This window comes from Achromobacter sp. LC458, from assembly GCF_001005835.2.
GTDB classification, from domain to species: Bacteria; Pseudomonadota; Gammaproteobacteria; order Burkholderiales; family Burkholderiaceae_B; genus Achromobacter; species Achromobacter spanius_B.
In genome coordinates this window covers 1-81,602 of the sequence record NZ_LBHW02000026.1, presented here as the reverse complement: position 1 = coordinate 81,602, position 81,602 = coordinate 1, and the positions used below count along the sequence as shown (strand labels likewise).

82 protein-coding genes and 1 tRNA gene are annotated in these 81,602 nt (G+C 65.3%); 54 read left to right on the top strand and 29 right to left on the bottom strand.

Annotation, left to right across the window (positions count from 1 at the left end):
• Positions 1 to 655, bottom strand: a 655-nt coding sequence (locus YH64_RS20435) for an NTP transferase domain-containing protein (protein WP_255444603.1), incomplete at its 3' end; no start/stop codon positions are given.
• On the opposite strand from YH64_RS20435, the gene YH64_RS30590 reads away from it, so the two are divergent.
• The 5 genes from YH64_RS30590 to paoC all read left to right on the top strand — a co-directional run bounded on the left by YH64_RS30590 (position 621) and on the right by paoC (position 5,924).
• Positions 621 to 947, top strand: coding sequence for a hypothetical protein (locus tag YH64_RS30590; protein ID WP_255444604.1), 327 nt, complete (start codon positions 621 to 623; stop codon positions 945 to 947). The genes YH64_RS20435 and YH64_RS30590 overlap by 35 nt on opposite strands.
• A 90-nt stretch (positions 948 to 1,037) precedes the next feature.
• Positions 1,038 to 2,108 (top strand): XdhC family protein, encoded by a 1,071-nt coding sequence (locus tag YH64_RS20430; protein WP_082134557.1) that lies wholly within the window; start codon positions 1,038 to 1,040, stop codon positions 2,106 to 2,108.
• 15 nt (positions 2,109 to 2,123) lie between these two features.
• Positions 2,124 to 2,768, top strand: coding sequence for an aldehyde dehydrogenase iron-sulfur subunit PaoA (paoA, locus tag YH64_RS20425; protein WP_046806014.1), 645 nt, complete (start codon positions 2,124 to 2,126; stop codon positions 2,766 to 2,768).
• Positions 2,765 to 3,715, top strand: coding sequence for a xanthine dehydrogenase family protein subunit M (locus YH64_RS20420; protein WP_046806013.1), 951 nt, complete (start codon positions 2,765 to 2,767; stop codon positions 3,713 to 3,715). Before paoA ends, YH64_RS20420 begins: the two co-directional genes overlap by 4 nt.
• 4 nt (positions 3,716 to 3,719) lie before the next feature.
• A complete protein-coding gene (gene paoC / locus YH64_RS20415) occupies positions 3,720 to 5,924 on the top strand; it encodes an aldehyde oxidoreductase molybdenum-binding subunit PaoC (RefSeq protein WP_046806012.1) in 2,205 nt (734 codons plus the stop codon).
• Positions 5,925 to 6,007: 83 nt separating this feature from the next.
• On the opposite strand, the gene YH64_RS20410 is transcribed toward paoC, so the two are convergent.
• The gene (locus YH64_RS20410; RefSeq protein WP_143215460.1) at positions 6,008 to 7,063 is read right to left on the bottom strand and encodes an Ldh family oxidoreductase; all 1,056 of its coding nucleotides are present in this window, start codon (positions 7,061 to 7,063) and stop codon (positions 6,008 to 6,010) included.
• A 507-nt stretch (positions 7,064 to 7,570) separates the two neighbouring features.
• Between YH64_RS20410 and YH64_RS20405 the strand changes: the two genes are divergently transcribed.
• The 5 genes from YH64_RS20405 (at position 7,571) to YH64_RS20385 (ending at position 13,686) form a co-directional block, all read left to right on the top strand.
• Entirely contained in the window at positions 7,571 to 8,155 is a 585-nt protein-coding gene (locus tag YH64_RS20405) for a fimbrial protein (protein ID WP_046806010.1), read from the top strand.
• A 14-nt stretch (positions 8,156 to 8,169) separates the two neighbouring features.
• Positions 8,170 to 8,931 carry a molecular chaperone gene (locus YH64_RS20400; protein WP_046806009.1) on the top strand — a complete coding sequence of 254 codons (762 nt, stop codon included), beginning with the start codon at positions 8,170 to 8,172 and terminating at the stop codon, positions 8,929 to 8,931.
• 110 nt (positions 8,932 to 9,041) lie between these two features.
• Complete coding sequence (locus tag YH64_RS20395) at positions 9,042 to 11,648, top strand: fimbria/pilus outer membrane usher protein (RefSeq protein WP_255444600.1); 2,607 nt, start codon at positions 9,042 to 9,044, stop codon at positions 11,646 to 11,648.
• Positions 11,645 to 12,406: a molecular chaperone gene (locus YH64_RS20390; protein WP_046806008.1), complete on the top strand. Its 762-nt coding sequence runs from the start codon at positions 11,645 to 11,647 to the stop codon at positions 12,404 to 12,406. The genes YH64_RS20395 and YH64_RS20390 overlap by 4 nt, the downstream gene beginning before the upstream one ends.
• Positions 12,407 to 12,528: 122 nt before the next feature.
• The gene (locus YH64_RS20385; protein ID WP_046806007.1) at positions 12,529 to 13,686 is read left to right on the top strand and encodes a fimbrial protein; all 1,158 of its coding nucleotides are present in this window, start codon (positions 12,529 to 12,531) and stop codon (positions 13,684 to 13,686) included.
• 98 nt (positions 13,687 to 13,784) lie between these two features.
• On the opposite strand, the gene YH64_RS20380 is transcribed toward YH64_RS20385, so the two are convergent.
• The 3 genes from YH64_RS20380 to YH64_RS20370 form a co-directional block, all read right to left on the bottom strand.
• The gene (locus tag YH64_RS20380) at positions 13,785 to 16,463 is read right to left on the bottom strand and encodes a filamentous hemagglutinin N-terminal domain-containing protein (protein ID WP_046806006.1); all 2,679 of its coding nucleotides are present in this window, start codon (positions 16,461 to 16,463) and stop codon (positions 13,785 to 13,787) included.
• A 64-nt stretch (positions 16,464 to 16,527) separates the two neighbouring features.
• Positions 16,528 to 18,033, bottom strand: coding sequence for a ShlB/FhaC/HecB family hemolysin secretion/activation protein (locus YH64_RS20375; RefSeq protein ID WP_185975404.1), 1,506 nt, complete (start codon positions 18,031 to 18,033; stop codon positions 16,528 to 16,530).
• Positions 18,034 to 18,331: 298 nt separating this feature from the next.
• Positions 18,332 to 18,673: an Hpt domain-containing protein gene (locus tag YH64_RS20370; RefSeq protein ID WP_046806005.1), complete on the bottom strand. Its 342-nt coding sequence runs from the start codon at positions 18,671 to 18,673 to the stop codon at positions 18,332 to 18,334.
• A 433-nt stretch (positions 18,674 to 19,106) separates the two neighbouring features.
• Here YH64_RS20370 and YH64_RS20365 point away from each other — a divergent pair, with 433 nt between their 5' ends.
• Positions 19,107 to 19,808, top strand: a complete 702-nt coding sequence (locus tag YH64_RS20365; protein ID WP_046806004.1) for a response regulator — start codon at positions 19,107 to 19,109, stop codon at positions 19,806 to 19,808.
• 85 nt (positions 19,809 to 19,893) lie between these two features.
• Here the strand turns inward: YH64_RS20365 and ggt are convergent, their stop codons facing one another.
• Positions 19,894 to 21,489 (bottom strand): gamma-glutamyltransferase, encoded by a 1,596-nt coding sequence (gene ggt, locus YH64_RS20360; RefSeq protein WP_046806003.1) that lies wholly within the window; start codon positions 21,487 to 21,489, stop codon positions 19,894 to 19,896.
• A 27-nt stretch (positions 21,490 to 21,516) separates the two neighbouring features.
• Positions 21,517 to 22,503: a tripartite tricarboxylate transporter substrate binding protein gene (locus YH64_RS20355; protein ID WP_046806002.1), complete on the bottom strand. Its 987-nt coding sequence runs from the start codon at positions 22,501 to 22,503 to the stop codon at positions 21,517 to 21,519.
• 217 nt (positions 22,504 to 22,720) lie between these two features.
• Here YH64_RS20355 and YH64_RS20350 point away from each other — a divergent pair, with 217 nt between their 5' ends.
• Together YH64_RS20350 and YH64_RS20345 are read left to right on the top strand one after the other, a co-directional pair.
• On the top strand, positions 22,721 to 23,377 hold the full coding sequence (locus YH64_RS20350) for a GntR family transcriptional regulator (protein ID WP_046806001.1): 657 nt from the start codon (positions 22,721 to 22,723) through the stop codon (positions 23,375 to 23,377).
• A 264-nt stretch (positions 23,378 to 23,641) separates the two neighbouring features.
• On the top strand, positions 23,642 to 24,910 hold the full coding sequence (locus YH64_RS20345; RefSeq protein ID WP_046806000.1) for an MFS transporter: 1,269 nt from the start codon (positions 23,642 to 23,644) through the stop codon (positions 24,908 to 24,910).
• A 1-nt stretch (position 24,911) separates the two neighbouring features.
• Here YH64_RS20345 and YH64_RS20340 read toward each other — a convergent pair whose 3' ends face one another.
• Positions 24,912 to 25,784: an NAD(P)-dependent oxidoreductase gene (locus YH64_RS20340; protein ID WP_046805999.1), complete on the bottom strand. Its 873-nt coding sequence runs from the start codon at positions 25,782 to 25,784 to the stop codon at positions 24,912 to 24,914.
• A gap of 219 nt (positions 25,785 to 26,003) precedes the next feature.
• Between YH64_RS20340 and YH64_RS20335 the strand changes: the two genes are divergently transcribed.
• From YH64_RS20335 to YH64_RS20320, 4 genes are all read left to right on the top strand, one after another.
• The gene (locus tag YH64_RS20335) at positions 26,004 to 26,432 is read left to right on the top strand and encodes a PaaI family thioesterase (RefSeq protein WP_046806026.1); all 429 of its coding nucleotides are present in this window, start codon (positions 26,004 to 26,006) and stop codon (positions 26,430 to 26,432) included.
• Positions 26,433 to 26,544: 112 nt separating this feature from the next.
• Positions 26,545 to 27,774 (top strand): CaiB/BaiF CoA-transferase family protein, encoded by a 1,230-nt coding sequence (locus YH64_RS20330; protein ID WP_046805998.1) that lies wholly within the window; start codon positions 26,545 to 26,547, stop codon positions 27,772 to 27,774.
• A gap of 28 nt (positions 27,775 to 27,802) precedes the next feature.
• Positions 27,803 to 28,777 carry a Bug family tripartite tricarboxylate transporter substrate binding protein gene (locus YH64_RS20325; protein WP_370512766.1) on the top strand — a complete coding sequence of 325 codons (975 nt, stop codon included), beginning with the start codon at positions 27,803 to 27,805 and terminating at the stop codon, positions 28,775 to 28,777.
• Between the two features lie 20 nt (positions 28,778 to 28,797).
• On the top strand, positions 28,798 to 29,580 hold the full coding sequence (locus tag YH64_RS20320) for an enoyl-CoA hydratase (RefSeq protein ID WP_046805997.1): 783 nt from the start codon (positions 28,798 to 28,800) through the stop codon (positions 29,578 to 29,580).
• Positions 29,581 to 29,641: 61 nt separating this feature from the next.
• On the opposite strand, the gene YH64_RS20315 is transcribed toward YH64_RS20320, so the two are convergent.
• Together YH64_RS20315 and YH64_RS20310 are read right to left on the bottom strand one after the other, a co-directional pair.
• Positions 29,642 to 30,559 carry a LysR family transcriptional regulator gene (locus YH64_RS20315; RefSeq protein WP_046805996.1) on the bottom strand — a complete coding sequence of 306 codons (918 nt, stop codon included), beginning with the start codon at positions 30,557 to 30,559 and terminating at the stop codon, positions 29,642 to 29,644.
• A gap of 101 nt (positions 30,560 to 30,660) precedes the next feature.
• Positions 30,661 to 32,118 (bottom strand): phospholipase D-like domain-containing protein, encoded by a 1,458-nt coding sequence (locus tag YH64_RS20310; RefSeq protein ID WP_046805995.1) that lies wholly within the window; start codon positions 32,116 to 32,118, stop codon positions 30,661 to 30,663.
• Between the two features lie 173 nt (positions 32,119 to 32,291).
• Here YH64_RS20310 and YH64_RS20305 point away from each other — a divergent pair.
• From YH64_RS20305 to YH64_RS20295, 3 genes are all read left to right on the top strand, one after another.
• A tRNA-His gene (locus YH64_RS20305) sits at positions 32,292 to 32,367 on the top strand.
• A gap of 158 nt (positions 32,368 to 32,525) precedes the next feature.
• Complete coding sequence (locus YH64_RS20300) at positions 32,526 to 32,717, top strand: hypothetical protein (RefSeq protein WP_046805994.1); 192 nt, start codon at positions 32,526 to 32,528, stop codon at positions 32,715 to 32,717.
• Between the two features lie 161 nt (positions 32,718 to 32,878).
• Complete coding sequence (locus YH64_RS20295; protein ID WP_046805993.1) at positions 32,879 to 33,877, top strand: SDR family oxidoreductase; 999 nt, start codon at positions 32,879 to 32,881, stop codon at positions 33,875 to 33,877.
• Between the two features lie 245 nt (positions 33,878 to 34,122).
• Here the strand turns inward: YH64_RS20295 and YH64_RS20290 are convergent, their stop codons facing one another.
• Positions 34,123 to 34,965 carry an MBL fold metallo-hydrolase gene (locus tag YH64_RS20290; protein ID WP_046805992.1) on the bottom strand — a complete coding sequence of 281 codons (843 nt, stop codon included), beginning with the start codon at positions 34,963 to 34,965 and terminating at the stop codon, positions 34,123 to 34,125.
• A 779-nt stretch (positions 34,966 to 35,744) separates the two neighbouring features.
• Positions 35,745 to 36,818, bottom strand: coding sequence for a S24 family peptidase (locus YH64_RS20280; RefSeq protein WP_046805991.1), 1,074 nt, complete (start codon positions 36,816 to 36,818; stop codon positions 35,745 to 35,747).
• A gap of 71 nt (positions 36,819 to 36,889) precedes the next feature.
• Here YH64_RS20280 and YH64_RS20275 point away from each other — a divergent pair, with 71 nt between their 5' ends.
• The 19 genes from YH64_RS20275 (at position 36,890) to YH64_RS20180 (ending at position 52,629) form a co-directional block, all read left to right on the top strand.
• Positions 36,890 to 37,129, top strand: a complete 240-nt coding sequence (locus YH64_RS20275; protein ID WP_046805990.1) for a YdaS family helix-turn-helix protein — start codon at positions 36,890 to 36,892, stop codon at positions 37,127 to 37,129.
• Positions 37,081 to 37,953 (top strand): YdaU family protein, encoded by an 873-nt coding sequence (locus tag YH64_RS20270; RefSeq protein WP_255444590.1) that lies wholly within the window; start codon positions 37,081 to 37,083, stop codon positions 37,951 to 37,953. Before YH64_RS20275 ends, YH64_RS20270 begins: the two co-directional genes overlap by 49 nt.
• Entirely contained in the window at positions 37,940 to 38,623 is a 684-nt protein-coding gene (locus YH64_RS20265; RefSeq protein ID WP_046805988.1) for a hypothetical protein, read from the top strand. Before YH64_RS20270 ends, YH64_RS20265 begins: the two co-directional genes overlap by 14 nt.
• A gap of 107 nt (positions 38,624 to 38,730) precedes the next feature.
• A complete protein-coding gene (locus tag YH64_RS20260) occupies positions 38,731 to 39,147 on the top strand; it encodes a hypothetical protein (protein WP_240433928.1) in 417 nt (138 codons plus the stop codon).
• On the top strand, positions 39,144 to 39,425 hold the full coding sequence (locus YH64_RS20255; RefSeq protein WP_046805986.1) for a hypothetical protein: 282 nt from the start codon (positions 39,144 to 39,146) through the stop codon (positions 39,423 to 39,425). The genes YH64_RS20260 and YH64_RS20255 overlap by 4 nt, the downstream gene beginning before the upstream one ends.
• A gap of 89 nt (positions 39,426 to 39,514) precedes the next feature.
• Positions 39,515 to 40,051, top strand: a complete 537-nt coding sequence (locus tag YH64_RS20250; protein WP_046806024.1) for a hypothetical protein — start codon at positions 39,515 to 39,517, stop codon at positions 40,049 to 40,051.
• A gap of 63 nt (positions 40,052 to 40,114) precedes the next feature.
• Positions 40,115 to 41,473, top strand: a complete 1,359-nt coding sequence (locus YH64_RS20245) for a DUF3383 family protein (RefSeq protein WP_046805985.1) — start codon at positions 40,115 to 40,117, stop codon at positions 41,471 to 41,473.
• 13 nt (positions 41,474 to 41,486) lie between these two features.
• Entirely contained in the window at positions 41,487 to 41,915 is a 429-nt protein-coding gene (locus YH64_RS20240; protein ID WP_046805984.1) for a phage protein, read from the top strand.
• A complete protein-coding gene (locus tag YH64_RS20235; protein WP_046805983.1) occupies positions 41,915 to 42,400 on the top strand; it encodes a phage tail assembly chaperone in 486 nt (161 codons plus the stop codon). Before YH64_RS20240 ends, YH64_RS20235 begins: the two co-directional genes overlap by 1 nt.
• Before the next feature lie 148 nt (positions 42,401 to 42,548).
• Positions 42,549 to 44,906 carry a tape measure protein gene (locus YH64_RS20225; RefSeq protein ID WP_046805981.1) on the top strand — a complete coding sequence of 786 codons (2,358 nt, stop codon included), beginning with the start codon at positions 42,549 to 42,551 and terminating at the stop codon, positions 44,904 to 44,906.
• Between the two features lie 8 nt (positions 44,907 to 44,914).
• Positions 44,915 to 45,502 (top strand): phage baseplate protein, encoded by a 588-nt coding sequence (locus YH64_RS20220; protein ID WP_046805980.1) that lies wholly within the window; start codon positions 44,915 to 44,917, stop codon positions 45,500 to 45,502.
• Positions 45,499 to 45,831: a hypothetical protein gene (locus YH64_RS20215; RefSeq protein WP_046805979.1), complete on the top strand. Its 333-nt coding sequence runs from the start codon at positions 45,499 to 45,501 to the stop codon at positions 45,829 to 45,831. The genes YH64_RS20220 and YH64_RS20215 overlap by 4 nt, the downstream gene beginning before the upstream one ends.
• Positions 45,818 to 46,768: a hypothetical protein gene (locus YH64_RS20210; protein WP_046805978.1), complete on the top strand. Its 951-nt coding sequence runs from the start codon at positions 45,818 to 45,820 to the stop codon at positions 46,766 to 46,768. Before YH64_RS20215 ends, YH64_RS20210 begins: the two co-directional genes overlap by 14 nt.
• On the top strand, positions 46,765 to 47,460 hold the full coding sequence (locus YH64_RS20205; RefSeq protein WP_046805977.1) for a Gp138 family membrane-puncturing spike protein: 696 nt from the start codon (positions 46,765 to 46,767) through the stop codon (positions 47,458 to 47,460). The genes YH64_RS20210 and YH64_RS20205 overlap by 4 nt, the downstream gene beginning before the upstream one ends.
• Positions 47,460 to 47,828: a hypothetical protein gene (locus YH64_RS30250; protein ID WP_046805976.1), complete on the top strand. Its 369-nt coding sequence runs from the start codon at positions 47,460 to 47,462 to the stop codon at positions 47,826 to 47,828. Before YH64_RS20205 ends, YH64_RS30250 begins: the two co-directional genes overlap by 1 nt.
• Before the next feature lie 25 nt (positions 47,829 to 47,853).
• On the top strand, positions 47,854 to 49,305 hold the full coding sequence (locus tag YH64_RS20195) for a hypothetical protein (RefSeq protein WP_046805975.1): 1,452 nt from the start codon (positions 47,854 to 47,856) through the stop codon (positions 49,303 to 49,305).
• Positions 49,305 to 49,970: a DUF2612 domain-containing protein gene (locus YH64_RS20190; RefSeq protein WP_046805974.1), complete on the top strand. Its 666-nt coding sequence runs from the start codon at positions 49,305 to 49,307 to the stop codon at positions 49,968 to 49,970. Before YH64_RS20195 ends, YH64_RS20190 begins: the two co-directional genes overlap by 1 nt.
• Complete coding sequence (locus YH64_RS20185) at positions 49,970 to 52,000, top strand: hypothetical protein (RefSeq protein ID WP_052946059.1); 2,031 nt, start codon at positions 49,970 to 49,972, stop codon at positions 51,998 to 52,000. The genes YH64_RS20190 and YH64_RS20185 overlap by 1 nt, the downstream gene beginning before the upstream one ends.
• 272 nt (positions 52,001 to 52,272) lie before the next feature.
• The gene (locus YH64_RS20180) at positions 52,273 to 52,629 is read left to right on the top strand and encodes a hypothetical protein (RefSeq protein ID WP_046805972.1); all 357 of its coding nucleotides are present in this window, start codon (positions 52,273 to 52,275) and stop codon (positions 52,627 to 52,629) included.
• Between the two features lie 3 nt (positions 52,630 to 52,632).
• Here YH64_RS20180 and YH64_RS20175 read toward each other — a convergent pair whose 3' ends face one another.
• Complete coding sequence (locus tag YH64_RS20175; RefSeq protein ID WP_046805971.1) at positions 52,633 to 53,508, bottom strand: tyrosine-type recombinase/integrase; 876 nt, start codon at positions 53,506 to 53,508, stop codon at positions 52,633 to 52,635.
• 274 nt (positions 53,509 to 53,782) lie between these two features.
• Between YH64_RS20175 and YH64_RS20170 the strand changes: the two genes are divergently transcribed.
• The 4 genes from YH64_RS20170 (at position 53,783) to YH64_RS20155 (ending at position 55,666) form a co-directional block, all read left to right on the top strand.
• The gene (locus tag YH64_RS20170) at positions 53,783 to 54,238 is read left to right on the top strand and encodes a hypothetical protein (RefSeq protein ID WP_046805970.1); all 456 of its coding nucleotides are present in this window, start codon (positions 53,783 to 53,785) and stop codon (positions 54,236 to 54,238) included.
• Positions 54,228 to 54,722: a hypothetical protein gene (locus tag YH64_RS20165; protein WP_046805969.1), complete on the top strand. Its 495-nt coding sequence runs from the start codon at positions 54,228 to 54,230 to the stop codon at positions 54,720 to 54,722. Before YH64_RS20170 ends, YH64_RS20165 begins: the two co-directional genes overlap by 11 nt.
• Positions 54,706 to 54,972 carry a hypothetical protein gene (locus tag YH64_RS20160; protein ID WP_046805968.1) on the top strand — a complete coding sequence of 89 codons (267 nt, stop codon included), beginning with the start codon at positions 54,706 to 54,708 and terminating at the stop codon, positions 54,970 to 54,972. Before YH64_RS20165 ends, YH64_RS20160 begins: the two co-directional genes overlap by 17 nt.
• 223 nt (positions 54,973 to 55,195) lie before the next feature.
• Positions 55,196 to 55,666, top strand: a complete 471-nt coding sequence (locus tag YH64_RS20155) for a carboxymuconolactone decarboxylase family protein (protein WP_046805967.1) — start codon at positions 55,196 to 55,198, stop codon at positions 55,664 to 55,666.
• A gap of 19 nt (positions 55,667 to 55,685) precedes the next feature.
• Here YH64_RS20155 and YH64_RS20150 read toward each other — a convergent pair whose 3' ends face one another.
• The 3 genes from YH64_RS20150 to YH64_RS30245 form a co-directional block, all read right to left on the bottom strand.
• Positions 55,686 to 57,476: a hypothetical protein gene (locus tag YH64_RS20150; protein ID WP_143215458.1), complete on the bottom strand. Its 1,791-nt coding sequence runs from the start codon at positions 57,474 to 57,476 to the stop codon at positions 55,686 to 55,688.
• Positions 57,477 to 57,494: 18 nt separating this feature from the next.
• The gene (locus YH64_RS20145) at positions 57,495 to 58,484 is read right to left on the bottom strand and encodes a DUF4105 domain-containing protein (RefSeq protein WP_143215457.1); all 990 of its coding nucleotides are present in this window, start codon (positions 58,482 to 58,484) and stop codon (positions 57,495 to 57,497) included.
• Between the two features lie 163 nt (positions 58,485 to 58,647).
• Positions 58,648 to 58,815, bottom strand: coding sequence for a hypothetical protein (locus tag YH64_RS30245; protein ID WP_162941244.1), 168 nt, complete (start codon positions 58,813 to 58,815; stop codon positions 58,648 to 58,650).
• A gap of 554 nt (positions 58,816 to 59,369) precedes the next feature.
• Between YH64_RS30245 and YH64_RS20140 the strand changes: the two genes are divergently transcribed.
• Entirely contained in the window at positions 59,370 to 59,564 is a 195-nt protein-coding gene (locus YH64_RS20140) for a hypothetical protein (RefSeq protein WP_046805965.1), read from the top strand.
• A gap of 126 nt (positions 59,565 to 59,690) precedes the next feature.
• Positions 59,691 to 60,323 (top strand): FMN-binding negative transcriptional regulator, encoded by a 633-nt coding sequence (locus YH64_RS20135; RefSeq protein WP_143215456.1) that lies wholly within the window; start codon positions 59,691 to 59,693, stop codon positions 60,321 to 60,323.
• Here YH64_RS20135 and YH64_RS20130 read toward each other — a convergent pair.
• On the bottom strand, positions 60,283 to 61,578 hold the full coding sequence (locus YH64_RS20130; RefSeq protein WP_143215455.1) for an MFS transporter: 1,296 nt from the start codon (positions 61,576 to 61,578) through the stop codon (positions 60,283 to 60,285). The genes YH64_RS20135 and YH64_RS20130 overlap by 41 nt on opposite strands.
• A gap of 87 nt (positions 61,579 to 61,665) precedes the next feature.
• On the opposite strand from YH64_RS20130, the gene YH64_RS20125 reads away from it, so the two are divergent.
• The 3 genes from YH64_RS20125 to YH64_RS20115 all read left to right on the top strand — a co-directional run bounded on the left by YH64_RS20125 (position 61,666) and on the right by YH64_RS20115 (position 63,832).
• Positions 61,666 to 62,403: a helix-turn-helix transcriptional regulator gene (locus YH64_RS20125; RefSeq protein WP_046805964.1), complete on the top strand. Its 738-nt coding sequence runs from the start codon at positions 61,666 to 61,668 to the stop codon at positions 62,401 to 62,403.
• Between the two features lie 269 nt (positions 62,404 to 62,672).
• Positions 62,673 to 63,329 carry a hypothetical protein gene (locus YH64_RS20120; RefSeq protein ID WP_046805963.1) on the top strand — a complete coding sequence of 219 codons (657 nt, stop codon included), beginning with the start codon at positions 62,673 to 62,675 and terminating at the stop codon, positions 63,327 to 63,329.
• 230 nt (positions 63,330 to 63,559) lie between these two features.
• Complete coding sequence (locus tag YH64_RS20115) at positions 63,560 to 63,832, top strand: hypothetical protein (RefSeq protein ID WP_046805962.1); 273 nt, start codon at positions 63,560 to 63,562, stop codon at positions 63,830 to 63,832.
• Here the strand turns inward: YH64_RS20115 and YH64_RS20110 are convergent.
• The 3 genes from YH64_RS20110 to YH64_RS20100 all read right to left on the bottom strand — a co-directional run bounded on the left by YH64_RS20110 (position 63,829) and on the right by YH64_RS20100 (position 66,165).
• Positions 63,829 to 64,593 (bottom strand): hypothetical protein, encoded by a 765-nt coding sequence (locus YH64_RS20110; RefSeq protein ID WP_046805961.1) that lies wholly within the window; start codon positions 64,591 to 64,593, stop codon positions 63,829 to 63,831. The two genes, YH64_RS20115 and YH64_RS20110, sit on opposite strands and share 4 nt — an antisense overlap.
• On the bottom strand, positions 64,590 to 65,126 hold the full coding sequence (locus YH64_RS20105; protein ID WP_046805960.1) for a hypothetical protein: 537 nt from the start codon (positions 65,124 to 65,126) through the stop codon (positions 64,590 to 64,592). The genes YH64_RS20110 and YH64_RS20105 overlap by 4 nt, the downstream gene beginning before the upstream one ends.
• Before the next feature lie 187 nt (positions 65,127 to 65,313).
• Positions 65,314 to 66,165 (bottom strand): neutral zinc metallopeptidase, encoded by an 852-nt coding sequence (locus tag YH64_RS20100; protein ID WP_046805959.1) that lies wholly within the window; start codon positions 66,163 to 66,165, stop codon positions 65,314 to 65,316.
• 86 nt (positions 66,166 to 66,251) lie between these two features.
• On the opposite strand from YH64_RS20100, the gene YH64_RS20095 reads away from it, so the two are divergent.
• The 4 genes from YH64_RS20095 to bamC all read left to right on the top strand — a co-directional run bounded on the left by YH64_RS20095 (position 66,252) and on the right by bamC (position 69,733).
• Positions 66,252 to 66,878, top strand: a complete 627-nt coding sequence (locus YH64_RS20095; protein WP_046805958.1) for an L-threonylcarbamoyladenylate synthase — start codon at positions 66,252 to 66,254, stop codon at positions 66,876 to 66,878.
• Between the two features lie 72 nt (positions 66,879 to 66,950).
• A complete protein-coding gene (locus tag YH64_RS20090; protein WP_046805957.1) occupies positions 66,951 to 67,598 on the top strand; it encodes a site-2 protease family protein in 648 nt (215 codons plus the stop codon).
• 87 nt (positions 67,599 to 67,685) lie between these two features.
• Positions 67,686 to 68,591: a 4-hydroxy-tetrahydrodipicolinate synthase gene (dapA, locus tag YH64_RS20085; protein WP_046805956.1), complete on the top strand. Its 906-nt coding sequence runs from the start codon at positions 67,686 to 67,688 to the stop codon at positions 68,589 to 68,591.
• Positions 68,592 to 68,608: 17 nt separating this feature from the next.
• Entirely contained in the window at positions 68,609 to 69,733 is a 1,125-nt protein-coding gene (gene bamC, locus YH64_RS20080) for an outer membrane protein assembly factor BamC (protein ID WP_046805955.1), read from the top strand.
• A gap of 246 nt (positions 69,734 to 69,979) precedes the next feature.
• Here bamC and YH64_RS20075 read toward each other — a convergent pair whose 3' ends face one another.
• The 3 genes from YH64_RS20075 to mutS all read right to left on the bottom strand — a co-directional run bounded on the left by YH64_RS20075 (position 69,980) and on the right by mutS (position 74,263).
• On the bottom strand, positions 69,980 to 70,201 hold the full coding sequence (locus YH64_RS20075) for an endopeptidase (RefSeq protein ID WP_082134552.1): 222 nt from the start codon (positions 70,199 to 70,201) through the stop codon (positions 69,980 to 69,982).
• 217 nt (positions 70,202 to 70,418) lie between these two features.
• The gene (locus YH64_RS20070; RefSeq protein WP_046805953.1) at positions 70,419 to 71,612 is read right to left on the bottom strand and encodes a cupin domain-containing protein; all 1,194 of its coding nucleotides are present in this window, start codon (positions 71,610 to 71,612) and stop codon (positions 70,419 to 70,421) included.
• Positions 71,609 to 74,263 (bottom strand): DNA mismatch repair protein MutS, encoded by a 2,655-nt coding sequence (mutS, locus tag YH64_RS20065; RefSeq protein ID WP_082134551.1) that lies wholly within the window; start codon positions 74,261 to 74,263, stop codon positions 71,609 to 71,611. Before mutS ends, YH64_RS20070 begins: the two co-directional genes overlap by 4 nt.
• 129 nt (positions 74,264 to 74,392) lie before the next feature.
• On the opposite strand from mutS, the gene YH64_RS20055 reads away from it, so the two are divergent.
• Together YH64_RS20055 and YH64_RS20050 are read left to right on the top strand one after the other, a co-directional pair.
• A complete protein-coding gene (locus YH64_RS20055; protein WP_370512767.1) occupies positions 74,393 to 75,364 on the top strand; it encodes an aldose 1-epimerase in 972 nt (323 codons plus the stop codon).
• Between the two features lie 68 nt (positions 75,365 to 75,432).
• On the top strand, positions 75,433 to 75,789 hold the full coding sequence (locus YH64_RS20050) for a hypothetical protein (RefSeq protein WP_046805952.1): 357 nt from the start codon (positions 75,433 to 75,435) through the stop codon (positions 75,787 to 75,789).
• Positions 75,790 to 75,808: 19 nt separating this feature from the next.
• Here YH64_RS20050 and YH64_RS20045 read toward each other — a convergent pair whose 3' ends face one another.
• The 6 genes from YH64_RS20045 to YH64_RS20015 all read right to left on the bottom strand — a co-directional run.
• Entirely contained in the window at positions 75,809 to 76,570 is a 762-nt protein-coding gene (locus YH64_RS20045) for a carboxymuconolactone decarboxylase family protein (protein WP_046805951.1), read from the bottom strand.
• Positions 76,558 to 77,976, bottom strand: a complete 1,419-nt coding sequence (locus YH64_RS20040; protein ID WP_046805950.1) for an SDR family NAD(P)-dependent oxidoreductase — start codon at positions 77,974 to 77,976, stop codon at positions 76,558 to 76,560. The genes YH64_RS20045 and YH64_RS20040 overlap by 13 nt, the downstream gene beginning before the upstream one ends.
• The gene (locus YH64_RS20030; protein WP_046805949.1) at positions 77,976 to 78,734 is read right to left on the bottom strand and encodes an SDR family NAD(P)-dependent oxidoreductase; all 759 of its coding nucleotides are present in this window, start codon (positions 78,732 to 78,734) and stop codon (positions 77,976 to 77,978) included. Before YH64_RS20030 ends, YH64_RS20040 begins: the two co-directional genes overlap by 1 nt.
• A 9-nt stretch (positions 78,735 to 78,743) precedes the next feature.
• Complete coding sequence (locus YH64_RS20025) at positions 78,744 to 79,688, bottom strand: acyl-CoA dehydrogenase family protein (protein WP_046805948.1); 945 nt, start codon at positions 79,686 to 79,688, stop codon at positions 78,744 to 78,746.
• Positions 79,685 to 80,890, bottom strand: a complete 1,206-nt coding sequence (locus tag YH64_RS20020) for an acyl-CoA dehydrogenase family protein (RefSeq protein ID WP_046805947.1) — start codon at positions 80,888 to 80,890, stop codon at positions 79,685 to 79,687. Before YH64_RS20020 ends, YH64_RS20025 begins: the two co-directional genes overlap by 4 nt.
• A partial coding sequence (locus YH64_RS20015) for an acetate--CoA ligase family protein (protein WP_185975403.1) occupies positions 80,869 to 81,602 on the bottom strand: 734 nt, incomplete at its 5' end. The genes YH64_RS20020 and YH64_RS20015, both read right to left, overlap by 22 nt.

The window sequence follows — 81,602 nt, the reverse complement described above, 5'->3', positions numbered from 1 at the left end:
GATCTTGCGGCGTGTCGACATCGGCGTGCACGCCGGGATCGTCCACTGCCAACTCGTGCACGGGATGGCGCAGCAGCAAGCGGCGCGCGCCCACGTCGCCCGATAGCGCGGCAAGCTCAGGCCAGAGATCGCGCGCGAAGGCGACGGGGTGGCCGCGCTTGCCTTGCCACGTGGGCGCCACGATGCGATGGTGCGGGGCTGCGGCGGCCACTTGCATGCAGGTGTCGGCGCGCAACCAGGGCATGTCCGCCAAGGCGACCAGGCACGACGATGCGGCGGGCAAGCCCTGCGTCTTAGCGTGAACGTCTCGCCCTTCGGGTGGAAAATCTTCGCCCCGGCCAATGCCCGGGCCGAGCAAGTGGCGGGCGGCGGTCGCCAGGCTATCGCCCATGCCGTCCGCGTTCGCGCCCACCATGACCAGCTCGCATCCTTCCGCTTGCAGCAGCGCGCCTAGCGCCGCTTGGTCGGGTCGAAGCACCGCAATGGTGCGTGATGTGGCGCTGCCCAGCGCGCGGGCGGACGCCACCGCCACCGGCGTGCCATCTTCCAGCCGCGCCATCAACTTGTCTTGACCGGGGGCGTCTGCGGCGTAGCGCCGCCCATGGCCCGCCGCCAGCAAGATGCCGACGCACGCGGCCGAGGGCAAAGCGCGCAACGCGGAAGAGGGGGGCGTGGAAGGCGCTGACAAGGAAGGGGCGGACAAGGAAGGGGCTGGCAAGGAAGGCGCTGACAAGAAAGGGGCTGACAAGAAAGGGGCTGACAAGAAAGGGGCTGACAAGAAAGGGGCGGCCAAGGAAGAGGCTGACAAAGCAGAGGCTGACAAAAACGGTAGCGGCTTAGGCATGGCGCTTGCTGGGCGATCACGGTTGACAGTGGGCAACTGGGGGGGCAGACGTGGCGTCTGGGACAACCCGCGCCACTCCTGGCATTCCCCCGTTGATTCGTGAATTTCACTCAACGGTGTATGCGGATTTTGCCTCTTTTCTTGCCGGGCGGGCCACTGGTAGAGTGAGTCCGATATTTCCAAAGGCACCAACATGGAAAGTCTTGATCTACAAGTGTTGGCCGCTATCCAGGACTGGCGGCGCCAGGGCCACGCGTTTGTCATGGCGACGGTAGCCGCAACCTGGGGCGCCTCGCCACGGCCACGCGGATCGTGGCTGGCGGTGCGCGACGATGGGCGCATTGCCGGGTCGGTATCCGGTGGCTGTATCGAAGATGATCTCATCGACAAGATGCGGCGCGGCGATCTTTGGCGCGCCGGCCCCTATGCGCTGACCTACGGCGCCACCCGCGACGAAGCGTTGAACTTTGGCCTGCCCTGCGGCGGCATCCTGGAACTGCTGATCGAACCCAAGCCGGATGCGGCGCAGCTGCATAGCCTTGCCGACCGACTGCGCCAGGGCGAACTCGTCAAAAGAACGTTGAGCCTGGCCGATGGCACCGCGCAGCTGACGCCGGCGCAGCCGGGCGACCGGTTCGACTGGAACGGCAAAGTGTTGACCACGCTGCACGGCCCGCAATGGCGCTTGCTGCTGGTGGGCGCCGGCGACATCGCGCGCTATGTGGCGCCGATGGCGGTAGCCCTGGGATTCGACGTCACCGTGTGCGACCCGCGCGAAGAATATGCCGCGTCATGGGACGTGCCGGGTACACGACTCGTCACGACGATGCCGGACGACACGGTGATGGCCCTGGCACCCGACGTGCGCACGGCGATCATCGTGCTGGCGCATGACCCGAAGCTGGACGACATGGCCTTGCTGGAAGCGCTGCCGTCGCCGGCGTTCTTTGTGGGCGCGCTGGGCTCGCGCCGCACCAACGAAGCGCGACGCGCGCGTCTGCGTGAACATTTCGGTTTTACAGAAGAGCAGATTGCGCGCCTGCGTGGCCCGGTGGGCCTGCCCATCGGCAGCCGCACCCCACCCGAGATCGCAGTGTCGATCCTGGCGGAGCTGACGCAGCAACGTATTCAACATACGACACAGGCCGCCGCGCATTCCCGGCGGGAGTGGGAATGCGGGTTGCTGCATGCCGGACCGCAATCCGGACCGCAACCCGACCCGCAACCCGACCCGCAGCGCGCCGCCATCCGCGTCGCCGACTAAACGAAAGGGGCAGACTTGGAAAACTCATCAGCAATCAAGATCACCCGGCGCAACCTGCTGAAGGCGGGCGCCGTTTCCGCAACCGCCATGGCTGCCTCATCGTCGGTGTCGTTGGCCCAGCAGGCCGCGCAGACCGGCGTGCAGCCGATGTCCGCCACCGTGACGCTGCGGGTGAATGGCTCGTCACGCGAAGTGTCGCTGGATATGCGCACCAGCCTGTTGGACGCGCTGCGCGAGCACTTGCATCTGACCGGCACCAAGAAGGGTTGCGACCACGGCCAGTGCGGCGCCTGTACGGTGGTGCTGGACGGCCGCCGCGTCAATTCCTGTCTGACACTTGCCGTGATGCACGACGGCGCCGAGATCACCACCATTGAAGGGCTGGGCTCGCCCACGGCGCTGCATCCGCTACAGGCCGCCTTCGTCAAGCACGACGGTTATCAGTGCGGCTACTGCACGCCGGGCCAGATCTGTTCGGCGGTAGCCATGCTGGAAGAATTGTCGCAAGGCGTGCCCAGCCACGTCAGCGAGAGCCTGACCGAGCGCCCGCTGCTTAGCGTGGACGAAATCCGCGAACGCATGAGCGGCAACATCTGCCGCTGCGGCGCGTATTCAAACATCATTGAAGCCATCACCGAGGTGGCGGGGAGCAAAGCATGAGGCCGTTTACCTACGAACGCGCGCGCACCCCCGCCGACGCCGCCGCTAGCGCCGCCCAGGCACGCGGCACCCGCTTCATTGCGGGCGGCACCAATCTGCTGGACCTGATGAAGCTGGAAGTGGAAACGCCCACGCACCTGATCGACGTGAACGGGCTGGCGTTGGACCAGATCACGCCGACGCCCGAAGGCGGGCTGCGCATCGGCAGCCTGGTACGCAACACCGATCTGGCCGCCGACGAGCGCGTGCGGCGCGATTACGCCGTGCTGTCGCGCGCCATTCTGGCCGGCGCGTCGGGGCAGATTCGCAACCGCGCGACCACGGCGGGCAACCTGCTGCAACGTACGCGCTGTCCGTATTTCTACGACACCAACATGCCGTGCAACAAGCGCGCGCCGGGCACGGGCTGTTCGGCCATCGGCGGCGTGACGCGTCAATTAGCCGTGATAGGCACCAGTGACGCCTGTATCGCCACGCACCCCAGCGACATGGCGGTGGCCATGCGCGTGCTGGACGCGCAGGTGGAAACGGTGCGTCCGGACGGCGCCACGCGCGTGATTCCGATCGCGGACTTCTACCGCCTGCCCGGCGATACGCCGCACATTGAAACCACGCTGGAAGCCGGCGAGCTGATCACGGCGGTGGCCCTGCCCAAGCCGGCAGGTGGCACGCACGTGTATCGCAAGGTGCGCGACCGCGCCTCTTACGCGTTTGCGCTGGTGTCCGTGGCCGCCGTGGTGCAGCCAGACGGCAGCGGCCGGGTGGCGTTGGGCGGGGTGGCGCCGCAACCGTGGCGCCTGGACGCCGCCGACGCCGCGTTGCCGCAAGGCGCGCGGGCGGTCACCGACCGCCTGCTGGCCGACGCCCGGCCCACCGACGACAACGCATTCAAGCTGACACTGGCCGCAAGAACCCTGAGTGCAGTGCTGGCGCAAGCGAGGGCCTGACGCGATGAAATTCGATACTCCCGCTACCCAAAATCCCATCGACCAGCTAAAGGTCGTGGGCCATGGCGTCGACCGCATCGACGGCCCGTTGAAAACCACCGGCAGGGCGCCCTACGCGTACGAGCGGCATGACGTGGCGCCCGATGCCGCCGTGGGCTATGTACTAGGTTCTGCCATCGCAAAGGGCCGCATCACATCGATGGACATCGAGGCCGCGCGCCGCGCGCCCGGCGTGCTGGCGGTGGTGACCGCGCAAAACGCCGGCAAGCTGGGCAAGGGCAAGATGAACACCGCCACGCTGCTGGGCGGCCCCGCCATCGAGCACTATCACCAGGCCATCGCCCTGGTGGTGGCCGAAAACCTGGAACAGGCGCGCGCCGCCAGCCGGCTCATCCGCGTGCAGTACGAACGCACGCAGGGCGCGTTCGATCTGGCCGCCGAGAAGGCGTCTACGGACAAGGCCGGCAAGAACGATCCGCAAGAGGACCGCGTGGGTGAATTCGAAAGCGCCTATGCGCAGGCGCCGGTGAAGATCGACCACACCTACACCACGCCCGACCAGTCGCACGCGATGATGGAGCCGCATGCGTCCGTTGCCAAATGGGAAGGCGATGCGCTGACGGTGTGGACGTCGAACCAGATGGTGGACTGGGGGCGTGGCGACCTGGCGCGCACCCTGGGTGTGCCGCGCGAAAAGGTCCGCTTGATCTCGCCCTATGTGGGCGGCGGTTTTGGCGGCAAGCTGTTTGTGCGCGCGGATGCCTTGATGGCGGCGCTGGGCGCGCGGGCGGCGGGCCGACCGGTCAAGGTGGCGCTGCAACGCCCGTTGATAGCGAACAACACCACGCATCGCCCCGCAACGATTCAGCGTGTGCGCATCGGCACGACGCCAGACGGCAAGATCACCGCCATCGGCCACGAAAGCTGGTCGGGCGATTTGCCCGGCGGCCAGCCCGAGCTGGCCGTGCAGCAAACGCGGTTGTTGTATGCCGGCGCCAACCGGCTGACCGCGCTGAACCTGATGCAGCTGGACCTGCCCGAAGGCAACGCCATGCGCGCGCCCGGCGAGGCGCCGGGCATGATGGTGCTGGAAATTGCCGTGGATGAAATGGCGGAAGCGGCCGGGCTGGACCCGGTGGAATTTCGGGTGCGCAACGACACGCAGGTGGACCCGGCCAAGCCGGAGCGGCCGTTCTCGCAGCGCCGCTTCATTGAATGCCTGCGCCTGGGCGCGGACCATTTTGGATGGGCCAATCGCAGCGCCAAGCCCGGTACTCGCCGCGAAGGGCGCTGGTTGGTGGGCATGGGCGTGGCGTCGGCGTTTCGCAATAACCTGGTGACCACCTCGGCGGCGCGCGTGCGCCTGGACGCCGCGGGCCAGGTCATCGTTGAAACCGATATGACGGACATCGGCACCGGCAGCTACACGATCATCGCGCAGACGGCCGCCGAAATGTTGGGCGTGCCGCTGGCCAAGGTCGTCGTGCGGTTGGGCGATTCCGACTTCCCGGTGTCGGCCGGCTCGGGCGGGCAGTGGGGCGCCAATAGCTCGACGGCGGGCGTGTACGCGGCGTGCGACAAGCTGCGCACCCAGATTCTGCAACGCCTGGGCTTCGCCACGGACGGGGCGGTGTTCGCGGACGGCTCGGTCACCGATGCAAATGGCCGAACGGCAACGCTGCGCGATGCGGCGGCGGGCGGCGACCTGGTCGCGGAAGACACGATGGAATTCGGTGACCTGGACAAGAAGTTCCAGCAGTCCACCTTCGGCGCGCATTTTGTCGAAGTGGCGGTGGACGCGGCCACCGGCGAGACGCGCATCCGGCGCATGCTGGCCGTGTGCGCCGCCGGGCGCATCCTGAACCCCAAGACGGCGCGCAGCCAGGTGATCGGCGCCATGACGATGGGCGTGGGCGCGGCCTTGATGGAAGAGCTGGCGGTGGACGACCGGGTCGGCTTCTTCGTGAACCACGACCTGGCCGGGTATGAGGTGCCGGTGCACGCCGACATCCCAAGTCAGGAGGTCATCTTCCTGGATGAAACCGACCCGATTTCCTCGCCCATGAAAGCCAAGGGCGTGGGCGAGCTGGGCCTGTGCGGCGTGGGCGCGGCGATTGCCAACGCGATCTACAACGCCACCGGTGTCCGGGTGCGAGACTACCCGATCACGTTGGACAAGCTGCTGCCGGGCTTGCCAGAGCTGAGCTGACCAGGACCGTGATTCCCAGCCGCGTCGCCACCTGCTGCCAGCGGCCGGCAGCGCGCCAAGGTGCCGGCTGGGCGACGCGCGTGTCAGCCCTGCGTCTTCAATGACCCCAACGACCTGATCTCGTCGTACAGCGCGCGGCCGACCCATACGCCTTCCTGTTCGCTCTTGGCGCGCGCCTTGAAGCGGCGTTCGGAAGGCAGGCGTGCGCCCTGGCCGCTGATGGCGTCCAGCATGGCCTCGGCGGCGTCGGCGTTGGCCGGCGCCAAGCCACGGCCCAGGATGTTCGGGTCCAGCGCAATCACCAATTCCCCGTGCAGGGGCGTGCCGCCCTTGCCGGCATCGTGCGCTTGCGATTGCATGCTGGTCCAGTCGCCGATGAGCGGTCCGGCCAGCAGCTCGATCATCGTGGATAGTGCCGACCCCTTGTAGGTACCGAACGGCAGCATCGCGCCCGCCAGTCCCGCTGCGGCGTCGGTGGTGGGCCGTCCTTGCGCATCGATCGCCCAGCCTTCTGGAATGGCGCGCCCGGTGCGGCGGTGTAATTCGATTTCGCCGCGCGCGACCATGCTGGTGGCAAAGTCAAACACATACGGGTAGGGGCCAGGGCGCGGCCAGGCGAACGCCAAGGGGTTGGTGCCGAACACCGGACGCGTACCGCCCGCGGGCGCCACCCAGCTATGGCTGGGCGTCATCGCCAAGCCCGCAAGGCCATGCTGCGCAATGGCTTCGACTTCCGGCCACAGCGCGGAAAAGTGGAAGCAATTGTTGATGGCCAGCACGGCCACGCCGTTGCGCTTGGCCTTGTCCACCAGATGCGGCAAGCCTTCTTGAAATGCCAACAAGGAATACGCGCGCTGCGCATCGACCTGCACCACGGCTGCGGTGGGGTGCGTGACGATGGGCAGGGCTTCAGGGTCAACCAGCCCGGACTGCAAGGTGCGCACGCAAGCGAGCAGGCGGTACATGCCATGAGACTGGCAGTCATCGCGCTGACCCGCCGTGATCGTTTGCGCGATGGCCTTGGCGTGCGCCATTGAAAAGCCGTTGCGGCTCAACACATCAAGCGATAACTCATAGACCTCGGTGATCGAGAGATTGACCATGTCGGTGTTCACATTACCTCCGGGTTTGCATTGCATGGCCCCGGCCGGCAGCGCGGGCGGGGTCGAATCAAAGCGGCGCGGGGCAGTCTGCGCTTGGCCAGTGTAGCGAGGTTGATGGCCAGCCTGATTGCGACCCGAATATGTCGCGCTTGAACAAGCCGTGGATGCGCCTGTGGCAGTGCATCAATTCAAGCGCGGGACCGCTTTGGCAAAGGGATGGAAGCTGCTTTGCAATGCAGCAATACAAATGGCGTTCGACATTCAGCCAAAGGGCTGTTTTTCTGATTTATCAGAGCGCCAATTAAGCATCTTCCTAGTTAAATCCGCGCGCCTAAATCGTATCGTTCATGGACTCGCACCAACCCATCCCCGCGGCATTGTCTTGCCGGGGTTGGCGAGCCCTGTTGCCAGGACACGGTGTGCCGGGTTCTGGCAGTCATCAAGGCTTCGGCGGCATATCGCGCCCGCGGCGTATCCGCAAACCCCATGGTTCACCGCGTCGCCTTTTCAGCCGCCATATTCATCTTCACAAAAGGAATACGCATGAAGCGCAGTATCGTGACATCCCTTGCCGCCTCTGGCTTGCTGCTCGCCGCATTCGCTCCGGGCGCCACTTTCGCCGCCGGCGGTACCGTCAACTTTTTTGGCACGATCAGCGACGTGACGTGCGACGTTGAAGGCAGCGCGGGCGGCGCCAATGGCGTCACCGACGTGCCTTCGTTCGGCACGGTCAATCCCGCGGACGTCGTGAATGGGTCCGCGCCCGAACGCGACTTTCAGATCAAGGTGCACGGCTCTGTCGACTGCACGGATGACACCAAGGTGCGGCTGCAATTTCATGCCAACCACCCGAACGTCGACAAGGTGACGGGCAACCTGAAGCTGGTGGGCGCAGACCCGGCTGCGGGCGTGCAGATCCAGATCCGCAACAACCGCAGCGAAGCCCCCGCCAACACCACGCCGATCCGGCTGGGCATCACCGACGCCAACCCGCAAGTGGCCGAGGTCAAGAACAATCAGGCCATCCTGTACTACTCGGCCAAATACGTCCCGCAGGATCCCTCCGCCACTTCGGTCGGCATGGGGGGTGGCGATTCCTTCGTGACCTACACGCTGCGCTACAACTAAGCTCGGCGACCGCAATGAACACGATCATCGGGGCGCTTTCCCGCCATGCGTTCACGCGCGTGCTATCGCTCGCTTTGGTCCTGTGCGCCTGGGCGTTTCCCGCCCAGGCCGCATTGGTCTTGCAAGGCACGCGCCTGGTCATCAAGTCCGACGCGCGCGATGCCATCATGATTGTCCGCAACAACGGGGCAAGCCCCGTGCTGGCGCAAAACTGGATCGACGACGGCAAGGAAGGCGTGCTGCCCACCGATTTGCGCCTGCCGTTCGTGTTGACGCCGCCGATCATGCGAATCGAACCCAACAGCGCGGCCAATATCCGCATCAGCTACACCAAGGAACCGCTGCCGTCCGATCGCGAGACCCTGTTTTATCTGAACGTCGTGGAAACGCCACCGCGTGATCCAGCCACCGTCAACGTGCTGCAATTTTCCTTTCACACCCGCATCAAGATTTTCTTTCGGCCCGTCACGCTGCCCGACGAGGCCGCGACGGCGCCCGACAAGCTGACCTGGAAGCTGGTGGGCGGCGCGGGCGGAAAACGCCAGCTTGAAGTCACCAACCCCACGCCGTTCCATGTGTCGTTTGCGCGTGTCGGGCTGGTGTCGGGAGGCAAGACGATAGCCGTGGATAACGGCATGGTTGCCCCGTTTGGGCAAACGAACTTTGCGCTTTCCTCGAATGCGGCTGGCTTGCAAAGCGCGAAATCCACCGTCCAGTACGAAGCCATCAACGACTTTGGCGGACGACGCGAAATCAACAAACGCTTGCTGGACTGAGCGCTTTACTTGGCCTTTGTCGCGGGAGTTTCTCCGGTTTGATCAACGTTCGACTTGCGCGACCTTCGGTTCGCCATCCTGTTTTCACGCCTGTCGGGGCGCGGCGACGCATGCGCCCCTGGCGGCGCACCGGCCGCTGCTTGCTTGCGGCCGCCTGCGCGGTCACGGCCAGCAGCGCGGCGGCGCAAGACGAAGTCGCGATTTTCGACCCCTACATGCTGATGCAGGAAGTGGGCGGCGCCACGATCGACACGCGCCGCTTTCAGCGGGTGAACTTTGCCGATCCCGGCATGCATCGCCTGGACTTGTATTTCAACGGGCAATGGCGCGGCGTCGACGACATCGAATTTCGCAATGTGCCCGGACAAGACAGCGCCGCGCCCTGTTACGACGCATTGATGCTGGAGCGTGGCGGGCTGGACCTGGGCAAGGTGTCGCGCGCGGATGGCGTCGAGCCGCCGCCCGAGGTGCTTGCCTGCGACGACCTGAGTCGGTATGTGCCCGGCGCGAAGATACGGGTCGATATGGCGCAGCTGGCCCTGTACGTGACGTATCCCGAGTACCTCCAACGACTGGCGGCGTCCAACCGCTACGTGGACCCGTCGCAGTGGGACAGCGGCATCACGGCCGCTCGGCTGAACTACAACACCAACGTCTTCAGCACCGAAAGCAATGGCCGCCGCACGACGCGGGGCTACGCCGGTATCAACGCCGGGCTGAATCTGGGCGCGGTGCGGTTGCGGCACAGCGGCTCGGCGTCCTGGTCGCAGACCAGCGGCGCGCGCTATCAAGCCAATTCCTATTTTTTGCAAACCGATATCCCGACCTGGAAGTCGCAGTTGCTGGTGGGCGAAAGCTCAACCAGCGGTGAACTGTTCGACGCGGTGTCGTTCCGGGGCGTGCAGCTGGGCAGCGACGACCGCATGCTGCCCGAGACGATGCGCTATTACGCGCCCATCGTGCGCGGCACGGCCAACAGCAACGCGAAAGTGTCCGTGTACCAACGTGGCTTCCTTATTTATGAGACCACCGTGGCCCCCGGCCCCTTCGCCATCGAAGACGTGCGCGCCGCCAGCTACGGTGGCGATCTGGACGTGCGCGTGACGGAAGCCGATGGCAGCTTGCGCAGCTTTGTGGTGCCGTTTGCCACCATCGTGCAGCTGTTGCGCCCGGGTGTGACGCAATACAGCGTAACGGCGGGCCGCGCGGCCGACCCCGGCTTGCGCAGCAGTTCCCGGTATGTGTTGCAGGGCACGCTGAAGCGCGGAGTGGGCGACTCGGTGACCGGCTACGGCGGGCTGGCGTTTACCGACCACTATGGCTCGGCGCTGCTGGGCGCCGCGATGAGCACGGCGATAGGCGCCTTTGCGTTTGATGTGACGGGCGCGCGTGCGAAGTTGCCCTCGCGGGAATCGCGCGCCGGGGCCAGCTACCGGCTGACCTATAGCCGCGACCTGCCCAACAGCGGCACCAACTTTTCATTATTGGCCTACCGCTATTCGACCAGCGGTTACCTGGGCTTGCGCGACGCCGTGGCGCTGGGCAGCCTGCCGCAAAACACGCGCTACCAGAACGATGGCCGCATGCGCAGCCGCTTCGACCTGAACGTCAGCCAAAGCCTGGGCGGCAGCCTGGGCAGCCTGTATGCGTCGGCGTCCACGGCCAACTATTGGAAGCAGGCCGGCAACGACATGAACTTCTCCGTGGGCTACAACAACGACTGGAAGGATGTGTCGTATTCCATTGCGCTGCAACGCGTTCACGGCGCCAGCTCGGACTATTGGGGCGGCGGCAGCGTCAAAAGCACGCAGATGACGCTTAACGTGGCCATTCCGCTTGGCCGGGCGACGTCATCGCGCGCAACGCGCGTCAGCGCCGTCTACACCGCCGACAGCCGCGAGGGTGCGCGCGTATCCTCCAGCGTCAGCGGCGCGCTGGATGATGCCGGCGCGGGCTCGTATTCCTTATCGGCGTCGCACAACGGCCGCACCAACGCCAATTCGGCGGACGCGGGCCTGGGCTACAACTTTCCGCAAGCCGCGGTGTCGGCCAGCGTGGGGCAAGGGCGCGGATATCGCCAGGCGTCGTTGAACGCGATGGGCGCCATGGTCTTGCACAGTGGCGGCCTGACGTTGGCACAGACCCTGGGCGAAACGGTGGCGCTGGTGCAGGCCAAGGACGCGCAGGGTATGCGGGTGGGATACGGCTTGAACCGCGTGGATGCGGCTGGCTACGCCGTGGTGGGCAGCCTGAGCCCGTACCGCTTGAACGCCGTGGACGTGGACCCGGCGGACCTGCCCGCCGACATCGAACTCAAGGCAAGCTCGCTGAACATCGCGCCACGAGCCGGGGCGATCATCAAGCTGGTCTACCCGACGTTGCGCGCTCGCCAGGTGCTTATTGTGGGCAAGCTGGAAGACGGGTCGCCGTTGCCTTTCGGCGCCGAAGTCATCGACCCGGACACGGGCGTGGCGGTGGGCGCGGTGGGGCAGGGAAGCCGCATCGTCATGCGCGCGGAAAAAGACCGTGGCACGGTACGCGTCGAATGGGGAGAGGGCGACGGCGAACGTTGTTTTGTTGAGTACGCATTGCCTGACCGCGCGTTGCGGGGCGACAGCGCTTACGACATCCTGGAAAGGGATTGCGTGCAGGCGCCGCAATCCGATCCGCCCTCCACCCCACCTCAAGGCGGCGTCGGACCGATGACGCTCCGATGAGCCGGCAGCGCGCATGGGGCCGCTGGCGATTCGCGCTGGTGCTTGCCCTGACGGCTGCCTGGTGCGTGTCGTGCCCTGGGGGTGCGCGGGCCGATCTGGTCGTGACCGGCACGCGCTTCATCTACCCGGCCACGCAACAGTCACTGACCTTGCGCACCGCCAATACCGGCCAGCATCCCATCCTGGTGCAAAGCTGGCTGGACACCGGCGACTTCACCTCGGACCCCAGCTTGCAAACCGTGCCATTCCTATTGACGCCGCCGGTGTACCGACTGGACCCGGGGCAGCGCGCGAGCCTGTTGCTGCGGCACACGGGAGAACGCCTGCCGTCAGATCGCGAATCCGTTTTCTGGATCAATTTCCTGGAAGTCCCCGCGCGGGATCGCACGCAAAACAACCTGCTTCAGCTGTCGTATCGGCTACGCATGAAAGTGCTGTATCGGCCCGACGGCCTGCCGGGATCCGCCTACGACGCTATCGGACAGGTGTTGTGGACGTATCACGCGGCGGATCACGAAATCGAGGCCGTCAACGCGGCGCCGTATGCGGTGTCGCTGGCGCGGCTGGAGCTGGACACCCAGGAAAAACCCGGCACGTTCATCACACTGATGGGGCTGACCGTTGCCCCGCTGTCCCGCACGCGCTTCCCGTTGCCCCAGGGGGCGACGCCCCGGGCAGGCAAGGACGCACTGCGTTACCAGGCGGCTAACGACGACGGCGACATCATTGAAGGCCGGCTAGCGCTGGGCCTTCGGTAAGGCAAAACCAACACCCATGCCAACCGGGGGGCTATTGCCGGGCGGCAGGGCAGGGCAAGGAGATCGAGATGCAGCATGAACGATGGCGCCGCCCGCGGCGTTGGACAGGATGGGGTGCCGCAATGGCGATAGCGGCGGTGCTGGCGATAAGCGCACAGCCGCGATGGGCGTGGGGCGCCGACGCGGTGATCGCGGCAGCGGACTGCAAGAACGACGTGATCTTCGGCCAGGGGTGGCGGCAGGTTGAGCCGTTGACGACGCAGTCGCAAATTCACCAGGTGCTGTACGAAAGAGTGGCGCCGCTGGCAATCACGTTTTTGGTGGCAAGGCTGCCTGGCATGACCGAGCCGCACAAACTGTTCACCACCGGGATGTGGCGCAATCCGACGTACCTGGCCGAGGGCATTGTCGCCACCAACGTGGCCGGCATAGGCATGAGGATCATCTATCGCGACACCGTCATCGCGTTGGATCGCGTCTCGTTGGTTATAGACGCGGCGGACCTCAACGTTGGCGTCGCCGGGCTGGGTGGGATGCAATACATGCCGTTTGTCCAGCAGTTGGTGTTGATGGCAAGGCCGGAAGATCTGCCTCGCGACTTGAAGGTAACGGGGGTAGCGCCCCATACCGCGTTGGTCCTGGAGATATTCACGAACCGCTCCGGTGCTACCAAGCCCGGCCAGGTCGGCATCGTCCCGCCTACGTGGCAACCGCCACCCCAGACGATTCCTCCGGGGCTGAAGCTGTGCGCCATGAAGGCCGTGTATCAGGGCAGCCAGATTCTGGAGATCGGAGCGGGGGGGACGGTACCCGGCATCGACATCAAGCACCAGTGCGACGCCGGCGCGCATCAGGACATCAGGGTCGACATGCCCCCCGCCTTTGTCGCGGACTTTCCCGTTGAGGGCGCGACCGCCGCGCCGAAACCCTTCAACATCCGGCTGAACAAATGCAGCGCGCTGGCGCGGCCACAGGTCAAGTTCCGGGCAAGAAGCGGTCTCGTTCCCGGTACCGATACGGTCCTGGCGCTGCACGGCGCGAACGCCAAGGGCGAGAAGCCGGCCCGGGGCATCGGCATCATCGTGGTGGATGCGCAAGACCGACGCGTGAGGTTTGGGCCCGTCGGCGGCGCCTATGGCCCTGACTATGCGATGACGCTGATGGACGGTAGCGCGCAACTGTCGTTGGCCGCCCGCTACATCCGCACGGCGCGTGACCGCGACGACGTGCAAGGAGGCGTAGCCAACGCCGCTGCGGAATTCACGTTCGAATTTCCCTAGGTATCGCATCAGTCCGCGAAGCCGACGCATCGCGGTCGCAAGAAAAGGTGGCGCAGTCCTGTCGGATGGCGCCACCTTCGTCATCGCACCATCGCGGCCTACCAGACCGTACCGGTGTTGCGGCCCACCAAGGCGCCGCGCGTTTGCAGCAACCACTGGCCCCACCAGTAATTCACGCTATTGCGCGCATGCGACTGATGGATCAGCCCTTCGTTCACACCGGCCAGGCCGCCCATCGTGACGTGCAGGCCGCCGCTGATGTCACCGTGCGCGGTGCCGCCCATGATCTCGGCGGTAACCAGATTGCGGCCTACCAAGCCACCTATCCGGCTCTTGTATTCTCCGCGTACGGTGCCGTTCGCGACGGCATGTTCAATACTGCCGCGGTTCACGCCGACCAATCCACCCACGTCGCCCCGATCCCGCCCAGAGACATTGCCCCTGGCTTCGGTATGGGTCAGCTTCCCGTTGTTGTACCCCACGAGCCCGCCAACGGCGCTGTGATGGCCCCCGCTGGTGTGGCCGTATGCGGTGGCGTTCTCGATCATGCCGCCGTTGTATCCGGCCAGCCCGCCCACGGAAAAAGCCGAGCCGCTTTGCACTTGGACGCGGCCGTAGGCGGCGGACTTGGCGATGATCGCCTGGTTGGCGCCGACCAGGCCACCAAAGTGACCATTGCCGGATTCGCCGCTATGGGTGACCGAGCCACGTGCTTGCACGTTGTAGAGCGCACCGGCCGCGTCGTTATAGCCGGCAAAGCCACCGGCGTGGACGTTGCCCGATACCTGCACGGCGACGTTGGCCACCGAGTCGCTGATGAAGCCCCCGTTGTTGTCGCCGATCATGCCGCCGACGCGTCCGCCCGTGGCACGCAGTGTCGAAGCCGTGACGCTTGATCGGTCGATCGTTCCGCCATTGCTGCGGCCGATCAAACCGCCGACCGCGCCGATACCCGCGCCCAGGTCGGTCATGCGCGATCCCGTCGCATGGACGTTGGTGATGGCGCCGGAATTGGTGCCCACCAGCGCGCCGGCGGCCTTGTCGATCGATCGCGCGCCTTTGGCCGTGGTGACGGATATGTCCGACAGATTCAGGTTGCGGATGTTGCCCGAGGACTGGGCGAACAGGCCCGCGTGGTTGTCGGCGTCGACCTCGAACTTGCTTAGCGTGTGGCCCATGCCCTCGAATTCGCCGGTGAATACGTTTTGGTCATCGCCGATGGTGGCGACTTTGCCGCCCGCCTCAAGGCTCTTGCCCAGCGCATAGCGCCCGGCCAGATCCTTGTTCATGGATTCCCACTGGCTGATATCGTTGATGACGTCATAGCGTCCCTGGCGGGTTTCGTAGGTGGTGCCCTTGCCGCTCAGTTCGATGGTCACGCCGTTGTTCAGGTCGAAGTCTGATCTTGCAATCAAGGCCAGCGCCGCGTTGTCGCCCGCGAGCGTCATGCGGGCATTGATGCGCAGATCGCCGCCCAGCGTCTTGGCGGCCAGGCCCGCGCCGTCTCCGTGGGCGATTATCGGGGCGTTGAACTCTACGTCCCTGGCGGCTTGCAAGGTCAGCGACGTGGCGCCATTCCACTGCACGGGCGCGTTGATCGCGACGTTGCCGTATGGGCTGATCAGCGCAACGTTGGTGGTGGCCAGGTTCTTGTTCAGCACGCTGGCGGACAACGTGGCGCCCGTTTCGGAGTCGTCCCCGGCAACGTTCACGTTGTGCGCTGCTATCGACAGCAGGCCGGTTTGTCCGGGCGCGCCGCGTGTGTCGATGTCGGCGTACGGGTGGATGGAGGGGGATTTTGCGATGACGGATATCGTGCCGCCCGCCATGGTGTCGCCGCCCGTAGCGGTCAGGCGTCCACCGACCTGGACATGGCCGAAGTTGCCGCCGTCCAGAACGATGGTGCCGGATTTTCCGTCCAGCGAGTTGGCTTCGATCACGCCACGATTATTGACGACGAGGGCCGACATGGCGTCTTTGGCCGGCCCCTTGAGCAGTACCTGCCCGCCATGCGCGCGCAGCAAGCCGGTAGTTTCTATCAAGGGGTTCAAGGTGGCCCCTTCCACTTGCAGGTCTATCAACGAATTCCCGGCCAAAGACACGGTTATCGTTTTGCCGGATGCCAGCGCGACGCTGCCCCGGTCCGCCTGGATGCTGCCGTAGCTTTTGATATTGTCGGCGACCAGGATGACACTGCCGCCACCATGGGCGGTGATCGAGCCCAAGTGGGTGATGCCGGCGTTGCCTGCACCTGTCAGTTGCATTGGGCCTCCACTAAGAAAATCGTCGTGGCTGACAGGCTTGCTCGAGGCAAGCAGGCTTCCTACGTTTACCCGCGACGATTGACCGAACACGATCCCGTTGGGATTGATCAAGAATACGCTGCCGTTGGCGCTGATCTCCCCCCGGATGTCGCTGAAGAAGTCGCTTAGAACCTTGTTCAGCACGACGGATTCTCGGCCGGGCTGGTTGAAAACCACGTGCTTGCCGGAGCCCACGTCAAACCGATGCCAATCGATGATCAGCTTGTCCGTCTTTTGATTGACCCGCATGGTCTTCTTGTCGGCATCCACGGTGATGTCGACAGCGCCAAGCTTGACCACCCCGTCCTTCGGAAAATCCTGAGCATGGACGATGCCAACAACGCCCATCAGCGCCACTGCGACCGCGACCCGCCGCAACGCGCCCGGCGGTTTGCCGCGCCGGCGCGGGCCTTCACCGGCAGCGACCCAGCCGCTGCGTGATTCGCTCCACACCAATGCAAAAGTCTTGTTCATGTTTTCCTCTGGGAAAGTGCGACGCGGCGCGCTTGTGGCGCGCCGCGTAGCGGGTGGGTAAGACTCAGAAGTAGCGGGTGGCCTGCACCCAGAATTGGGGTTGGCGGTCGGTTTTTGCGGCGCCGCTGCCTTGGCGCCAGGGCCACGCGGCGCTGACATTGACCAGGTGCTGGGCACCGCCATGCGCCACGCCCACGCCGAACGCACTTAACGATTGACGGTTGGGTTCCGCCGTCCATGCACGTTTGTTGACCTGGACGGAGCCGGTGTCCACGAAGGCCGAGAACTGCAAGCCGGGCAAGGGCAAGTAACGCAGTTCGCCCGTGGCCTGCCAGCCCTGGTCGCCGCTGGCGGCGCCCGGTCCGTAGGCGCGCACGCCATACGGGCCGCCCAGGCTGAATTTCTCGGAGCTGTCCAGGTTCTTGCTGGACCATTGCGAGCGCATGCGCGCAAAGAACTGAACGGGACCCGATATGCGTTGCAGCCGGCTCATTCCAAGGTTGAACACGCCGAAGCCCCCGCCGGCGTGCTTGACGAAGCGATCGTCGCGCCGCTGGGCGTCGTCGCCAAAGCGCAGGTTGCCGCGCGACACCGCCAGACTGAGCCCGTTGCTGGCGCCGCCCCACAGCGTGTCGTTCAGGCTGGCGTTGACGGCGGCGGTCCATAGGCCGATGCGTTGCGCGCGCGACAGATTGAAGTAGTCGTAGTTGTCGCGCAGGCGCTTGTGTTCGTACTGGAGCGTGGCCTGGACGTTGGCGTCGCGGCCGCGCAGCAGGGTTTGCCGCAGGTAGGCGTTGGTGTTCCGCGCCTGGCCGTGCGCCTCTAGCGCGGCGAACTCGCGGCCCAGCTCGTAGCGCATGTTGGAAGCGCCCGCGCCGATGCGGGTGGACCAGGGGCCGACGGGCACCTGGAAATCAAGATGGTAATAGCGCTGCCGACGGTCGCTGGACAACAGGCGCACGTCGAACTGGTCGCCCAGGCCCAAGGGGCTGTTGATGCTGGCGGCCGCGCTCAAGCGATATTCGCCGGTGTAGGCGCCGCCATAGTTGTCGGCGTCGATGCTGCCCGCGATCCACGGGCCGGGCTGCGCGTTGACGATCAGGTCGGTCTCGCCCGTGACGGCGCCCGCGCGCAAGGTGCCGATGGCAACGACACCGGGCAGGTCGTTCAGGCGCAGCAACGCGCTGTCCAGATCCGCGCCTTGCACCGCCGTGCCGGGCGGCAGGGCGTCAAGGATGGGGCTTAACGCACCATCGCGCGTGCGCGACGCGTTGTTCAGAATGACCTGACCGTACAGCCCTTCCATGACGCGGATGCGCACGACGCCGCCGTCGATCTGCTGCGGGGGCAGGTAGGCCCGCGCAAGCAGGTAGCCGTGCGCGTGGTAGTGCTGGGAGACTCGGGTGGCGGCGGCGCGCAGCCCTTCCAGGCCCTGATGGGTTCCGATCACATCAACCAGCAGCGCCTGCAACGTTGCGTTGTCGTAGACGTGGTTGCCTTCCAGCTGGAAGGCTTGCACCAACAGGGTAGTGACTTTGCCGGATTCGGTGTCTGAGTCGGGCGCGGGCATTGCGCCGGCCGGGCCGCCTGGCAGTTTCAGCGCGGGCGCGGGGGCGGCGGGCGGCGGCGCGGGGATGGTCGATTCCAGATCGCGGAGGGAACGACCGGCGTCGGGGATTTGCGCAAGGGCGGGTCGCCCGCAAAGCCATGCCGCGGACAAAGCGGCAACGATCGCCAAATGGGGAATGGGCAGCATCGAACCACTATACGAATGGCGACGCACTCAATCTTTACGAGGATTCTGAATTCCTGATGTGACGATTACGAATTTCAAGAGCTTGCGTCGCCGCGTCGCGCCCTTGGCGGCGTCAGGACGACTTGGCTTCCTTGGCCATGCGTTGGCAAGACGCGCCAAATTCCAACAGGGCATCACCAAGCTGCTCAACAATGGCGTCCAGCGATAAGGCATGGCTGATGGGTGCCGCGCAGGCTTCGCTGAGCACGGAACACAGCCGACTCAGTTGCGCGTCGCCCGTCATTTGTGCCGCGCCCTTGATCCGATGGGCAAGCTGGCGCAATGCGGGTCTGTCATCGCGTGCGTGCAGTTCGCAAAGGCGCAACATATCGATGTCGTTGGCCTTGACGAACGCGTGCGCCAAGGCGCGGACGCGGGCCGGATCAGCACCGGTCAAGTCCGTGATGGTGCGCACACGGCGTTCATGGCGCCGTTGCGCCGTACTTGAGGCAATGGGCGGACGGCCGCCGTTTGTAGGGGGCGACGCGCCATTTGGGCTTGCGGGTCGCGCAGGGTCTTCGTTGTTGTTTTTGTTCATGGGCTTGCTGACTGGGCCTGTTTCACCGCGGCATCAGACGACGATAATCGCGAAACCTGGCCCGGCGTGATGGGGATACGTCCGACTCATGCGCCGGAACGTTGCGCATCGGATACTTTCGTAGTATTCCTATTCTCTTATTGGCTGTACGGCAGCACTATATCGGTCTATCGATATAGTGGCTTCACACGGCGTACACCCATGCAAATCTGCCGATGAAAAAAAGAACTTGCTTGCGTCGGGCGCTATTCCCGCGTGCAAGGCTATATGTTGCCCGGGGGCTCCCGATGTGGAAGAGGGAAATGCAGCAATGTCATCACGATACATTCGCGTGATCGTCGCCGACGACCACCCCGCCGTGGCGCTGGGGGTCAGCTATGAATTGGGGCTGGACCCGGCCATCGATGTCATCGGGTGCGCCGAAAACTCCACCGATCTGGTCGCGCGGCTAGAAACCCAGCATTGCGACGTGGTCGTGTCGGACTACACCATGCCCGGCGGCAAGTACGGCGACGGCCTGGGCCTGATCGCGCTGTTGCGGCGTCGATACCCCGCGCTGCGCGTGGCGGTGCTGACCATGATCGACAACCCCACGCTGATCCGCGCGTTGCTGGCTTACGAAAATCTTTGCGTACTGAGCAAATCAGATTCCACCAGCCACATCATCAACGCCGTGCACGCCATGTACCAGGGCAAGACCTACTACTCGCCGACCATCAAAGAGATGATCGTCAACCAGGCGTTTGTGCTGGGGCGGGCGCGGCTGACCAAGCGCGAAGCCGAGATCGTGCGCCTGTTCTGTGCAGGCGCCACCGTGACTGAAATTTCGCAGATGTCGCATCGCAGCGTGCAGACGGTCAGCTCGCAAAAGCGCAGTGCCATGCGCAAGCTGGGCATCGAACGCGACGCGGATCTGATCCGGTACGGCGCCGACGCCGTTCAAAGCCAACTGGGCGAAGGCGGCTTCCCCGCGCTGCCCCGGCCGGACAAGCCAACCTGGAGCTCGGCCTGAGCTCAGGCCGAAGCCGGAGCAGGCAAGCCGGGCCGAAGCATGAATTGCCTTCGGCGACGGCTTCAGCCCTGAAGCCGCCTTGCCGTCAGAAGCCGACGGCTTGCCCGTCGCGGCGCGAGTCCGACGCCGCGATATAACCGCCTTGGGGCAAGCGGCAAATCAACTGCGCCGAGCCGAATTCCAGGCTGTCCACGGGCGCCACGGCCACATTGTGACCACGGTCGCGCAGCGTCTGCACCACGTCTTGCGGCAGATGCGATTCCACATTCACCACCGGGCCCTTTTCAACACGGAAGCGCGGGGCATCGCTCATTGCCTGCGGGTTCTGTTTGAACGCGGCCAGACGCGTGACCATTTGCAGGTGGCCCTGCGCCTGCATCGATCCGCCCATCACGCCAAACGACATCAACGGTTGACCGCCACGCGTGACGAACGCGGGGATGATCGTGTGCATGGGCTTTTTGCGCGGCGCCACCTGGTTGGCGTGGCCGGGCGTCAGCACGAAGTTCAAGCCCCGATTGTGCAGGCTGATGCCGGTGCCCGGCACGACCACGCCGGAACCGAAGCCGTGATAGTTGGACTGGATGAACGACACCATCGTGCCGTTCGCATCGGCCGTGGTCAGGTAAACGGTGCCGCCGGTGGCGGGCGTGCCGGCGGTGGGTACGCTGGCACGATCCATCGAAATCAGCCGTGCGCGTTCGGCCAGGTAGGCGCGGTCCAGCAGCGCCTTGGCGTCCGTGCGCATGTGGCGCGGGTCGGCCACATGGTGATGCAGGTCGGCGAACGCCAGCTTCATCGCTTCGATGCTGACGTGGTAGTAGTCGGCGCTGTCCACGCCCATGCCTTCCAGGTCGAACTGTTCCAGCATGCCCAGCGCCATCAGCGCGGAAATGCCTTGGCCGTTCGGCGGAATTTCATGCAGTTCGACGTCGCGGAACGATTGCGAAATGGGAGCGACCCATTCCGGACGATGCTCGGCCAGGTCCGTGGCGCTGAGAGCGCCGCCCGTCTGGCTGGCAAAGTCGGTGATCTTGCGGGCGAGTTCGCCCAGATAGAAGCTGTCGCCGCCGCTTTCCGCAATGGCGCGCAGCGTCTTGCCCTGTGCCGGAAAGCGCCACCATTCGCCTGCTTGCGGTGCGCGGCCGTCGGGTAGAAAGGCCTCGGCAAAGCCGGGCTCGTGCGCCAGCTTGGGCGCTTGCGTGGCCCATTGGCGCGCGATGGTCGGCGACACGGGGAAGCCTTCTTCGGCATAGCCGATGGCGGGCTCGAACAGTTGGGCGAAGGGCAGCTTGCCGAAGCGGTCGGACAGCGCCTTCCAGCCGGCCACCTGGCCGGGCACGGTGACGGTGCCCCAGCCGGTGCCGGGCATGGCATCGCGGCCGTTGAAGAAGTCCGGCGTCCACGCGGCGGGCGCGCAACCGCTGGAATTCAGGCCATGCAGTTGGCCGTTGTGCCAGACCAGCGCGAACATATCGCCGCCGATGCCGTTCATGACGGGTTCGACCACCGTCAGCGCAATCGCGGTGGCAATGGCGCTGTCAACGGCATTGCCACCGGCCAGCAACATGCGTAGCCCCGCCTGCGCAGCCAGCGGCTGGCTGGTCGCGACCGCGTTGGCGGCCAGGACCGGCATTTTTCGGGAAGCGTACGGAAAAGACCAATCGAAGGAGGGGGACATGGATGCTGGAAACTCGTGGTGTAAGGGTTACTGCGGGGTGATGCCGGCTTGGTCGATCAACTGCTTGGTGCGCGGAATTTCGGCCTTGATGAAGGCGGCGAATTCGGCGCGGCTGCCGCCACGCGGTTCAGCGCCCGCTTCGGCGAGCTTACCGCGCAATGCCGGATCCGCCAGCACCTTGTTGACGGCGCGGTTCAGCTTTTCAAGAATCGGCTCGGGCGTGCCTTCGGGCGCGATCAGGCCATACCAGGGGGCGATGTCGTAGCCCGCGTAGCCTTGTTCGGCGATGGTGGGGATGTCCGGCGCCAGCGAGGAACGCTTCGAGTTGGACATGCCCAGCGCCAGCAGCGAACCGCTCTTGACCTGCGGCAGGCCCGTCATGATGGTGTCGAAATACATCGATACCTGGCCGGACAGCAGGGCGGGGATGGCTTCGCCCGCGCCCTTGTACGGCACGTGCAGGATGTCGATGCCGGCAATGGACTTGAGCATTTCGCCCGCCATGTGCGACGTGGTGCCGGTGCCGAATGACGCGTAGGTCAGCTTGCCCGGATTGGCGCGCGCATAGGCCACCATTTCGGGCAGCGTCTTGAAGGGCTGCTGCGGATTGGCCAGCAGGATGTTGGGCGTGTAGGCCACCAGGGACACCAGCGCGAAGGCGTCCGGGTCATAAGCCAGACGCTTCTGCAGGAAGCGGTTGGTGACGACAGCGGCCGGGCCGCCCATCAACAACGTGTAGCCATCCGGTGCGGAACGCGCCACCGAGGCGCTGCCGATGGCGGCCGCGGCGCCGGGGCGGGCTTCCACGACAAAGGGTTGGCCCAGTTCGGTGGCCAGCGCGGCGCCCAGCTGGCGCGAGATCAGATCCGTGGCAGAGCCGGCCTGGAACGGCACAACAATGCGCACCGGGTGCTGCGGCCAGTCGGTGGCGGGCGCGGCGGTTTGTGCGCCGGCCTGGGCGGCGAAAGCGGCTACGGCCAGGCCGGCCAGCGTCCGGATGAGACGAAATTTCATTGGATTCCCCTTGATCGCGTAATGGAAAGCTTGGGCTTGCCGGGCGGGTCTGTTGCCCGTTCCGGCGCGTGACAGGCCTTGCGACGCCGTCCGCAAGCAATTAGACGGGACCGTGCCCCGGCCGACCATTAGTATTTGCATCCATGGATCACTGGATCCAGTTTGTGTTATTTTTGCGTTTATCTATCATGGCGGCTTTCCAAGCCCGGGGACGACAATGCTGCAATTCCAGAAGACAGCGATCAGTGCCGAAGACGAGGCTTATCTGCATCTGCAACGCGAAATCCGCCTGGGCAACTATGCGCCCGGCCAGCGCCTGGTGCCGGATGTGGTCGCCACCGAAATTGGCACCAGCCGGATGCCCGTGCGCGGCGCCTTGCGGCGGCTGGCCTCGGAAGGGCTGGTCGAGATCCGGGCCAATCGGGGCGCCGTCGTGCGTGGGCTGAACCAGCAGGAAATGCTGGAAGTGTTCGAGATGCGGTCCGTGCTGGAAGGCCTGGCCGCGCGCAATGCCGTGCTGCACATGAGCGCCGAGCACGTCCGCCGCCTGACCAATATGCTTGAGCAGCTGGACCAGGACGCAAGCGACGATCTGGACTGGACGACCGCGCACCGGGAGTTTCATGAATACCTGTGCAGCTTCTGCCAGAAACCGCGACTGCTGCGTCAGATCTCGGAACTGCATTCGGTGGTGGAACCTTATATGCGCTTGTGGGCGGCGCAGCCCGGCCGCGTACTGCGTGTGCGGGAATCGCATCAAGAACTGATCGACGCCCTGCAAACGCGCGACCCCGCCCGTTGCGAAGCGGCCATGCGCCAACATGTGTTGAACACCGTGCCCGCGTTGCAGGCGTTCCTGGAAAAGAAGGCGTAACACCGTCTGGCGTTGCCTGCCTTGGCGACGCAATGGGCGAATGCCCGCTTACCGAACGAATTTTTCGGCCCCGCAACGTGATCCCCGCTTATAGCCAGGAGTAATATGTTGCGTCCGGCCGGCCCCTGGCCACCGGCAAGAACACGCCGATTCGTGCCGCGTCCTTCTCACCCGTGTCGATAGCGGATTTTGTCCGCGCGTTCCCTGCGGTGTCTGTAAGCCCTGGCGCGCCTGCGGCTACAAGAAGACATCGAGGAGACGGTTGTGAACAAGCAAGAGTCGGGCGGCTGGTATTTCGGCTGGAACATCGTCGGCGCCGCCGCGGTTCTTACCCTGTTGACGGTGGGCCTGCGCATGGGCATCGGGCCTTTTTTCCTGCCGATGGCGGACGGGCTGGGGTTTTCGCGCAGCCTGCTGTCGGCCATCGTGGCGGTGGGCATGCTGTGCTACGGGCTGGCCATGCCGCTGGCGGGTTACCTGGTCAGCGTGCGCGGCACGCGCTTCGTGCTGCTGACCGGCACGGCCATCGTCGTGGCGTCTTCGCTGTGGACGGTGTTCGCGCGTGGCCCCATTGAGTTCCTGCTGTCCTTCGGCGTGGCCTTGTCCGTGGGCCTGGCGTTTACCAGCCCCGTTGCATTGACGCCGGTCATCAGCCGCTGGTTCACGCGCCAGCGCGGCATGGCACTGTTCTTTTTGTCCACCGGGTCCATGGCGGGCATCGCCTTGATGACGCCAACGCTGACCTTTGCGATCGCGGCCGTGGGCTGGCAGGAAACCCTGCTGGCCTTCGCCGTGCTGTTCGCCTTGCTGACCGTGCCCGTCGCGCTGTTCATCATGCGCGACAACGCGCCCGAACACACCGACCTGCTGCCTCACCAGATTCCCGATCGAAAAGTGTCGGCCGCTTCCTCCACGCCAGGCAAAGCCCCCGCGCCGAATGTGCGCGACGCGTTGCGCACCTTGCCCTTCTGGCAGGTGGCGCTGGGCCTGTTCGCCTGTGGCTACAGCATGAACCTGCTGGGTACGCACGGCATGCCCATGCTGATGGACCACGGCTTTGACGCCACCACCAGTTCGCTGGGCATCGGCTTGATCGGCCTGGTTGCCATCTTCAGCACGCTGGTGCTGGGCCGCATGTCCGACCAGGTTGAACGGCGCAACATCCTGGCCGCCATCTACCTGGTGCGCGGCCTGGGGTTCTTCGCCCTGGTCATGGTGGGCGCGCACTGGGAACTGTATGCGGCGGCCACCATCGGCGGCATTGTGTGGGCGGGCAGCATCGCCTTGTCGTCGGCCATTCTGGCGGACGTCTACGGCATCCGGCTGGTCGGCGTGCTGTACGGCCTGACGTATCTGGGCCACCAGGTCGGCGGCATGATCAGTTCGTGGCTGGGGGGCTGGGCGTTTGACACGTTCCACACCCACTGGGTTGCCTTCGGTTCGGCGGGCGTGCTGCTGTTGATGGCCGCGGCCATCTCGCTGCGGTTGCCCGGACGCGGCCTTGCGCCCGCCCCGGCAACCGTGGGACGCTGACCTAGCGGTCTTTCAGCAACGTCACCAGTTCGGGCACGTAGCGTTCGCCACCGCCTTGCGTGACGGCCTGGTCGAACGTGTGCTGCACGGCGGCGCCGATCTCGCGCACGGCGCCCGCCTCGGCTGCCATGGTGTTGTAGTAGGACAGGTCCTTCTGCGCGTTCGACATGAAAAAGCGCAGCGACGACGGGTCCTGTTCCAGCAGGTACGGCTTGATGCGTTCCAACGCCACGCCGCCGCCACCGCCCTTGCTCAGGACTTCCGCGAACACCGCCGGGTCGATATCCGAACGCAGCGCGCACGCCGCTGCTTCGGACAGCAGCGCGACGACACCCAGCGACACGTAGTTGTGCAGCAGCTTCATGCGGTGCCCGGCGCCGATGGGGCCGGCATGCGTGATGTTTTCGGAAAAGCAGGCCAGGATCGGCTTGCATTCTTCAAACAGCGCGGCGTCGCCGCCCACCAGCAGGTTCAGCCTTCCTTCGGCGGCTTCCTTGGGCGTGCGCGTCATTGGCGCATCCAGAAAGCGGCCACCCGAATCCGTCACGGCTTGTGCGACCTTGATGGTGGACGACGGAATCGCCGTCGAGCAATCGATGATGACGGTGCCTGCGCGCAGGCCTTCCAGCACGCCGCCTTCGGCCAGCAACACGGCTTCGACCTGCGGGCTGCCCGTTACGCACAGGATGATCACATCCGACTGCGCCGCCAACGCCGCGCCGCTGGTCACGCTGGCCGCGCCTGCGGCTTTCAATGCGTCCAGGGGCTGATTGCCCGGATGCTCAAGCACCGTCAACGCATGCCCGTGCTTGACCAGATTGCTTGCAATGCCATGGCCCATAAGGCCGATACCCACCATGCCGACTTTCGCCATCGTTTACTGCTCCTGCCAGGTATAGGAATGTTGTGGCGTAAATCTTACTCTTAGATTTCCACCGGAACGAAGCCCGTCCGCGCTTGGGCGGTGCCCGGCGCGCCATACGCCCCGCTTCGTTCGCTGCGCGTACACCTCTTGCCGCCGGCCATGTTCGCCGGGGCCGGCTTTGCGGTACTTTCAGCCATCCAATGTCGGATTGCCATCGATTTTCCCGCCATGACTGAATCCATCCCCGAAGGTTTTGCGCCATGGCGCCCCAGCAGCCCGTTCATGACCCATCTGGCCGACCTGGGCGCGCTGTACCGGCGCGACACGGACAACGTGCTGGCGCTGCGCGTCAACCACGCGCACACCAACATGCACGGCATGGCGCACGGCGGCTTGCTTGCCACCTTGGCGGATAGCGCGCTGGGCTTCACCATTGCCGAACAGGCGCAAGTGTCGATCGTGACCGTGCAGATGTCGGTGGAATACCTTAGCGCCGTGCAGCCCGGCGACTGGCTTGAAGCCCATGTGCAGATCGACAAGCAGGGCAAGCGACTGATCTACGCCCATTGCCTGTTGCGGGTCGACGGCCGCGTCATGCTCAAAGCAAACGCCGTGTTCGCCGTGCGTGCCGCGCCCTCGCCGGTGTCCGACGGCTAAGCGTCCGGCCGCGCGTTGAACGCTGTCGAACGCAGCGTTCGAAACATTCAACTCCTCGTGGGACGAGGGCGCGAACATAATTCTCCGAAAGCAGTTGAATCACGGAGACACTATGCTTCACAACGCCCTCTGCGGCATCAAGGTCGTGGACCTGTCGCGCATTCTTGCCGGCCCCTGGTGCACGCAGAACCTGGCCGACCTGGGCGCCCAGGTCATCAAGATCGAACACCCCACGCGCGGCGATGACACGCGCGGCTGGGGGCCGCCCGACTTGCGCGCCGACGACGGCAAGGCGGCCATGTCGGCCTATTTCATGGCGTGCAACCGTGGCAAGCAGTCGGTCGCCATCGACTTTGCCTCGGAGGCGGGCGCGGCCCGCGTGCGCGAACTTGTCGCCGACGCCGACATCCTGGTCGAGAACTACAAGTCCGGCGGCCTGCGCAAATACGGCTTGGACTACGCGTCGCTGGCGCGCATCAACCCGCGCCTGATCTACCTGTCCATTACCGGCTACGGCCAGTCCGGCCCCATGGCGGACAAGCCCGGCTATGACTACGTGTTCCAGGGCATGGGCGGCTTGATGAGCTACACCGGTCAGCCTGACGGTACGCCCGGCGCCGGCCCCTTGCGCACCGGCGTCGCCGTGGTGGACCTGATGACGGGCATGTATGCCACGACCGCCGTGTTGGCCGCCTTGCGCCAGCGCGACCTTACGGGGCAGGGCATGCCGCTGGACATCTGCTTGCTGGATGTTGCCGTGGCCATGAACGCCAACCAGGGCGCCAACTACCTGGCGTCCGGCGTGGCGCCCCAGCGCAGCGGCAACGCGCATCCCAATTGCGCGCCCTACGAAGTGTTCGCCTGCGCCGATGGCCATTTGATTCTGGCGATTGGCAACGACGCCCAATTTACGCGTTTCTGCGGTGTGGTCGGTCATCCCGACTGGGCACTGGATACGCGCTACGCCACCAACAGCGCGCGCCTTTTGCACCTGGACAGCTTGCGCGCGCAAGTGGCGCAAGCGCTGGCCGGCGCGCCGCGCAAGCATTGGACCGACGCGTTCGACGCCGCGGGCGTGCCATGGGGGCCGATCCACACGCTGGACGAGGTCTTTGCGCATCCGCAGGTGCGCCACCGCCAACTGGTTCAGGCCACCGTGCATCCCGTGCTGGGCGACATGCGGCTGGTGCGCAACCCCTTGCTGGCCGGCTCGCCCGCCGACGCGTTGGGCGCCGCGCCGCCTTTGCTGGGCGAACACACCGACGCGGTGCTGGGCGCGCGGCCCCACGCCATGCCGGTCGGCCACACCGACGCCGCGCCAGGCCGTCCGCCCACGCTTTGAAGACCTGATTCATCCCGAGGAGACAACAATGACAATCATCAAAAAAATACCGCTTGCCATGTTTTTTGCTGGCCTGGCCGTACCCGGCCTGGCCGCCGCCGAGTATCCCGACAAGCCCATCCGCCTGGTGGTGCCGTATGCCGTGGGCGGCACCACCGACATCATCGCGCGCGTCGTGGGCAACAAGCTGGGCGCGCAGCTGGGCCAGTCCGTCATCATCGAAAACAAACCGGGCGCCGGGGGCAGCATCGGGTCCGCCTACGCCGCCAAGCAGCCGGCCGACGGCTACACCCTGGTAATGGCCGTGGAGAGCTCGCACGCCGTCAATCCGAACGTCTACGCCAAGAGCCTCTACGACCCGGTCCAGGACTTTGCGCCCATCAGCAACCTGGCGGACGTACCCAACGTGCTGGTCGTGAACCCGGCGTTGCCGGCGCAAAATCTGACGGCGTTCCTGGCCTTGCTCAAGGCCGATCCCAACAAGTACGCGTTCGGCTCATCCGGCAATGGCGGCTTAAGCCACATGAACGGCGAACTGTTCATGAAGACGACGGGCACGCGCATGCTGCATGTGCCGTACAAGGGTCTGGGGCCCGCGTTGAACGATCTGGTGGCCGGGCAGGTGCAGGTCGTGTTCGACAATATTCCGTCGTCGTATCCGCTGATCCAGGCGCAGCGCATCCGCCCCTTGGCCGTGGCGGCCCGCGAACGGCTGAAGGTGTTGCCCGACGTGCCGACCTATGCCGAAGCCGGGCTGCCCGCCATGAACAACCCGTCATGGTTTGGCCTGGCCGCACCCGCCGGCACGCCCGCGCCGGTGCTGGATAAATTGAACGCGGCCGTGCGCCAGGCCCTGGCGGACCCGGCAACGGTAGACGCCATCGAAAGACAGGGTGCCGTGCCCAGCCCGATGTCGCGCGACGCATTCGGCGCGTTGATCGCGCAGTCGTACGGGCATTGGAAAACGGTGGTCGAAGACATCAAATTTCAGAAAATGCAGTGACCGGAGCGCTTGTGAACACCATGAATCTGTCTCTTCCCCACGCCGACGTCCGCATTGACGCGGCCGGCATCGCCACGCTGACCATGCAGGACGCCGGCGTGCTGAACATCTTGAGTACGCCCGTCATCAATGGCCTGCGGCACGCATTGTCCCAGTTGAGCCACAACAAGGCGGTGCGCGTGCTGGTGCTGCGCGGCGCGGGCGACCGCGCCTTCGTGGCGGGTGCCGATATCGCCGAAATGGCCTCGCTGGATGCGTCCAGCGCCCAGCGCTTCATCGCTAATCTGCGCGACCTGTGCAACGCCGTCCGCCACTTTCCCGTGCCCGTCATCGCCCGCATACCCGGCTGGTGCCTGGGCGGCGGGTTGGAGTTCGCGCTGGCGTGCGACTTGCGCATCTGCGCCGACGAAGCGCAGTTCGGCATGCCCGAGGTCAAGGTCGGCATCCCCTCGGTGATCCACGCGGCGCTGATGCCGCGCTTAATCGGGGCGGCCCACAGCGCGTGGATGCTGTTGACGGGCGAACTGATCGACGCGCGTCGCGCACAGGACTGGGGGCTGGTCAATGCCGCCGTGCTGCAGGCGCAGCTGGACGAAACCGTCTACAAGCTGGCGCAGCGCTTTGCCGCGCTGGGGCCGGAGGCTCTGCGTCAGCAGAAGAAGCTGTTGCGCCGCTGGGAAACGATGTCGGTTGACGACGCCATCGAGGACAGCGTGGCGGAATTCGGCGCCGCGTTCAATACCGGCGAACCGCAGAAGTTCATGAACGAGTTTCTGGCCAGCAAGCGGCGCGGCAAGGGTTGATCAGGGGTGAACTGCGCTGGGCCGGCCTGAGCTGGGTTGAGGTGGGTTGAGCAGGGGGGGATCAGTCCAACCCGCCGCGCGTCGCTGCAACGATCGGATCGTCCAGCAGATATTCGGCAACCTGCTCCACGAAGGGTGACAGCGGCACGTTGGCTTGCGTCACCAGCGTCAATTCACGGCGCGCCCAGGGTTCGCTGATGGCCACCGCCGCAATGCGCTGTTCACGCAGCGCGGTGGCCGCAACGCTGCGCGGCACCAGCGATACGCCCACGCCGGCCTGCACCATGGACAGCACGGCGTCGAAGGTGTGCACGTGGATGCGCACCTTGGGCGTCTTGCCCGCCAGCTTGGCCATGTCGCGCAGGAAGATGTAGTTGCTGCTGGCACGGCTCATGCAGACAAAATCCAGGTCCAGCATCGCCGGAAAGCGTACCGGCGAATGCTGCGCCACCGGGTGGTTCGGCGGCGCCGCGATGATCAGTTCGTCGATGGCATAGCGCACCGCCTGCACGCCGGCCGATTCGGCATGACCAGCAAAGATGCCGATATCCGCTTCCTGTCCCGCGATAGCGGCCTCGATCGTGGTGCTGGACCGCTCTTCCAGCAGGATGTTCACGTTCGGATTCGCCGACAGAAACCGGCTAAGGCTGGGCACGATGAAGCCGTTGAGCGAACTGCTGTTGGCAAACAGCTTGACGCTGCCTTTCAGGCCACTGGCAAAGCCGCTGACTTCGCCGTGCATGCGTTCTACGCCGGCCAGCAGCGACCGCACGTGCTTGAGCACAAACGCGCCTTCCGTCGTCAACTCCATCCCGCGTGCTTCGCGCTTGAACAGCGGCACGCCCATCGCCGCTTCCAGATTCTTCAGGCGGTAGCTGGCGGACGAAGCGGTAAGGTGCACCGTATTGGCGCCGCCGGACAGGCTTTGCGCCTCGGCGATGGCAAGGAACAGGCGCAGGTCGGTCAGTTCATAACGCATCGTGCAGAAAGGTTCGGCGGTGTTGGGGTTGGCGCGTGTGGTTGGCGCGTGTAGTTGAAGCGTGTTGTCTAGGCGTGTTGTTGACGCGTGTTGTCGAAGCGTCACAAATACGGGGTAGCCAGCCAGATGACCTTGTTGCGCAGCCGTTTGGCAAACGGCGCCTGGGCCAGGGTGTCCAGCGTTTCCGGTTTGGCATGATCGATCAGCGCATCGATGCGCTTGCCGATCCAGCGCGCCACGCCGGGGTCATAGATTTCGGTGTCCAGCTCGAAGTTCAAGCGCAGGCTGCGCGGGTCCAGGTTCGACGAACCGACGTAGGCCCAGGCGTCGTCCACCGTCATCAGCTTGGAGTGGTCGAACGTGCCCACCGCCCGCCACACATGGCAGCCCGTGCGCACCACCTGGTCCAACTGCGCCGACATGGCGTAGTCCACCAGCCGCAGATTGTTCTTGTCGGGGATGACGATGTCTACGCGGATGCCGCGCCGCGCCGCCGTAGCCAGCGCGCCGATCAACGTCTGGTCAGGCAGGAAATAGGGCGACTGAATGCGCACGTGATGCTGCGCCACCGCCAGCGCGCCCAGCAGCATATTGTGTGAGCTGCCCAGCGCGCGGTCCGGGCCCGACGGCACGCAGCGCATCGGCACGTTGCCAGTCGGCGGCAGCGCGTGCGGGTCGAACCACGGGCGCGCGGGCAGCGATTCGTGCGTGGTGAAATTCCAATCGTGCGCGAACACCGACATCAGCTGCGTCACGATCGGCCCCTCCATGCGGAAATGCGTGTCGTGATTGACGGCCTTGCCCGCCAGCGCCGTCACAAACGCCGCCCGCACGTTCATGCCGCCCGAAAAGCCCACGCGTCCATCGATGACCAACACCTTGCGGTGGCTGCGCAGATTGGCGTAAGGCATGCGCAGCACGCCCAGCGGATTCGTCATGAAGCGCGCCACGGGCACGCCGCCGCGCGCCAACATGCGCACGATGGGCGGACGCGAATACTTGGAGCCGATGGCGTCGATCAACACACGCACCTGCACGCCGCGCCCTTGCGCTTCAATCAGCGCTTCGGCCATCTCGCGGCCGATCTCGTCGTTATCGAAGATATAGCTTTGCATCGCGATGGCGCTACGCGCTTCGCGTATGGCCTGCATCATGGCCGGATAGGCTTCGTCCCCGCCGTCCAGCGGCTGCACCGCATTGCCACCCAACAGCCGAAACCGGCTGACGCGATCCCCCAGTATTTTCAGCGACGCAAACTGCGGACCGGATACCGCCGCCACATCCACCGGCAGGGTATCCACCTGCTCGGCATCCACCACCATGGTCTCGTCGCGCAACTGCGACACCCGCGTCTTGCGGATGCGATTAATGCCGGCCACAAAATAGAAGAGGGCGCCAAACAACGGAGAAAACAGCGCCACCCCCACCCACCCAATCGCCGCCCGCACATCCTGCTTGGTCATCGCGGCATGCACCGCCGCGCCCGTCCCTGCCACGATGCTGGTGGCAAAGACCAGATGAGGCCAGTAATCGATCAAAATTGCGTGTATGCGATCCATAGCAATGACGTGAAAACCAGCCTTGGGAAGTGAGCCATGCGGAAGAATAGCAAGGTGCGTGGCATTGGCAATGCAAAGGCAAAAGGGGGCTTTTGACACGCAGAAAAAATATGCTATAGTTCGGCCTCTTCGTTGTTGAGCTTCTTCTGAAGCACGGCAAAGAAGCACCAGAGGTGGCTGTAGCTCAGTTGGTAGAGTCCCGGATTGTGATTCCGGTTGTCGTGGGTTCGAGCCCCATCAGCCACCCCAAAGAATTTGTCAAGAAAGGCGCTTAGGTCATCCTAAGCGCCTTTTTTGTTTTTGATTTTCCCGGATTTTTGCCGGACGGCTTAGTCCAAGAGCCTCTTTAAAAAATCCCGCGCTTGTGGAAAGATTCCATCGATTGTGTCGTTGCATGTGAGGAGCCGATGAGCGATATCCAGCAGCCCGACAAGGGAAAACAAAAGGAAATGGAGACGGATATTGTCCGTCCCGAAAAGCCGGTGGATCCCGCCCAGGATTCCACCCAGGAAACTCCCCAGGAAACCGGCAAGAACAAATCCGCGGAAGACCCGCCCCGCAAGATGCGGTGGCCTGCCGATTTTCCGGGCAAACACTGAACGACCGCGCCGTCTCGGCAGCCCGTCGCGCGCGCGGGCAAGCATCGCCCCGCCCGGCTCCTCCTGAAGCCGCGACCCTTCTGCCATAGCCCCCTTCAGGCATGTCCCTTGCTGCCCTCCCACAGCCGCGCATGTTGCGCGCCGCTGACCGGGAGGCTCACATGTATCAACCCAGATTGAAATTGAAAGCACTGCGTGACCAGGTGATCGTCATCACTGGCGCGGGCAGTGGTATTGGCGCGGCCACGGCCAGGATGGCTGCGAAGCAGGGCGCGAAAGTGGTTTTGGCGGGCAGGCAGGAAGAGGCGTTGACCCGCGTGGCGGACGATATCGTCCAGGCGGGTGGGGCGGCTATTACCGTGGTGGCCGATGTGGGGGTTGCCGAGGATCATGACCGTATCCTGGAACAGGCCGTGCAGCACTACGGGCGGGTGGACACCTGGGTTAACAACGCCGGCGTTTCCATCTTTGGTACGTTGGAACAGGTGCCGGTCGAGGATCAGCGCAAGCTGTTCGATACCGTCTATTGGGGCGTGGTGTACGGCTCGATGGCGGCGGTGCGGCACTTGAAGCAATCGGGCGGCGCCTTGATCAATGTGGGCAGCGAAGTGTCGGATCGCGCGGTGCCGCTGCAAGGCGCCTATTCCGCCGCCAAGCACGCGGTCAAGGGTTTTACCGATGCGCTGCGGATGGAGCTGCGCGAAAGCCAGGCGCCGGTATCTGTCACGTTGATCAAGCCGGCTTCTGTCGCAACCGGGTTTGCCGCGCACGCGCGCAATTACATGGATGTGCAGCCTAACCTGCCGCCGCCGGTATATGCGGCCGACACCGTTGCCGAAGCGATTTTGCACGGGGCGCAGTATCCGACCCGGGATCTTCACGTGGGCAGCGCGTCGCGCGCGATTTCGGCGTTGGGTCAGAATATGCCGACGCTGGCCGACCGTATGACAAGCTGGCTGTTCCGGCACCAGCGCGGAGACATGCCGGCGGGGGGCGGGTCGGACTCACTGTACGAAGGGGGCGGCGAGCATCCGTCGACGCCGCTGCATCCGCGCCGGCACAGCGTGTACACGCAACTGGCGATGCACCAACGCACTGTTCTGCTTGCGGCTGTGGTGGCGGCGGGGCTGGCGCTTTGTCTGCCGCGTGGGCGGCGTTGACGCATGGGCTTGAAAGCTGTGCCGCGCGTAACTGCGCTGTAGGCCGTGGAGCGTCTCAGGTCGTGGCCCGGGCGAAGGTTTGGGAACTGCGGCCTGAGGCGCGGCCCGGCACGCCACACCCGGCACGCCACACGGAGCACGCCACTTCCAGCGCACCGCACCCGGCTCACCATACAGCGCGCCATACCCAGCAAGCCTTGCACGGCTTTCACCGCCTTCCGTTGGACAGTCGAATACATCGCCGGCTACGCGGGCCGTCCGGCCAGACGTTGGAATTCCTCGGTGTCGTGCCCCGAAAACACGTCCACTTCGCCGCCTTTCGTGCGGATCAGTTCGCGCAGCCGATGCTGGTTACCCAGGCGCGCCGCGCGATCGTGGTCCAGCATGTGCTGATACATGCGCAGGCCGATGGGGCAACTTGGCCGGTCCAGCGCCATCTCGTTTGCGTGAAAGTATGCGTCGCCTGCCAGCAGCATCCAGCTGGCGCCTCGGTTGACGGCGATGCCCGCGTGACCCACGGTGTGGCCTCGCAGCGGAATCATTGCAATCTCGGCGGGCAAGCCTGCCAAGGGACGCGCCCGCTTGAAGCCGTACCAGGACTCGCCGGCGGCTTCGTCGTACACCTGCCAACGTTCGCGGGACGACCATTGCTGCGGCCGAAAACGCTGGCGGTCCATCCACGTGCCTTGCCGCTGCGCCACGTCGGCTTCGGCCCGCATCATGTGCACGGTCGCCTGCGGGAAATCGTCGAGTCCGCCTGCGTGGTCGAAGTCCAGATGCGTCAGGATGATGTGACGCACGTCCGATGCGGAAAATCCCAGCGCCTCGATTTGCCGTCGGGCCGTCATGGCGGCTTTCCATTCGGGCTTCACCAGGGCCAGAAAGAACGCGCTTAACCGGGGGCGCGGATGCGCCACGTCCTGCAAGCCCAGTCCGGTGTCCAGCAGCGCCAACCCGCCCGAATCCAATTCCAGCAAGACGCAGTGGCAGCACAGCCGGCCGCGCGTGGCCAGCCACGATGACCGGCCGTCCATCAGCCGGCCCCCAGCGGGGCAAGTTGAAATGCAGTTCAGGTGATGCACTTTCATGGAGGGGCCTCCTGATCTCAAACCGTCTCGGGGCGCGGCGGATGGACGGTGCCGCTGCGCGGGTCGGACCGCAAACCGCGTGCCGTGCAGGCGAGAGGGAAAGGCGGTGTCGGGCGACGCCTGCGAAGCGGCCTTCCGAAGCGGGCCTGCGGAGCGGCGCCGTCGGTCAATATTGCAAGCGACGTGTAGGGATCGCACCCGCGCGCGCACGTCGCGACTGTTAAGCGGATAGGCACATGGCCGACTATTCAAATGGCGCACGTTCGCGCCCGATGCGCGCCTCCGTGATGTGCCCCTTGCGGCATGGCGATTGCTGCGTGCCGTTCGTTTATCCCGCGCGCAAGACGTCAGCGTGCGGGCAACCGAAACGGGGGAACGTGATGGACGAGCCGACACTTCAGACGCATCAGCCACAGCGGGCGAACCCCGCGCCACAGCCACAACGGTCAGCGCCACCGCAGCAGGCGTCAGGACGACAGCAACAGGTGGCAAGCCAGCATCAAGCACAGCAACAGCGACCGCCCCTACAGCGGCAACAGCAGCAACAGCAGCAACAGCAGCAGCAACAACCGCCGCAAACCACCCCATCCGCGCAACAAGATATCAACCCCGGCGATGACGCCGCGCCGGGCACGCCTGGGACCGGAGAAGTGGATTGCCCTGACTGCTCGGGAAGTGGTCAGCTGAACGACCGACCGTGCCAGACATGCGGCGGCACGGGCAAGGTTGTGAAGGCGGTGGGTGGTGCGTAGAACGGGTGGCTAACTCGCGGACGAGCCTTACAGCAAGCGCTCGTCCACCCCATTTCGCAGGTCGTACGGCGACCACAGGATGCGTCCGACGATGCGGACTTCGCAGCCGTCTTCTTTCTCAAGCGCAAAGGGCGCGTAGGCGGGGTTCAACGATTTTGCCAGCCAGCCGCCCTCGCGTCCGCGCGCGATGCATTTGACGATCATCTTGCCGCCGTGGTTGATCGCGTAGACCGTGCGCGGGTCGATTTCGCGGGGGTCGATGACGGGGTCTTCGTAGAACAGCATCGGTCCGCCGTTTCGGATGACGGGTTCCATGCTGTCGCCTTGCGCATACACGATCTTCATGCGGCTGATGGGCAGCTTGAACGACTCCAGGAATGACCGGCGCAACAGGATCTCGCCGATCTCCGTCTCGTGGTAGTTCTCGATGCCAAGCCGGCCGGCGGCCAGGCGCACGTCCAGTTCGGGGACGGGCATGAATTCCTGATCGTTGGCGGAGTAGCCGGCGTTGGCGACGTGGCCGACATTGGCCGCCGTGCTGATGCGCAGCGCCTGCATGCGTTCGGCCTGATGCGTGGTGACGCCTTCGGGGTCCCAGGGGGCCGCCGAGATCGGCGCCATGGGAAACTCGTCCGCCACGCTCTCGATGCTGACGAGCGCACCGCGTTTAGGGCTTGTGTTCTTGCCCAGGCCCGCAGAACCCTTGGTCTTGACGCCCATCTGGCCCAGCGCCAATAGCAGCGCGCCTTCCAGCCGTTTGACCTGGTCATCCGCCAGCCCATGGATCAGCGATGCCGGCACGGATGGAAACGGCCATTGGGCGTCGGCCGTGGGGGCGGCAAGCGGGACGGCGGTCGACAGCGACGCGGCCTTTTTAGCTTCAGCTGCCAGACGAGGGCTGATTGCCGCCAGCGTGCAGCCGAACCCTTCGGCGTAGGCCATTGCCGCTTCGATCCCAATAGGACGGCGGCCGGTGATGTGTTGATAAATCATCGCCTGGCCGCCCTTCACGTGGTGGTCGCGAGCAAATGCCGCGCGGTTCACGCCTTCAAAGCGTGCGCGCAGGGCGGCGGCTTCCTCTTCGATAGTCCACATTTTCATATAGCAATGCTATGCAAATAAAACTATAGCATGGCTTGCTAATAAGCTGTAGCGTCGCTATAGTTTTGGTGATGAATCTACCTGATTATTTCAAGCAGGAAGGGGCGCTGACCGCTGCCATGTTCGCCCGGCTCGTGGGCGTGTCGCCCGCGCTGGTCTATCAGTGGCGCACCGGCCGCCGGCCCGTGCCGGTCAAGCACTGCGCCTTGATCGAATTCGCCACCGACGGCGCCGTCACCCGGCGCGACTTGCGCCCTTCCGATTGCACTCAAATCTGGCCGGAGCTGGCCGAAAGGATCACGGCGCAATGAACTATTACCCCCACCACATCGGCGACTTCAATAGCGCAACGCGGCATCTGACGCGCATCGAGCGCAGCGTCTACCGGGACTTGATCGAGCTTTACTACGACACCGAAGCGCCGCTATCGCAAGACATCGACAAGCTTTGCCGCTTGTTGATCGCGCGGTCCGACGACGAGCAGAACGCCGTGGTCCAGGTGCTGCACGAGTTCTTCGTGGAATCCGAGCAGGGCTGGCGACATGCTCGCTGTGACGCGGAGATCGCGCGTTATCACGGCAACAAGGAAGCCAAATCGGCAGCCGGTAAAGCCAGCGCGGCCAAACGCGCTCGGCAGGCAGGCATGCCGGCAAGGCAAGCAGCGGATCAACAGCCGTTGAACATCCGTGCAACCAACCAGGAACCACAACCAGAACCACAACCAGATCGACCACAACCCGAATCGACAATCCCGAAAACGGCCCCCGGGCGCTCCGGCAAGCCCGCCTTCGATGCGGCCGAGTGTGCGTTGCCTGATTGGCTGGATCGGGCCGATTGGGCTTGCTGGGTGGCGGACCGCAAAGCGCGCAAGAAGCCGATCACCCAAGAGGCGGCGCGGCGCCAGCTGCAACAGCTTGCCGGCTACCGGGCCGAGGGCGTGGCGGCGCGCGACGTCATTGCCCACAGTATCGCCAGTGGCTACCTGGGCCTGTTTCCGCCGCGGGCGGCGGCCCGCGTCACGGCAGCCCACCCATCGCGGCAACGCGCGCAATGGTCGTCGGAATTGCGCAGCGTGCTGGCCGAAGGCCATGTCCGGGGCGAAATCGACATGGGGGTCATCGATGCCAGTCGTTGAATCGACGGTCGGGCTGGGCGCGCTGGTCGTCAACGAAATGCACTTGTTGTACGGCGCCAAGTTCGCGCAGCAATGGGAAGGCCTGACGCCGCGCGAATTGAAAGACTCCTGGAACCAGAAGCTGGCTGGCCTGACCGAAGCGCAAGTGCGGCGCGGGCTCACTGCCTGCCTGACACGGGAATGGCCGCCGACGCTGCCGGAATTCCTGAAGCTTTGCTGCCCGTGGTTGATCCCCGAACTTGCCTATCACGAAGCGGTGCGCGGCGTGTCGGCGCGGCGTCGTGGCGAGGTGGGGGACTGGTCGCACCCGGCGGTGTATTGGGCAGCGGTGGGCGTCAGCACGGTTGACCTGTTGAACAGCAACTTCGGCGCAATCAAAGTCCGTTGGGAAAGAACGCTGTCCGAAGAGTTGGCAAAAGGTGCATGGCCCGACATCCCGGCACCGCGCGCGGCGTTGCCCGCGCCCGGACAGACGCTGGCCACGCGTGCCGAAGCCGAGGCCGCGCTGAGAAAAATGGGTGCGGGAAAAATGCTGGCAGCCCGCAGCCGGTCACATCGCGAATGGATCGAACGCTGGGAGGCGCGCATCGCGTCCGGCGGGCATCCCACCAAGGCCATCGCCGACATGTTGATGCACGCCAGGCACACGGCCAAACCGGAGGGCACATGACGATGCGGCGCATGAACGATGGGCCAACGCGCGCGAACGGCGCGCCAGCTAAGGACCGCAAAGCACGGATCGCAAAGCCAGGATCGCAAAGTAAGGACCGCAAAACAATGAAAATGAAAAATACACCGTCAGTACAAGCCGGCATGCCGCGTTGGGTGGAAGACGAAATTCATAACTGGGCCAGGTCGCAATGGGAAGGCGATTGGCCCGGCCCGCGCCGCATGTTGCACGAGACGCCCGACGTGTGCGAATTTCCGCCGCTGCCCGGTCACGACGATGACGACGAGCCCCTGCGCATACCCGTGAATCATGAACGCGCGCGCCGCGTGCACGCCCTGTATGAAGCGTTGCCGCTTCTGGAGCAGCGCGTGGTTCAGGCGGAATACACGCGCCGCGCCGACTACGGGGACCTGCCCGCGCATGGTCGTCAGGACAAGGCGTGTCGCGTCATCGGCATCACGTTGCCGTACTACAAAGTGGCGCTGGGCAGCTTCAAGCAAGAAGTCTGGAGGGCGTTCCGATGAAATACGCACACGAAGTCATCGACCTGCTGGCCGCGTATCCCGGCCGCGAATTCAGAATGGCCGAGATCTTGCGGCACGTCAGCCGAGGCATGCCGTTGACGCCCGCCTCGCAAGAGGCAATGCGTCGCGGCGCGCGTCGTGTGTTGGACCATCTGTTAGACGCGGGGCATGTCCAGCGCTGCGGCGGCAACACCAAATCCGCCACGTATTCCTGGCAGCAATTGGGACATGCACTTCATAAAAACCATGCCCATTTGGGACCGGATTTGAGACAATAGCCGCGGGGCATTGCGCCCACACGAAATGCAGCCCGCCAACCGCTCCGGTTCGCGGGCTTTGTTTTTTTCCGGAACCAACAGTGACCGACATGACGCCTGAAGACGCAATCCTTACGCTGGTGACGGCCGCCGCGGGCGGCGTGCCGGTGTTTCTTTCCGACGATGCAACGTCTGTTCCGCCGCCGCCCTGTATCGCGCTGGCCGTACGCTGGGTGCAGGCCGGCCCCGCTGAAACCGGCCCGGTCGACGCCGACGGTAATCAGCTGGTGCGTGACCATCGCGATGCCACCGTCGAGCTGCGCAGCGTGGGCGCTGCCGCCTATCGCGCCCTGGACAAGTTGGGGCTGGCACTGCGCCATCCCGTTCACGATGATCGCGCGGAAGCGCTGGGCCTGGCGGTGTTTCACGCCGGCCCCGTGCAGCGCGTGCCGCGCGACGGCAACGACGCCACCCCGGGCACGACGAGCGAGCCGCGGGGCGCACTTGACCTGGGCATTCGCTACGCGCAGACCTATACGGATGTTGTCGGCCTCATCGAAACGGTGACCGGCAACATCACGACCACGGGCGGGCTGCTGCCTTCCTTTACAACCTCATTTTCCGCGAAGACCGAAGCGACGAATTAACGTTCAAGGTCTTCTTAACGCTGTCCCCCGCCGCCCTTGGGCGGTTTTTTTTTGGAGCCGCAAATGGCAAAAATCGACCGGATCGTCAATGTGGCGATCTCGCTGAACACCACGGCGATCAAGGAGCAGAATTTCTCTGACATCCTGATCCTTGGCGCACACGCGCTGGCCGTCAACCGCGTCATGGCGGTGACCGAGGCAGGCGAGCTGCTGGACATGGGCATCGCCCCGAACGACCCGCTGTACATCGCGGTGCGCGACGCCTTCAAACAGATTCCGACGGTGGCTCGCGTCTTTGTCGGCCGCCGCCAGGTGGATGCATCGCGCATTGCCGTGACGCGCGCCGCCGTGTCGGACTACGCCGTGTCGCTGTCCTGGCGTGACGCGAATGGCGCCGTGCAAAAGGTGGCTGCCAGCGTGGCGGGCGCCGCTGACAGCACGCCGCAGACGCTCGCGACGGCCCTCGCCGCCGCCATCGCCGAGACCGACGCACCGGTGACGGCCACCGCAACCGGCGCGGACGTTGCGGTGACCGCCGATGTGACCGGCCAGGCCGTCGCCATCGCCGTGACGGGCAACCTGGAATTGGCCGCGCCGGTCAGCACCGAAACGCCGTCGGCCGCACTGAACGCTTGCCTGCGCGAGAACGGCGACTGGTACGGCGTGTCGCTGGCCAGCCGTGTGGAAGCGGATGTGTTGGACGCCGCCGAATGGGTGGAATCGAACGAGCGCCTGTTCGGCGTATCCAGCGCGCAGGCGGGCATCATCGACGCCGCCGTGTCCAACGACATCGCGTCGCGCTGCCAGCAGAAGCAGTACTTCCGCACGCATGTGTGGTACCACGGCCAGGCCGATAGCGAAGCGCTGGACGCCGCCGTCGCCGCCAACCGCTTCACCTTCTATCCGGGGGGTGAAACCTGGGCCAACACGCGGCTTTCGGGCGTGACCTACGACAACCTGACCGAAGGCCAGGCGCTGGCCGCGCATGCGAAAAACGCCAACACGTTCGAGCAGATGCGCAACTTTGCCGTGACGCAAAACGGCAAGGTCGCCGCCGGCGAATGGATCGACGTGATCCGTGGCCGCGACTGGCTGGCCGAGCAGGTCAAGATCAACGTGGCATCGCAGCTGATCAACGCCAACGGCAAGGTGCCCTATACCGACGCGGGCATCCAGGTCCTGGTCAACGGCATCCGCCAGGCGCTGCTGCTGGGGCAGAGCCGTGGCTTGGTCGCGCCCGACGAAATCGATGACGCGGGCCGCAAGATTCCCGGCTTTGTCATCAACGTGCCGCGCGCGGCCAGCGTGTCGACGAACGACAAGGCCAACCGCATTCTGCGCGACCTGAGCTTCAGCGCCCGCCTGGCCGGCGCCATCCATGTTGCCGAGATCAAGGGCAACCTCACCTACCAACAACTGTAATCGGGGCATATCCATGTCAGTCAAAACCTACGCACCCAACCAAGTCAAGATCGTGATGGGCGCGCTGCCCATTTCGGGCCTGGCCGAAGACACCTTTGTCACCGTGACGGAGATCGGCGAAGGCATCGCCTCGGTCGTCGGCGTCGACGGCGAGGTGGCGCGATCGATGTCGCGAGACTCGCGCCTGCGCATCACGTTGACGCTGATGCAGACCAGCGCCAGCAACGCCGCCTTGACCGCGCTGCACCAGGCCGACCGCGCCACCGAGGGCAACGGCGCGGTACCGATTTCCGTGACCGACCTGCGCGGCACGTCGCTGCACGCCTCGGATTCCGCGTGGATCGTCAAGATGCCCGACGCGGGCTACGGCGCCAAGGTCGGCAGCCGTGAATGGACGATCGAGACCGGCCCGGCCATTCACGTGATCGGGGGCAATACCTGATGAGCGCCATCAAGGAAGTGAGCATCGGATCGACCGTCTTTCGTATTTCTCGGTTTGATCCGTTTCGCCAGCTCAAGCTGTTGGGCGACCTGCAAAAAGAAGTGCTGCCGGCCGCCGGCTCGATGCTGACCTCGGTGTTCAGCGCGGACGGCGCCGGCGAAGGCCGCGACGAAAACGCGATGCTCAATGCGTTCCGCGAACTGTCGGCCAAGCTGGGCGGCGATGCGCTGGCCGGCTGGGCCGAGCGCTTGGTCGACCCGGAGCTGGTCAGCTTCGAACTGGCCGGCCGCGAGCCGCAGAAGCTGACGCCGGCGCACCGGGGGCTGGCGTTTGCGGACTATGCCGAGATCCTGGAGTTGCTGTTCCACATCCTTGAGCACAACTTCGCCGGCCCTTTGGCGCGTTGGGCCGGCCGCTTTGGTCCGGCCCGCGCGACGTTGGCGAGCCTGTCGGGCGGTTCGACGCAGGCTTCGAACGAGAGCTGATCATCTGGCGGCCCATCCTGGCCCGCCATGTCAGCCTGGACGCCGTCAAGCGCGGCGACGTCGATCTGCTGGACATCCTGAAGCTCAACGCGCTGATGGATGCCCAGCAGGCCGCGCAGGCCGCGGCAGATAACAAGGCGAGGTAACGATGATCGTTGTACGAGAGGTGGTGACGCTGCTGCGCTACCAGGTGGATCAATCCGGGTTGCTGACCTATCGGCAGGCGTTCGAGTCGACGTTGCAGGCCATGGTGGGCGCCAGCGTCAGGGCGGGCGCCGCGATGCGCCAGGCGCTGGCGGATGTGCTGCCCGGCGTGGCGAACACGCCGCAAGCGAAGGCAGGGCCATCGGCAAGCGCGCGGATGCCCGGCGCGTTAATGACGATTGCGCAGATGGCCGTTGCGCAGATGACGGTTGGGCGGATGATGGTTGGCCAGATGGCAAGCCAGCGGACCGCAAATGGTCAAACCGCAAATGGTCAAACTGCTAATGGCCAAACCGCAAGCGCCTCGGTCGGCCCCCGGCCTCAAAGCACTCCGGCAGCCCGCCAGCACGCGGGGGCGTTGGGCGGCCTGCGCGGTGTCATCCAGCTGACGCTGGGCGCGTCGCCGTTCAAGCGCGTCCTTGGCGACATCGACGCGTGGGTGCAGATCCAGGCGCGTTTGCTACAGGCAGCGGGGTCTGAGGGGAATGCAGGGCAAGCCGACCGTGACCTTGCCCGCGTGTCACGCACCAGTGGCACGCCGTATGCCGACAACGTCGACACGTACGCACGCTCGGCGCAGACCTTGCAAGACCATGGACGCACGCGGCCGGAAGCCACCGGCATCACGGAAGCCGTGGCCTTGAGCATGCGCCTGTCGCAAACGCCGGCCCAGAACCGCGACGGCATCGTCACGGCACTGACGAATATGGTCGAGCAAGGCCGGTTGGACCTGGGGCAATTCAACACCTTGCCCCAGCGCATGCAGGACGCGTTGGCCACGGGGCTGAATCTAAGCCGTGGCCAATTGCGTGATCAAGTTCAGGGCGGCCAGGTCACGACGGACCGAGCGTTGCCGGCATTGCAATCGCAATTGCCGGCCATGCGCACCGAAGCCGAGGCTGCGCCCGCGTCCATCACGGCAGCAATGACGGTGTTTAACGACGCCATGCAGCGCTACCTGGGCCAGGCGCTGCCGGCGGGCCACGGCGTGTTGAACGGCGTAGCCACGTCGATCCTGTTTCTGGCCGACCACATCGACGCGGTCGTCAAGCTGCTTGCCTTGACCGGGGCCAGCATCGGGCTGGTCTCGTTGGGCAACGGGCTGCGGCGGGCCAGGGCGGTGGCGGGCGGCCTGTTTCAATCGCTGACCGCTGCCACGCGCGCCGCCCTGGGGTTGGATGCCGCGATGGCGATGCGCAGTGGCCCGGCGGGCGCCATGCAGATGCTTTCTGTGTGGACCCGGTCGATAGCGCCCATGCTGCGCATGGCGGCGGTGTTGACCACGATCTATCTGATCGGCGAAGACATCGCCAACTGGATGGCCGGGGGCGAGTCCGTCTTGGGCGGCTGGATCGGCGGCGTGGAGGAATGGCAGGACGAGCTTGATGCCGTGTCGTCCGTGCTGACGTTTGTGAAGGACCTGCTGGGCGGTGCGGGCGAGGCGCTGGGGCCGTGGATCCAGCGCTTCGGATCGATTGCCGTGATGGTCTACGGCCTGTGGCAGATCCTGTCGCCCGTCGGCGGATTCCTGCTGAACCTGGCAAGGGTCGTGGTCCCCATGTTGTGGAACGCGTTTGCCATGACACCGATCGGCCGGATCATTTCGCTGATCGGCATGCTGGCCGTCGCGCTGTGGCAAATCTGGGAAAACTGGGACGCCATCAAGGCGTACATCTCGGCATCCTGGGATGCGCTGATGGCGATGGCCATGGATTCGTTCCTGGGACCGGTCATCGAATACATCCGGGCCATCTGGAAATTCTGGAGCGGTCTGGTCAGTGGCGTGATCGCGGCGTTTACCGGTGACTGGGACGGGGCTATCGCGCATTGGGCGGGCGCCTTCAACGGCTTGTGGACGTTTTTCTCGGACATGGGTGGCCGCATGGTCGCCACCGTCAAGGAGATCGGCCGCGCCATCCAGACCTGGGTGATCGACAAGGCACGTGCGGCAAAGGACTGGCTCAAGAGCTTGCTGCCGGGCCAATCAGGCCCCGACGCCGGCGACCAGGCGTCGGTGATGGACGGCTGGTCGCCGGACGCGGCGCCGAATTGGTTGACGACGGCAAGCAGCGCAGCGGGGCTGGTCGTGCCGCCTGTGTCCGTGCTCGGTCCTGTGCCGATGCGCGTCGGCGCCCCATTCAGCTTCCAAAGCAGCAACAACTTCGTCGTCAACGTGGCGTCCGGCGATCCTCTAGTGGTGAAAAAAGCGGTTGCCGATGCCGTGGGCCAGGGGCAGCAACGCGGTCTTCAAAGCCTGCCGCACTGGTACGACCTGACGCCCGGCGTCGAAAGCCCCGGATAGGAGCCCTAATGAACTTTGTTTCCATGATCTTTGGATGGAATGGCGGCAGCAGCATCGGCACCTTGCCCCTGGATGCGCTGGTCAACGAAAGCACCCAGCTCAACAGCCGAACAACGTCATTCGCCGTGGAAGACGGCCCGCCGGTCACCGACCACGTGGGCCAGGATCCCGAGCAACTGACGCTGACAGGGTGGGTGACTGCCGCCGACATCAGCTTGCTGGGCGGCTTTCGCAGCGCGGCCTTGGGCACCGGCCGGTCAAAGCTGATCGGCGCCAAGGACGCGCTGCGCAAGATCCATGCGGATCGTCTGCCCATCACCATCACGACGGGGATGGACGTCTACGTGGACTTCGTGATGGAAAGCTGCTCCATCGGCCGCACCAACACCGCGGGCGACCGTTACGAGCTGTCCGCCACGTTCAAGCGCATCCGCAAGGTGACGTTGCGGCAGGCGGACATTCCTCCGGAAAAAACCTCGGGCAGCGCGACGGGCAAGGCCGGGTCGACCAAGGCCAACGCGGGCAAGCAAAGCGGCGTGCCCGCCAGCCCGAAGCAACGCGACACTTACAACTCGGCAAAGGGTTTGAACCCATGATCCAGATACTCGTACCGGACGCCAACGACAGCCTTATCGAATTGGAGCTGGACGGCATGACGGTGTTCTTGCGGCTGTCCTGGAACAGCGAGGCCCAGCAATGGGTGCTGTCCATCGAGAACGCCTACAACGAGCTGGTCGTTGCCGGCATCGCCGTGGTGCCGGACACGCGCTTGCTGGCGGGCTACCGCCATCTGCCCGTGCCGCCGGGCGAACTGGTGGCCTTGGCGCCGGACCGTCGCGACACCATCAGCCGGTCGGCGCTGCCGTCGGGCGAAGTGGCGTTGCTGTACGTCAACGCGGCGGAGGTGGTTGATGGCAAGGTTTGATCGCGTCTACCGCCTGCTGGTTGGCAAAAGTGGCGCGCGAGGCCTGGAAATCATGCCCCCGTTGCGCATCACGTTCGATATCGCCAAGACGGCGGCCGAAGAGCCCAACGACGCCAAGATCAGCGTGTACAACCTGGCCGAGCAAACCCGGCGTTCATTGGAAGAGCCCGGCTTGCAATGCGTGCTGTACGCGGGCTATGCCGAAGAGGGCGGCCCCCTGTTGATGGCATCGGGCAGCATCGTCTTTGCCTATACGCGCTATGGGCCGCCGGATGTCGTGACCGAACTGACGGTCAAGGACGGCTATATCGAAGTGCGCGATACGGCGGTGTCGATCGGCCTGGGCCCGGGGGCGCGCGCTCGCGACATCATCCGCGACATTGCGCGGCAGATGGGCTTGCCGCTGGTCATGGCCGACGATGTGCCCGACCGTCGTTGGGAGCACGGGTTTTCTTTCTACGGCGCGGCGCGCACCGCGCTGCACAAGGTCACGCAAGGGACCGGCCTGGAATGGTCGGTTCAGAACCAGCAATTGCAGGTGGTGCAGCGGCTGGGCACTACGCGGCGCCAAGCCGTTGTACTGGCCGTGGACAGTGGCCTGTTGGGCCAACCCGAACGCACGCGTGAAGCGGCCACTGAAAAGGCGAAGTCGAAAGGAAAGGCGTCGGTACAGGCGGGGGCACGCGCGCCTGCGGCCGGCGCCGTGGCGGCCAAGCCCGCCAGCGCCCAACAACAGCGCGACGGCTGGAAGGTCAAGTCGCTGTTGCTGCCCACCATCAGCCCCGGCGACCTGGTCAAGCTGGAAAGCCGGTCCGTCCAGGCGTTTCAACGCGTTGAAACCGTGCGTCATACCGGCGATAGCGAAGCCGGTGACTGGCAAACGGAGTTGACCCTGGTGGACACCCAGGCCGCGCCATCCAAAAAGGAACAGACATGAGCAATGCGGTAACCCTTATCCGCCGTCTTATCGCCACGGAATTGGCGGATATCTATACGACGCTGCCCGGCGAAGTGGTCGCGTATGACGGCACGTTCGTCACGGCGCGCCCCACGCTGGCCAAGCGGCTGGCCAATGGCGACGTGCTGTTGCCGCCCCAGGTGGTGCGCGTGCCGGTGTGTTGGCCGGTGGGCGATGTGCACGGCGCGCAGGCGTTGATCTCGGTGCCGCTTGCGCCGGGCGATGCGATCAAGCTGTCTTTTTCGGCCCGTGCATTGGAAAACTGGCTGGGGGGTGATAACGGTCCGCCGGACGATCCGCGCCAGTTCGATTTGTCTGACGCGTTCGCCTCGCCACTGCTGCGGCCGGGCACGATGGCGGCGGACACACAGAACGTCAGCATCCAGTACGGGCCGGGCACGTTGAAGCTGTCGCCGGCCGGCGATCTGACGTTTCATGTCAAGACCTGGACGGTGCAGGCGGAACAGGCCACCTTCAACACGCCGGTCACGATCAACGGGCCGCTGACCTATACCCAGGGCATGGCGGGCGAGGGCGGCCAGGGCGGCGCGTCGATGCGCATTCGGGGCGGCGTGGCCTATGAAGGCGGCGCGATCACCCATAACGGCACGAACATCGGCGACGCGCACCGTCACCCCTACGCCGGTGGCACGACCCAGGGGCCGCTCTGATGGCACTGGACCTTGCTTTATCCCCCGACCGCGATCTGGACCTGGACCTGCTAGGCCGCGCGTCTTTCGTGGAGGGCGCCGACCGTATCGCGCAGCAGATCAACACCACCTTGCTCGCCTTCATGGGCGAGTGGTTTCTGGACACGACCTTTGGCGTTCCGTACTTCGAAGACGTCCTGGTGAAGTCGCCCGATCGGTCCGGCATTGAAGCCATCTTCCGTGCGCGCATCCGCGCGGTGCCGGGCGTGACGCATGTCAGCGCGATGCAGCTGCAACTGGAACGCCAATTGCGCGTGCTACGCGTGACCTACCAGGCCGACACCACCTTCGGGCGACTGGAACGCGTGGTCTTGCTGCAAGCGTCTTAACCCCCTTATTTTTGTCGAGGTAACTATGGCCTACGGTGTCACACCGGACGGGTTCGTCCGACCACGCCTGCCCGAAATCCGCCAGGAAATCGTGGCCGACTTGCGCGCTCGCATGCAATCGGCCGGGTTCAATGGGGCGGTGGAAACCCGCCCGGACAGTATTACCGGCCTGCTGATCGACACCTTCGCGGAACGCGAAGCCACGTTGTGGGAGCAGGCTGAAGGCGTCTACTACGCGATGTATCCGGGCTCGGCGACGGGCGTCTCGCTGGACCGCGCCGTGTCGTTCACCGGCGTGTCGCGCTATCGCGACGAGCCTTCGCGCGCCTATGTGGTGCTGTATGGCGCGGCGGGCACAACGGTGCCGGCCGGTGCGCAAGCGCGGCATCGCGTCAGCCAGAACTTATGGGCGCTGGACAGTGCCGTGCAAATCCTGTCGGGCGCGGCAGCGGATGTGACGCTGCAACCCGCCGTCGCTGCCCAAACCGCCTATACCGTGTCGATCGACGGCGTGGACTATGCCTACACCAGCGGCGTCACGACGAATTTGCCGCAGGTGCTGGCGGGCTTGGTGGCCGCGCTGAATGGCAGCGGGCTGGCGGTGTCCAGCGACGGCGTCTCCGTGCGGCTGCATACGGACGGGCGGCAGGCCGCGTCGTTCGCGTGGTCCCCCGCGTTGTCATTGGTTCGTCTGGGATCGCCCGGCCTGATGACAACGGTGGACGCGTCCGACGAAGGGGCCGACGTAGGCGACCTGAATGGCATCGTGACGCAGGTGGACGGGTGGGACGCCGTCAACAATCTGCAAGCGGGTGTGGCGGGACGCCTGGCGGAAAACGCCGCCCAGCTGCGGGCCCGCTACACCACCGGTCTGTTTCGTCTGGGCGCGGCAACGCTGCCCAGTATTGCGCCCAACGTGCGCGACCGCGTGGCGGGCGTGCGGGTCGTGAAAGTCTTCATGAACAGCACCGACGTGCCGGACGCACAGGGCCGCCCGCCGCACAGCGTGCACGTGGTGGCCGACGGCGGGCTGGATGACGAGGTGGCCGATGCCATCTTTCGCGTGGTGGCGGCGGGCATCGACACCCACGGCCAGCGTCAGGTGGTGGTCAAGGATGAAGAGGGCGCCAACCATCTGATCCGTTTCGACCGGCCTGAACGTGTCTACCTTTGGGTGCGTTGCGCCACGACACTGCTGCCGCCGTCCGAGCAAGCATTTCCGCCCGACGGCTTTCAGCGCATCGCCCAGAGCCTGGCGGCGGTGGGCGAGGGCTTCACCATCGGCGAGGACGTCGTCTTGCAACGGCTTTACGGCGCCATCTTTCGCACGCCTGGGCTGGCGTCCGTGGACCTGGCGCTGGCGTTCTCGACCAACCCGGCCTTCACGCCCGCGCCCTCGGACTTTCGCGCCGCCAACGTGGCGATCCAGGACTTCCAGGTGGCCGCGTTCGACCTGTCGCGCATTGAGGTGACGTGATGGATCTGCATCAGAACCACGGGCAGGTTGCCTGGGGCCATTGGCTGGGCCAATTTCAAACCAAGCGGCGGTTGGAGGCGCTGGTCAAGGCGCTGCTTAAACCCGCGGACGGGCTGCAAGGCGCGCTGCGGGCGCTGTACGAAGACCGCTGGCTGGACACCGCGGTGGGCAGGCAGTTGGACGGCATTGGCGAGATCGTCGGCTTGCCGCGCGTGATTGATGAAGCGATCTACCTGCAATTTTTCGGGTTTGAAGGGCAGCCGAGCGTAGGCGGTTTCGGCCAGGCGCGCTTTCGCCGCGCCAATGAACGGCCCGTGGCCGGCTCCACCGCGCTGCTGGACGCGGAGTATCGCAAGCTGCTGTATTGGAAGATCGCCTTGAACAACGGGCATGGCACCACGCCGGAGATCGCCCGTTCGCTCAAGCCGATCTTCGATGTGACCCGGGTCGTGGTGCAAAACGCCGGCAACGCAAAGATCCGTATCTGGGTCAGCCGCATTCCCGGCCCCAACGACCCACTGATGGCCAACCCCTACAAGTGGGTGCCCCAAGCCGCCGGCATCGGCGTGCAACTCATCACCGGCTCGACCGACAAGCCCTTCGGCTTTCGCGAGCAAGGTTTCTTTGGCTTTGGCGTCGGCGTGCTGGCGCGAGGGATTTACTGATGGCAGACCCTACTTTCTTTGACCTTTTCAAATCGACCTGGGCACAAAACGGCCTGACGGAAGACATCACCGACCAGCAGTACAAGACCGGTTGGTCGTTCATCGGATCCGTGCCGCCTTCGGTCGAGCAATTCAACAAGGTGCAGCAGACCACCGACGAACGGCTGGCCTGGCTGTACAAGCAGTTGGACGGCCTGGCCGAGGTCACCGGCAGACCGCTGGCGGCCACGAGTTGCGATGCGTTGAGCTACGCGCAACAGAACCTGAACGCCGCGAACCTGAAGACCGGCACGGTGCCGGTGGCGCGTCTGTCCGGCACGGCCACGTCGTTGACGGCGGGTGCGGCGACAAAGCTGGCGACGGCGCGCACCATCGCCGCCACCGGCGACGCCACGGGTGCCGGTTCGTTCGACGGGTCCGCCAACCTTTCCCTGGGCCTGACGCTCAGCCCCAGCGGTGTTACGGCCGGCAGCTACGGCAACGCCAACGCGGTGCCGACGTTCACGGTGGATGCCAAGGGCCGCGTGTCCGCCGCCGGCGAAGTCGCCATCGGCAACGCGGCCACCGCAACCAAGCTTGCCTCGGCCCGCACGTTCTCGGTCACGGGCGGGGCAACGGCGGCCGGCGTCAGCTTTGACGGGTCGGGCAACGTGGCGCTGAACGTGACGGCGCTGGACGTCTCGAAGGCATCGGCCGGCACCTTGCCCGTGGCGCGCGGCGGCACGGGCCTGGCAACCGTGGCGGCAGGTTCGTACGTGACGGGCGCGGGAACCGGCGCGCTGGTGCCCCGCACCCCAGCGCAGGTGCTGGAAGACATCCAGGCGCTGCCCAAGACGGGCGGCGATATCAGCGGGCCCTTGGTGCTGGGCACGGGCGCGGCGATCGGCGCCCAGTACGGAACGAATACCGCGTCGGGGCGCACCGCGCATGTCCTGCTGCCGGATGGTGGGGGTTATTCCACGCACACCGGAACCGTGGTTGGCGCGATGAAAATCACGTTGCCCGCCGCGGCGGTCGGCGCGAACACGATGCTGCGTTTGCGGGTGGACGTCTTCGAGTACCTGGACGGCGTGCCGCCGGTGTCGTTGTTGATCCATGGCTACGTGCAAACGACGAAGGCGTGGGCACGCTGCGGCGCGACGGTGCTGGCGGGCAGCGCGGCTTCCGATCTGCCTGTCCGGTTCGGTTCGGACGCGGCGGGCCTTCCATGCATCTGGATCGGCGACACAACCAAGTCCTGGTCATACGCAAGCGTGACCGTGTCGGAAGTGCAAGCCAAATACAACACCTCCGGCGCGTCGGTGGCTGCTTGGGGCGTGGGTTGGAAGGTCGAGCCGGTGACGGCGTTTGAGACCGTGTCTCAAGTTGCGGAAGGCGGCAATCTGGCCTTCGCCCGATCGGATATCGCGCGAGTGAACGGCTTGCAGGCCGCGCTGGACACCCGCATCCCGGCGGTGTCGCTGGCGAACTTGCCAACGACCAACATCGGGCCGGTTCTGGTCGCCGAAGTCGCCGAAGTGTGGATTTGGGTCTCGACCAGTTTCTATACCGGTTACCGCTCCCCGCTTTGCGGCCGACCGCTGGACGGCCACACCGTGGCCCCGTTGCCGAACGAGGTGGACGCGGTGGGCGGCATCCTCCAGAAGTCCGCTTACGCCGCGTTGTGGGGGTACGCGCAGGAAAACGGCCTGGTTCTCACCCAGGCCAATTGGGAAGCGCGCAGGGGCGGCCACTACTTCGTCAACATCGACGCCACCACGTTCCGCGTCCCGGATTTGCGCGACATGTTCCGCCGGTTTACCGGAACTGACGCTGACACTGCAAATGCGAGAACGTTAGGTAGCCGTCAAGGACATGCCTTTCTGGCCCACAGTCATCAGCTTTCATCCCGTTCTATCGCCGTGGGCTCGGGAGGACTGATTGACGTTGCAAGCTCGGCTGCGACGGGCGGCTGGGGGTTGACCACGACGGCTGGAGGGGCCGAAACCAGGCCGGTGAACGCCGCCTACCACCCTCGAATTCACGCGTAATTTAAGTGTGAAGGCGCGGCTGGTATGTGACGTTCACCGGGCGCGTCTCCGCGCCCACCGATGGGTTGATACCGAGGTTGCTGACGCCCGACCTAATGCCGTAAGTCGCGCTGGCAGCGAAGGCCAAACCGGAGGCTGTAATCGAGGACACTTGGTATGAGCTGCCGTCAATATTTATGCCCGGATGCGCGTGCCCTTGCACCTGCTGAGTCTGCCTGCTGCCCAGCACCCTCACATTTGCAGTGCAAATTTCATTTCTAAGGAAAACCGATATGCAAAAGGAAGTCTTTCAGACTGACGATGATGGCCTGTACCTGTACAAGTCTGTTGCCAACGAGCTGGCGCTTACGCCCGGTGTGTTCAATATCGCCTATGGCGCATATGTGGACGCGCCACCGGAACCGCCTGCCGGGAAGCGGCCTCGACGCGTAGGGAACGCGTGGGTCATGGTCGAGGATCATCGCACCACGCCGTTATGGGTGGTGGAGACGGGCACCCCGTATTCAATCGGTGCCGAGTATGAAGACGCCAGCGGCAAGGTGAGCTACCCGGGATGGGGAAAGCTGCCGGCTTGGCTGACGTCGGTTGCTCCGCAGAAATCGGCCGAGCAGGCGTCTGAAAGCGCGTAGCCTTTACGCGGCCAGCGGGATGGCCTGCGAATCGATTTCGCGTTCCAGGCGCATCTCTTCCAGTTGGCGGCGCCCCAACGGGCTGCGCGTCAGCTTTTGGGCCAGCTCGCGGCCGTGTGGGTGGTAGTAGCGCAGCAGCATCCGCGTGTCCACGTTGCCGTTGACCTTGGCCAGTTCATGGATCTGGAACACCGTGGCAAGCTGCGATGTCCCCTCGTGCCGCAGGTCATGAAACCGCAGGTCGCGGAAATAGGCGCTGTTCGGCCTGCGTCCATGTTGGCGGCACAGATCTTCATAGCGCAAGCGAGCGCGCCTGCGAGCCCGAATGAAGGCGCGCGTGACGGAAGCGGGCTGCATACTGAAAATCCGGCCCCGCAAAGGTTTGCCCGTGACCCACCGCCGCAAAGCTTCACGCGCGCGCGGTGTCAGCGGAACGTTACGCGCGCGCCCGTTTTTTGTATGCGGCAGGTGTACCACCCCATGCATAAGATCCAGGTGTTCGCGCAGGATGCCGACGACCTCGGACCGACGCATGCCAGTCTCTTTGGCCACGATGAGGACGGTGGGTAGCTCTATCGACCGCGAGGCGCGGATGATCCATTCCAGTTCCTTGGCGGGACAGTCGTCGTTCGAGACCCCGCGCAAGGTGATGCGCTCGAACAGACGGCGGTCGCGCGCGTCGTCAACCGCCGGCCGTCGCACCAACTGGACCGGATTGGCCAACTGATCGAAACCCCAGTCTTTTCGGATCACTGTGTAGACGTGCGACAGAAACGCCAAGCGCCGGACGACGGTGGCGGGCGCCCTGTCCTTGAGCCATTCGTCTCGCAACTCGGTCAAATCCGAGCTGCGGATCCGGTCGACCGGCCGGATCGCCAAGCGCGTGCCGCGCCAGATACGGGCGATGGATTGCTATGCGGCCTGCCCCTTCTTGGTAATCGAGACCTCGGCCAGATAACGCGTTAGCGCGTCGGCCAGGGTGGGGTGAGCTTGCGGCGGGGTTGACGGCGGGACCAGGGTTTCATGGGCAAAAGGCCCGATTTGAACTCACATCCGATCTTTGCGCTTTGTCCTTTACTACGCCCGCTCGCGGGCATTTTTTCCGTCCCTACAGGAGGCCATCCTGCACACGCTTTTCAGGAGCACCCCCATCATGGAACCCGGTTCTACCAGCCTGGGCGGGCTTGCCGCCTTAAAGGTCGCGATGGCGTATGGCATTCCCGCCGCCATCGCAGCCATGCTCGGCTTATTGCTCATGCCGCCGCGCACGGTCAGGGAATTTACCGTGCGGACGGTATCCACCGTGGCCTGCTCCTTTCTTTTCGGGCCTGCGCTGGCTGCGGCTGTCATTGCGTGGAAGCCTGCCTTGATGGAGGCCATGACCTGGCTTGCCCATCATGGCGCGGGCACCGACGACGCCTTGCTTGCAAAGTTCTACGTGCTGGGCCCCAGCATGCTGCTTGCGGGCCTGCCGGCGTGGTGGGTGTTGGGCGCCTATATGCGGTGGCTGGCCAGCATGCGCAAGAAGGGCGTGCTGGACTGGCTGGCCGAGGCACGCGCCAAGATTTTGGGGATGCCGCGCCAAGGGGGAAAAGATCGTGGATCTTGATGCTGTGTTGCAAAAGGCTGTATTGCCCGCCTTGACGCTGCTTCCGCCCGCGATGGACACGCCGCAGGCCCGCGTTCTCTTGCTGGCTATCGGCTTGCAGGAAAGCCGCTTTCTGCATCGTCGGCAAGTCGGTGGACCGGCCCGAGGCTTCTGGCAGTTCGAGCAGGGCGGTGGCGTGCGAGGCGTGTTGATGCATGCTGCCACTTACGGACCTGCCCGCCGGCTCTGCGCCGAACGCGACGTGGCGGCCACCGTGGGCGCCGTCTACACCGCCCTGGAAGCCGACGACGTGCTTGCCGCCGGCTTTGCGCGTCTGCTCTTGTGGGCCGACCCGCATCGTTTGCCTGACGTGGGCGACGCAGACACCGCCTGGGCCTTGTACCTGCGCACCTGGCGCCCCGGCAAACCGCATCCGCACACCTGGGCCGCGCTGTATGCCCAAGCCATGGGCGCTATGGGGGGACGGCATGTTCGCGTGGCTTGAACGGTTCAAGACCTTGGCGGTGGCCGCGTTGGCCGCAAGCGCCGTGGTGCTGCTGGCGTATTTGCGAGGGCGCAGCGTGGGTGCGCGCGCTGAACGCCAGGGGCGCGACACGCAAATCAATCGGCAGGCCGACCAGGCTCGGCAGGAGGTAAGGGATGTGCAACATCAAACGGCTGGGATGGACGATGCTGCCATTGCTGACGAGCTTAAGCGTGACTGGGTGCGTGGCGCCCGCCCGGGTGGGCGTTGAATATTGCGAGCACGCGCGGCCCGTCTACTTTGATACGGCGGCGCAGGTGGATGCCACGCCGGCTTCCGTCCGGCGGCAGATCCGGGATGGCAATGCCGTCTGGCGCCGGCTGTGTGGCGGGGCGCCATCATGACCTAGTCCATATTGTGCGTCATGGCTCTGTCCGGCTGGGCCAAGTGGGCGCACGATAGCGGTTCTGAAATGTCTTTACCAGGATGCCATCATGAATGCTCGCCTTGACTATGCCAAAGCTTCGCCCGACGGGTATAAGGCTTTTGGCGCGGTATATGTTTATCTTCAGCACTGCGGCCTGCCGAAGACCTTGATTGATCTGGTGTTTTTGCGGGTGTCGCAGATCAACGGATGCGCCTATTGCATCGACATGCATTCGCGCGACCTGATCAAGCAGGGCGTGACGGTGGACAAGCTGGTGCTGGTGCCGGTGTGGCATGAAGCGGGCGCGGTGTTTACGCGACAGGAACGCGCGGCGTTTGCGTGGGCGGAAAGCGTGACGCGCGTGGCTGATACCGGTGTGCCAGATGAGGCCTATGCCGCGGCCGCCGCCGAGTTCAGCGACAAGGAATTGGCGGACCTGACCTATGCCATCGGGCTGATGAATGCCTTCAACCGCCTGGGCGTCTCGTTCAGGGCCACGCCGGCTGCGACGAAGGCGGCTGAGCGGGCGGCGGAATGAAGGGGGGCTCGATCTGCCGTCAGTCCAGATTGATGACGGAAGCGGTGCCCGGCGCATAGCCGTTCGCATCTGCGTCCGCGCCGCTATCGAACCCGGCTTGATCGGAAGCTTGGCGTTTGGCTTGGGCCGCATCAGCCGGCGCGCCACCTAATTGGCCCGCCTCCAACACTTTTATCGTGCCATCCACCGTGCCGACAACCAGCGATTGCGCGTCGGCGTCCATGGCGAAGATCAGCGTTGGCAAACCATCGACCCGCACGCGGGCATAGCGCCGCAGCACGCCGGTTTGCGCGTCGATCAATTGCAGCGAGCCGTCAAGAAAGGCGGCCGCGATCAGGTTCAAGGCGGGCATGTGCACGATGGCGCTGGGCGATGCGGGGATGGGGCGCCGCCATAGTTCGCGATCCCGGTCCAAGGGCTTGCGGTAGATAAAGCCGGCGTAGGGCGCGCGCACGTTGGGCGAATAGTGCTTGCCGCCGATGACAAGGCCGGGGCCCAGTGCATCGTCGACGTAGGCGCCGCACAGTTCCATGGCGTGGCTGGCGGCATCGTTGCTGGCTTTTAAAACCGGCCATAGCCGGCGCACGGCGCCATCGGGTTGCACCACGCACAGGGTTTTGCGTTCGTGCGAGCTGGCGGGCGTGCCTTGTAGCAGGAACAGATAGGGCGCGTGGCGGATGCGCAGGTAGTGGTTGAAGCAGTCGTAGTGGCCAAGGTCTGGGCGATGCTCGACGCCGGTCGCCAGGTCCAGCAGCACATCGCGCGCCTGCCCGGGTTGCGCCGTAACGCGGTTTTGGCGGCCCAGGATCCGGCCTTGTTGCGTGGCGGAAAACGTGAATTCGCCGTCATAGGCGCGCGTCAGTGGCAGGCCGGCATTGGTGTTGGCGTTGGCGATGGTGCCGGTGCTGGCGTTGGCGTTGGCGTCAGCACCGGCGCCGGTGTACGTGTACAGCCGCGCGTCCTGTCTTCCCACGATTTGGCCAGCCGGGCCGCTCTCGACCACGTGCACCAATACCTGCTTGCCGGATGTGATGATCTCGACGCCGTGGCCCGCGTCGGTATGGGTGGCAAGGCGGTCGCCGTTGCGGTGGTAGACCTCTAGCTGGCAGCCCTCGTGCACGGCGGCGTAGCGGTCGTGATCCAGCCAGGCTACATCCAGGATGGCGCCCCGGTGTGTCCACCTGGCTACGCCGAACCATGCTTGCAAGCGCGCTTCCAGCTCCTGGATATCTGGGGCGCGCAAGGCTTGCGCGCGCAGCTTGGCGGGGACGCTGGGGGCTGCATCCATGCTTAGGTTCAGCGCTTGCGAACCGGGGCAAGGCGCTGGCGCTTGCACGCGGAACAAGGCGTCGAAGGCATCGCAGGCGTCATCGCCGTCGTCCCATGGCCGCACCCATGCTTCGATCTGGTCGCCCGCCGCGTTGTAATGGCATCGCACCACTTCGGGAACCTGGTTGTACAGCTGAACGCCGTGCGTTTCGCGCCAGTCCCAGACGATGAGTTCGCCTTCAAACAAATAGCCGCCGTCGTAGCTGCCGCCGCCAATGGCCACGGTTGTGCCGGCAGGGTGGAACGCCACATCGTTGACGGGATAGTGCAGGTCATCAAAGGCGGCGAAGGGAACGAGCGAATCGCGGCGGTACAACGCTACCCGATAGCGCAAGGTGCGCCCGCCATAGGCGGCGCGCGCGCGAGGGTGGGCCAGCAGGGCAAACGTGGACGCCACGGCCGCCACATCGCCCGCCGCGTTGAAAAACACACCGTTGATCTTGCCGCTGCCGCGTAGCGCCGGGGCCGTTGATGTTGTCATGGTGCGCGTGTGCAAAAGCTACGAAGGATCGATGCTCGGCACGCCTTGCCGGATCGCTTGAGAGAACCCGGGGGCATCCCCGTGGGCGCGAGCCCGATCGGTGTAGCGACCCCGTTCGCGGTATTGCGCGGCGCTGTCCGCGCCTTGCAGCACGTTCAGGTCAAAGAAGTATTCAGGCAGATATCCCGATGCCAGCTGGCGATAGTCCAGCGGCAGTCCGGGTACGATGCGCCGCGCCATCTGGAACACGATGGTGGTGCAGTTGCCCGTCACGGTGTGATAGAAGCGGGGCGTGTCGCGCAGCCGGTTCGCGCTGTCCACATACGCCAGGAATAACGAACGCGCATTGTCCAGCGGCATGTGGATGCGGTACAGGTAGCTGTCTTCGCCCCGCACGTTGGTGCGCACGCGCAAGCTGTCTTCTTCGGTCGAGGCGATCAGGCTTAATTCGTATTGCTTGAAAAAGCCGCCGATCTCGGAAAATTGATCGCCTTCCTTGCGGCGGATTTCCACCGAGAAAACCACGTAGCGATCCTGCCCGAATCCGAACGACACCAAGGCGTGGGCGATGGCGGGGCGGCCCCAGTACGACAGCGCAACGTCCACCGACTCAAGCTCGTCAAGCGCGTAGCGGCGGGTTTCCCATCTGGGGGTGAAGTCGGTGCGGCTGCGCCAGTCGAAGTTGCGCACGTTTTGCAGCGTGACGACGTTGCCATCCACCTGCCCCAGGGTTTGCCGTGAGACTTCTGGCATCCACGGCCGGTCGTTCGACGCGCGCAGGCGTGCCCACCATAGCCCCAGCGCCAGCGTGGCCAGCGCAAAGCCATAGCCCGCGGGGCGCCACGTGGGCCAGGCCAACGCGGCCAGGGCCGCGAACGCCAACACCAGCCAGGCCAGCGTCAGCAAGCCCCTTGCCGCGCGGGGCAAGGGCGCGCGTATCCACAGCGCCAAGCCGCCCCAGACGGCGACCAGCGTGATGGTGATGCCAAGCAAAATGGAAGCGGTCATAGGATCTCTAGGCGGTCGAGGCCGCCAGAGTATGGCCGGGCTTGATTTAAGCCGTCAATTGCGCCGGGGAGGTCGGCGCGGGCCCGTCATGGCAACGGGCGGCGGCGGGGCCGATCCGGGACGGGCAACGCCGCAATAGCGGCGCGCGTCCTGGTCGGCAACATCATGAACGCGCCCGGCTTGCGGCCGGCGGTTCTTTTTTGGCGCGCGGTTTAGGCGCGGGTTTCTTGACTTCGGCAGGAGCATCGAACTCCTGTTTGTTGCGCTCACCGCGTGGGGTGTTTTCCGGATGAGGCTTGGGAAAGGCCCAGGGCTTCGTTTTCTGATCCATTGCATGTACTCCTTGCACAGGCGGAACAGTAGCATTAGCCGTGGCTGTGAGTAAGTGAGGGTTGACGTCAATATTCATCACATCGTGATTTTTAAGTAAAAATTTTGGGTTTGGACCGCGTTGGCGTCGGCGATGTTCCCCGTTTGCGACAAGTTGTCGGCAACGAGACCAGACGCCTCTGCATGCGGCGTGCCCAAGGCTGATCGCGCAATGCCGGCCAACGCATCCTGTTTGGAAACGCTACGCGTTCCGGTTCAAAGCGTCGTTCCGTTGAGCTGATGCAACGGGCGCGGCGCGTGCGAAGTTGAATTGGTCGTTGTCGGGCTCGTCGCCACGGGCTCGCATCGCGCAAGACGAAGATGCGTTTACGCGCCCCATCCGGGCTGCGGGATTTTACGCAACTTGCGCGGCGCCGCGATCTGATGGCTGGCCGCCACAGATTCGACGGGTTAACCCTGTCAGGGATTGGTGCTCATCCTTTTTTAATCGCGAAAGCGCGCGGCCCCCCGCGTGTGCGGCGCTACGATGGAAAGCGTGCACATAGGGAGACAACTATGGACACCGCCAAGGATTGGTACGCCGCTGTCCGGGAATGGCAACGCGCCCGCGACGAACTCACCGCGGCCATCGCCGCCATCAAGTGGCCCAGCCCCACGCCCGGGTGCCTGGAAAGCTACGACCGCGCTTACGCGCGCGAAACGCAGGCGCGGGAACGCATGAACCAAGCTTATGAGCGTGTCCGACGATAAGGCTGTCCGCGCGCATCCTGCCGGGGAAGCGCCGAAGTGGCTCTATAAAACAGTGAAGCGATGGACCTGTGCATGGGGCCACGATGGCGTTATGTTGTGTTTTTCCCTGACTACGCCTGGCCTACCATGTACCTGCCATCCGCTTTTCGCGAAGACGACCTTGCCGTCCAGCACGACTTTATCCGCGCCCACCCGTTGGGCGTCGTCATGACCCGCGGCGAGGGGGGCTTGATGGCCAACCACATCCCCTGTCTGCTCTATCCCGAAGGGGACCATGGCGTGCTGCGCCTGCACGTGGCCCGTGCCAACCCGCAGCTTGCGCATCTGGCGGCGGGGCAGGAATGCTTGATTGCGTTTCATGGCGCGCAGGCCTACATCACGCCGTCCTGGTACGCCACCAAGGCGCAGACGCACAAGGTGGTGCCCACGTGGAATTTCGTGGCGGTGCATGTGTGGGGCACGCCGGTTATCCAGGATGATCCCGCCTGGTTGCGCGCGCAGCTGGACGCGCTGACCGCCAGCCAGGAAAAGGCGCGCGCGCAGCCTTGGAGCGTGGACGAGGCGCCGGCGGATTTCATTGCGGCGCAGATGCGCGCCATCATCGGGATCGAGATCCCGATATCGCGCATCGAGGGCAAATGGAAGGTCAGCCAGAACCGGACACCGGCCGACCGCGAAGGCGTGGCGGAAGGGCTGGTGAACGAGGCCGGCGACACCGTCATGGCTGCGCTGGTGGCGCGCCGGGGGCCACCGGCCTGATCGTGGCGGGGGGCGCAACCCGCGCCGCCGCATGGCCGCTTCCGGCCGCAAAGCACGCGATGGCCGCCGCCTGCAACAGGGCCGCCGCCGCCAGGAAGCCGACCATGGCGTGTCCGCTTGCGTCGAGCACGGCGCGCAGCAAGCCGAACAGCGCGGGCGCGAAGGCATAGGCGCCTTGCGACAGCGCGACGATCAGCGGCACCACGCGCTGGCTGTCTTCGCGGGCGAATTCCGTTTGCGCGATCAGCGGCGGCAACGACGTGGCATTGCCGATGCCCGACCCGAACAGAATGACACCCAGCCACACCGCCCACATATGGTCGGCCGCCAGCATCAGCGTCAGCGATCCGCAGATTTGCACGGCATAGGCCGCGCAGGCCACCTTGCGTCGGTCGGTGCCGGCCGGCATCAGCGCGCCAACCAGCATGCGCCCGGCGATGGCGGCCACCGTGGCCAGCCCCATCGCCGCACCGGCCGTCTGCGCGCCCAGCAAGGGCGCCAGCAACGACAGCAGGTGCGCGATCAGCCCTATCTGGGCGAACAGGCCCAACGCCATGCCACCGGCAAGCGTCAGAAAAGCGCGGTCGTGCCACAGGCGCGATACGCGCGGTAACGCGGTAGACGCCGCCGGCGCGGGTGCGTCCGCGCTATCGCCGTCCGGCAGTTGGCCCAGCTGCTGTGGGGTTGCCGCGAACACTTTGCGCGACAAGCCCCCGATGACCGCGACCATGGCCACGCCCACCCACAACGCGGCTTGCGCAAAACCGGCTTGCGCGATCAAAAACACCCACAGCGGTGAAAACACAATGCCGCCCACGCTGGCGCCGTTATAGGCCATGCCCAGCGCGGACGGGCGGCGCCGCACGAACCACGGCGCGATCAGCGCATTGACCGCGGCCGCGCCCAGCGCCACCCAGCCCATGCCGCTAAGCACCGCCGCCCCATACAACTGCCATGGCGATGCGGCCACCGACCACCCGGTCACCCCCAAGCCCAGCAGCACCGCGCCGCCGAACGTGGCCCGCGCCACGCCGACGCGGCGGTACAGGCGCGGCAGGTTGGCAACCACGATCGTGCCGCTAAGAAAGTGCAGCGTGACCGCGCCGGACACCAGCGCCACGCTCCAGCCGGTGCGTTGCACCACGGCGTGCAGGAACACGGGCGGCCCGTAAAAGCCAACGCCCCACCCGAAGACGGCCAGCACAAAGGTGGCGGCAAGCACTTTCCAACCGAAGAACGAAGAAGACTTGGGCATGGCTTTTCTGATTTGTCAGGATGTCATGTTGCGATAGGGCGCAGTATGCTTACGCCTTGCACACAACACTTTGGTCCACAGCGAATCATGGAATCCAAGTTCGCCGACATCAATCTTTCCGCGGTGGCCGGTGCCATTGCCGACCCCGCCCGCGCCCGCATGCTGTGCCTGTTGCTGGATGGGCGCGCGCGTACCGCCACCGAACTGGCCGCCGCCGCGGATATCGGCGCATCCACCGCCAGCAGCCATTTCCAGCGCCTGCGTGAACAGGGCCTGGTCGACATGGCCGTGCAGGGCAAGCATCGCTACTATCGGCTGGCCAATGGGGAAGTGGGGCACGCGCTTGAGGCCCTGCTGGTGGTGGCCGGCGCCGACCGCGTGCCTTTCAAGCCCAACACGCCGACCGCGCTGCGTGACGCGCGCACCTGCTACGACCACATGGCGGGCACGCTTGCCGTGCGCGTCCATGACGCCATGGTGGCCCGCCAATGGCTGGCCCAGGACGGCCGCGATTACATGCTGACGCCGCTGGGCGAAGCGTCGATGGCGCAGATTGGCGTTGACGTTGCCCAGGCACGCCAGCGCCGCCGGCGTTTCGCCTGCGCTTGCCTGGACTGGAGCGAGCGTCGATCCCACCTGGGCGGCGCGCTGGGCGCGGCGCTGCTGGACGCCCTGATGCAGCGCGGCTGGATCACCAAGGATCTGGACTCGCGCGCGCTGTCTGTCACGCGCAAGGGCGCGCGGCAATTTCCGGCGTTCTTCGGCATGCCCAACGCGTATGCGGACGACGGCCTGATGCAGGGGGACGCGCATGCGGCGGCTTGATCGGAAGGCAATGGCGCGGTCAGCGGCGATGTCTTTGACATCTTCATTCCCGCGCCGTCCATCGCTTGCATCGCGCACGTCCCGCTCGATTCGCACCGCTCGAAGGCGGTGCTTTGAACACAGCCATTCCCGCCGCGAATGCGGCTTTTTTTTCGTCGGCCGGGGACGGGGCTCGGTGTGTGAAGCACCCCGTCTTCAAGCCGTGTTGAACATTATTCCCCCGACCTTTTTTTCCCATTAGTCTTATCACCGTTTTTCAGGAGGTGGCCTTGCCTACCCTGGCGCTGCGCGCAATCTGCTTTCCCGCCCGCTTGATCTCAGAGCTACGCATCGACGTCAATCACGCTCCCCAGGAAGTCCAGAACGAACTGGACGCCATTCATCAACGGATGCAGCGGCCGTCGGACCGCCTGTACGCGTTGCCGGAGGTGCATACCGACATCCCCGGCCTGGTGCTGCGTTATCGCGAAGCGGATGGCGAGTACTACGTGTACGTGGTGGATACGCGGCGCGACCGCGTGGCCGGCTATACCGTCTTCAACCGGCTGATCGAAGTGGGCAAGCGGGCCGACCCCTACGTGCGCGCGCCGCATTCAAAGTACGCGCCGGCGTATCAGGGAATGGGTCTGGCCACCGCCGTGTACCGCTGGGCGCTGGATGCCGGCCTGTGCATCATCAGCGGCGCCCGCCAGTCGGTGGGGGCGCATCGCCTGTGGATGGGGCTGGCGCGGGACTACGAACTGGGGTTTGTAGACCTGCGCAAAAAGCAGCTTAGCTATCTGGGCAAGGCCGTTTCGCAGCGCGTGCAGGAAGACTTGCACACCCGCATGATCCTGCTGGGACGCGGCTGGGCGCTGCCGGAATACATGCGGCTGACGGGCATGATTTCGGCCAAAGAGGCGATTTCGCAACACGACCTAGGGTAATCCCCGTAATGGCTTTGCCGGGGGGCGGGACGCAAAAGCGCCGCCCTTTCAAAACCCGCGCCCCGCTTGCCGTTGCGCCGATCCCGTCAATTCTTCGACCGCCGCCGCAGAAACGGGGACGCAATTATTGCCCTGCAACAATGTTTCTATTGGCTGCCGAGGTTACAAAACATATCCGGACTGTCATCAATGCCGGGGTATGCTGATTCGCAGAACGAGGGCATCCGAAAGTGCATCAGAACAATTTGATCTACAAGGGATACCGGCTCACGGCCAAGGTGTCCCGGGGCGAGGACGCTGACATTTCAGCGTTGCAAAGCGGCCCCGTATTCATCGCATCGGTCATGGTGGTTCAGGCCGGCGCCGTGCTTGAAGGTGGCGACGAATACCCGGTTCCGCGCTTTGCGGACGGCGGATTCGTCTATAGCCCCCGCGAAGCCGTGCACGCGGCCATTACGCATGGCCGCGAAATCGTCGACGGCCTGACGAACATGCCGTCCTAGCCGGAAAAGACTTCCCGCCAATCGCGCGTCTTGGCCAGCGTCTGCACCGTTGCGGACTGCTCCAGGATGGTCACGGCCTTCTTGAATTCCTCGGCCGTGGCGCCGTCTTCCAGGATGACCATGCGCGAATTGCGCGCGTCAGCCATCTTTACGTCCGACATCTTTCCGTGGGTTTGATAGACCTGCGTCCAGTCCATTTTCTTGCCGGCCTTCAGTGCAATCGGCTCGATATAGGTCAGCGCCGTGCTGCCAGCGGCGCGCACGGCGAAAGCGAAGTCGGCGGTGTGGCCGCTGCTGCCCTTGGCGCGCGCGCCCTTGACCATGCGATTCACGCCCACGCCCTCGGCCAGCGCGCGGCCCACCTGGGCACGAAAGCGCAACTGGCTGAAGCGGGGCATCCACTTGGCGCATTGGAACGACAGCGCCATCGCCAGCTTCACCGCGTCCCACAACGCTTCCTGCAATTGCTCGTTCGGGCCGGTCGCCACAATGGCGCCGTCGCGGTCGAAATGCGCCAGGCTGACGCCGGGCGTTTCATTCAGCATGTCGATGCGCTTGGGGCCGATTTCGATGCCGTAGCTGGACGCGTGCATCGAGGTCTCACAGGCGTCGGTCAGGTAGAACGTGGCGTCGTCCGGGTGCGCGATGAAGAAGGCGGCGTGCTGGCCATCCAGCCCCAACGTCATGGGGGCGACGGCGCGTATGGCGTGTTCACCGGCCGGCAGGACGGTCCAGCCGGAGGCTTCCAGAAAATTGCTCATAGGATCAGTTCGATTTGGCGGCCTTTAAGGGGATGCGCAAAACCGCCGACTAGCGTGAGGTTCGCCCGCGGCAGGAAATACTGCATCAGCGCGCCGATGGTGTGCAGGGCAGGCACGATGGGCTCGGCATAGCCTTCGCCTTCGTCCACCCAGATATGTTCATGGCTGCGGTCCGCAAGCGGCTTGCGAAAATGCGGGCGGCCTTCGCCCACCAGGCTGGTATGGAATGAGTCATCGGTATCGACGCCGAACACGCGATGCGGGCCGACGAACAGGCTGGCGCAAAACGCTTCAGTGAGGAAGATCGTGGCTTGGCCGTGCACGACCGTACGCGCGCCCCGATAGGTCACGCGAAAGATCACGTCATCGCGCGCGTCGCCCTTGACCTTGCATGGGCTTGCGAATTCCATCCACTGGATGTTGTTGGCCGCGGGCTTGGGGATCCAGGAGATCGGTTTTACGGTTTCCTTGGGTTCGGCAAGAATCTCTTGCACCTCATCAACGGTAATTAACGGTTCGAACTTGTTGGCCATAAAACGAATCTAGGGTCTTTGAATTGCGCTACCAATGCGCTCTGCCGCTTGCGTCGCGGCGCAGGCAATGCGTGCGTGCAAACAGGGCGAGGGGGCGTAATCTTACAAGATGGAGTCAGTGCAAACCCGCAAGCTGTATGGATATACAGCTTGCGTGCCGGGCGCGATGCCCGGTTTCAGCGCCTGGCTACAGCGCGCTGGCCCCGAAGGTGTCGCACTGCTTGATGCTGCCGCTTTCCAGGCCGCGCTTGAACCAGCGCACACGCTGGGCCGACGAGCCATGGGTGAAGGAGTCGGGCACGGCATAGCCTTGCGCCTGCTTTTGCAAGCGGTCGTCGCCGATGGCGGTGGCCGCGCCCAGCGCCTCTTCGACGTCGCCGCCTTCCAGGATGTTGCGCGCCGCGTTGGCCCGCTGCGCCCAGAGGCCGGCAAAGCAGTCGGCCTGCAACTCCATGCGCACCGACAAGGCGTTGGCCTGCGAGGGGTTGCGCCGGCGCAGCTGGTCGACCTGATCCGAAATGCCCAGCAGGTGCTGCACGTGGTGGCCGACTTCGTGCGCGATCACATAGGCTTGCGCGAAATCGCCTGGGGCCTTGAAGCGGTTTTGCAGTTCATCGAAGAACGCCAGGTCGATATACACCTTGCTGTCGCCGGGGCAGTAGAAGGGGCCCATCGCCGATTGGCCCGTGCCGCACGCCGTGGGCGTTGCGCCGCGAAACAGCACCAGCTTGGGCGCGACGTATTGGCGGTTCAAATCCTTTTGGAAGACGGCGGCCCAGGTGTCTTCGGTTTCGCCAAGCACCTTGGCCACGAAGCGCGCTTGCGGGTCGTTGACGGGAGGCTTGGTCGCGGGGGCTTCTTGCGTGGTGGCCGGGCCTTCGGCCATTTGCAGGACGACGCTGGGGTCGACGCCAAAATACATGGCCACCAAGGCAAGTACTATCGTACCGATGCCGATGGTTCCACGACCGCCGATACGGGGACCGCTGGCACGTCGGTCTTCCACATTGTCGCTTTCGCGCGAGTCATCGAGGCGCATACTGTTTCTCCGGGCGGGTCGGCGTTCCCGCCATTTTGCATCGCCGCGCTTTACTGGGCGGCATTCAAGAGTGTTAGGATAAACCCATGGCTCTGTATTTATCTATTCATCCTGCGAATCCTCAACCTCGCCTGCTCAAGCAGGCAGCCCAATGGCTGAACGATGGGGGCCTTGTGGCCGTACCCACCGATTCCAGCTACGCCGTTGTCGCACGGCTGGACGACAAGGACGCCGCGGACGGCTTGCGCCGGCTACGCGGTCTGGACGAAAGACATCACCTGACTTTGCTGTGCCGCGACCTGGCTGAAATCGGCCATTTCGCGCGCGTCGACAACAAGCAATATCGCTTGCTGAAGGCCGCCACGCCGGGTCCGTGGACCTTCATTCTGGAAGCCACCAAGGAAGTGCCGCGACGCGTCTCGCATCCGTCGCGCAAGACGATCGGCATACGCGTGCCCGATCACGCCGTGATGCTTGGCCTGCTCGAGCAAGTCGGCGCGCCGCTGTTGTCCACCACGTTGATCCCCAAGGACGAAACCGAGGCCCTGAACGACGCCGAGGCCATCCGCGAACGCTATGATCATCAGCTGGCCGCCATCATCGACGCCGGCGCGTGCGCGCAGTCCCCCACCACCGTCATTGACCTCACCAGCGACGATCCCGTCGTGGTGCGCGTGGGCCGCGGCGACCCGGCCACGCTTGGCCTTGCCTGATTCCCCTTTTACTGTTTTGCCCTTGCGTGCCGGCCCCCGCCGGCACGCGGCTCATCTACAATCCGGTTCGCCATGAACGACATCATCCAAACCATTGCGGTCTACGCGATACCGGTCATTTTCGCCATCACGCTGCACGAGGCCGCGCACGGCTACGTGGCTCGCATGTTCGGCGACCCCACGGCCTATGAAGCCGGCCGTGTCAGCCTGAATCCCGCCCGGCACATCGATCCGATCGGCACGCTGCTGGTGCCGATGGCAATTCTTCTGGCGTCCAAACTGCTGGGCAGCCCCGGCATGTTGTTCGGCTGGGCCAAGCCCGTGCCGGTCGATTTCGGGCGCCTGCGCCGCCCCAAGCGCGACATGCTTTGGGTGGCGCTGGCCGGTCCCGCCGCCAACCTTTTCATGGCGATTTTGTGGGCCTTTTCGCTGCGGCTGATGCTGGAATCCGGCATGCAGGAATCGTTCTGGTTCCAGATGGGCGTGGCGGGCGTGAACATCAACCTGGTGCTGATGGCGCTGAACCTGCTGCCCATCCTGCCGCTGGATGGGGGACGTATCCTGTTCAGCCTGCTGCCGAACCGTCTGGCCTGGCAATACTCAAAAATAGAGCCGTATGGGCTGGTCATCGTGATCGTCCTGCTGGTCACGGATGTGCTGTGGCTTTTGATGCGCCCGGTGTATGAACTTGGAACGACTATCGTCCAGTGGTTTCTGTAGGATTTCATCCAATATCCGTTAAACTCAGCGGTTTCTTTGATTCTGGCCCTGGGGCATCCTGCCGCGGGGCGTTGGAGCCCTACATTTATGGCATCCCCTGCATCCGCCGCAGGCGTTAATTTCCAGGGCAGCTTGGTGGCCCTGGTCACTCCCATGCAGCCCGACGGCAGCCTGGACTACGCTGCCTACCGGTCATTGATCGACTGGCACGTCCAGGAAGGAACCGACGCACTCGTGGTGGTGGGCACCACCGGGGAGTCGCCCACGGTTTCCATGGAAGAACACGCGGAGCTGATTCGCGTAGCGGTGGAACATGCCGCGGGCCGCATCCCGGTCATCGCCGGCGTGGGCGCCAACTCCACCGACGAAGCCATCCACCTGACGAACCACGCCAAGGCCGTGGGCGCGCAGGCCGGCCTGTCGGTCGTTCCTTACTACAACAAGCCCTCGCAAGAGGGCTTGTACCGTCACTTCCGCGCGATCGCGGAAGCCGTCGACCTGCCGACCATCCTGTACAACGTGCCCGGCCGCACCGTGGCCGACATGACCAATGAAACGGTCCTGCGCCTGGCGCAGGTGCCCGGCATCATTGGCATCAAGGACGCCACCGGCGACATCGCGCGCGGCGGCCTGCTGCTGCGTGAAGCGCCGGACACGTTCCAGGTTTTCAGCGGCGACGACCCCACTGCCGCCGCCCTGATCCTGCTGGGCGCGCGCGGCAATATCTCCGTGACCGCCAACGTGGCGCCCAAGCTCATGCGCGACCTGTGTGCCGCCGCATTGGCGGGCGACGTGCCCAAGGTGCGTGAACTTAATGCCTATCTGGCGCGTCTGAACAAGGCTTTGTTTGTTGAAGCCAATCCCATCCCCGTCAAGTGGGCGCTGGCCGAAATGGGCCGCAGCGCACTGGGCTACCGGCTTCCGCTGGTTGAACTGGGTACGCAGAACCACGAAGTCGTGCGTCGCGCGCTCCAGGAAACGGGTCTGCTCTAAATATCGTGAGGATACGTATGAACAAACGTCATGCCGGTTTGTCGGCATTGATGTCTCTGGTGTTATTGGCCGGCTGCAGCGAGGTCAATCAATTCCTGGGCAATGAAGAATCCGTCAACTACAAGAGCGCCGTCACCCAGCGTGGAGAGCCTCTGAGCATCCCGCCGGATCTGACTCAGGCCAACAGCGACCCGCGTTATCGGGCGCCCGCTTCGGGCTCGACGACGTACTCGCAGTTTCAGCAGCAGGGCCAGGCGCAAGCCACCGCGCCCAAGACCAGCAACGTGCTGCCCGGCCGCCAGGACATGCGTGTCGAACGCGACGGCGACCTGCGCTGGCTCGTTGTTGACCGCGCGCCGGAAGACGTCTTTCCGCGTCTGGTCGACTTCTGGACCGAAAACGGCTTCACCGTGGCCAGCAACAACCCGTCGGCCGGCCTGATCGAAACCGACTGGGCGGAAAACCGCGCCAAGATTCCGGAAAGCTGGTTGCGCCAGGCATTGGGCGCCGTGCTGGAATCGGCCTGGGATAGCGGCGAACGTGAAAAATTCCGTACCCGCGTCGAACGCGTGAACGGCCACACCGAGGTCTACGTCAGCCATCGCCAGATGCTTGAAAAGCGCGTCGGTTCCGACGGCGGCCAGGTGCAGTGGCAGAACGGCAAGGAAGATCCGGGCCTGAACGCCGCCATGCTGGCGCGCATGATGGTCTACCTGGGTTCCGACGTGGACAACGCCCGCAAGCTGGTGCAGCAGGCCGAAGCCTCGCCGCAAAAGCCGGCCGTGCAGGAAGACGTCCGTTCCCAAGGCGCCTCGCTGCTGGTGGCTGAATCGTTCGACCGCGCCTGGCGCCGTGTTGGCGTGGCCCTGGACGGCGGCGGCTTTGCCGTTGACGACCGCGACCGCTCCACGGGCGACTACTTCGTGCGCTACGTCGATACCGACACCGGCGAAAAGAACGAGCAGCCGGGCTTCTTCAGCCGCATGTTCTCGGGCGACAAGAAGGCCGGAGCGCCTCAGTTCCGCATCCACCTGGCCGCCACGGGCGACCAGACCACGGTGACGGTGCTGGACGCCAACGGTGCGCGCGACAGCAGCGCTACCGCCCAGCGCCTGCTGAGCGTGCTGAAGGACAAGATGTAATCAGGCGATCTCGGCCGGTGCCATGCGCGCCGGCCGGCAATGCCCAAGGCCCCCGGATGGGGGCCTTTTCTTTGCCGCACCGCCCTGGCTGGGGGCGGACGGATCAGCCGATGCCATTGATCGGCAGGGCATCGCCGCTGCGCACGGCTCTTCCCGCCACGCATCGCGCCCTGACGCAAAAAAGCCCCGGCAATTTTTTGCCGGGGCTTTTTTGCGTCTTCAGAGCGGGGGTTCGTCTCTGTTTTATTAAGACGCCGGGGTGGTCGAGCCGCCCGGGGTATTCGAACCGCCGCCAGGCGTGGTGCCAGGCGAAGTCGGGGCCGGCGACGTGGCCGGAGGCGTGGTCGAGGGGGCGGGCGTGCTGGCGCCAGGGGTGGTCGCGGGCGCCGCCGGGGCATCTTCCTTCTTGTTGCAAGCGCTGAGCGCAACGGCCAGCACCGAAGCAATAATCAAGGTTTTGCTCATCATTTTTGGACTCCTGTAGATGACGACTCTTGAAACCCCCTTAGGGGAAACCAGAAGTCAGGCTACAGGAAGCTGACGGCGCAGCGCGTGTGAAAGTTAAATAGGTCGCATCCCAACGGCAACAAACCTTTCAGCTTCGTGTTATCTCTTTCCTTATGTGTCCCCACGCATGGATCTGATTGCGTTCTGTCCGAATCCGATACGTGGGCGTGTCCGGATACTACGCCGCCACGTAATGAATCCACCCGGAGTCCAGCCAATCGGCCAGGCACGAACGGGCCTCTTCCGACAGCTTTGCGCAGGCGGAGTCGGCGCAGTCCAGGCTACGAGCGTCGGCCAGCGTACGCAGCGCGGCATCGGCGGGCGTCATGGCGGTTTCGCCGTTGATGAAAAGCTGCTTGCCGCGATACAGCATGCGGCTGCGGCGGTCCAGCACCAGGCGACCGGAGGCGGGCCAGTCTTCTTCCAGATCCACCTGCACGTCTTCGGGCGCGTCGAAGACGCTTTGGTTGTGCGGTTCGGTCAGCCAGCAACCCAGAAAGCGCGAGGCCAGCGCATCGTCAAAACGCAGTTTTTCCACGGTTTCCAGCGTGGCCGCCACCAGCGCATCCGGCAGCGCAGCCGGGGTGTCGACGGCGGGTTGGCCCGGGTCGCGGTAGACGGCGGACAGCTTCGGACCGGGCAGGGCGGGTTCACCATACGGGCCGCCCAGCAAGCCCACGCGCGCCATGACCTGGTCGGCGGCGGCTTCAAGCAGCCCGCGCGCCAGGATGGCCTGCGTAGGCGCGCGAAAGCCGATCGAGATCGTCATGCAGCCATCGCCCATGGCAACGCCGTCATGCGCGGCCTGGGGCGGCAGGTACAGCATGTCGCCCGGCGCCAGCACGGCCTTTTCCTCGGGCTGGAAGTTGCTGAGGATCTTCAGCGGCAGGCCGGGTTCCAGCGACAGGTCTTTTTGCCGGCCATAGCGCCATTCGCGTTCGCCCGCCGCTTGCAGCAGGAAGACGTCGTAGCTGTCGAAATGCGGGCCCACGCCGCCGCCATGGCTGGCGATGCTGATCATCACGTCGTCCAGGCGGGCGTCCGGAATGAAGCGGAACAAGCCCATCAGTTCGGATGCGGCGTCGCTGAGCAGGTCCACGCTTTGCACCAGCAGCGTCCAGTCGCCCTCATTGTCTTTGGGCAGGCGCGCAAAGGGGCCGTTCTCCATTTGCCATTCGCCGTTTTCGCGCCAGATCAGGCGCGATTCCACATCGTCGCGTCGCGCCAGCTTCTTGATGGCGGCGATGGTCAGCGGCGGTTGAAAGCCCGGGATGGCCTGACGAATCAGCAGCGGCTTGCGCTGCCAGTAGCGGCGCATGAAGTCGTTCGGGCTTTGGTCGCCTAGCAGCGGCAGGGGTCGGTCAAGGTTCATTGAAGGTGCTTCTTCAGGCGGTAGAGGGCGTCCAGCGCTTCGCGCGGGGTGAGGCTGTCGGGGTCGATCGTGGCAAGTTCTTCGCGCAGTGCGTCCAGCGCCTCGATGGCGTCGTCGCGATCAGCCTGGGCGTAGGCGTGCGCGTCGGCGTCCGCCGCCGCTGAAAACAGGCCCAGTTGCGGCGTCGGTGCGCCTTGCGCCTCCAGCCGTTCGAGCTCGCGCGTGGCTTGGCGGATGACCGCGGCCGGCACCCCCGCGCGTTGCGCCACCTGGATACCGTAGCTGCGGCTGGCCGGGCCTTCGCGCACTTCGTGCAGGAACACGATGCCGGCGGCGGATTCGGCGGCGGCCAGGTGTACGTTGGCCGATGCCGGTTGTTCGGCCGGCAGGCGCGTCAGTTCAAAGTAGTGGGTGGCGAACAGGGTCAGTGCGCGGTTGTGCGCCAGCAGGCGGCAGGCAATGGCCCACGCCAACGCCAGGCCGTCATAGGTGGACGTGCCGCGACCGATCTCGTCCATCAGCACCAGGCTGTTGGGCGTGCTGGCCGACAGGATGGCGGCGGCCTCGGTCATTTCCATCATGAAGGTCGAGCGCCCGCCCGCCAGGTCGTCGGCCGCGCCGATGCGGGTGAAGATGCGATCGATCTTGCCGATGCGCGCGCGCGCGGCCGGCACGAAACTGCCGATGCGGGCCAACAGCACAATCAGCGCCACCTGTCGCATGTACGTCGACTTACCGCCCATGTTCGGGCCGGTGATCAGCAACATGCGACGCGCCGGGTCCAGCCGGCAACCGTTGGGCGTGAAGCGTTCAATGGCGTGTTCCACCACGGGGTGGCGGCCCGCGTCGATGTCGATGTCGGCGTTCTCGGACAGCTCGGGCGCGATCCAGTCGTGGCGGCGCGCGTGCTCGGCCAGGGCGGACAAGGAATCCAGCTCGGCCAGCGCGGCGGCGCAGTCCGACAACGGCCGCACGTGTTCGGCCAGCACGTCCAGCAATTGCTCGAACAGCCACTTTTCGCGCGCCAGCGAACGGTCTTGCGCGGACAGCACCCTGTCTTCCCACGTTTTAAGTTCGGGCGTGATGTAGCGTTCGGCGTTTTTCAGCGTCTGGCGGCGGCGGTAGTCTTCGGGCACCTTGGCGGTCTGGCCCTTGGTCACTTCAATATAGAAGCCGTGCACGCGGTTGAATTCCACGCGCAGGTTGCTGATGCCGGTGCGTTCGCGTTCGCGCGCTTCCAGTTGCAGCAGGAAATCGCCGCCATCGGCGGCCAGGCCGCGCAGCTCGTCAAGTTCGGCATCGAACCCGGCGGCCAGCACGCCGCCGTCGCGAATGGCGACGGCCGGTTCCGGCGCAATGGCGCGCACCAGCAAAGCGGCCAGCGCGGGGTCCACGGACAGGTGCGAGATCAGTTCGCCCAGGCGCGGCGACGCTGCCATGGGTTCGACCAGGTCGCGCAGCGCGGGCAGCGATTGCAGCGCATCGCGCAGGCTGGCCAGTTCTCGGGGGCGTACCGAGCGCAGCGCCAGGCGCGCCGCGATGCGTTCGATGTCGGGAAACGCATTCAGCGCGGCGCGCAGCGATTCCAGCACACTGGCGGACCCGAAGGTCTGCTCAACATCCATGCGGCCCGCCAGCAGCGCCGAAATGGCCTGCTGGCGCGCCAGCGCCTGATCGTTTTCACGCAAGGGGTGATGCAGCCAGCGGCGCAGCAGCCGGCTGCCCATCGGCGTGCGGCAGCCGTCCAGCAGCGAGAACAGCGTAGGGGCGTCTTCGCCCGACAGCGTTTGGGTCAGTTCCAGGTTGCGGCGGGTCACCGGGTCCAGCAGCACGTACTGGCCCGGCCGTTCGGCGGACAGGCTTTGCACGTGGGCCAGCGCCTGCGATTGCGTGCGCGCCGCATAGCGCAGCAGGGCGCCGGCGGCGCAGATGCCCGCGGGCATGTCTTCGATGTCGAAGCCCGCCAGGGTGTCGGTCTTGAAGTGCGCCAGCAGATGCGCGCGCGCGCCATCGTTTTCGAAATGCCAGTCCGGCACGCGCGAGCGCGCGCCGTCGAAAGGAAAGTCGAACGCGGCGCTGTCGGCGCAGACGATCTCGGCCGGCGCTATGCGGTGCAGTTCGGATTCCAGCTGCGCGGGCGCGCATTCGGTGACGCGGAATTCGCCGCTGGCCAGGTTCAACCACGCCAGGCCGGCGCGCGGCGCGCGGGCGTTGCCCGATACGAACACGGCCGCCAGCGCGCGGTCGGCCTTGGCGGGCAGCAACGCGTCATCGGTGAGTGTGCCGGGCGTGACGATGCGCACGATGCGGCGTTCGACGGGGCCCTTGGAGGCGGCCGGGTCGCCGATCTGTTCGCAGATGGCAATGGATTCGCCCATGGCCACCAGCCGCGCCAGGTATTGCTCCATGGCGTGTACGGGCAGGCCCGCCATGGGAATCGGCGTGCCGTTGGACGAGCCCCGCTTGGTCAGCGTGAGGTTGAGCAGGCGCGCGCCGCGCTCGGCGTCTTCGTAGAACATTTCATAGAAGTCGCCCATGCGGTAGAAGAGCAGCAAGGGGCCGGCCTCCGCTTTCAGGCGGAGGTATTGCTGCATCATGGGGGTGTGGCCCGCGTGGGCCTCGGCGGCGGTGAGTTGTGTTGCGGAATTCATGCCCGTGATTGTATCGGGGCGAGCGGGCGCGTGCGGGGGCAAGCAGGATGGATTTGCCGCGCCCGGCCGCCGACGGCACAATCGCACGATGCGGTCTTGTGTTGGCCGTTGGAGCACCAGATGCCGGACTTGCCCTTTCCCGACCCCGCCTTTCCCGACCCCGCCTTACCCGATCCCGCTTTGCCCGATCCCGCTTTTCCCGACCCGCCATTTCCTGACCCCATTAACGCGGCCGAACGCGTGACGATCTCCAGCGGGGCGCATCAGGCCGAGTTCGCGCCGGGTGGCGGCGGGCGGCTGACCCGCTTGTCCACGGGCTCGCACGACTGGATCGTGCCGCTGACCGCCACCGAGTGGGCGGCCGGCAAATGGCCCCGCGCGGGCTCCTACCCGCTGGTGCCGTATTCCAATCGCATCCGCAACGGCGTGTTCACGTTCAATGGCGCGCGCCACGCGCTGCAATCCGTGCCCGGCCGGCCGCAAGCCATCCACGGCGCGGGCCTGTTTCAGCCCTGGCAGGTGCGCAATCACACAGCCGACAGCATCGACCTGGTGCTGGCCCAGCCGGCGGGCGTGCTGGGCTGGCCCTGGCCGTTCGAATGCGTTCAGCGCTACCGGCTGGACGCGCGCGGCTTGCGCCTGTCGCTCAGCGTCATCAACCAGGGCGATTCCGCCATGCCTTGCGGCCTGGGCATCCACCCGTACTTCACCGCCGAACGCGTGACACTGAACGCGCGGCGCGTGTGGCCCGCCGATGCCGACGGGTTGCCCACGGGCAGCCGGGTCAAGCATGTGCGCGAGTTGCGCTGGTCGGCCGAAGGTTGCGATACCTATCTGTCGCAATGGGAGGGGCGCGCCACGCTGCACTGGGCGGACGGGCACGAACTGGCGTTGCACGCGGACCCGGCCTTTGCCCATGTCGTGGTCTACACCGCGCCGGGATCGCAATTTCTGTGCGTGGAACCCGTCACCAATGTGGCCGACGCGTTCAACCTGGCGGCGGCCGGTGAAACCCGCACGGGGATGCAGGTGCTGGAACCGGGGGCGCGCTTTGCGGCCACGGCGCTGATGGCGCTGACGCCGCCTCGCGGCCAACGCTGAACGCCGCGCTTGGAAACGCCGGCTTCCTCCGGCGATAATCCGCCAACCCCAATCCAGGAGTCTCCTACGTGAAAAAGCTCAGCACCGAACAATTGCAGGCGGCGGCCGAAACGCTGCGCCGGGTGCAGGCCAAGCTGGCCCGTTCTGGCAGCCTGCCGCTGGAGCCCACGCTGTATGCCAGCGCAAAGGGCTTTCGCCGTAACGTGCCGGACTATCTGTGGAACTGGTTGTCGGGGCTGCTGGCGCCGCACAAGAGCCTGGCGTCGTGGATGGACACCCATCAACCCGGTTGGCGCGACGGCAAGACGCCCGCCGCCGTGGTGTATGCCCGCACCGAGAAGGGCTGGTTCGATTGGCTGATTGCCGAACTGGAAACGGAAATCAACGATCCGCATGCCCGCGCCAAGCGGGAAGGGCAGGCCTGAGCCAGGCAGCAGGATCCGGTCAAGCCCTTGCGTCGGCCTTGCCGGGCCCGTTCCTGTTATCGGCGACCACCTTCGTGTACACCGTGGCGCCCAATGACGCGCCATGCACCGCAAGGTGCGCGCCCAGTTGAATGACTTGCAGTATCTCCGCGCGCGTCACGCCTTGCGTCAGCGCATGCGGAATCAACGCCTGCAATGCGCTGCGGTTGCCCTCCGTGAACGCGGCGTGCAGCGCAATGCGCACCAACAAGCGTTCGGCATGGCTAAGGCCGCCTGCCGGCGCGCCGCCTTCCACAAAATCCAGCAGCACGGCCACATAACCCGGGTCCTGCGCCGCCAGTCGCAACAGGCTGGCCGCCTGATCGGGCCATAGCGCCTGGATGCGGGCGGCAAGCTGATCATCCGGCGGCAGGGCCGCCGACGGGGCGGCCTCGTCCAGCACGTCCGCCGCTTGCAGCACGGCGACCAGGCCTTGCAACGTCACCAGGTGCAGCACGTCGAAGACGTCCGCCTCGCTGGCGCCCGCCGCAAGGGCGAGCTTCAGGTGCGTCGTCAAACCCGCTTCGTACAGGTGCGTGGGGGACGTGTCCAGCGCCACGTAGATCAGCTCGACCATGCGCGGCGTCAATGGCCCGGTGCGCGCCGGATAGCCCGCGTACTCGGCATAGGTCGACAAGAACGCGGGGTTGGCATGCAACAGCGCCTCGGTCCACGGCCGCCAGTAGCCGCGCGCGGCGATGAATCGGGCTTTGATCGCGGCGGGATCGTTCAGCGCGTGCATAGCGTTTGCCCTGTCAGGTATTGAGCTTCGGCGCCCGCGACGAAACGAAGCAGGGGGTTCAGCGCGGCGTCCGGGTTGGCGGCGTCCACTTCGACGGCATTGATGCGGCGCGCGCGCGGCCCCCATTCACAGGCCAGCGTGGCGATCAGCATCCGCGCGGCCGCGTCGTCGCCCGCGTGTTCCCAGGCCGTAGGAGAGTTCGTATGGGAGTCCACATGGGAGTTCGTTTCGGAGTCCATTTGGAAATCCGGCTGGAAATGCGCGTGGGAGTCCGCCTGGGAGTCCATTTGGAAATCCGCCTGCACGGCGCGCGGCAGCAGCAGCGTCAGGCTGCCCGGCCCACTGCCGCCGCCATGGCGCTGCGCGGCCGCCAAGGTGGCCGCCAGCCGCCCGCCAAGCGGGCTGTGCAGCACAGACGTGTCGATGATGGCGGCGTAGCCGTCGCGCGTATCCGTGCTGCCCAGCCCGGGCCAGCCGCCGTGCACGGTTAACGACAAAGGCGTGTCGCAGGGCACGGCGGGGATGGCGTTGGGGGCATAGGCTTGGCTGCCGCCAAAGACAGACGACCCGCCGTCTACGGACAGGCGGCTGCCGCTTAAGCTCGCGGCGTCCCGGCTGGCCAGAAACGCCAGCGCGCAGGCCAGTTCTTTGGGCTTGGCCAGGCGCCCCAGCGGAATCTTCGCCACTGCGCGCACCGGGTCCAGGCGGCCGCTTGCGATCAGCCCGTCAACCAATTCCGTTTGCACGAAGCCGGGACACAAGACGCTGACGCCCAGGTCGGGCCGCGCGCGCGCCAGCGCGTGCGTCTGCGCGATCAAGCCGGCTTTGCTTGGGCTGTACGCGCCGCGCAGCGGAATGGCATGCAGCCCCGCGCCCGACGCCACGTTGACGATACGGGCGTGCGGCGCCAAGCGCCCCTGTAGCGCGCGCAGCAGCCGGGGCGGCGCATGCAGGTTCAGGTCCAGCAAGCGCTGCCAGTCGCGGTCATGTTGTTCGACGATGGGCAGGTTGCTGGCGTCCGTCATCCCCGCGTTATTGATGATGGCGTTCAGCGTCGGCATGCCGTCGGCCAGCGCCAGGATCTGTTCGGGGTCCGTCAGGTCGACGACGCGGGCAAGATGTTCGACGTGGGCGGTGGCGGGCGCCTGGGACTGCGGCGCGGACCGGTCCGTGGCTCCGGTGCGCGAGGGCCTTGCGATTGGGGCGGCGACGCAGTCGGCATCGGCATCGGCATCGGCATCGGCGTCCACATTCGCCTTCTTCGCCGCGTGCAACTGCGCCAGCAATTCCTCCAGCGCCTTTGCATTGCGGTCCACCAACACGCAGCGGTGGCCTAGTCGGGCCAGATGCCAGGCCGTGGCGCGGCCGATGCCGCTGGCCGCGCCGGTCAACAGAACCGTATCCATCAAAGCGTAGTGAACGTGATGCCGCCGTCCACCACCAGCGCCTGCGCCGTGATGAAGCGCGCTTCGTCGCTGGCCAGGAACGCGATGCCGCCGGCCACGTCTTCCACCGTGCCCAGCCGCCCCAGCGGCGTGCTGGCGATGCGGCGCGCGTCGCGTTCGGCGTTGCGGTTGCGCTGCGTGCCTTCCGTCGGCACCGCCGATGGGCAGACCGCATTGACGCGGATGCCGCGCCCGCCCAGCTCGGCCGCCGCCGCCCGGGTAATGCCCAGCACGCCCGCCTTGATGCCCGAATACACCATCGACGCGGGCGCGGATTTCAGGGCGGCGGTGGACGCCACGTTGACGATGGCGCCGCCGCGTTCCGGGTCCATCGCCTCGGCGGCGGCCTGGATGCCCCAGATCACCGCCTTGAAGCCGATGTCCAGCATGCGGTCCATCGTGTCGGCCTGGATCTCGGCCGCGCTTTGGTAGCGCACCCAGGCCGCGTTGTTGACCAGGATGTCAAAGCGCGAACCGTATTCGGCCGCCTGCCGCACGGCCTGTGCGATGCCTTCGCGCGATGCCACGTTCTGCACCACCGCAAACGCCTTGCCGCCATGGGCGGTAATGTCGGCGACGGCCGCGTCCACCTGTTCCTGTTTCAAGTCGTTGATGCCCACGATGGCGCCGCGCGCCGCCAGCGCGCGGGCGGTGGCGCGGCCGATGCCGGCGCCTGCGCCGGTGACGAGCGCCACGCGCCCAGCCAGATCTTGTTGCATGGTTTCTTCCTACACCGATTCAATGAAATCGCGGCCCACGGCGCGTGACACGCCGCTGAATGCCGCGTCCAGCTTGCGCACCGCGCGCAGCGCGGGGTGCAAGGGCAGCTCCCAGGTAAAGCCCATGCCGCCGTGCAGGTGGATGGATTTTTCAATGACGAAAGCGGCGTTGGCGACGGCGCTCGCCAACGCGGGCCGGGTGTCGCGCGGCGCACCGAATTCATCGGTGTTCATCGCGCGGCGGATCGCGGCGCTGGACACGTCTTGCAGCAAGCGCATGCGTGCCAGCAGATGGCGCACGGCCTGCTTGGCCGATAGCGGACGGCCGAATTGCACGCGGGTCGCAAGGTAGCCCGCAGCGGCTTGCAATGCCCCCTCGGCCGCGCCGTTGGCGAACTCGGCCAGCAGCAGTTGCGCGGACGCTTCCAGCGTGCGCCAGGCCTGCGCGTCAAGCCGCGCCAGCACGGGTGCGCCGGCCAGCGTCAGCCAGATCTGGGGGTGGTCGGGGTCCAGTGCCGCTTGGGGTTCTTGCGCGGCATCGCGCACGTCCAGCAGCGCCGCGCCGTCGCCATCGGCCACCAGCACCCAGTCGGCCGGGCCATGATCCGCGCGCGCGCTACCTTGTTGCACGCTGCCTTGCCACGCGATGCCCGCCAGCCGCTCGCCGGCCACCAGCACGGCGGCGTGCGGGGTGCCCGCCAGCGCCTTGGACAGCACCATCTGTTCGGCCAGCGGCAAGGGCAGTTGCAGCCGGCCCGCCGCGTGCGCAATCGGCAAGGCAAAGGCCAGGTCCAGGCCCAGCCCGCCGTCGGCCTCGTCCGCCATCACGCCGCACAGCCCGGCCTGCGCCAGCACGGCGGCCATCTCATGCGCGTCCGCGCGCGACAGCGCATCGGTGATGGCGGCGTCGGCGGCTTGCGCGAACTCTTCGGGACGCAGTTCTTCGCTACTCATGTCAAATCCTTGGGCAGGTTCATGACGCGCTGCGCGATCACATCCAGCTGCACTTCAGTGGTGCCCGCGTAGATCGTTTCAGCGCGCGCAAACAGGTACGCGTTGGTAAAGGCCTTGTGCGCGCGCCGCGCCAGCGGGCTGGAATGCGGCCCCACCTGCGACAGCAGCGATAGCGCCAGCCCGGCAAAAGCCTGATGGCATTCGGACCAATACAGCTTCGTCAGCGATCCGCGCGCGCCGAGGGATTCGCCGCGCAACATGCGTTCCACGGTCAGTTCGACCAGCCCCTTCAAGCCATCGACCTGCGCCACCACTTCGCCCACGCGTTGTCGCACATAGCCGTCGTCCAACGATGGCGCAAGACGCGCGTCGGATTTGCACGCCGCGATCAACTGCCGCAGTTCGCATTCAAAGCGCCACGGCCGGTACATGCGGTTGGTGGCGCGTTCGATGGACAGCACGCGGATGGCGGCGTTCCAGCCTTCATCCGGCGCGCCCAGACGCGCGCTATCGGGCACCACCACATCGTCGAAGAACACCTCGGCAAACGACTCCTTGCCGTCGATCGACTTGATCGGCACCACGCGGATGCCCGGGGTGTCCATCGGCACGGCAAACATCAGCAGCCCACGGTGCTTGTCCGCCACGGTGCCGGTGCGCGTCAGCAGCAGGCAGTAGTGCGCCTTGGCCGCGCCGCTGGTCCAGATCTTCTGACCGTTGATGCGCCAATGCCCGCCTTCCGCGACCGCCTTGGTGCGCAAGCGCGCCAGGTCCGACCCGGCGTCCGGTTCGGAAAAACCCTGGCACCAGAATTGCCGCATCGTCAGGATTTCCGGCAGGAAGAACTGCTTCTGCGCATCGTCGCCGACGGCCATGATGATGGGGCCGGCCAGTTCCTTGCCGATGGAGCTGACGCTTTCCGGCATCGGCAGCGCGCCGATTTCCTTGTTCACCGCCAGATGTTCGCGCAGCGTCAGGCCGTGGCCGCCATAGATCTTGGGCCAGGTCATGCCCGCCAGGCCGGCCTGATGCATGGCCGCTTCCCAGGCGCTACTTTCGGCCAGCGTGGGGGCGCGCCAGTCCGGGCTGTCCGCCCGCATGAAGTCCGGCAAATTCGCGCGCAGCCAATTGCGCGCGTGTTGCCGGTAGACCTCGACGCCCGAGGCGGGGTCGGGAACGATTACCTGTTGTTCGAATTGCATGCTTGTCCTTGCTCTGCGGGCTCGGCTGCGGGCTCGGCTGCGGGTGTAGAGGCACGCGTGGCGCGCGGAATCATCAACGCGTCCAGCACCACCACGCCCTGGCCCTCGGGCCGTACCAGAATGGGGTTCATGTCGATATCGGCGACGTCGTCGCGATGGCGGTAGGCAAATTCCGACAAGCGCGCCACGCTGCGTGCTGCGGCTTCCACGTCGGCCTTGGGCCGCCCACGCGCGCCGTCCAGGATCGGGAACATCTTTAATGACCGGATCATCGCCAGCGCTTCGTCTTCGGTGACGGGCGCGGTCTGTACCGCCACGTCGTTCAGCACTTCGGCATAGATGCCGCCCATGCCCACCATGACAATCGGCCCGAAGACCGGGTCTTGCGACACGCCCGCGATCATTTCCGTGCCACCGCGCAGCATCGGCGCCACCAGCACGCCGTCGATGCGGGCTCCAGGCGCGTGGCGCGCCACATTGGCAAGAATGCGGGCATGAGCCTCGCGCACGGCCTGGGCGTCGGCCACATCCAACGCCACACCGCCCGCCTCGGTCTTGTGCGCCACATCCTCTGACGCGATTTTCAGCACGACGGGGTAGCCGATGCTGTCGGCGGCGTGCACGGCAGCGTCGGCATCGGTGGCGATCACTTCGCGCGGCACATCGATGCCGGCTTGGCCCAACGCCTGCTTGGCGTGGAATTCATTCTTGA

Bases quoted from the DNA above. Each gene is read 5' to 3' on its own strand.
- YH64_RS30590 (WP_255444604.1), top strand. From the start codon at position 621: ATGCCGACGCACGCGGCCGAGGGCAAAGCGCGCAACGCGGAAGAGGGG.
- YH64_RS20430 (WP_082134557.1), top strand. From the start codon at position 1,038: ATGGAAAGTCTTGATCTACAAGTGTTGGCCGCTATCCAGGACTGGCGG.
- YH64_RS20420 (WP_046806013.1), top strand. From the start codon at position 2,765: ATGAGGCCGTTTACCTACGAACGCGCGCGCACCCCCGCCGACGCCGCC.
- paoC (WP_046806012.1), top strand. From the start codon at position 3,720: ATGAAATTCGATACTCCCGCTACCCAAAATCCCATCGACCAGCTAAAG.
- YH64_RS20410 (WP_143215460.1), bottom strand. From the start codon at position 7,063: ATGCAATGCAAACCCGGAGGTAATGTGAACACCGACATGGTCAATCTC.
- YH64_RS20405 (WP_046806010.1), top strand. From the start codon at position 7,571: ATGAAGCGCAGTATCGTGACATCCCTTGCCGCCTCTGGCTTGCTGCTC.
- YH64_RS20400 (WP_046806009.1), top strand. From the start codon at position 8,170: ATGAACACGATCATCGGGGCGCTTTCCCGCCATGCGTTCACGCGCGTG.
- YH64_RS20395 (WP_255444600.1), top strand. From the start codon at position 9,042: ATGCGCCCCTGGCGGCGCACCGGCCGCTGCTTGCTTGCGGCCGCCTGC.
- YH64_RS20390 (WP_046806008.1), top strand. From the start codon at position 11,645: ATGAGCCGGCAGCGCGCATGGGGCCGCTGGCGATTCGCGCTGGTGCTT.
- YH64_RS20385 (WP_046806007.1), top strand. From the start codon at position 12,529: ATGGCGATAGCGGCGGTGCTGGCGATAAGCGCACAGCCGCGATGGGCG.
- YH64_RS20380 (WP_046806006.1), bottom strand. From the start codon at position 16,463: ATGAACAAGACTTTTGCATTGGTGTGGAGCGAATCACGCAGCGGCTGG.
- YH64_RS20375 (WP_185975404.1), bottom strand. From the start codon at position 18,033: ATGCCCGCGCCCGACTCAGACACCGAATCCGGCAAAGTCACTACCCTG.
- YH64_RS20365 (WP_046806004.1), top strand. From the start codon at position 19,107: ATGTCATCACGATACATTCGCGTGATCGTCGCCGACGACCACCCCGCC.
- ggt (WP_046806003.1), bottom strand. From the start codon at position 21,489: ATGTCCCCCTCCTTCGATTGGTCTTTTCCGTACGCTTCCCGAAAAATG.
- YH64_RS20355 (WP_046806002.1), bottom strand. From the start codon at position 22,503: ATGAAATTTCGTCTCATCCGGACGCTGGCCGGCCTGGCCGTAGCCGCT.
- YH64_RS20350 (WP_046806001.1), top strand. From the start codon at position 22,721: ATGCTGCAATTCCAGAAGACAGCGATCAGTGCCGAAGACGAGGCTTAT.
- YH64_RS20340 (WP_046805999.1), bottom strand. From the start codon at position 25,784: ATGGCGAAAGTCGGCATGGTGGGTATCGGCCTTATGGGCCATGGCATT.
- YH64_RS20335 (WP_046806026.1), top strand. From the start codon at position 26,004: ATGACTGAATCCATCCCCGAAGGTTTTGCGCCATGGCGCCCCAGCAGC.
- YH64_RS20330 (WP_046805998.1), top strand. From the start codon at position 26,545: ATGCTTCACAACGCCCTCTGCGGCATCAAGGTCGTGGACCTGTCGCGC.
- YH64_RS20325 (WP_370512766.1), top strand. From the start codon at position 27,803: ATGACAATCATCAAAAAAATACCGCTTGCCATGTTTTTTGCTGGCCTG.
- YH64_RS20320 (WP_046805997.1), top strand. From the start codon at position 28,798: ATGAATCTGTCTCTTCCCCACGCCGACGTCCGCATTGACGCGGCCGGC.
- YH64_RS20315 (WP_046805996.1), bottom strand. From the start codon at position 30,559: ATGCGTTATGAACTGACCGACCTGCGCCTGTTCCTTGCCATCGCCGAG.
- YH64_RS20310 (WP_046805995.1), bottom strand. From the start codon at position 32,118: ATGGATCGCATACACGCAATTTTGATCGATTACTGGCCTCATCTGGTC.
- YH64_RS20300 (WP_046805994.1), top strand. From the start codon at position 32,526: ATGAGCGATATCCAGCAGCCCGACAAGGGAAAACAAAAGGAAATGGAG.
- YH64_RS20295 (WP_046805993.1), top strand. From the start codon at position 32,879: ATGTATCAACCCAGATTGAAATTGAAAGCACTGCGTGACCAGGTGATC.
- YH64_RS20290 (WP_046805992.1), bottom strand. From the start codon at position 34,965: ATGAAAGTGCATCACCTGAACTGCATTTCAACTTGCCCCGCTGGGGGC.
- YH64_RS20280 (WP_046805991.1), bottom strand. From the start codon at position 36,818: ATGAAAATGTGGACTATCGAAGAGGAAGCCGCCGCCCTGCGCGCACGC.
- YH64_RS20275 (WP_046805990.1), top strand. From the start codon at position 36,890: ATGAATCTACCTGATTATTTCAAGCAGGAAGGGGCGCTGACCGCTGCC.
- YH64_RS20265 (WP_046805988.1), top strand. From the start codon at position 37,940: ATGCCAGTCGTTGAATCGACGGTCGGGCTGGGCGCGCTGGTCGTCAAC.
- YH64_RS20260 (WP_240433928.1), top strand. From the start codon at position 38,731: ATGAAAATGAAAAATACACCGTCAGTACAAGCCGGCATGCCGCGTTGG.
- YH64_RS20255 (WP_046805986.1), top strand. From the start codon at position 39,144: ATGAAATACGCACACGAAGTCATCGACCTGCTGGCCGCGTATCCCGGC.
- YH64_RS20250 (WP_046806024.1), top strand. From the start codon at position 39,515: ATGACGCCTGAAGACGCAATCCTTACGCTGGTGACGGCCGCCGCGGGC.
- YH64_RS20245 (WP_046805985.1), top strand. From the start codon at position 40,115: ATGGCAAAAATCGACCGGATCGTCAATGTGGCGATCTCGCTGAACACC.
- YH64_RS20240 (WP_046805984.1), top strand. From the start codon at position 41,487: ATGTCAGTCAAAACCTACGCACCCAACCAAGTCAAGATCGTGATGGGC.
- YH64_RS20235 (WP_046805983.1), top strand. From the start codon at position 41,915: ATGAGCGCCATCAAGGAAGTGAGCATCGGATCGACCGTCTTTCGTATT.
- YH64_RS20225 (WP_046805981.1), top strand. From the start codon at position 42,549: ATGATCGTTGTACGAGAGGTGGTGACGCTGCTGCGCTACCAGGTGGAT.
- YH64_RS20220 (WP_046805980.1), top strand. From the start codon at position 44,915: ATGAACTTTGTTTCCATGATCTTTGGATGGAATGGCGGCAGCAGCATC.
- YH64_RS20215 (WP_046805979.1), top strand. From the start codon at position 45,499: ATGATCCAGATACTCGTACCGGACGCCAACGACAGCCTTATCGAATTG.
- YH64_RS20210 (WP_046805978.1), top strand. From the start codon at position 45,818: ATGGCAAGGTTTGATCGCGTCTACCGCCTGCTGGTTGGCAAAAGTGGC.
- YH64_RS20205 (WP_046805977.1), top strand. From the start codon at position 46,765: ATGAGCAATGCGGTAACCCTTATCCGCCGTCTTATCGCCACGGAATTG.
- YH64_RS30250 (WP_046805976.1), top strand. From the start codon at position 47,460: ATGGCACTGGACCTTGCTTTATCCCCCGACCGCGATCTGGACCTGGAC.
- YH64_RS20195 (WP_046805975.1), top strand. From the start codon at position 47,854: ATGGCCTACGGTGTCACACCGGACGGGTTCGTCCGACCACGCCTGCCC.
- YH64_RS20190 (WP_046805974.1), top strand. From the start codon at position 49,305: ATGGATCTGCATCAGAACCACGGGCAGGTTGCCTGGGGCCATTGGCTG.
- YH64_RS20185 (WP_052946059.1), top strand. From the start codon at position 49,970: ATGGCAGACCCTACTTTCTTTGACCTTTTCAAATCGACCTGGGCACAA.
- YH64_RS20180 (WP_046805972.1), top strand. From the start codon at position 52,273: ATGCAAAAGGAAGTCTTTCAGACTGACGATGATGGCCTGTACCTGTAC.
- YH64_RS20170 (WP_046805970.1), top strand. From the start codon at position 53,783: ATGGAACCCGGTTCTACCAGCCTGGGCGGGCTTGCCGCCTTAAAGGTC.
- YH64_RS20160 (WP_046805968.1), top strand. From the start codon at position 54,706: ATGTTCGCGTGGCTTGAACGGTTCAAGACCTTGGCGGTGGCCGCGTTG.
- YH64_RS20155 (WP_046805967.1), top strand. From the start codon at position 55,196: ATGAATGCTCGCCTTGACTATGCCAAAGCTTCGCCCGACGGGTATAAG.
- YH64_RS20150 (WP_143215458.1), bottom strand. From the start codon at position 57,476: ATGACAACATCAACGGCCCCGGCGCTACGCGGCAGCGGCAAGATCAAC.
- YH64_RS20145 (WP_143215457.1), bottom strand. From the start codon at position 58,484: ATGACCGCTTCCATTTTGCTTGGCATCACCATCACGCTGGTCGCCGTC.
- YH64_RS30245 (WP_162941244.1), bottom strand. From the start codon at position 58,815: ATGGATCAGAAAACGAAGCCCTGGGCCTTTCCCAAGCCTCATCCGGAA.
- YH64_RS20140 (WP_046805965.1), top strand. From the start codon at position 59,370: ATGGACACCGCCAAGGATTGGTACGCCGCTGTCCGGGAATGGCAACGC.
- YH64_RS20135 (WP_143215456.1), top strand. From the start codon at position 59,691: ATGTACCTGCCATCCGCTTTTCGCGAAGACGACCTTGCCGTCCAGCAC.
- YH64_RS20130 (WP_143215455.1), bottom strand. From the start codon at position 61,578: ATGCCCAAGTCTTCTTCGTTCTTCGGTTGGAAAGTGCTTGCCGCCACC.
- YH64_RS20125 (WP_046805964.1), top strand. From the start codon at position 61,666: ATGGAATCCAAGTTCGCCGACATCAATCTTTCCGCGGTGGCCGGTGCC.
- YH64_RS20110 (WP_046805961.1), bottom strand. From the start codon at position 64,593: ATGAGCAATTTTCTGGAAGCCTCCGGCTGGACCGTCCTGCCGGCCGGT.
- YH64_RS20105 (WP_046805960.1), bottom strand. From the start codon at position 65,126: ATGGCCAACAAGTTCGAACCGTTAATTACCGTTGATGAGGTGCAAGAG.
- YH64_RS20100 (WP_046805959.1), bottom strand. From the start codon at position 66,165: ATGCGCCTCGATGACTCGCGCGAAAGCGACAATGTGGAAGACCGACGT.
- YH64_RS20095 (WP_046805958.1), top strand. From the start codon at position 66,252: ATGGCTCTGTATTTATCTATTCATCCTGCGAATCCTCAACCTCGCCTG.
- YH64_RS20090 (WP_046805957.1), top strand. From the start codon at position 66,951: ATGAACGACATCATCCAAACCATTGCGGTCTACGCGATACCGGTCATT.
- dapA (WP_046805956.1), top strand. From the start codon at position 67,686: ATGGCATCCCCTGCATCCGCCGCAGGCGTTAATTTCCAGGGCAGCTTG.
- bamC (WP_046805955.1), top strand. From the start codon at position 68,609: ATGAACAAACGTCATGCCGGTTTGTCGGCATTGATGTCTCTGGTGTTA.
- YH64_RS20075 (WP_082134552.1), bottom strand. From the start codon at position 70,201: ATGATGAGCAAAACCTTGATTATTGCTTCGGTGCTGGCCGTTGCGCTC.
- YH64_RS20070 (WP_046805953.1), bottom strand. From the start codon at position 71,612: ATGAACCTTGACCGACCCCTGCCGCTGCTAGGCGACCAAAGCCCGAAC.
- mutS (WP_082134551.1), bottom strand. From the start codon at position 74,263: ATGAATTCCGCAACACAACTCACCGCCGCCGAGGCCCACGCGGGCCAC.
- YH64_RS20045 (WP_046805951.1), bottom strand. From the start codon at position 76,570: ATGCACGCGCTGAACGATCCCGCCGCGATCAAAGCCCGATTCATCGCC.
- YH64_RS20040 (WP_046805950.1), bottom strand. From the start codon at position 77,976: ATGGATACGGTTCTGTTGACCGGCGCGGCCAGCGGCATCGGCCGCGCC.
- YH64_RS20030 (WP_046805949.1), bottom strand. From the start codon at position 78,734: ATGCAACAAGATCTGGCTGGGCGCGTGGCGCTCGTCACCGGCGCAGGC.
- YH64_RS20025 (WP_046805948.1), bottom strand. From the start codon at position 79,688: ATGAGTAGCGAAGAACTGCGTCCCGAAGAGTTCGCGCAAGCCGCCGAC.
- YH64_RS20020 (WP_046805947.1), bottom strand. From the start codon at position 80,890: ATGCAATTCGAACAACAGGTAATCGTTCCCGACCCCGCCTCGGGCGTC.